We start from the raw sequence: 115,343 nt of genomic DNA, 5'->3' as shown, positions 1-115,343 counted from the left end.
GGGCGCGTCAAGTTGTTTGCATTGGAGCTGAACGTACCGAACAGATTCGGTTCCGCCCCTTCCGTTTCAGGGAACCACCAGGCATGTTCGGCATGGATGGTGTTCGGCTTGATGCCGACGAACAGCTTCGCCTGCTGCTTGTAGCGAGCCCCTTCGTTTTCGATCCAGATCCAATCGCCGTCTTTGATGCCATACAGTTCGGCAGTCTCGGGGTTGATCATCGCAAGCGGCTGAGGATGGAGTTCCCTGCTCGTCGGCAGCTGGCGATGCTCGGAATGGAAGAACTCGAACGAGCGGCCGCCCGTTGTAATAATGAGAGGGTACTCGTTCATGAGGTCGGGAGTGGACAACGGGCCCTCGGGTGGCTCGGCATGAAACGGCGTCGGGTGGAGGTTCCAAGCCTGATACGTCAACGGCGCCAGCTCAGCGCGACCCGACGGCGTCTGGAACCCGGGCTGGCCATCCGAACGAAGCATCCCTTTTTCGTATTTTTTGTAGGTAGCATCCCAATCCCAGTATTCGTATCCGCCTTGCCGCTCGATGTCCTCGAAGCTCTTCTTGAGCAACGTAGCCCCCGTAAAGGCAGCGCCAGACTCCTTCGCAACATCAGCCGATGCCGAAAACGAACCGGTGCCATCATGAAGATACCAGTCGAGAATTCCCATATCGTCTTCCCACGGAAAAGCATTCGGATTCAAGCGCCTACCAAGCTCAACGATTATCTCTTCATCCGATTTCGCCTCGTAGTACTGCGAAACCTTGGTCATGGTGCGCACGGGAGTCCACCACGTACGGGCAGAATTGCGCTCGGGGCTCATCGCGACGGGAAGCAAAATATCGGCGAAGGCGACCGATGTCGGCGTAATGAAGGGATCGCAATTAACGACGAACTCGACTTTCTTCATTGCTTCGTACAAACGGGGCGCGTCCATGCCTGGGCAAGCCAGGGTGTTCGACGACTGAATCCACAGCATCTTGATGGAATATGGCTCATCGCGCTCGAGCGCGTAGGTCAAGGCATCAGAATCTGCCGCTGCGACGATGTCGGCCGATTTCCTCTCCCATGTCTTCGATGCCGTCAATCGATTGGCCATCGTCTCCGGAGGCACGAACTCCTCACCCGTCGCATACCCCGCATTGATCTCAAACGCGTTGCGAACGAGGATGTTGCCGCCGGGAACGTCCAAATTGCCCGTGATAGCCATAAGGTCGCATGCGGCAAGGCAAAGCGACATGGAAGACAGCTGCTGGTCAAACGCAAGTCCCCACTGGATAGCCGAGTTGTTTCCCGAAGCATAGAGCCTCGCCGATGCCCGGATGTCGTCGGCGTCGAGGTCGCATATCTCTGCAGCCCATTCGGGAGTTGCATCCTTGACGGACTCGGCAAGCTCCTCGAAGCCGGCGCACCAGCAGTCAACGAAGTTCCGATCGTAGAGGCCCTCGGAGATGATGGTGTGTATCCACGCGCACGCCAAAGCAGCATCGGTGCCGGGCCGAATCTGCAGCCAATACTCGGCTCTCGCACCCCACCAGGTAAGACGAGGATCTATCGAAATGATCTTGGAGCCCAACTGCACGCATACGGCAAGCCAATGACCCAAGTACCCGTCCGCGTTCGAAGCAAGCGGCTCGTTTCCCCATACCACGATAACCTCAGGAGCCTTCCAATCGGGGTTGCCGTAGCGATCCTCATGACCCTCGGAAGCGTCGGCAATCGGAAAATCCCCGAAAGGAGCCATCGAGCCGCATATGCGCGGCATGTAGCACGAGAAAGCCGAGAACCCGAACGTCGAGGTGTTGGGCGTCTGCAGCGCGGCGTTACCGAAAAACGGCGATTGCCAATTGATGTTGCGCCCCGTTCCGTGTATGTTGACGATGCATTCGGGGCCGAATTCGCGCTTGAAGTAATTCACTTTGTCTACGATTATGTCGTAGGCCTCTTCCCACGATATGCGCTCCCACCTGTTCTCCCCGCGCGCACCGGCTCGTTTCATGGGGTACTTGACGCGGTCGGGATGATTGACCGCTTCGGTCAGGTTCAGGCACCTCATGCACAGCCTGCCGTTGGCGACCGGATCGAACGGATCACCCTCTACCTTTTCAAGCCGCCCGTCTTTCGTATACAGCAAAACGCCGCAAGAGTCGTGGCAGCCGGGCGGGGAATAATGATACGTGCGCGTAACCGTGTACCCGTCCTCCTCCCACTGGAACTCCCCTTTGTGGTAAGCGTCCTCGTCAACACCTTCCAAAAAACCCTTGTAGTCAAAAGCCATGGTTCTCCTTTCGCTTCGTCTCGCACGCCGAAGGCAAGCGCCCTTCTCCGGCTGCGCCCATTGTAAAAAGCAAAAGGCATGCTAAATATGGCATTATTATTGAAAAACAACTATAATTTCGGTACTTTTACTATATCGGCATCGAAGGAATCACGATGGTAAGTCTCAACATGATTTTGGAGCATCTTGACGGATGCCGGCTTCTATCGGCACCGCCCCGCATGACTAAACGATTTGCCCATATCTCCTTCCTTCGGGGAGAAAGCAGCTTCGACCAAGACGCCGACGCAAGCAAAACGCCGGCAAGCACTGCAGCCCTTTCCTCAAACGAGTTGATTTTGTACTGCGGATCAGCCGCAGCAGCCGAATCGTTCGCCGCTGCACGCGAAAAGGACTTCGTCCTCTGCATCCAAAGCGAACCGTCCGTCTCCCCCGCCCTTCGCTCGTTGCAATCGCAGGTCATCGTCCTGCAAAGCAGCGAGCCCGTCTCTTCGTCGTTCGATCGAATAGAGCATCTGTTCTTCTCGATAAACTCCTGGACGAGAAGCATGAAAAACGCCGTGCTCGACGGAGGAGACTACCAAAGTCTCATCGATCGCAGCGAACCGATACTGAAAAACTTCATCTCCGTATCGAATTCCGAATTCCGTCTGCTTGCATATTCTCGGCACACGCCCATCGAGGATCCCGTCGCCCGATCCCTGATCAAATCAGGCGTCCATTCTCCCGAAACCGTTAAGCTGTTCAAAAAGTACCGCGTCGCCAAAGACTGGGAAACGCAAACCAAAATCGAACGAAAGCCCGCGTCGGAGCTTACTGCGCATGAAGTGCTCGACTACGTATTCCGCATCCAGGGAAACTACTTCATCCACGTCAACATGCACTGCAACGTGATTCCCCCTACCGCAGCCCTTGTAGATGCGTTCCAGCTCCTCGTCGAGCATATGGAATACTGCGTAAAACGCGACTGGAACGAAAGGTTCCTCCAGGAACAGGAGCCATCCCGACTTTTCGGGGATCTCATAGCCCATAAGCCCCAGAACGAAAAAGCTTTTGCGGACCGTCTCGAAAGCACGGGAATCCCGAAGGCCGGCTCGTTTCTGCTCGTAGCTTTCAAATTCCAAGAGCACAGCCGGGAAAACAAGCTGCTGCCTTACTATGCGAACCATCTCAAAGAAGCCTTTCCCGGATGCCACATAGGCATCCATGGCGTTTACGCGCTCATGCTCTATACGCACGAAACGAATCCCGCAGCCGAAGAGCGGCGGCTTCTCGCCTTTTCCGAAACCCATCCCTGCTCGATCGGCGTATCCAACCGCTTCTCCAACATAACCGATTTCGCCTTTGCGTTCCAGCAATCGAAAAACGCTATTGAAATCGCCTTGAGCCCCCGGCAATCGCTTGCCGCTCGCTACTCTGAAAAGAAAGATTCGCCGATCTATCGATTCGATGCGTATTTCCCCTCTTACATCGCCGAAACCGCACGTACGAACAATCATCTTGTCGAATACTGCGTTCAGAACGGAATCGTGCCCAAGATCGCAGCTTTCGACGAGCAGCACGGCACGAATGACCTCAAGACGCTATTTCTCTACCTCATCTGCGAGCGCAAGGTCAGCGCAGCATGCGAAGCTCTCTTCCTTCATCGCAATACACTGCTTTACCGCATCGAGAAAATGCAAGATCGATTCGGATTCAACCTTGACGACCCGAACGTCAGGCAGCAGATCATGCTCGAGTATTCGCTGTACTCGCCCGAATAGACGGCTAGGCACTCGAATCCCATCTCAAACACTCTTTTGATATGTCAAAATCATTGAATTTTTCCTTTCTTTTCGGTTCTTTTGCTCTGTAAAAGGACAAAGCCTCTTTCATACAATGCCCGCAACGAATCTTGCGACGGACCCCAGAGCAATCACGGGCCAGAAGGTCGCAAGGGTACCGCTTGGATCGCCCTAGCCGACCCTTCCTCGGGATCCGCAGGCAAACCAATCGAAGGCGCTACGAACGCAGAAAGGACGAGGAACGATCATGGAATTCGACATCAAAAAAGGCAAAGACATCAAAATCAACATACGACCGGTAACGATATCCGTATACCACGAGTATGTATTCGAGGGTCCATGCCGATTCGGCAAGGGAGACGAGCTGACCAAGGATTTCGACATGATGTCGATTTCGATGGTTCACAAGCAGTTCGTCGACGAAGTGCAAGAGAGACTCGGAAAACTGCCGTTCGTCAACATCGTCGACCCCGTCGTCATCAAGCGCGACGAAACGTTCCCCGTCACCGACGAGCTGCTCGCGGAGATGGCAGGCGATGTCGAGAACACAGACGTATACCTGCTGAAATTCCATCCTTTCGGAATCGACTTCGCCCTTGAATTTGCCCGAACCTACCGAAAGCCTCTCGCAACCGTTCTGCAGTGCTGCAATGATTCCGGGCTCATGGCGGCCCTGCGCCCTCGCGGTTTCGAAGGATACAGCTGGATAGACTGGGATAGCGCCATCGATGGGCTCAAGGTGCTCCGCGCACGAAAGGCGCTCGCAAAAACCCGCGTGCTCTGCATCCCGCGAGCGAACTCCAACAATTCGCTCAGCGCTCTCGACTCGTTCTACGACCATAGCAACGTCACCGAAAAACTCGGCGTCCAGTTCCGATACTACAACCTGCACGAATTCATGGACCAGACCAAAAACGTCGACCCCATGAGCAACCCCACCCTCCCGGGTCGTCTCTGCGACAACATCAACGACGAGGACGAAGCGGAAATCAAGAGAATCGCAGACGAATTGATCTCGGGCGCCGAAGAATGCGACATGAAACCCGAGGATGTCTACCCGTCGGTCAGGGCAAACTACCTTGTCAACAAATTGCTTGCAAAACTAGAATGCAACGCTTTTGCCGCCCCTTGCCCCGACATGTGCGCAACAAGGCGGCTCAACGAAGAAAGGTTCACGCTTTGCCTGAACCACTCGCTCAACAACGAAAACGGAGTCTGCTCAGCCTGCGAATACGATATTTCGGCGCTTGTCTCCATGGTTCTGCTGTCGAACCTCTCCTTCAGCGCACCCTACATGGGCAACACGTCGGTCGGGAAGACCAACGGCAACCGCAACCCCGAAGTTTCGCCTCTGCTCACTCTCAACAAAGACTCGTATGCAGACGCCTCGGACACCATGGCAGGCGTCAAGGACATCGCCTACACCTTCCACGCTACCCCGAACCGGCTGCTCAAAGGCTTCGATGCCGACCGCGAGCCCTACGCGCTGCGCCCCTTCGCCATGGGGGGAAGATGGGGAGCGACCATCCGGTACGACTTCAACAACGACAAAGGACAGACGGTAACGATGTGCAGATTCGACCCGCTTTGCGAGAAGATATTCATTGCACGCGGCACCATCGTATCGGGCATCGGATACAAAGACGAAAACTGCACGGAAGGCGCTTTCTTCAAAGTCGCCGACGCACGAAGGTTCTACGAGTGCTCCCTGCAAGTCGGAAACCATATTCCCCTCGTCTACGGTGATGTATACGACAACGCATGCAAGCTCGCCGACATACTCGGACTCGAGATCCTCACCTGCGAGTAAAGCATCGATTACAACACGAACGAAACCTGGAGCACCCGGCAATCGACCGGGTGCTTTTTCAAACGGCATTGAGAGTACGATGACTCGCCGGGACATTGCCCGTATACTGCCGTTCGCCGCTATAGACGCGTCGCAACCAGAGACGGACCGCACACGCAAAGGCCTTTCCGGGCCAAATCAGTCAGATGAACAGCGTCCGACCGAGAGCCAAGGAGGAAAACCATGACTGACAAGCAATCGGCTATCGCCGAAAGAGAAGCCGATATCGTAAGGCTCCTGTCATCCTTCGATGACTGGCTGTCTGTTTATTCTTACCTCATCGATTCGACGCTTTACCTCCCCGCCCTTACGGCCGAAGAAAAGAAACGCGCCGTAGCCGTTGCGGATTGCCAATCGGCAACATGGATACTCGTCGAACTCGAGGGCGGACTCGTCAGGATAAAGGCCGACAGCGAAGCGCTCATCGTCAAAGGACTCGCCGGTCTGCTCGTCAGGGTATTCGATGGGCAGCCGCCCGATGCCGTTCTCGAAGCCGATATAGATTTCGTTTCAAAAACCATGTTAAAGCAAAACCTCGACTCGCAAAGAACGAAGGGGCTTGGCGCCATGTTCGAAACCATTGTGTGCCAAACGAGGGCCCTGCGATCAGAAAACAACGATAACGCCTGATAACCGCCTCGCACTGAGAGTGCTATGTCGAAAATTGCCCGATTTCGCACTCAGCTTTCGGTGCATCCGCGTGCGCCATTGCTTAAGGTGGCAAGCAAGGGGATGCAAACCGCATCCAAAAGAATACGAGAGGAGCTTCACCTATGGACGTATCATTCAAGCGCCCCATCGATGAGAAGTGCGTCGTCTTGCCGGTCTTCGGCGCGCTCATCCACGATTACGCGTACGAGGGCCCATGCCGATTCGGAAACAAAGATGAGCTGACGCATGAGTTCGACGAAATGGCGGCGGCAACCGGGCTCAAAGCCTTCAACGAGAAGATCGTCGAGAAGCTCGCAGGGCCGGACATCGAGCTCATGGACACGGTATTTGCGGCGAATTCCGACGAATTCAATCTGCTTCAGGACACCATAGGAGAAATAGAAGCGCTCAAGGGACGGTTCGACGCGATTCTGCTCGACGGCAACCCGATGCCGTTTTGGGTACGCGAAGTCTACCAGCACTTCGATTGCCCCATCCTGATCCACACCGACACGGGCGCCATCACCATGTCCGAAGTCTGCGACGCCCACAACCGAGGATATGACAACGTATACGCAACGCTGTACTGGGACGATGTCCGCGATCGCCTGCGCTGCATCAAGGTCATGAAGGCTCTTGCCCACACGCGCACCCTTAAGATGATCCGCCATGAATCGAACCTGTACCTTACCGACGACTTCGACGTGGCTGCAGACTTCGGCGTATCGGCTCGATCCATCAACCTTCACGAAGTCATCGACCAGCTCGACAAAACCGATGGATACAACAACCATACGCTGCCCGAGAGAAAAGCCTATAACCTCACCGAAGAGGAAGAAGCGGAAGCGGAAGCGATTGCCGACGAGTTGATCGCCGGAGCGAAAGACGTGTTCATGGAACGGGATAAGCTTCTGAAATCCGTCCGTTTCAACGTTTTGACGCGCAAGCTCATGAAGCATTTCGGATGCAATTCGTTCACCGCCCAATGCAAGGAATGCTGCGCTACGACGCGCCTGAATCACGAACAGGTCACCTTCTGCCTCGGCCATTCGCTCAACAACGAAGCCGGCATTCCCTCCGCCTGCGAAGGCGACATGAACGCGCTGCACGCCATGGTGGTCATGATGTGCTTGTCCCACAAGGCGCCCTATCAGTCGAACACGACGCCCGTGGTTATCGAAGACGACGAAATTTACGGAGCCATGTGGTTCGCTCCGCATGAGTGCATGGACGAATACCCGAACAAGCTGTACTGCACGTGGCATGCAACGCCGAACCGCAAGATGCATGGCTTCGACGCCGAGGACGACGCATACGGCGTCGGCCCCTTTGCCGCGAACGCCGGCTTCGGAGCCACGATCCGCTACGACTTCAACGATCACATCGGCGAAGATGTGACCATGATGCGCTTCAACCCCGCTGGAACGAAGATGCTCGTATACAAATCGAAAATCGTCGGCGGCACCGGCTACGATCGCTACGGATGCCCCGAGGGTCCCTATTTCCCGCTCAAAGACCGCGATGCCGCCTTCATGGCTCAAAACGAATTCGGCGACCACACCGCTTTGGTATACGGCGACTACCGTAAAGACCTGAAACTTCTTGCCGATATGATGAAGATCGAATACGTGGAGTTCACCGACTAATCGCAGAACCTGCACGCGATGCGAGCGGAACCCCAGCGGCTCCGCTCGCCGGCGGACTGCAAAACCAAACACACTCTCTATACCAAGAATTCGTCAATCCAGACAAGGAGGATCCGTGGAATACAACATGGGCCCGGGACGGCGCGACAGGGCGCTTGAGTTGCGCTACGAAGAGGCCGAGAAAAAGGCCAAGGCAATCGCCGAAACCCTGAAGAGCAAACCGCGTCCTTCGGCAGACGAGTTCGACGCTTCCGTCAGATCATACATCCGTACAAGAATGCTCCTCGAGCCGAAAGACGAGATGCCCGATTCTCTCAACGTCCTCGGGCAGATGAACCTCGCCCGCGCTCTCGGCGTATCGATTCCCGAACTCTCGAGCATCGACATGGAAGCGAAATGCGGAGGAACCTCAGCGGTCATGACGAAAAAGATACTGCTCATCATGGCCCTGAACCGAGATCTGGGCGTTTCCGTAACTCCCGATGAAGCAGCAGAGATAACCAAAATCTCCGAGCTCATCGAGCGGCTTTACCACCTATACGAAAGCAACGACTAGGATTGCGCCTCGGCAGCTTCGGGATTCGTATCGTCGAGCAGATCCATTAACTCCCTCTGCGTATGAATCCCGACTTTTTGGTATATGTTGTAAATATGGGTTTTCGCCGTCGACTCCGAAATGAACAGCTTGTCCTGAATGGTCGTTGCCGTCCTTCCGCGACCAAGCAACCGAAGCACGTCAAGCTGACGCTCGGTCAGCCCGTATCTTTCGGCGAACAAAACGCACTGCCGCTCGTATCGATCATCCGCCGTCTTCTCGATGACGGTCGGCGATGCGAGAAAACCCGATCCCCGAAACACGTACGTCGAAGCAGCGACCAATACGAGCACAAGCCCAAGGCAGGCTACGGTAAACGCATCGGAAACCACTGATTCCATCCCGTAGGCAAAACCAGCGACCAGCCACCCTACGGCGAGCCCGGCAACGTTGCCAATCCGGCCAAACGCCATCACCTTAGTAATATGGGGAGCGGCACTTGCCATGTCTTTTACCAGCACATCAAGGTCAGCGAAGCTGTAAGCAGTCAATGCAGCGACGAGAACGCAGGCAAAGAAAGCTCTTCCCATGCCGCCAACCAGACACATGGGAATAAGGCAGAACGTTGCTATCGGCACATAAAGCCATAAAAGGTCACCGTAGCGATACCCCCCGCATCGCCTCACGATGAAAAGCATAACCAGCGATGCAACGACGAAAAGGGCCGAGAGGAGCACGTCGGCCCACACAGCGTAAAAGCTCGTCGTCACCGTATGCCCACAAAACCCGAGCGCAACCCCCGAAAACCAAGTCATCGTCAACGTTCTTTTCGACAATTTCGCGTTTGCAGAATCGGAAGCAACCGAGGGCATCGTCTTCTTGATTGCGATTCCCTCGGTCGTGACCGCCAGACGCCGATGGGAGAACATCGAACAGAGGACCGACAGCACCGGCAGCAGCGCGTGGACGGCTACAGACACCGCGGGAAGCAGCAAAGTGGCGGAAAAGAAGACCGCGGACGAGACGACCATGGTCGATGCGATGATGATCGAGTGTTTCGTCATTTTTCCCAAAGCCACGAGAAACCAAACCCAGTAAACCATGAGGAAAGCATAGCCGATCCCCGATAAAGCCCATGAGACCTCCTGAACGACCATCGCCGCGCATTGGCAAAAAAGAGGGCATTGGTCGGCGCATTCGCAAGGAAACGCCAAAGCGGCAAGCGATGCAAGGGGGCAAAGAGCAACCGATGCGAGAGCGGACGTCACAATCCCTTTGCGCGTAACGAAGAATCTCTCGCATATGCCGAGAACCGGCAGAGAGATGCCAAGCGCGACAAGCATTATCACCCGCAATTGCGAAGCATGACCCGCATCCATACCTGCATGGGACACCGCAAAATTGCTGAAGTACACGATCCACATCCAGCTGAGAAACAATCCATACCCGAGACACCCCACAATGAGCCCCTGCATGCGGGCGCCTTCGGCAGACATGCCGAAGGCGGTCGTCTCTTTTCCATGTTCGGCCATCACTACCCCCGTGCAGAATCGCCGCTCGTCTATATTGAAGCAAAAGAGGCAGGCGCCCGGTATCTGGAACCGAGCGCCTGATTTATTCTACCTGGTGTAGAGCGCCCAGCGGGTCTGGCCGTCCATCTTCTTGACGAGCTCGTCGGCCTCCCCGTAGTACATGCACCACGCCTGGCAGTGCTGCACGCACATGGGCATCTTGCCCTTCTCCGTGCGCGACTCGCACATGTCGCAGGCCTTGGTGATCACGGGCAGCCACGTCCACTCCCAGCGGTCCGGGCCGGCCTTGCCCCCGTAGGCGTAGGGGCCCGTCTCGGTGAGCTTTATGCCGAACTCCCCGGCGGAAAGCCCGAGCTCCTTCTTGCAGGCCACCTCGCAGGAATGGCAGCCCGTGCAGTACTCGTAGTTGATGAGAATCGCCTTGGTCATTGTCTGTTCCTCCTCGCCTTGTCCCCGCTACGCCTCAACCTTGGCGCCGGTCTTCAGATCGGTGCGCTCGCCCGTCGACGGATCGATGAGCTGGTTGGACATAACGTCGTATTCCATGCCCTGCCCAAGCGCCGCATGGAAGCGGTCGATTTCATCCTGGCGAGGCGATTCCACTTTTTCATACCAGGGGAAGTTGCCCGTTTCGGCGATCTGCTGATACGGCATCGTATCCCCTGCACGCACGGGATAGATCTTGCAGATCATTCCCTTGATCGGCGACCCGACGCCGCCCTGCCCCGTCACGAACGCCTTGGTGCAGTTGTTCGGATTCGATTCGAACGTGCCGAACAGATAGGGAGCCGACGGTTCGGTTTCGGGGAACCACCAACCGTGTTCGGCGTGAACCGTCTTCTCGTTGACCACCGGCGACACTTTGGCTATCTGTTTGAACCTGCCATGGTCGTTTTCTATCCAGACCCACTGCCCATCCTGGATGCCGTACTTCTCGGCCGTCGCCGGGTTGACGAGTACACGCGGCTGCGGGTGCAGTTCGCGCATCGTCGGCAGCTGGCGATGCTCGGAATGGAAGAACTCGAACGAGCGGCCGCCGCAGGTGAGTATCAGCGGGTAATCCGCCATGAGCTCCGGCGTCGAGATCGGGCTCTCGGGCGGTTCGGTGTGGAACGGCGTCGTGCTCAAGCCCCAGTATTGGTAGAGCATGGGCGCAAGCTCCAGCCGGCCCGAAGGCGTTCCGTAGCCGATCGAGCCGTCGGGGCGGAACATCCCCTTCTCGGCCTTGTTGTAGGTGGCGTTGAATTCGTCGTAGCTGTGGCCCAGCATGCTCGGATCGCGCACGAGCTCGTCCCACGATGCCGTGAAGAGCGTCTTGCCCGAGTTCTTGGCGCCACCCTGGTCGGTTGCCTCGGTGGTCGCGGAAAACGATCCGGTTCCGTCATGGAGATACCAGTTCAGCCAATCGATATCGGTCTCCCACTGATCGAACACCTCGGGGTTCAAACGCTTGCCGAGCTCCAGGATGATCTGCTCGTCGGATTTGGCTTCGTAGAAATCCGATACCTTCACCATGGCGCGGCACGGCGACCACCACGTGCGAGCCGAATTGCGCTCGGCGCTCATCGCCACGGGAAGGATGATGTCGGCAAGCGCCACCGACGTCGGCGTCACGTACGGATCGGCGTTCACGATGAACGGTATGTTCTGCATGGCCTTCATCACGCGGGGTGCGTCCTGGCTCGGGCAGGACAGCGTATTGGACGATTGTATCCACATCATCTTGATCGGATACGGGAAGCCGTCCTCGATTGCCTGCAGCAAGCCATCCGAGCTCGCATGGGCAACGAAATCGCCGCCCTCGACCGAAAGCGCGAAGTTGTTGTTGAGCTTCTTAGCGCGCCATTCGGCGGGAGTCAGATGCTCGCCCGAAGCGTATCCCGCATTGATCTCGAACGCGTTGTGCACGAGAATGTTGCCGCCGGGCACATCGACGTTTCCGCACAGCGCCATGAGGTCGCATCCGGCAAGGCAGAGAGCCATGGCCGAAAGCTGCTGATCGAATGCCAGGCCCCACTGGATGGCACCCGGCTTGGCGCTTGCGTACAATCGGGCCGAAGCGCGGATGTCATCGGCATCGAGATCGCAGATGGGAGCGGCCCACTCGGGAGTCGTGTCCTTCACCGATTCCGCCAGCTCTTCGAAGCCGGCGCACCACGAAGCCACGTAATCGGCATCGTAGAGGCCCTCTTCGATGATGACGTTCAACCACGCGCAGCCGAGCGCCGCATCGGTGCCGGGCCGAATCTGCAGCCAGTATTCGGCCCGAGCGCCCCACCAGGTCAGACGCGGATCGATGGATATGATTTTGGTTCCCATCTGCACGCACTGCACGAGCCAGTGGCCGATGTAGCCGTCGGCGTTCGAAGCCAAAGGCTCGTTGCCCCAAACGACGAGCACCTCGGGCGGAACCCACTCGGGATTGTTGTAGCGGTCCTCATGGGTCTCGGAAGCGTCGACGATCGGAAAATCACCGAACGGCGCGATGGAGCCGCAGATGCGCGGCATGTAGCAGGAGAATCCGGTGAATCCGAACGTCGAGATGTTCGGCGTCTTCAGCGCCGCCTGCCCGAAAAACGGAACCTGCCAGTTGATGTTGCGGCCCGTGCCGTGCACGCAGATGATGGCGTTGCCGCCGTCGGTTTCCCAAATCTGCTTGACCTTCGCCTCGATCTCGTCGTACGCCTCATCCCACGAAATGCGCTCCCACTTGTTCTCGCCGCGCTCGCCCGCGCGCCGCATGGGGTATTTCAGGCGATCGGGATGGTTCACCGACTCGTCGAGCGTCAGGCACTTTATGCACAGCTTGCCGTTCGTGCAGGGATCGAGAGGATCTCCCTCGACGCGCTCGACCTTTCCGTCTTTCGTATAAAGAAGAATACCGCACGACGTATGGCAACCCGGAGGCGAATAATGGTAGGTGCGGGTGACGGTGTACCCGTCTTCTTCCCACCGCCATTCCCCTTCGTGGTACGCCTCGCGATCCACTCCGTCAAGAAACTCTTGGTAATCAGCCATGATTCCTCCCTATCTTGCTTGTCTTTTATTCGACGGCGCACATGGTACAGGCATGCGGCGATACTTCCATTGCCCGATCTTGCTACATCTACGAAATACGAGACTGATTGTTCCCACCACGGTCATAGACCCACGGTATGAAGCGGGAAAACCGCATATCAGCCGATGTGACTTAGCTACTGAACTGCGGTTTTCCAGAATCATTCAAATATCGACGAATCGCCGCGACAGCCGTTACTCCCACTGCATCCTGATCTTTTTCTTTTGCGTAAGCGCAACCCCCACAAGAATGGCGCAGATGACGAGTATGACGATGCCGGCTACGAACGACCCCACGTAGCTTCCCGTAATGTCATAGCATGCTCCGACCGCAGCAGCACCGAAGCAGCCTATGATCCCCGACATGCGCGAATACGAAAGAATCTGCGCGAAGTATTTCTTGCCGAAAATATCCGAAATAAGCGTTGGAACCGAAATCGTGATGATGACGGAGTTCATCCCAAATACGAATGCAGCCACCATCAGGGGAACCTCGTCTTGAAGGAAAGAGAAACCAAGCAACGATGCAGCTGTAACGCCAAGAGTTATGTACGTAGAAGCAGCAACGCCAATCTTGTCGGTAACCCACCCCATAACAAGAGTCGCAACCGTATAGCCAAGCTGTGCCAAGGAGAGAATGCCAGCCCCGAAAGCAGCTGTGTAGCCGAGTGACTCGGCAAATCCAGGTAGATGATTGTTGTAACCGCTGAACAGGGCTTCTATCCCGGCATAGGCAAAGATGCATACGAAAGCCAACGTAACGATCGCCTTTTTCGCCGGCATGCCCTTCGCATGGCTCGCCTCGGCCTCGAGTTCGGCGGCCCTTTCGGCTCCATAAGGCTTCAATCCGAGCTCAGAAGGGTTTAGCCTGAATACGAACATGGTCCATGGCAGCACTATGATGCAGATAATGACGGCTATAGTCGGGTACGCCATCCTCCAGCCGACAACCTCGATCAACCAGGTGCCGAGCATAGGGAAGATGACCCCGCCGATCCCCGATCCGCACATTGCGATGCCAAGTGCCGTGCCGCGCTTTTCGACGAACCAGTTTTCGATAAGCACTGTCGACGCCACGACAAACACCAATGCTCCAGCAACCCCAAGAACAACTCCCGCTACGTACCACTGCCATAATTCGGTGAACAGCCCCATGCATGCCTCTGTAGCAGCGATGATCAAAAAGCACACGGTGAGGAATACGCGAAAGTTCCATTTCGGCAGAAACTTTGCGACAAGCGGATACGTAAACGTCGTCGCAATGAAGTAGAACGTCAAGTACAGAGCGATCGCCCCGCGATCAAACCCAAGATCATCGCAGATGGGAACAAAGAAAATACCACCGGAGTTCATAATCGCGCCTAAAGCGCCCGCCTGGAGAAAACAGCACCCGATCATCACCAGCCATGCATAATGGATGCCCTTCTTTTTTTCAGACACGGAAAACACCTCCTTAGGCCCCCCGCGTTTTCGCGCAGGGGGCGCCTCTCAAACAAAGGATCAGTTGGGCATGAACCACATGCGGCTCGGTAGATGAAGTCCCGTATCCCACGGAAACCCACCGAGAACAAGCGGTTTGTTCGTGTTCATACACGCAACCCTTTCCCTAAGTCGTTATCGAGCATTAAGTCGTCCGGGCATCAGCTGTTCGCCCAATGCGCTTCGCGGACCTTTTTGGCAAACGGGAAGGCGGCAAGAATCGCGACGATAGCCACGGCTCCGACGACAGCACCGACGATGAACGTGCCGCTATAGGAACCCGTGCTGTCGAAAATGAATCCGATAACGGGAGCTCCCATAGACCCCATGAGGCCGACTCCCATCATGCAGTACGAAAGAATCTTGTCATACGCTTTGTCGCCGAAATACTCTTTGACGAGCATGGGAATCGAGATCGTTACAAGAGAATTGTTCATTCCGAAGAAGAAGGCGCATGCGAGAAGGGCGAACGGAGAATTCAGGAACGAGAACAGAATATAGCAGATGATCAGAATCGCATACAGGATTATCGTAACCTTCTTGATGCCGATCTTGTCAGCGAGGAAACCAGCGACGAACGTCGAAATGATATAACCGATCTGCAAAGCAGTCATAAGCGTTGCGGAGAAAGCAAGGTAACCATCGCCCAAAACCGAAACGGCGTTCGCCTGAATGTAAGAATTGTAGCTGCCCGGAAAAGCGGAAAGGGCACATCCGATAAAGCACAAAACAAAAGCGAGCGTAGGCAAAGCATACTTCAAAGGAACGCCAGGGAACGAAATCTTGGCTTCGTCCGAACCTTTTGTGACATCCTCTTCGGCACCATATGCATGAAGCCCGATCTTCGCCGGGTTTTCGCAGAACACCGTTAATGAGAAGATCAAGATGCATGCGATCAGCACAGCATTGAGGAAGTACACTCCCTGATACCCGATCACACCGAACAGAGACGTGAACACGAGCGGGAAAATGGCTCCGCCAATTCCAGAGAACAGCTGAGCAATGCCCAAATAACGGCCAAGGTATTTCTTGCCGAACCAAGCGTTCATGAGCAGCGGCGTGGCATACAGGAAATACATACCGCCAGACAAGCCGATTACCACACCAAGGGCGGCAAATTGCCATGCTTCAGTCGCAAATGCGAAGCATGCAACGGCAATAGCCGATATTACGACATCGACTGATATGACAGTCTTCGCGCCAAACTTTGGAATAAGTATTCCCGCGAAGAATGTGCCGAACAGGGCAGCGATGCCGTAACACGTAAGCCACATCGCGAACTCGCCCATGCCGAGGCCAACGGCTCCTGGCACAACAGCGAAATACGCTGAAGACGAATTCAGTATAGTGCCCAAACCAAACGCCTGCATGACGCAACAGCCAACGAATACCGCAAGCGCCCTCTTCTTGCTACGAGCATCTATATCGGTAGTCATGTTTTCCTCCTTATTGTTTTTGAATTCCCCCAATGGGCTTGACCTTCATGGCAAGCGATCCTCGCCTCCTCCCCCCATGAAGAATCTTTCGAAGAGATGACTCTCATCGTTTCTGCGAGAAATCGACTCGCAGAAACGACGATCGAAACGACTGCACCGCATCTGGGTGCCCGACCCGAAGCCGGGCACCCGAGAGGGCGCTACCTGGTGTAGAGCGCCCAGCGGGTCTGGCCGTCCATCTTCTTGACGAGCTCGTCGGCCTCCCCGTAGTACATGCACCACGCCTGGCAGTGCTGCACGCACATGGGCATCTTGCCCTTCTCCGTGCGCGACTCGCACATGTCGCAGGCCTTGGTGATCACGGGCAGCCACGTCCACTCCCAGCGGTCCGGGCCGGCCTTGCCCCCGTAGGCGTAGGGGCCCGTCTCGGTGAGCTTTATGCCGAACTCCCCGGCGGAAAGCCCGAGCTCCTTCTTGCAGGCCACCTCGCAGGAATGGCAGCCCGTGCAGTACTCGTAGTTGATGAGAATCGCCTTGGTCATTGTCTGTTCCTCCTTACGCTTGCATGGGCTGGTAGTCATCGCGCCAACCGCCCAGCTGCGTGATCTGGACTCCCGGCATGACATCGCCTTCCTGCACCTTGTAGATGCGGCAACGCGTGCACTTGATCGGAGAGCCGATGCCGCCAGGGCCCGATTGGAAGTTGCGTGTCAGATTGTTCACGTTGTAGTCGAAGCAACCGTGCAGATGCGGGGCCGCCCCCTCCTCTTCGGGCTTCCACCATCCGTGCTCGGCGGAAATGCAGTCGTCGGGAATGCCCTCGAACACCTCGACCATCTGCTTGCAGCGGCCTTCGTTGTTCTCCATCCAGATCCAGTCGCCGTCATGCAGATCGTATTCCGCAGCCGCCTTCGGAGACACCTTGACCAGCGGCTCCGGATGGAACTCGCGCATGGTCGGCGCCTGACGATGCTCGGTATGGAAGAATTCGTAGGAACGGGCGCCGTTGATCATGTAGAACGGCAGGTCCTCCATAACCTCCGGCGTGGTTTCCCACGTTTCGGGCGCGGGGGTGTATACCGGGTACGGGGGGATTCCCCATGCCTGGAAGATCGTCGGAACGAGCTCGATGCGGCCGGACGGCGTGTTGAAGCCAACCTGCCCATCGGGACGCAGCATGCCCTTTTCATGCTTGTTGTACGTGGCGTTCCATTCATCGTAAGCGTGTCCGCCCGCCGCCACCAGCTGGTCGAAAGTATAGGGGCATTTCGTCGTGATGGAGGGACCGCTGTCATCGGTGACGGAGGTATGGCCCCAATCGTCATCGGTTGCAGCCGAGAAGTTCGCCTTCTTCACCTTGCCGTCCGGACCCACAACGGCCAAGTCCGTCAGCAGGTAATCGTTGATGAAATCTTCGGCGGTGTCCCAACGCACGAACAGCTCGGGGTTGAGACGCTTGCCGAGCCACAGCGCGATCTCCTCGTCGGATTTCGCCTCGTAGTAGCTCGTGACCTTCTTCATGGCTCGCAGCGGAGTCCACCACGTACGGGCCGAATCGCGCTCCACCGACATGGATACGGGCAGGATCAGATCGGCGATGGCGACCATGGTCGGCGTGATGAAGGGATCGGCGTACACGATGAACGGTATCCGAGACATGTACTTGTATGCGCGCGGCGCCTGCCCCTCGTGTCCGGCGAACGCATTGCAGCTTTGCGCCCAGAGCATCTTGATGGGATACTCTTCGCCCGTTGCGGGGATCTTCTCGGCCTCGAGCACCGATGCCATGGCGTCGCAGTTCGACATGCCCACGAAATCGAGACCCTCGTCGCCCACCATCCACTTGCGGAACTTCCGCTCAAGAGCCTGCGGATCGGCGTACAGATCGACCGACGAGTATCCGGCGTTGATGTCGAAGGAGTTGTGCACGAGCACGTGGGTTCCGGGCTTCTCGATGTTGCCGCAGATAGCCATGAGATCGCAAACCGCTTCGGTCCAGTGCATGGAAGAACGCGTGCCGGCATCGAATACAAGGCCCCATTGGATGGCCCCGCGATCCGCGTTCGCGTACATGCGCGCTGTTGCCACGATGTCTTCGGCGGAGACGCCCGTGATCGAGGCTGCCCACTCGGGGGTGAACTGCTGCACATGCTCCTTGAGCTCGTCGTAGTACGCGCACCAGTTCTCAACGAACTCGTGGTCGATCAGATCTTCGTTCATGATGACGTGCAGCCAGGCGAGCGCGATGCAGCAATCGGTTCCCGGATGCGGCTGCAGCCAGTACTCCGCTCGCGCGCCCCACCAGGTGAGCACGGGGTCGATCGAGATGACCTTGGTCCCCGCCTGCACGCAGACGTTCAACCAGTGGCCCAGATACCCGTCCCCGTTCGATTTGAGCGGCTCGTTTCCCCATACGACCAGCACGTCGGGACGCACCCATTCGTCGTTGGCGTAGCGGTCGGGAAGCGTCTCGGACGCATCGACGATCGGATAGTCTCCCAAAGGACCGGCGGCACCGCATACGCGCGGCATGTAGCACCACCATCCGGAGAAGTAGATACCGCCCACGTTCGCCGTCCTGAAGCACGCGCCGGCGATGAAGGGGACCTGCCAGTTGATGTTGCGGCCCGTGCCGTGGCCGACGAGGATCGCTTCGCGCCCCAAGCCCTTGCCGTCGATCTCCTCTTTGATGTAAGTCTCGATCATATCGAGGGCCGCATCCCACGTGATGCGCTCCCACTTGTTCTCGCCGCGTTCCCCTGCGCGCTTCATGGGGTACTTCAGGCGCATGGGATGATTGACCATCTCTTCCAGATCAAGGCATCGCATGCACAGCTTGCCGTTCGCATACGGGTCGAGCGGGTCGCCTTCGACCTTCTCGAGCTTCCCGTCTTTGGTGTACAGCAAGACTCCGCAAGAGTCGTGACAGCCCGGAGCGCTGTAGTTGTAGGTACGCGTAACGGTGTATCCGTCTTCCTCCCACGTAACCTCGCCCTCGTGGTAGGCTTTGCGGTCAACGCTGTCCAAGAATTCTTGATAATCAGCCATGAGCCATTCCTCCTTCTCGTCTCTGGCGTATGACAGCGCCATTGACGCGAAGAATAGCTCGGCTCGAAAGAGACTGTCATCGTAGCTATCTTGGTGTTCGCCTCCGTACTCAACTTTTGACGATGGCCGACCTCGGAAAACGCCGAAAGATAAGCCTCGTGCCGCCCGTCGATGAGTACGGCTGACTAAGCCCGAGAATCCCTAATACCGCCAGTCCAGTACGAAGCCGGATCAGTCTTCGCCGTACAGCTTGGTGTCTTCGATGAGGTTGAGCAGCTCCTGGCGGGAATGGACGCCCGTCTTGCGGTAGATGTTGCGGATATGGGTCTGCGCGGTGCTCAGGGAAATGGTCAAGGCCTGCTCGATGTACTTCGCGTTTCTCCCTTGCGCGACGAGCATGAGAACCTCGTATTGTCGCTCCGAAAGCCCGTGCTGCTCGCAGACCGCGCGGCAGCGCTTCTTCCAAAGCCCCTTCGTCTCGGGAAGCGAAACATGCCCGACGTCTTCCACGCCCGCCTCGGGAAACCGCGCCTTGTGGCAGAACGCCGCAAGGAAGCTGTAGGCGATGGCAACGACCGCCGACACCTGCACGGCCAGAAGCCCGCCATGCTGCGCCATGGAGAACACCGCGAAACCGAACGCAAGGCCCAATGCCATGGCGATGTAATCGTAAAATCGCGCCTTCGAAAACGTATGCAGGGGCGAAAGCCGCGAAATGCGGGTATGCTCCGCCATGGCCGCCCAGCCGAAAACCGTATAGATGGAAAAAAGCGCCGCAAGAAAGCAGAGCGCCATCATCTGAACGATATCGTCGAACAGGAACATGACCACAAAAGACAGCATCGTAAGCGGGGGCGTTATCGGCGACATGCCGCGCTCGGTGACGACCCTCTTGTTCATGCAATCGATCGCAAGCAGAACGGCGGCGCAGAATGCAGCTCCGAGGCAGAGCGCCGCCGCCCCCGCTTCCGAAGCGACGCTGACGACCAATCCGAATTCGAAGCTGCTGAAAGAGAGCATGATCGTCGAAGTCCAGAGGATTTTCGAGCGCTTGTCAGATTCTCTGTTGCCGATGACGGGCGGCAGCGCGTCGTCGGGGCGGAAGCGCACAAGGGCGGCCATGCATCCGAGCGAGACCGCCCACATGACGACCAGCATCGTTCGCGCGGCAACCTCAACGAGGTAGCCCTCGATCAAACACCCCGCAATGCCCGCCGCGATTCCGGCGGCAACGAGCATGAGCACCATGCGGTAGGGCTGGGAGCATATGTAGGAGAACCACTGCACCACGAGAAGCGAAAGGCCCAAGGCCATCACGCAATGAAAGCAGAGGCGAACGAGCTGGGAATCGGCGGGAACGAACAGCACCCCGACCATGGCGGCGAAACCGACGAGGGACCCCGCGAGCAGCACGGTGCATTTTCGCTTGGCTATGGCGTAAGCGCAGAACCGGACGATCAGGAACCCGACCGCCATCGACGCCGCGTAGACAAGCCGCATCCAAAGCCAATCGGCGCCATCTGCCGCCACGAGCCCGGGCACGGTAACGTAGAGCCCGAGAACGGATGCTATGACGCATCCGAACCCGACGAAACCCGCCAGAGCATCCATTCCGAGCTTCAGGGCACCGAGCCCTGCCGCTCCCTTTGATTCGATCGCTGCCATATGACCAACCCGCTCTCAAGACGCGCGATGCGCTATCGCTTCCTATTCTCCGTCCAGTTCGTAGTTCTCCACCAGGTCCATGAGATCCTGCTGCGAATGGGTTTCCGTCTTCTTGTATATCGAATAGATGTGGGCTTTCGCAGTGTGTTGGGAAATCACCAGTTGCTTTTGTATGTAGGCGGCGTTTCGCCCCTTGGCAAGCAGGTGAAGCACCTCGGTTTGCCTGTTCGTGAGGCTGTAACGTTCGGCGATGGCATCGCATTTCTGCTGAAAGTACTTCTTTCCGTCGACCGCGTGCTCTACGACGTGCTCGTACAGAATTTCCCCGTCTCCCCCGATGCGCGCGATCCTTTGGCCCGGCTCGTCTTCACCGGGATAGTAGCTCTTCGTGCTCAGCGTCGTCGAAACCAGGATGAAGAACATCACGATGACGACCACGAAAACAGGGAGGGTGATGCTGCCGAACACCTCGCTCGTGAAGGCAAGCCAGCCCGAGCCCAGTCCGATGAGGAGCCCGACGGCCGCATAGAGCCGCGCCCAGGAAAAGGCGCGTATCGAAGAAAGATCGCATCGGACGATATGCTCGCACGTGGCGAAGATCGCGCTCGAGTACGGCAGCAGCGAGAACCCGAACGCCAGTAGGCAGGGAACGTAGCGCCATTCCTCGGGTATGAAGAGAAAAGTGAGAATGCAGGCTGCGAGCACGGGAAGGAACAGCTTTCTGATGAACGACTCCTTGATGGCGAAGGATTTGAGCGAATCGACGAGAAGGAGCAGAACCACGACAAGGGAAACGCCCTCGAGCAAAAACGGCGCCATGGGCACGTACGACTCCGCCTGCAGCAGCCAATAGAGCACAAACCCCTGCGCCACCGACCCCATCACCGTGAGAAGAGACGGCTTCCATGTGATCAGCAAGCGAGAATCCGATTCTTTCGCATCGATGGACGGCATGGCATCCATGAGGGCGAAGCGCTTGCGCAGGAAGAAGTAGACCGCACACGAAATCAAAACGAACGAGAGCACAACGAACGGCGAAAACCTCACATCGACCAGAATGACTCCCGCATACCACACGAACGAAAGGACGAATATCGAAGCGATCGCAACCCGTACCTGGTCTTTCAAGTGGACGCATAGAAATTCGATCCAAAGGGTCGCAAGCGACGCCACGCCTACCCCGGCGCACACCGTCCTCAGCGACAGAACCGCATCCCGAACGGAAGCGGGACCCGCATCGGGCACCGCGCTCGCAAGCCCGCATGCAAGAGAGATGAACAACAGCAGGCCCCGATGCCTCTGAAAGAAGCCCGACAGCCTCCAAACCAGAAAATACGCAGCGAAGAGAGCTGCGGCGAATACGATGTGAAGCGCCTGATAGAGACGTACATCTTCAATCTCCGAGTAAAGGAAATTCGACGTGAGGATGATCGAGAAGAACCATGAAAAGCAAAACGAAGCGCCAACGATCCCGACTATGAGATACGGATTGACGAACAGCCACTCGTTTTTCTTTTCCCGAACCTTCTTTCCCGCCTGCTCGCTTTCGTGCACGTGGTTAATCGATACGTTTTCCATGCAACATCTACCCCCAGTTATTGCATTCAGTGATGGAGAGAGTCGGCACTCTCGTTTTCTGGACTGCGAGACAACGCAGTGGACTTCAAACATATAAGTGATTACCATACTTACATGTCAGCTCATGCAATGCAATCAGACGCACCACCCCTTAAGCGGCAAACATGCTCATTTCCTAATGTTAACTGGAGTTGTGTCCTATCGAACACAGTTACCCGTATTGCTAAAGATACCATTCCCCCATGACTAAAACCACGAGAAAAGCTATCGGCGCAAGGATACGTTTTCTGAGACAGCAGCAGGGACTGACGCAGGTCACGTTCGCCAACATGGTCAACGTCGAACGCGCCTACCTCAGCAAAGTCGAATCCGGCGAGCGCAACCCAAGCATAGACCTGCTCGAAAGGATCGCGGGCGGGTTCGACTTGTCGCTTTCCGAATTCTTCGAGGGAATCTGACGACAAGAACCTAGTCGATTTTTCCGCGCGCATCTTTTCCTCCCCCCGCGCTCCCCGATTTCGAAGGCCCCGGCGGTCGGGGAAATACCATTTCGCACCGCGCGCACGCGGCAGCACCCGGTGCGTTCTCGTGTCCGCACATCGGACAGAGCCCCGGCTTGGGTTCGCGACCGCATCTGTTGCAATGGGTGCAAGGGTAGCACATGCATATCGTCCAATCTCGCAAACGGGAGCTTATCGCGGAAAACGCAGCGAACGCGGCGCAGATAGGCGTGCGGGTAATCGATGCGCTCGGTTTCGCGCTACCTCGCTTCGGCGCGAAACCGAGCAACCACCTTCGCGCTAGTTGCTTCCAGGCGCTTTCGGCGCACCAGGGGCACCCGGCGCTCCCGGCGCTTTCGGCGCGCCCGGGGCTCCTGGTGCGCTCGGTGCGCCTGGCGCGCCCGGGGCACCCGGCATCGCGGGACCCGACGGCAGCGCGGCTCCGCATTCGGGGCATACGGTTTCGGCGGCTTTGCATGTCGCACCGCACTGCGGGCACTTCTTATCGAGCTCGACGGCAGCTGGTCTGAAACACATGGACTGTCCTTTCGTTTTGTGGTTGGGATTCTGAGAAGACTCTAGCAACGCCCCCCTTCGATTGCATCCCGCGATGCTCACTAAATAGCGGATTAGAGATAATACCGATAGACTAATCTTGTTTTCTCATCAGGTGTTTTGCTGGTATTATAAAGACGCGTCCGCCCGTCTGCCCCAAAGAAGCCCGACAAATTCCACCTTCGCGGATCACGCACGTTGCCGATTCATGCTTTCCGCCTCATGGCGCTTTTCGCCAACTTGCGGTATAGATAGTATCCATGACATGCAGAATCGGCATAGACGCAGGATCGAAGACCATCAAGATCGTCGTTCTCGATGAACGCGGTGCGGTCGAACGCTCCGTGTACCGCAGGCATCGGGCCGATATCAAAACCACGCTCTCCGAAGTTGTCCACGATCTCGTATGGCGCCATGGAGACGTTTCGGGATCGGTTGCCGTGACGGGCTCGGCAGGGATAGAGCTCGCCGAAGCGCTCGGCGTTCCCTTCGTCCAGGAAGTCGTGGCCACGACGCACGCCGCACGGGCGGATTACCCCGAAGCCGATGCCATCATCGAACTCGGCGGCGAAGACGCCAAGATCGTCTATCTCACCGGCGGCCTCGAACAGCGCATGAACGCAACCTGCGCAGGGGGCACGGGAGGATTCATCGACACGATCGCATTCATGCTCGGCGTATCGACCAAGGAGATGAGCAACCTTGCGATGGGAGCGACCAGAAGCTACCCCATCGCCTCCCGATGCGCCGTGTTCGCCCAGACGGACGTGCGTCCGCTTCTCAACGCGGGCGCGAAGAAAAGCGACATCGCCGCAAGCGCCCTCGATGCCGTCGTCAAACAGACGCTCGGGGGGCTCGCGTGCGGAAGGCCGATCGAAGGGACGACGATATTTCTCGGAGGCCCCCTCGAACACATACCGAGCCTCGTGCATCGGTTCAGACGCGCACTCGACCTCGATCATAAAACCGGCATCAAGCCAAACGACGCCCACCTCTTCACCGCCAGAGGAGCGGCGCTGCTCTCAGACGATCCCGCACGGCTCGGAAGCCCCATCGTGCACATGTCGCTTTCCGAACTTGAAAAAGGCCTCGGCGAAGCGGAAGGAACGCAGGGCGACCTTCCCCGCCTGCCCCCGCTCTTCTCCAACCAGGGAGACGTCGAGGCGTTCAATGCCCGCCACGCATCCGAAAGGATTGCCCGCAAGCGCCTCGGAGACGCGCAGGGCGCGATCTACCTCGGCATCGATGCGGGCTCGACGGCCGTGAAGCTCGTCCTCGTCGACGGGGACGGATGCCTTCTGCACTCCGATTACCGACCGGTAGCAGGCAACGTGCTCGCCGCTTCGTCGGAGATGCTGCTCGATATGTACCGGGCCCTTCCGCGCGAATACGACGGCACGCCTCTGTGCACGATATCCCACGCCACTGTTACTGGCTACGGCGAAAACCTGCTCATGGCGGCGTTCGGCATCGATTCGGGAGTCGTCGAAACCACGGCTCATCTCCGCGCCGCGCGCAGCCTGCACCCCGACGTGGACTTCGTTCTCGACATAGGCGGGCAGGACATGAAAGCGCTTTGGATCGAGCGGGGATCGATCCGTCGGGCGGTGCTCAACGAAGCCTGCTCGTCGGGATGCGGGTCGTTTATCGAGGGCAGCGCCCATTCGCTTCGCTGCACGCCCCATGCGTTCGCCGAACGGGCCCTCAAATCGGCAGCACCCGTCGACCTCGGAACCAAGTGCACCGTATTCATGACTTCGCGCGTGCGTCACGCGCAGAAAATCGGCGCGTCCTACGACGACATAGCAGCGGGAATCTCCTATTCGGTCGTGAACAACGCCCTGTTCAAAGTCATCGGCCTCGACAACCTCGATTCGCTCGGGAACACCGTCGTCGTACAGGGCGGCGCCTTCCTCTCCGATGCCGTGTTAAGGGCCTTCGAGCTCGTTTCGGGCAGACACGCCATCCGACCCGACATCGCCCATCTCATGGGCGCGTACGGCGCAGCCCTCGTCGCTCGCTCGCGCGCCCGTGCTGCAGAGGCGTCGCAACCCGAGAGGGCCGCCGGCTCGCATGCGCCGCACATCGAAAGCTCGCTGCTCGAGCAAGCGGGCATCGCCGCGCTCAAACCCCGCTACCGCACCGAAACGTGCCCCGGATGCACCAACGAATGCTCGCTTTCGATCGTCACGTTCGAAAGCGAGCCCGAATCGGGAAAAGGGTTCTCGCGTCGCCCCGCCAAAGACCAGAGCGCCGACCGCGAAACCGGCGGGCGACCCGCTCGAGAACGTCGCTTCATCGACGGCAACCGCTGCGAGCGAGCGTACTCGTTCTTCGAAAATTCGCAAGGCCGCACAGGCGGCCTGTCCGCCGACGCGAAAAAAGCGCCCAACACCGTGGCCCTCGAGCAAGGGCTCCTCGCCCGCTACGGGGATTCGCGACAAGACGAAAGCCGAGAAAAAGGGAAAGCGCCCTCGCGCGCAGACATCGTCGTCGGTCTGCCCTGCACGCTCAACGATTACGAATCGCTGCCGTTTTGGCACACATTGCTCACCCGACTCGGATTCTCCGTCCTCGTAGGCCGCAGCGACGATGCCGGCGCGAAGGGGTTCGACACCATTCCGTCGGAAAGCGCATGCTATCCGGCGAAAACAACCCACCAGCGCATCTTCTCGCTGCTTGAGAGGGGCGCATGCGCGATTTTCATGCCCAAGTACGAAAGAAGCTCTCATTGCCCCGTTTCGAGCCTGTACGCGTCCGCCATCCTCGACAGCGTGCCGCCGCTGCGCGATGGAACCGCAGCGTTCGCTTCGCCGAAGCTCTCATCGATGAAGCCCGACCGCATCGCATCCGACGAGGGCGACCGAACGGCGATCCTCGATTCCCTGCGCAGCCTCTCCCCCGATGGCGACCTCCCAAGCAAAGAGGAGTTCGATCAGGCGATCGGGCGCGCCAAAAGCGAGCAGGAAGCCTTTTACGAAACGCTTGAGCGAGCATGTCGTCGTGCGCTTGACTGGATCGAGAAGACGCACGGACGCGGCATCGTGCTCGCCGGCAGGCCCTACCATGCAGATCCCGCGATAAGCCACGGCATCGACGGCGTGCTCTCGTCGATGGGGTTTGCGGTGCTCGCCCCCGAAGGCCTCGGGAGGCTTGCACGCAGGAAAAGCCTCCGGGCCGCCCTGGAAACACCCCCTGCCGTCGCGTCGGAAAACGCCGCCTCGGACGGTTTCGCAGATGAAACGGCGGACGGCTCCGCCGCATTCGAAGCGAAATGGAGGCAGGGAAAGCGCCTCGATCGGCTATCCGCCTTCGTTGCCTCGCATGACGATCTCGATATGGTGTGCCTGCAATCGTTCGGATGCGCCTACGATGCAGTCAGCCTCATCGACGTCAAGAAGGACCTCGAAGCTGCGGGACGTTCCTTCACCGCGCTCAAAATCGACGAGATTTCCGATACGGCCCACATCCGCATTCGCCTGCGCACGCTCGCCAATTCGATCGAGGAGCGCCGGGGTGCGCCGCAAGAAGAAGCCGCCGGCCCCTCCCCCTTGCAATCCGCTTGCGACCGCAGCCGAAACGCGGGCGAAAGCGAAGTCGCAGGCGATTCGAGCGCCCGAACGAAGACGGTCGAGCTGGGCGGAATAGAACCCGAAGACATCGAAATCGGCCGCAGGGAAGTAAGCCAGGACGTCTGCTCGACGGTTGCAGCCGTCGCGGGCCGCATCATCCGAATCTGCCGAGCCGATCCGAGCATCGACACCGTCATCGTGCCCGAGGGCTGCACGGCGTGCCTGTTCGATGCCCTCCCCGACCTCGTGAAGGATCCGTTGGGATTCGCCGTGCGCATCCTGATGCGCCGAGCGGGCAGACCCCCGTGGAAACACGAGGGAACAAAGCCCTCGGATCCGCATCCCGGCTGCCCCCCGCAAAAGGAACCCCGGACGCGCACCGTGCGATCCGGCAAGCAGGGTTTCGCGCCGCGCATCGGCATCATCGGCAATCCGTTCATGGTTTTCGAATCGCCTTTGAACGAGGGTCTCGCGGATTTCGTCGAATCCCTCGGATGCGAGGCCATCCTACCCGATCCCGACAAGCTGCTCGTCGACGACGTCCGGTACCTCGATCAGATGGCGACGTTCGAGGCGGCTGGCGTCGATCACGTCATCTACGCGCAGAGCTTCGGATGCTTGAAAGGCCACGTCGAATCGCGCGGCGCGCTTCACGGACTCAGGAAACGCTTTGCCCGCATGCCCGTAACGGTGATCGACTACGATCCGGACGCCTCGGCGCTCAATCGAAGGAACCGCATTCTGCTTGTCGCCGAAAGCGTAAGAAACGCGCATGCCTCCGACGTGTAATTAGGCCGACAAACTGCAAAGCAACCGCGGGGGACGGCATCCGCTTTGCGTTCGACACAACGGAGATCATGCGCGCAGTGAGTATGATGCCTCTTTTCGGTTCGAAAAACATGCCACCAGTGGGATGAATTAGAGTCCGAGCGTAGATAAAACAGTACTAATTTTTGCCGAAACAGCGAAACTTCAGTACTAATGCCGGCAGCAAACGTAAGCCTCGCGGTGCAATGGCGCTCTTCGGCGCCATCGGGCAGAAAAAAGGACTGGACCCTAACGAGTCCAGTCCCGATGCTTCGAGCAAGCCCTGTGCCGCCCTTGCGAGCGGGAGGCAGACTAGGAAGCGAACAACTCGATCGAGTCGCCTTCCTTGATCGTAACCATGGCCTTCTTCCACGTGCGGGTCTTGCCGAGCTGATAGCGAACGCGCTTCGGCTTGGCTTTGACGTTCAGCGTGTTGACCTTCACAACCTTCACGTTGAAGATCGCCTCGATCGCCTGGGCGATCTCAACCTTGTTGGCGGTCTTGGCAACCTCGAAGGTGTAGCAGTTGTCCTCCATCATATCGTAGCTATGCTCCGAGATGATCGGGCGGATGATGACTTCGCGGGGATCCTTCATTATGCGAGCACCTCCTCGATGCGAGCCAGAGCGGCGGCCGTGAAGACCAGCGCCTTGTTGTCGATCAGTTCGTAGGTGTTCGCCTCGGCAACGGGGATCACGTTCACGCGCGGAAGGTTCCGCAGCGAGAGGAACGCGTTCACATCGTCGTCGGCGATAACCACGGTCGTGCGGCCTTCGCAGCCGAGCGCTTTGATGACGGCAGCGGCCTCTTTGGTCGAGGGCTTCTCGAAACCGAACTCCTCGATCACGATGAGCTCGCCATCGGCAAGCTTCGCGGAAAGCGCAGAGCGCATCGCGAGCTTCACGACCTTGTTCGGCACCTTGAACGCGTAGGAACGCGGATGGGGGCCGAACACGGTTCCGCCGCCTGCCCACTGGGGAGAGCGGGTGGAACCCTGACGGGCGCGACCGGTGCCCTTCTGGCGCCACGGCTTCTTGCCGCCACCACGCACCTGACCGCGGGTCAGCGTGTTGTGAGTGCCGCTGCGCCACGATGCGCGCTGGGCACGGACAACTTCGTGCATGGCATGCACGTTCGGCTCGATGCCGAACACGGAAGCGGACAGGTCGGCGCTCTTGACCTTCTTGCCGCTCACATTCTTAACTTCAATACTTGCCATAATGTCTTAACTCCTCAAGTTTCCGTGCACTCTATGCCATGCGGATGCGGACCACGGCGTTCTTGCCGCCCGGTACAGCACCCTTCACAAGGATGAGGTTCTGATCTTCATCGATACGCACGACGTCAAGGTTCTTGATCGTGACGGTCTCGCAACCCATGTGGCCCGGAAGCCTCAGGCCCTTGAACACGCGGGAAGGCGTGGCGCACTGGCCGACCGAGCCGGGGGCACGGTGGAAATGGGAACCGTGTCCGCCAGGGCCGCCCTTGTGATTGTAGCGGCGCATAACGCCCGCGAAGCCCTTGCCCTTCGACGTGCCGGACACGTGAACCTTCTTCGCCTCGGCGAAATCGGCAACCGTCACCTCGTCGCCCACCTTGTAGTCGGCGGCGGCGTCCACGCGAACCTCGCGCAGGTAGCGGGCAGGCTCTGCGCCCTGCTTCTTGAAATGCCCCGCCATGGGCTTGTTGACCTTCTTCTCCTTGATGGAGCCGAAGCCGAGCTGAACGGCTTCGTATCCGTCGGTCGCAGCGGTCTTGACCTGGCAGACCTTGTTGGGCTCCGCCTGGATGACCGTCACGGGAAGCACACGGTCGTCCTCGGCGAAGATCTGGGTCATGCCCAGCTTCTTACCGTAGATGGTAGTAATCATTCTCGTTTGCCCCCTTACAGCTTGATCTCGATGTCGACACCGGCCGGAAGGTCCAGACGCATCAGGGAATCGACCGTGTTGGGGGTCGGCTCCAGAATGTCGATCAGACGCTTGTGCGTACGCATCTCGAACTGCTCGCGCGAATCCTTGTTCACGTGGGGCGAACGCACGACGCAGTACATGTTGCGCTCGGTCGGCAGCGGGATGGGACCGGAAACCTTGGCACCCGTCTTCTGAGCAGTGTCCACGATAAGCTTCGTGGACTGATCCACGATCTCGTGGTCATAGCCCTTCAAGCGGATGCGAATCTTTTGATTAGCCACTTGTTTTACCTCCATTATGCATGAGCGAAATGCGAGCCGTCGGGCCTACGCGTTTCCGCCAGCCTTGCTGATGATTTCTTCTGCAACGTTCTTCGGAACCGGCTCGTAGGAGTCGAACTGCATCGTGTAGACCGCACGACCCTGCGTACCGCTGCGAAGGTCGGTTGCGTAACCGAACATTTCGCTCAAGGGAACCTTGGCCTTGATGGTCTTCGCGTTGCCGCGATCGCCCATGCCCTGGATCTGGCCACGGCGGCTCGAGAGGTTGCCCATAACGTCGCCCATGTACTCTTCCGGCGTTTCGACCTCAACCGACATCATCGGCTCGAGGATAACGGGGCTCGACTTCTTCAAGGCGTCCTTGATAGCCATGGAACCGGCAACCTTGAACGCAGCTTCGGACGAGTCGACCTCGTGATACGAACCGTCGACGAGCTCGACCTTGATGTCAACGACGGGATACCCGGCCAGAACGCCCGAGTTGAGCGCTTCCTGGATGCCCTTGTCGATAGGCGTGATGTACTCTTTGGGAACAACGCCGCCCACGATCTTGTTCTCGAACTCGTAGCCCGCTCCCGGCTCCTGAGGAATCAGGTTGATGACCGCATGGCCGTACTGGCCGCGGCCGCCGGACTGGCGGACGAACTTGCCCTCGGCGCCCTGAACCGGCTTGGTGGCCGTTTCGCGATAGGCAACCTGCGGCTTGCCGACGTTCGCCTCGACTTTGAACTCGCGCAGCAAGCGGTCGACGATGATCTCCAAGTGGAGCTCGCCCATGCCGGCGATGATAGTCTGGCCGGTTTCCTGGTTGGTGGAAACACGGAAGGTCGGATCTTCTTCGGCGAGCTTCTGAAGCGCGACGCCCATCTTGTCCTGCTCGGCTTTCGTCTTCGGCTCGACGGCGATGTCGATAACCGGCTCGGCGAATTCCATGGACTCGAGGATGATCGGATGCTTCTCATCGCACAGGGTGTCGCCCGTGGAGGTGTCCTTCAAGCCGACGACTGCAACGATGTCGCCAGCGGCGCACTCGTCGATGTCGACGCGGTTGTTGGAATGCATCTGCAGCAGGCGGCCGATACGCTCTTTCTTGCCCTTGCTCGCGTTGAGCACGTACGAACCGGAATCGAGCTGGCCCGAGTACACGCGGAGGTAGGTGAGCTTGCCGACGAACGGGTCGGTCATGATCTTGAACGCCAGCGACGAGAAGGGAGCCTTGACGTCGGAGGGGCGCTCGTCTTCCTCGCCCGTGTCGGGGTTCGTGCCCTTGATGGCAGGAATGTCGACGGGGCTCGGCATGTAATCGACAACCGCGTCGAGCAGCTCCTGCACGCCCTTGTTCTTGTAGGAAGAACCCACGAAAACAGGGTGGATCTTGCAGGCGATCGTACCCTTGCGGATGGCGGCCTTCAGCTCGTCGACCGTGACCTCTTCCTCCATGAGAACCTTCTCCATGAGGTCGTCGTCGCAGTCGGCGGCAGCCTCGAGAAGCTCCTGATGACGCATTTCGGCCTCTTCGGCGAACTCAGCCGGAATGGCGTCCATGGGTTCGGGATAGGTCATGCCCTTATCATCGGCCTTGAAGTCCCATGCGGTCATGGTCACGAGGTCGATGACGCCCCAGAAGTTGTCCTCGGCGCCCATGGGCATCTGCGCGGCAACGGCCGGTGCGCCCAGGCGGTCCTTCATCGTCTGGATGGCGTTGAAGAAGTCGGCACCCACGCGGTCGTACTTGTTGATGTAGGCGATGCGGGGCACGCCGTACTTGCTGGCCTGACGCCAAACGGTTTCAGACTGCGGCTGCACGCCGGCAACCGCGTCGAACACGGCAACGGCGCCGTCGAGGACGCGCAGCGAGCGCTCCACTTCGGCGGTAAAGTCAACGTGGCCGGGCGTGTCGATAATCTGGAAACGGTATTCCTTGCCGTTGTCGGCGCCTCCGGGATACTTCCAGAAGCACGTGGTGGCGGCAGCGGTGATGGTTACGCCGCGCTCCTGCTCCTGGACCATCCAGTCCATGGTAGCAGCGCCGTCGTGAACCTCGCCGATCTTGTGGGTCTTGCCCGTGTAGTAAAGGATGCGCTCGGTAGTCGTGGTCTTACCGGCGTCGATATGGGCCATGATGCCGATGTTGCGCGTATCCTTCAAAGGTAAAATTGCCATTCTCGATACCGCCCTTCTTAGAAGCGATAGTGCGAGAATGCACGGTTGGACTCGGCCATTTTGTAAAGATCCTCGCGCTTCTTGACCGAAGCGCCGGTGTTCTCGGAAGCATCCATGATCTCAGCGGCGAGGCGCTCTTTCATGGTGTGCTCCTTGCGCTTGCGCGAGAAGTCGACGATCCAGCGGATCGCGAGCGTGGTGGCGCGACGGGAGTTGACCTCCATCGGCACCTGGTAGGTGGCGCCGCCGACACGCTTCGGCTTGACTTCGAGGGTGGGGCGCACGTTGTCCATGGCCTTCTTGAACACGGCCAGCGGATCGCCGCCGGTCTTCTGCTCGATGAGATCGAAGGCACCGTAGACGATGCCCTCGGCGACGGACTTCTTGCCGTCGAGTAGGACTTTGTTGATCAGCTGCGTGACCAAGCGGTTGTTGTACGTTGCATCCGGCTGCACTTCGCGGCGGATTGCTGCTGCACGACGCGGCATTCTTTCTCCTTTTCCTGTCTGCGCGCTTCGGGGCTTTTCGCCCATTAGGCCCGTATGGCCCGCGCGACTTAACGATTACTAGTTCTTGGGCCTCTTGGCGCCATAGCGGCTGCGAGCCTGCTTGCGGTTGTCCACCGCTGCGCAGTCGAGCGCGGCGCGGATGACCTTGTAGCGAACGCCGGGGAGGTCCCTAACACGGCCGCCGCGCAAAAGCACCATGGAGTGCTCCTGGAGGTTGTGGCCGACACCGGGAATGTACGCGGTGACTTCCATGCCGTTGACCAGGCGAACACGGCAGACCTTGCGAAGAGCCGAGTTCGGCTTTTTCGGGGTCGTGGTGAACACGCGGGTGCATACGCCGCGCTTCTGCGGGTTGCCCTTCAGTGCCGGCGTCTTGCTCTTCTCGGCCGACTTGCTGCGGCCCTTGCGGACCAGCTGGTTGATTGTAGGCAAAGCTGTACTCCTTCTACCTTTTCCGTTTCGAGCCGCCTATACTGTATATATAGGTAGTCTCATCTTTCCAACTTTTCGAGTGCGTTCAGCTGTTACGCACACGAAAAACCGCGCCCCTTACGAGACGCGAACGAGAACTTTATCACCCGCCAACAGGCTTGTCAAACGCCACGCACCCGGGTGTATCCATAACACAGCCTACGCGTTATGCCTGATGAGCAAATACATCGGCACATCGCGAACACCTTTGAAAAGGTTTTTTGAAGAAATCAGCATGCACCGAGAAACCCGTGCTGAGGCCCGCCGCGCAGTCAAAGCCTAGTCTGCAAACTCGGCGATAATCGCTTCGATGAACCGTTCGGTGGCCTCGATATCGGCCACGGCGATGTGCTCGTGCAGGGAATGGAAAGCCGTCATGCCGATACCAAGTGTGACGGCTTTCGCGCCCTTGGTGCCGAGCAGATTGGCATCGGCGCCCCCGCCCGACACCGTCGTCCTCGGTTCGAGGCCCGCTGCACGAGCGGCCGAGAAGAGCTTCTCGACGATCGGATCGGCTTCGTCGAACAGCACGCCTGGGTAATCTTCGCGCCAGTCGATATCGACCGAACCGCCGAAGCGGTCGGCAGCGTCGGCAAGCGCTTCGGTCATGCGGTCGCGCTGCGCGTTCACGCGATCTTCGTACAACGATCGGCACTCCCCTGAAAGCGTGCAGCGATCAGGAACGATGTTGACTTCGCGCCCGCCTTCCACCATGCCGATGTTCGCCGTCGTGCATTCGTCGAGGCGGCCGAGCTCCATGGCCGACACCGCCGCCGCAGCCATCTGTATAGCCGACGCGCCGCACTCGGGTTCGACTCCCGCATGTGCCGCCTTGCCGGTGAAAGCCGCATTGAGCGTGTAGTGGTACGGAGCCCCGAGCACGATCGACCCAGGCGCACCATCGGCATCGAACACAAAGCACGGCACCGTCCCATCGAACAGATCGGGGTCGAGCGCTCCGGCGCCGAGAAGGCTCAACTCTTCGCAGACGGTGAACACGACCGTGATATCAGGGCGGGGTCTCCCGTCTGCGACAACCGTTTCGAGCGCTTCGAGTATGGCAGCGATGCCCGCCTTGTCATCGGCGCCAAGCACGGTATCTCCCGCAGAACGGACCACGCCCCCCTCGACGATCGGCTCTACACCGCAGCACGGGCTCACGCAATCCATGTGTGCCGAAAGCGCGATATGGCCCGGTGCGGTGCCAGGCAGATGGGCGATAACATTTCCGGTATCCGAGCCTGTCGACTCCCTCGTATCGTCGATGCGCACGGCAAAGCCGAGATCTTCGAGGCGGCCTTTGCAGTATGCGACCATCTCCGCCTCATGGCGCGAAGGACTGTCGATGCGGACGAGTTCGAAAAACGTATCGAGCAAGCGGGAATGGGATGAGGTTGCGTTCATATGCTTCGTTCCTTAGTCTGTCGTGTTTCGGCGCATGCAAGCAGCTGCAATCGACGCACGGGGCGCCCTCGGTACCGTACGAGTAGAACAGCCGAGAAACGCTTTTCGGCCTGCCTTGCGCCGCCGTTCCTTTCGCTTCATTATAGTCAAAGCCGAAGGATTGAAGTCCTCATGCTCAAAGACATCGCAGCAGCGAGCCGAAGCTGCCGCCGATTCCATGAAGCAGACCGCGTTTCGCATGATCTGCTTGTCGTGAAAAGCGATGGGGACCGAGTGCACCGCGTACCAAAGAGCCCGCTCGAAGACGTGTTGCCGGGATAGGCGATTGCACGAACAACACGCGTCCCGTTTCTTGCGGGGCGCGTTCGCTTTCAAAGATCAACCGTAAAGGCTCGCTGCATGCCGCACCCCTTCTTGCCGCATCACCCCTGCGATGCCCGGTATCGCTCGGCAATAACCTCGCCGAGCATCGCAATGTCACTCTGCTCGAACCGATACGGCACCGCCTGCAGGGTATCGCCGCCCGAAGGATCATCCCGCTCAACGCGGACGAACGCGAACTCGACCGATTCGAAGCCCTGGTTCAACACGGCATACGCATAGCACTGCGCCTGCAACAGGTGCTTTTCGTGCAGCTGCTCATCGGTTTCGGCATCGTTTCCGCCCGTTTTGTAATCGACGACGAAAGCGCGGGCGGCGTCATCGGTGCACAAAAGATCGATCTCGCCCTCGAGGCACCCCGCACCTGCGACCGCCACGCAAAACGGAACCTCGGCTTCATGGCTTCGCATGCCGAGCGCTTTTGCGCAAACCTGCGACGAGAACCAGCGATCCACGGCACGGTGCAGCCGTTCGGCATCCTTGATGCCGTACGCCGCCGCCACCGCGCCCATGCGCGATCGGGCAAAATCGATCGAACGCATGGCAGCGAGCTGGGCGAGCCGATGGAAGGCAGAACCCAAATCGGTGGCTTTATCGGCATCGGATGCAAACGTCCCGGATGCCGACGAGAGCTCGACAGAAGCCGCATCGTGCGCTTCGGCGATCGACGAATACGAGAAGAGCCCCGTATCCTCCCGGGAAGTCGAGCGCGTTTCGAGCAGCGAGAACGGCTCGATGTCCGGGATGCTCACCACTCCCAGCTCCTCCGAATCGGCGCACGTTCCCGCTTGCCGGCATGTCGGATCCTCGGCCTCCCGCTCGCTTTCGGAAACCGCCATAACCCGCACGAACTCGGCAGGCTCGCTTCCACCGTACTCGAAAGAAATGCTCTCGGATGGGAACAGCCCTTCGCCGCAGAGCGCCGAACGGATATCGTCGATGGCGCCGCGATAGGCTTTGTACGGATCGGTTTTCTGCTCCTTGATGCCCATCACCACGCAAAGCGCCTCCTTGGCGCGCGTTGCGCCCACATAGAACAGGCGGCGTTCCTCGGCCTCCTCCTCGATGCGCGAAACCCGCTTGAGCGAGGCGTGATAGTCGAGCAGCCCCGTTGCCGCGCGAGGATCCGCCCCTAGGGGAGCCGCGTACGGCTTTCCCTGCGCCTTGGCTGAAAGCGATCCTTTGACGGGCATCGAAGAGGGCGCTGCAAGCGAGAGATACGTGCTGTTTCCCATCGTTTCGGCAACGAGCTTTCCCGAGGGACCCGAGGGACCCTTCGCAAACCGGGCGAGCGCCACGACGGGAAACTCCAGCCCCTTCGAAGCATGGATGGTCATGATCTTCACGGCCTCTTGCCCATCGGCCGAAAGCGCTCCGGGCGCCTCCTTCATGCCGGCGGCGATCATCGCGGAGAACTCCGCAGAGCAGCGGGAAATGCCGAAGCCCTTGTCGCGCTCCATCGATTCGACGAACCGCACGGCCTTGAGAACGTTTGCAATGCGCGCCGAACCCTCGGCCCCCTGAGCCTCGAGGCGCGCGATCCACCCCGAATCGAGCAGCACGTTCGCAAGCGCCCTCGAAGGTGGTTTGTAACGGATCTCCATCTGCGCTTTCTGCATGAGCAGCACCGCATGGCGCAAACCTGGCGACAGTTCATCGGCGCAATCGGACAGGGCAGCGAACCCCTTGCTGAGATCGCGCTTGATGGGAATGCCGTTCGCCTCGTCGAAACCCGTTGCGAGCTCGAGCATATCATCGGCCGAAAGCTCGAACATATGGCTGGTCAGCACCTCGAAGAGCGCCTGGGTATCACCCATATCGGCAAGCACGCGAAGCAGTCGCTCGACAACCTTCACTTCGGGGGACCTATGGAAAAGCGAGCCGCCGGCGATGATGCACGGGAAACCCTCGTCGCGTATGGCCTGCGCGTACGCTTCGGCGAACGCCATGCGGCCGAGCAGCACCGCCATGTCGGAGAGGGGATGGCCCGCCTCGTGCATTTCGCGGAAGTAGCGCGCGATCGCACGCGCCTCCGCCTCGACGAGGTCGGCGGTCTTGCCCGGCAGACCCTGGGGAATCGTAGCGGCCACAAGCTGGATGCGCGGCTTCGCGCAGCGATAGCCGCTTCCATCGTATACCGCCGTCAAATCGAGGAAATCCTCTCCGAACACCTGGTCTTGGGAGCAGACGGCGCGCACAAACGCGAGCACGTCGGCATGGCTTCTGAAGTTGCGGGACAGCTTGAGCAGCGTCGGCGACCCGCCGCCGGCGCGCACCTCGTCGGTTTCCAGCCCCGCGCGAAACGCCTTGTACACGTTCACGTCGGCACCGCGGAACCGGTAGATGCTCTGCTGGGCATCGCCGACAGTGCACAGGTAGCGCAGACCCTCGCCCGCCAGATGGCGGACGATCTCGATTTGCAGCTGGCTCGTGTCCTGAAACTCATCGACCATCACAAGCCGAAAGCGATCCCGGTATTCGCGCGCGATCCGTTCGCGGGAGAGCGCATCGAGCGCAAGTTTGAGCAGATCGTCGTTGTCGAGCACACCGCGCGAGCGCTTGCTCGCCTCGTAAACGCCCTGCGCTCGCCTGGCGAGCGCGAGCAAATCGTCCAGAAGGGGGCGCGCCTTCGCGAGGAATGCCTCTTGCGCAACGCCCGCGTGAACGTTCTGGTAGTACTCGGTTTCCTCCGCAGGGCACCCGCGCTTGCCGAGGAATTCGCATGCATCGAGTACGGCAATAAAGCCGTCGAGCGTTTCATCGCCCGATTCGAGGAATTCCTGCAAGGCCTGGGCGGCATCGAGCGCAAATGCACGGTTCTTCTCGAGGGAAGCCGTCTGCTTGGCGCCTTCGTAAGAGGCAAGCACCTCTTCGTATGCGATAAGAAGCCGCTTCGCCAACTCCGTAGGCGATGCCGGATCGGGTCCCGTCTCGAACCCGTCGAACCCTCTCACCATGCCCGCCGCCTTCGCGATGAGCTCTTCAACCATCGACGATATCGACGATCCTCCGAACCCGCTGCTCCGCGCAGGAAACGCCTCGAACAGCGCATCGAATTCGGAGCGGCTCACGATTTCGGAATCCTCCCCGATCACCTCGTTCACGGCGGCGTCGAGCATCTCCTGGCGTTCCTTGTCGCCGATGACCGCGAATCCGGGATCGAGGCCGAGTTCGAGCGCATGGGCGCGCAGTATTCGCGAGCACATGCCGTGGATGGTCGATATCCACGCGGAATCAACCTTGAGCGCGGGCTCGAACAGGCCGCTCGCACGCAGAGTCGATCGCACGCGGCTTTTGATTTCGGATGCGGCCTTGTCGGTGAAGGTGATGGCGAGCACCTGGTCGATGTCGTCGATGCCCGAGCCCGATTCAGGCGAGAGGGCGTAGGCGATGCGCTGCGAGAGCGTGAACGTCTTTCCCGACCCGGCGCCTGCCGAGATATCGACCGGCCCGACAAGCTGTTCGATGCAGAGCTTCTGCTCGTGCGTGTAGGATACCGAACCCATCACTCATCCCCCTCGCTACGGCGCTGCAACGCATCGCGCACGCTGCAGACGGTAACCGGGCAGTACGTGCAGGCGTCTTCGTCGCGCGGACATGCGGGAATATCGCCGGCAAGCAGCGATTCGAGGCGGGCGGCCACGGCCTCCTCGACGCGATCGAGCAGCTCGGCGAAACCGAGCGTTCCGCACGTGGCGGCATCGATGCCGAGCAGATCCTTCCCAGGATCGAGCAGCGCATGGTCGAACGATCCGGCGATGCCCCCGTCTTTGCCATACGAAAGATAGAGCGCGCCTGCCGGTTCGAGACCCATGGTCTTGCGCACGGCCTGCGCGTAGATGAGCGTCTGCACCTTGCGGGGCAGCGCGAAGGGGGCATCCGCCTTCTCCTTCAGCGCATAGGATTTGCCCACGGCGCCCTTGTAGTCGACGACCACCGCACGGCCGTACCCGTCCACGTCGACGCGATCGATCGTTCCGTTCACCTTGAAGCCCGCATATTCGAAAGCTCCCTGCTTCCGACCGAAGCTCACCTCGCCGTCGAGCGGAGCGAAGCCGGGCAAAAGGCGCGCCTCCCGATCAAGATAGCCGATGAGCTTGCGCTTGAGGTCGTCAACTTCGCGCCGCTCCAGATCGTCGAGCGCAACGAGCGCCGTCGAATCGCCGACAAGCGTCGCGTCGTAGGCCAGCTGCTCATCGAACACGCGCTCGAGTATGCGACGCGCCTGCGGCAGCGTGTCGGAAGTTACCTTCGGAGCGACTTCGCACCTGAATCGAGCGTAGAAATGCTCCAGCACACGGTGGGCGAACAAGCCGAACTCGCGGCCCCCGAACCCCGCATCGAGCTCTTCGAGCCGAAGCCTGCGATGGGCGAACCACTTGTAAGGACACTCGAGGTAGCTTTCTATCGCCGAAGGAGAGAGGCTGTAGCCTTCGCTTACCACCCCGCCCCATTGCTGGGGCAGAAGGATCTTGTCGCGCGCGGCGGGCGTGACGAACCCGGTGGGCATGACGGGAATCTCGGCCACCATCTTCTGGGGCCTTCCTTCGAATGAAAGGTTCTCGTAGGAGCCCTGTTCGCCGAGGGTGCTCGCGTAAGGAAGAAGCTCCGCGGTAAGACCCGTCCTTTTGTCGGTCTCGCCGGGGTTCTGCAGTTCGGAGCGATAGCAGTCGATCACGTCCTCGAACACGACCGCAGGGCGTTCCTCGTCACCTGCCGGGTTGTTGAGCGGGCGCGACAGCACGAGCAGCCCCGTCGGCACCGAAAGCGCATCGGCGAACGTTGCGCGCGCGCAAGAGAGCCCGTCGCGCTCGCCCGCCGCATCGAGCTTCTCAAGCAGCGACGAGACGGCACCGCCGTCATCGCGCACAGGGTACGCCGCCGCCGTCAGATCGGTGACGAGCAGGCAATCGCAGGACGCCGCGCCCAGAGCCGCAGCCCCCTCGAGATCGACGATCAGAACGGGTGGTGCGCCGGCGTCCGCATCGTCGCGCTCGCCTTTCGGGAAGCCGTTCGCGCCGCCCGCCCGGTTGGCCGCCGGATCGGTTGCGGTCCGCACGAACAGGCTCTGCTCCCCGAGCACCGAGCGGTAATCCTCCGTGCAGGCCCCGAGCGCAAGCGCCGTTTCGAAGACGGTGCGCGCCAAAGCGAGCGCCGACATCTGCCGATCGCGGTAGCCCTCGGGCCATCCCGCCTGCTTGAGCATATGGGCTTGCAGGATATCGAACGCCTCTTCCACCCGGCCGCTTTCGAGGGATCCCACCAAGCCGTTGAGCCCATGATCGGCGCTTCCGGCAAGATCGGTCAGGATGGAATCGCGATCGACGGAGCGGTTCGCCCTCCAGCGCGCATCCATCCAGTATGCGCCGCGCACGCCGACGCCCGAATAGGCGCCGATCGCGAAATCCGCCGCAGCACGGGAAAGAAGCGGGGTTTCCCCGAACAGCGTTTCGAGCAAAGCGAGCCAAGATGAGCCGAATTCGGTCGCAGCGAACAAAACGCTGCCGCGTACTTCGGCCGCGATGCCGCGCTCGGCAAGCCTCGGCGCGAGCTCCTCGAAGCAGGCAAAGGCATCGCGCGCCGCCACCGTGATCGACGCATCGGGATCGGCGGATCGGACGGCTTCGACGGCGTCGCACAGCAATCGGGGCTCAGCGTAGCGTCCCGAAGGCAGCACGAACCGCACCGCACCGGTTGCTGTGACGGGGTGCTCCTCATCGGGTTCGAAGAGCGCTGCAAGCAGCGAGGCAAGCTCGGGCGCACGCCTTCCGAAGGGCTCTTCGCTTCTCTCGTTGACGAACGCAACCGTTCCCGCCTGCGAAAGAAAATCCCGCTCGACAGCCGTGAACGCATCGGCTTCGAACCCTACGGCAGCAGGACGGTACCGCGCAAGCACGGAAGCGTCCGCAAGCAGCGCGAGGGCTTCGGATTGTTCGACCAGGCCCGCCGAAGCCGCGATCTCGCGATACCGCTCGAGCACTTCGACCGCCTCGCGCTCGCCCCGGCCCAGCTCGTGCTCGCCCGTCGCCTTCGGCAGCGCCTCGCGCGCAACGCGCGCGATGAACGCGCGCGTTCCCGGGGTAGGCTGCAAAAGGCATTCGGGGTTTTGCTCGCAATAACTGCGCAAGGCTGCCGCCGCAATGAGCTCGCGTTGCACGGAATCCACGAACGTGCGCCCATCGCCGAACAGCTCCCACAGGTCGGCTGCCCACGACGAAAGCGTAACCACGTCGATGCCGAACGACATGCGCTCGGCCCAGGCTTTCTTGAGGCGGACCGCCTCGTCGTAGGAGGGCACGATGACAACGGGCCGCGCGCCTTCCGAGAAGGCGCAAAGAGCGTATTCGAACGCAGCCTCGTCGGCTGCCGCAGCATTCGGTGTATCGGTTCGGATGAGAGTCATGCCGCCATTATACCCAAGTACGGCGCCCAGGCGCATGCCCGATTGCTCCCATCGCAAGGTCGCCAAACAACGGGCCGAACGATGCCTGGGGCCGAAGCTCGTAAGGGGAACGACTGGACGGCTTCGATGGTGCACGCAACGGCGCAGTCGCAGCCGACAGCCACGCGGGCGCAGCCGGACGACTGCCTAAATGCCTAGATGCCGCGCGTAGCGGCGCGCACGCCACCGGCAAAGCCCTCTTCAAGCGCCTCTTCGACGCGCGTACGGCACACTTGCTCTTCGGCAAGCGCACGGGCGGCATCCGCATCGGCGGCAGCATCGAGCTTGCGGTTCCTGAAATACACGAGCCAATTGGCGCCGAGGCATATCACGTTGATGAAATACACCGCGAGCACCCAGTTGATCGAAGCCGACGCGAACTTGGCCGCGATGCCCGCCGCATACCCGATCGTGATCAACCCGATGAACTGCCAGCTCGTTCCCTTTGCCGTACCCGCTTTGTACGCCTTGTACGCATTGAGAGGCCATGAGAGTCCGAAGCAAACGAGCATTGCCGCTTCGAGTAATTCAGCCACGAAGAATCATCTCCTGCCAGTGGACGCACCGATGCGCGGCCATATCGATTGAAAGCCAACATGCATTACGCTACGCTTTTCTTTCGATACCGTCTAATATATTGTTTCTATTGTTATAATAACTTATACATTATCAATAAGCGGAGGCCTGCCCATGGAACTGCTGCAGCTGAAATACTTCCTCGAAGTAGCCGAAAGCCAACACGTAACGAACAGCGCCAAAAAGCTCCACGTGGCGCAGCCCGCGCTCTCCCAGGCAATCCGCCGTCTCGAACGCGAGCTCGGAGTGAAGCTGTTCGAGCATACGGGCCGCAACATCAGACTCACTCCCGCAGGATCCTACCTCAAAGACAGGCTCGCGCCCGCCCTTGAAAGCATCGACGGCATCGCCCGCGATATCGCCGCTTTCTCGGAAAGCGAACGGCGCACGGTGCGCATCGACATTCAGGCCGCTTCGGGCATCGTCGTCGACGCGATCGCGCTCTACGGCGCCGAGCATCCCGATACCCGTTTCCTCATCAGCCAGAACGAACACGAGCCTTTGTGCGATATCCACGTGACGGCCCTCGCTTCCGACGGATCGTTTCACGGGCTGAGCGCTGCACCGCCCGACGCCGCCGTTGAAGCGATGTTCACCGAACGCATCGGAATCGCCATGGCGAGCCGAGGTTCGCGTCCCCCCGAGCCCGTCGATCTGAACGATCTGGTCGAAAGCCGCTTCATCTGCCTAGCGGGATCGAAGGCCTTCAGGACGCTTTGCGACGAGCTCTGCGCCCTCGCGGGCTTCACGCCGCACATCGCCTTCGAAAGCGACAATCCTTCGGTTGTGAAGAAGATGATCGGACTCGGCCTCGGCATCGGGTTCTGGCCCGAATGCAGCTGGGGCGACCTTTCGGATTACGAAGCGGATCTCGTCGCCCTCGCCGATGCCCGTTTTACGCGAACCGTCGCCATCGTGGATTCGGACGGCGAGCAATCCCCGGAAGCGAAACGGTTCGAGGAGTTCCTCATCGAACATATCGGAAAAGTCTGGGAGAAAGAAAGCGGGCGACGCGCCTGAAGCGCACCGCCCGCTTGAGCATGCTACCTGCGAATCGGTCTGCGAGCCGAGAATGCGCACCGGCTCACAGCCCGAAGGCGCGCAACAACCTACGAGCCGAGAATGCGGGCTGCAACCTGCTTCTTACGACTCAGGATGCCCGGCATCCACGTGCCGCCCACGCCCGTGCACTTGATGTTGAACACCCGATCCACGATGCGACGGTTGCCCTCGCACAGGAACTGGCTGCCCTCCGCCATGATGTCGGTCACCATGAACAGCACGAACTCGTATTTGTTATCGTCTTTAAGCCGGCGCATGTAAGCGCGGATCTCATCCTCACGCTCCATGACGGCGGGCAGATCGACCGTCTCGTGCTGCGCGATGAGCACGGTGGAATCGCCGAGCTGGAATTCCTTGGAGTCGGCCCCGACGAGCTTGTCGACCGGCAGGTCGTCCTCGCCGCCACGGCACTTGAATACGGCAAGGCCGAAATCGGTCGGATCGACGCCCGCCAGAGCGCCGAGGCGTTCGGCCTGTTCGCGATCGAAATGCGTCGCCGTAGGCGATTTGAGGATAACGGTATCGGTCATGACGGCGGAAAGGAGAACCGCCGCAATCGACTTCGGAATCTCAACGCCGTGGCGCTCGAACTCCATGGCGACGATGGTAGCCGTCGAGCCCACGGGCAGGTTCAAGAACTGGATGGGGTTCGTGGTGGACACATCGCCGATGCGGTGATGGTCGACGATCTCGACGACATCGGCTTCCTCGATGCCGTGCACGGCCTGGCGCGTTTCGTTGTGGTCGACGAGGATGGCCTTGCGCCTCGGGCGCGTGGCCACGTCGGAGCGGGTGACGATGCCGATGCAATAGCCGTCGTCGTCGAGCACGACCGCCTCGCGCAAAGCGCTTGCCATGAGGTCTTCAACGGCTTCGTTCAGCAGGCCCTCTTTATCGAGCACAAGCACATCGGTCTCGGTCATCTCATCGACCTTCTGGCCGAGCGAAGCGATAAGGTCGCCTGCGACCGCCATGCTGTTGGAACCGTCGTCCTCAAGCGCATCGGTGGCCGAAATGTAGCGCTCGGCGATCATGCGCGTGGTGATGAGGCCGTGATAGGTTTCATCGTCGTTCACCACGACGAGCGAGCGGATGTTGTGCTTACGCAGCAGGCGCCCCGCCTCGAGCAGCGTTGCGGTGCGCGGAATGGAGATGGGGTTCGGCGTCATCACGTCGAGCACGCGCGCATGGATATGGCTCAGTATCGCGGGAGCCGCGATGCCGTTCTCCTCGAGCACCCAAGCGCTTTCGGGGGGCATGGGGCCAAGACGCATGGGCACGTACTCCGCCGGCGCCTTGCCGGATCGTTCCGCTTCCCGCTTGGCCAGCTCGTTTTTCAGATACGCGTAGCCGACCGCTGCGCTGATCGAATCGTTGTCGGGGTTTCGGTGTCCTACGATGACGATAGGTGCCGTCATGCTCTGTGCTCCTTGCGTTAGATGTATCGGGTTTTCTGCACGTCCGCCCTCGGGCGAAACGTTAGCCATTGTAGCTGGTTCACGTGAAAATGCGCGCCATGTGAAGCATTCATCATAAATCGATTCCGCCCGCCGCCCGCCGACAGCCCATCGCGGCTCGGGGCGGACGCGGTTTCGCAGCACCGTGCACCGCACCGCTGCACGCGCCTGGGTATCCGCTTGCCGAGCGGCGTTACGATTCGATGGAGACGCCTGCGGTCGTGATACGATGACCGCGTATTCGTACACCACTTCCAAGGAGGCCTCAATGGACACCTTGAGCATACGCGACATCATCGGCCCCATCATGATCGGACCGTCGAGTTCCCATACCGCGGGCGCGCTGCGCATCGCCTACATGGCGCGCAGGCTTTGCCTGGCCGAACCCCGCACCGTCGAGTTCTCGCTGCTCGGATCGTTTGCCCACACGCTCGTCGGGCACGGCACCGACAAGGCGCTCGTCGGGGGCATGCTCGGGCTCGATACCGACGATCTGCGCATACGCGATTCGTTCCAGCTTGCCCGCGAGGCCGGTCTGGCGTTCTCGTTCACCCCCGAACCCGATGCCGAATACGACCACCCCAACACCGTCGACATCCGCATCGTCGATGCGGATGGCAGCGAGATGAGCATCCGCGGCGAGAGCATCGGCGGAGGCGCTGCGGTCATTCGCCGAATCGACGGCATAGACGTTGAGGTGACGGGCGAGAAGACGAGCATCGTGATCCGGCAACGCGACGAAGCGGGCGTGCTCGCACACATCGCGAAAAGCATCAGCGACTGGGGCGTGAACATCGCCACAACCCGCATGTACCGGGAACGCAAGGGCGATGCGGCCTACACCATCCTGGAAACCGACCAGGCGGTCTGTCCCGAAATCAAAACGGCCATCGAAGCGCATCCCGCAATCCGAGACGTGCGCATCATCCCCGGTGACAGCGCAACCGGCGTCTCGAAAGACGATGCAGCCGACGTCGAAGCGGCTCAGATGCGCTTCGACGAACTCGACTTCCCCCATGGCGCCGCGATGCTCGCTTTCTGCGAGAGAAGCGGCATGTCCATCTCCGAAGCGTTCTTGGAGCGAGAGGACGCGCTTGCGGCCAGCCTCGGCTACGCAAGCGACACCGACGGCTACCTCGACGAAGCGCTTGCCGTTATGAGGCAATCGGCAACCCGCCCCCTCGAAGAGCCCCTTCCCTCGATGGGGGGATTGATCGGGGGCGAAGCCCTGAAGCTCTCTGCTTTGAGGAAGCTCGGAGGAAACCTCTGCGACGATCAGCTCTCGCTCGCCATCGCCTATTCGATGGCCGTGCTCGAAACGAACGCCTCGATGGGGCGCATCGCCGCAGCTCCCACTGCGGGCTCGGCGGGCGTGATCCCCGGCGTGCTCTTAGCCCTGCAGGATAGCAGGGGGTTCAGCGACGACGATCTGAAGCGGGGGCTCGCCTGCGCCGGCGCCATCGGATACCTCATCACGCGCAACGCCACCGTCTCCGGCGCCGAAGGGGGCTGTCAGGCCGAAATCGGATCGGCGGCTGCTATGGCTGCGGCGGCGGCCGTCGAACTTGCAGGAGGAACCCCCGCGCAGTGCTTCGCCGCCGCAAGCAACGCGCTCACCAACATGATGGGCCTCGTATGCGACCCCATCGCAGGGCTTGTGGAAGTTCCCTGCCAGAAACGCAACGCGGCGGGCGCCGCAACCGCGCTCGTAAGCGCGCAGATCGCACTTGCGGGAATCGGCAACCTCGTCGATTTCGACCAGACGGTCGAAGCGATGCGCAAAGTGGGACGCTCGCTTCCCTTCGAGCTGCGCGAAAGCGCGCTCGGAGGCATAGCCGCAACACCCGCCGCTTGCGGGTTCTGCGCCTCGTGCACGCCGGGGATGAGCTGCTCGTAGGGGTGCGGGAGCACTCCTCAGCGAATCTGCTTCACTTGTTTTTCGAGCTCGTCATCAACATGGTTGACGAGCTCGATCAGTTCGGAGCGAAGGTGAATTCCGAGCTTCTGATAGATGCTCTTGATATGCGACTTGACCGTGTTCTCCGACACGTAGAGCTTCTCCGAGATGCCGTGAACCGTGCGACCTTGGGCAAGGAGTACGAATATCTCCTGCTCCCTAGCCGTCAGCTGATGAGTTGACGCGATCTCTTCGCAGCGAGCGGAAAACCACTGCTCCTCGCGCACGACCAACTGGGGAGCGGGCATCGCAGGCTCCGCCAAAGCAAGCCCTTTGTCTTTGAACAGAAACAACGAAAGCATGGAAAGCAAGTACAGCGAAACGAGCGCTATTACCGTCAGCATGATTCCACCTGAGGTAATGCTCGACGCATTGAAAAACCCGACGAGCACGCCGAGCAGCTGAGCGACATTCGTGCATGCCAAGGCGACGGCGAACACGAGCGGCGAAGGCAACCGGGTGTCTCGCGCCATATCGGACAGCATGCACCACAGGATAATGCCAGCAACCATCGAGCCAAGCTGGGCGAACGCATTGACGATCCCCCCTGCCGCGTTCCAGAGTATCGGCAAGAGAAGAAAGCCCGCTGCGGAAAGCGGCAAAGCCATCTTGTAGAGGCGGCTCAGGTTCGGCGGTTTCGAAACAACCAGTGCAGGGACAAGAAGAATCGCCACGACTATCCCGCTCGATACGATGGAAGTCTCCTGCACCGTCGAGAGCGGCAACTCCTGTTGGCCCGATATCTGCATCATCATCCCGCTCATAAAGCAAAACACCATCGTGCCGAACACCGGACGCCATAGGCGAGACGCGGCGCTTTTGGCAACGGGAAGCGAGTATTCGCTCGCCGACGGAACGCGAATCGAAATCGATTTTTTCACGCACGCCGACGAAACAACAAAGAGCACCGCAGTAGCCGATACGACCAAAGCGGGAGGCAGAAGCGTCATAAGGAAATAGATCACCAAACTCGCCATGTTGCTGAACAGGACGAAAAGGTAAACGCTCCGCAGCGTAAAGGTCTTGCAGAACCGTGCCCACAAAAGAACCATGAGGGCATCGCCTGCGCCGAGGCATACGCCGCCGAACATCAACCAGGGTAGAATGCGGCTGAATTCCACATCAACGGAAAACTGCAGCGCCATCCCGCAGACCAGAAAGCCGAACAAGGCCACTCCGCAGGCAACGAGCACCGAAACAAGCGTATCGGGACCCGTGCTGCGCAACGAAAAGAAGGCGATGGCCGCAAAAACGCATATCCTCGCACCAAGGACAGTCGTGAGAAAAAGCGTCTGCGAAACGGCATCGAGGGCGGCGGCAGGGGCGAACAGCGTAAAAGAATGGAAAGCCATATACGAGAAAACAAGGTACAGCGCGTATCCCCCAAAACATAAAGCATCCCGAAAAGCAACGTTTCGCACGTTTGTATGCAAGCGCTCCATAGTCCCCTTCCTTGTTTTTCCACAGTATACCCGCCGAAGAGCGAACGGGAATCGTCTTATCTCCCTCTCGCTTCTATATCACCCGTTTCAGGTGGCTTAGACCAGCACTTTTGCAAAAATCACCCGCCTTCGGAGGAGGTTTTCGGAAGCACCGAGGAGGTACCGTTCGGTTCGCGGTCGCATCGAGTGGGCCGCAAGCAAGCAAAACGGAAACCAAGGAGGGTATCATGAAAACAAACCGCATCGAACTGTCTCGTCGTTCCTTCATCGGACTGGGCGCAGCGGCTGCAGTGGCAGCCAGTGCAGGACTTGCAGGCTGTGCTCCGACCGATAAGGCCGCCCAAGGAAACGCGGCAACCGAAACCGTCGGTTCGACGGCGGCCAATCCGTCCGAATACACGCCGCCGTTTCTCGCCAAGCCCGAAGTTCCCGCAAATATTGTCGAAGAGAAGGATTGCGACGTGCTCGTGCTCGGACTCGGATTAGCGGGCATAGCGGCATCGCGCGCCGCCGCCGAAGCAGGTGCCCGCGTCATCGGCGTTGAAAGGCAGGACGATATCGGCGTCGTCGGCATGGCTGGAGCATTCGGCGTCGTCAATTCCGAAATTCAAAAGAGCATCGGCATCGAGTGGGCACCGAAAGCCGATATAGTCAATCAGCTCATGAAAGACATGTGCTACCGTCCCAACCCTGATTTCCTCAACTACTGGTACGACCATTCGGGCGAAGCCTTCGACTGGTTCGTCGAAGGAGCCGACTACGAGCTCGTAGCGAAAACCGCCGACAACAAAACTACCGACAACCCGAATTTTCTTCGCCCCATCTTCTGGCCCCCGCTTGAAGGCTACGACTACAAAACGGAGTTCTATCCGTTCTTCCACGGCACCATCAACCTCAATCCCAATATGCAATGGGGCTGTGAGAACTGCCGGGATAAAGCGCTCGCCGCTGGCGCAGAGTTCCTGTTCGGAACCTTCGCCGAGCAACTCATCGTCGACGAGTCGACCGGTGCCGTTACGGGCGCCTACGTGCACGACGCCAAAGGAGAGGCGTATACGCGCATCAACGCAAAAGCGGTCTGCCTCTGCACGGGAGACATGGGCGGCAACAAGGAGATGCGCCACTACTATGCCCCCCAGGCCGACGAATTCGCCTCGTTCTACAGCGAAGTCGACGTGAACGGGGATTTCTGCAATACCGGCGACGGGCAGCGTATGGGGATATGGGCAGGGGCGCACATGGAGCTCGGGCCCTATGCGCCGATGACCCATCATATGGGCGGCGCGTTGGGCGTCGATGCCTTCCTGCAGCTCAACATGGAAGGCAATCGGTTCATGAACGAGGATATCCCCGGTCAGAATATCGCCGACCAGCTATCCCGCCAACCCGTCTCCCCCGATCCCGAGCTTGCAGCCCTCGGCACTAAATCGTGGCAGGTATTCGACGCCAACTGGAAAACGCAGTTGGCAGCGCAGGGAACCGGACACGGGTTCGTCAACTACTACATCTCCGACGATGAAAAAGATCAATACAAAACCGTTCTCGAAGGGTTTGCCCTCGGATATACCACCGACGAAATGGTGGAGAGCGCCGTCACCCTGAAAGCCGACACGATCGAGGAACTGGCCGAGGGAATGGGCCTTCCGGTTGAGAACGTGAAGGCGTCCATCGAACGATACAACGAACTCGCCGCGAAAGGCGTCGACGAAGACTACGGCAAAATCGGGAGCCGCATGTTCCCCGTCGACACGCCGCCCTTCTACGCCTGTCGATTCGATTCCGCAGGCATGCTCGTGCTCATGGGCGGACTCGAATGCGATACCGACCTGCATCCGCTCGACGAGAACGGAGATCCCATCAAGGGCCTGTACGTCGCAGGCAATACCCAAGGCGGACGCTACCTGGTCGAGTACCCCGTAACCGTTGGCGGCCACAGCCTCGCATGCGCACTCACGTTCGGCAAGCTTGCAGGAGAAAATGCAGCCGCAGGCATCTAGGCGGCACTTTCGCCCTGTCGGCAACAGCTAGATTGCCCGACAGCAAGAACGCCCCGCATCGACTGGTGCGGGGCGTTCCCTTCGATTGGCCGCCGGCAGTTCACGCAGCCGATGATGCAATGCCGCTCGCCCGCACCCCTACCCTATCTTTACGATGGGCGCATAATCCTTCAAAAGCTTCTTGGTGGCACCGGTCTTCGCGAACCTGATGTGAAGCGTGTCGCCGTCGACTTTCACGACTTTACCGCGGCCGAACGTCTTGTGATCGACGGTATCGCCCACCGCAAACGCCATGCCCGCAGCGGCCTTCTTGCCCGTATCGCGGACGAATCCCGAATACGAGCTTCGCGTCGCGCGGTTCGACGGACCCGAAGCGCTCGATTGGCCGAATACGCGCCCGCCGCCCGCCTCGGTTCCCGATCCGGCGATGCCCTTGCGGCTGCCCCGCTTCTCCCAGCCCGTACCCTCGAATCCCGACGAACCGAGACCCGTCGTCTGACGCAGCTCGCTCGGAATCTCGGCGATGAAGCGCGAAGTGGGGTTCGCCTGCGTCTGGCCGAATATCTGACGCGCATAAGCGCACGTGAGGTAGAGCTTCTTGCGTGCGCGCGTGATGGCCACATAGGCGAGCCGGCGCTCCTCCTCTATGCCGCTCGGATCGCTCACCGAGTTCATGTGGGGGAAAAGCGTCTCTTCCATGCCACCCACGAACACGCAGTCGAACTCGAGGCCCTTCGACGAGTGCACCGTCATGAGCGTGACCGCCGTGCCGTCCTCCGACATGGTGTCGAGATCCGTTCGCAACGTCACCCATTCGATGAAGTCGGCAAGCGAGTTGGCGGAAAGCACGCGAACGGGGGCATCCTCGCCCTGCCCGATGCCGATGGACAACTGCAGATCCCCGCTTTCGTCCGAGACGACGGCCTCGAGCGCGCCCGCAGCATTCGCCTCGGCAAGCGCCTGGCCGCCTGCGGTGGGAGCAGCGTATTCGGCATCGCCCTCGTCGTGCGTATCGGTATATTCGTCCACAACGCCCAAGAACTCCTGGATGTTCTCGACGCGGCCGCGCGCCTCGTCGGTGTCTTCGGCGATGAGCGCCGAAATAAGGCCGCTCTTGTCGATGATGGCCTCGACCACCTTGCGCAGGTCGCCGCCGTAGGTGCTCGCATCTTTGATGAGGCCGATGAATTCGCTGAGCGCCTTGCGCGTTGCAAGCCGAACGCTCTCGTCGCCGATAACGAGCTCGACCGCCTCCATGAACGTCATGCGGTTCTCGCGCGCCTCGCGATCGATGAGCTCGATCGTGGTCTTGCCGATACCGCGGCGCGGCACGTTGATCACGCGTTTGGCCGCCATGTCGTCGGCAGGGTTCACCACAAGCGTCAGATACGCCATGACGTCGCGGATCTCCGCACGGTCGAAGAAGCGCGTGCCGCCGACGATGCGGTACGGCACGCCCGCGCGCACGAGCATATCTTCGATCATGCGGCTCTGCGCGTTGGTTCGGTAGAACACGGCGATCTGGTTGTACGAGAACCCTTCGGCCTTGCGTTTCTCGATCTCGCCCGCGATCCAGCGGCCTTCGTCGCGCTCGTCGGAGGCCATGTACACCTGGATCTTATCGCCATCGCCTTCCGAAGTGAAGAGCTTCTTGGATTTGCGGTGCTGGTTGTTGGCGATAACCGCATTGGCGGCGGCGAGGACGTTGCCGACGCTGCGGTAGTTCTGCTCGAGCTTGACGGTATGGGCCTCGGGATAGTCGTTTTCGAATTCGAGGATGTTGCGGATATCGGCACCGCGCCACGAGTAGATGGATTGGTCGTCGTCGCCCACCACCATGATGTTCTTGTGCTTGGCGGCGAGCAGCGTGGTGATCGCGTACTGCGCGTGGTTCGTATCCTGGTATTCGTCCACCATAAGGTAGCGGAACCGGTCCTGATAGGCATCGAGCACATCGGGGTGGTTCTTGAGCAGCAGGTACGCGTAAAGCAAAAGGTCGTCGAAGTCGAAGGCATTCGCGGCCCTCAAGCGCTCCTGCAAACGCGTGTATACGCGCGCCGCCACCTTCGCAATGGGGTCCGCCGCCTGCACCTCGAAATCGCCCGGTACGATAAGCTCGTTCTTGGCCGTGGATATGCGGTTTCTCAGCGCGTTTACCGGATAGCGCTTCGGATCGATATCGAGCTCCGCCATGATATCTTTGAACAGGCGTTTCGAATCGTCGTCAGCGTAGATGGTGAACGCCTTGGTGAAACCCAGACGCTCGGCATCGGCACGCAGCATGCGCACGCACATGCTATGGAAGGTCGACACCCACATGCCGCGCGCAGCCGGCCCCACAAGCGCCCCGAGTCGCTCGCGCATCTCCGCCGCCGCCTTGTTCGTGAACGTGATGGCAAGGATCCGCCACGGAGCGACGTCCTTGTTCTCGATGAGGTTGGCGATGCGGTACGTGAGCACGCGGGTCTTGCCGGACCCGGCTCCCGCGAGCACGAGCAGCGGGCCCTCTGTGCAGAGGACAGCCTCTTTCTGGGCAGGGTTCAGAGAATCGATGTCGATAGGCATGGACTACGCTTTCGGATCAGTGGTCATCAATGGCTAAAGTTTTGGAAGAGTTTATTCTAGCGCTTCTTCACCGCAGCGGGAGATGCTGAACGAGAAATGCAAATGCGCAAGTTGGTGCGTTGAAACCGCATGCGCCAGGCGCGTGGGGAAACCCCGACCGCCGCGCCCGACAGAGGTCGGCGATTTTGGCTCCCGCGAGACATGCATGCACCAAAAAAGCGCCACCCGGATCGTTTCCGGGCGGCGCTGCATGGATCAGCTTGCAAGATCGGCGTCGCAGCTCGCGTTCAAACCCAAAGCGGGCTACACGATCTTCTTCCCGAATACGGCGGCGATTTCGCGGAGCTCTGCCACCAGCTCGGTGAACTGGGCGGGCGTGAGCTGTTGCGGACCGTCGGAGAGCGCCTTGGGAGGATTGGGGTGCACTTCGATCATGATCGAATCGCACCCGACCGCAACGGCGGCCTTCGCAAGCGACGGCACGAGGTCGCGCACGCCGGCCGGATGGGACACGTCCACGCACACCGGATAGAGGCTCTGCTTGTGGATGACGGGCACAGCCGAAATGTCGAGCGTAAAACGCGTAGCCGTCTCGAAGGTGCGGATGCCGCGCTCGCACAAAACCACATTGTCGTTGCCTTCGGCGGTAAGGTAATCGGTAGCAGCGAGCCATTCGGCGATGGTGCCCGCGAACCCGCGCTTGTAAAGCACCATCTTATGCGACTCGGCCGTAACTATCCCGATGTTCTTGAGCAGGCTGAAGTTCTGGAAGTTGCGCGCGCCCACCTGCAAGCCGTCCACATAGGAGTGCACAAGCTCGCAATGCGCGGAGTCCATAACCTCGGTAAGGGTTTTGAGGCCCCACTTCTCGCCCGATGCCTTCATGATCTGAAGCGCTTCCTCGCCCAGACCCTGGAACGAATGCGGGTTGGTGCGCGGCTTGAACGCGCCTCCGCGAACCCACGTGAGACCGAGGCTCGCAATGCATTCGGCCACTTCGTCGAATTGCTCTTCGGATTCAACGGAGCACGGTCCGGCGAAGATGGTGATCTCGTCAGAGCGCGTCCCGTAATCCGGCAGTTTGTTTGCTATCTGCTCGTTCATACTGACGGGGTCTCCTTCATAACCTTGAGGATGCTGGCATATATCTCACGCAGGTTCTCGTTATACAAAGGACCCTCGTTATAGCTGTCAACCCGCTCGAAGATCTCCTCTTCTCGCCTCGCGTCATACAAGCCCAGATGAGCACCGGGCTTGAGACCACGGATGACCAGCGAATGGCCTGCGCGCTTGTTCAGCAGCGAGACGATTTCGCGATCGATCTCATCGATCTTTGCACGATGTTCTTGGATTTGCGCGAGTACGCTGTTTTCTTCAGACATCGGCTTTCCTTTCGAATCCACAAAAAAACGGTAACGAGCATGGCGCATCGGCAACGGCAGCGCCGAAGGCGACAACCGAGGCGAGCGAGCGCCCTCGTGTGGGCATCATGATAGCAAAAGCCGCGCAGCGCACGGAGCGGACGGAAAAAGTTCTCAGAGAAGATCTCGCGCACAACGCAAGGCAACGAACGCTGCCCGACGGTCGCACGGGCCGTCGGGCAGCAAGAAACGAGCAGCTAACCCTTGTTCGAATGCTAGTTTTCGTTCATGTACTTCACGGCATGGCGGGAGAACGTGAGGGTGCGCCCGCATGCACAGCCGATGATGTATTCGGGATAGTTGTCGGCGAACAGACTGCCCGAGCAATCGCCGGCGCAGTACAGCCCCTCGATGACCTCCTCGTTTTGATCGAGCGCCTGCATGTTGGCGTTGATTTTGATGCCATCGACCGTGGTGAGGTAGCAGGCACCGAACCAGCCGCCGTAAAACGGAGGCGTACGCAGCTCCGACAGGCGGAAGGCCTCCTTACCGTAGTCGTCGTCGCTCTGTTGGTCGTACAGCTCGTTGTAGCGATCGACCTGCGCAAGGAAGTTCTCCTTGGCTTCGCCCTCGAACCCGAGCTGATCGGCGAGCTCTTCGATGGTGTCGGCTTTGAAGACCGTACCGCCCTCGATCTGCTTGGCAAACATCTCATCGGGGGTGACGCCCGCAGCGAACTGCTGGGCGATGCCTTTGGAGCAGCCGACGGTGGAGAAACGCTCGACGTCCTCGACGATGTTGCCGTCCCATACCTCGCACCACACGCCGCCGGGACGGTTGCTCGATGCGAAGCACACGGCCTCGTAGGGGCTCGCCTCGTTGACGAATCGCTTGCCCGTGCGGTCGACCTTCATGAACGGCTGAGTGCCCACGTTCGATTGGAATACGTTTCCGGGAAGCGCGGCGTCTTCGCCTTCGCCCGTATAGCCCGCATCGACGCCGGGGGCAACCGCGCCGCGAGCGAACAGCATGGGGGCGGGCTGCGGATCCATCTTCGCACCCGCCCAAAGGGCGGCTTTGATGCCCGATCCGTCGCAGGAGGGCGTGTTGTTGGCGGTGGTGGTGCACTGGGGCACGATGGGCGCAAGCGCCTTGGTCATGACCGCATTGCCAGCATAGCCGCCCGTGGTCAAAAGCACGCCTTTGTTCGCATCGATCTGCACGTAACCGTTGTCGGTCTCGAAGATTGCGCCGGTTACGCGGCCCTCGGTTCCGCCCTCGCGCACAAGTTTAACGAGCTTGTGCTTGAACGTGATGTCCTTGCCCTTGCTCTGAATGTACTCGTAGAGTACCTCGTTTCGCTCCTTTTCAGGACGCGTGCCGAGCGCAGGATCCTCAAGATACATGTGCTGCACCATGGGAGTGTAGTGAAGCTGCTTGTCGAACTTTTCGGTGTCAACCGTCGCGGTCAAACCGAGCGAGGCCTCCATGATCGGATCGAGATAGGCGAGCATTTCGGCGGATTCGTTGATCCATACCTTCCAGACATCCATATCGCACTTGTAGGATGCGTAACGCGCGAGCTCGTTGATAAGCTCGCCGTGGTTGATCTCGACGCCGGCAGCCTTCTGCTGAGCGGTGTCTACCGCACCGATCCAGTGGCGCGTGCTCTGCGGCTTGTCGTTCTTCTCGCAGATGATGAAATCAATGCCCTCGTCGGTAGCCGTTGCAGCTGCCATCATACCGCCGTTGCCTGCGCCCACGATAAGCACGTCGGTGGTCTTCGTCTCGACGATGTCGCCCTCAGCGATTTCCGGCGCACTGCCGAGCCAGTCCGCCTGCCCGCTCGCCGCGCTCGACGATCCCTCGGCGGCTTGCGCGGCGCTCTTCTGATCGGCCGTGGAGCTTTGCTGGGGCGAGCATCCCGCAAGCCCGGCTACCGCGCCGACGCCCGCCATGCCCGCAAGCCCGAGAAAGCTGCGACGAGACAATCCCTTTTTGATTTCGATTTCCATGTTTCCTGTCCTCCCGTTCGGTTTTCCAGCGCCCTTCGAGGCGTCGGCGTTTCGGTGCGCGCCCGGCTGGTTTTTTCGCTTTGCGCCAGGCCCGTCTGATGGTCCCCATTATGGAATCCGCGCCGATTCCGCCATCACCCAGACAAGGGGAGATTTGTATAACTCCTGTTCAATCGCCTGTCTTATTGGGCGACGAGAAAACTTGCATGCAGACTGGTATACTGCTTTGATCGAATCGAGGAAGTCAGAGAATGGTCGAATCGGAAGAACAGAGCCGTGAAATCGGAGGCAAAAGCCGCCAACAGCTGATCGGCGAAATAGCGAATGCGCGGTGGCTGCGCTGCTTCGGCGCGCTCGTGCTCATGTTCCTGGGAACGTGGCTTCTCAACCAATACATCTTTCCGCGCTTCGCGCTCGTGCTCGGCATGGCGCGCGAAGTCGCGACCATCGGCTCGTGCTGCGCTTACCTCACCGTCGCCATAGCCGCATCGCTTCGACCCGATGCCTTCAAACCGAGCAGGTTCACCGTCGCCGCCATCGGAATACTTATCGCGGGTCTCGCGCTTGTCGCCCTCGGGCTTGCAACCGCGAACCCCGTAGCACTCGTTTGCGGCGGATTCCTCATGAACTTCGGGCGCGGCCTCATCTCGGTCCACGCGTGCATCATGCTCATCGCACTCGATGCGCGCGCCGTCGCCATCGGGATCGCAGGCAGCCTCGCGCTTGCCTATCTGCTGCGCAGCATGTTCATAGCCCTACCCGATTCGATCGGCACTGCGATGTTCGCCATCGGACCTCTCGCAATCGTCGCGCTCACCTACCCATACGCGGCATCGATCTTCGATCGAATACGCGCGAACCCCTCGTCCGCCACTCTCGCACTCACCGAGCCGCGAGCGTTTCTCCCCTATTCGCATATCCTGTTCGTTTCATTCTTCGTATTCCGCATTGCCTACGGATTCTCTCTCATGTTCGGCGAATCGGACGGCATGCCCCAGATCACGATCCTCGCATTCCTGCCGCTCGCCCTCGTGGCCGTCCAGGCAGTCGTTGCCGGCAAAGCAGCTCCCGCCGACATCCTGTACCAGGTGGCGAGTCTGTTTATCTTGGCTGGGTTTCTGTGCGTGCTCGTGCCGCAGTTTTCGGGCACATCCATTCCCAACGTGCTTCTGGCTGCAGGTGCCGACTGCTTCTCGGTGCTCGTATACTACACGCTCGCCGCAATCGGCCGAAGAAACCCGCTTCACGCGCTGCCCATCTTCGCTTGGGGCCAGTTCGCCACAAGCGCGGGCACGCTTGTGGGCACTTCGCTCGGGCATTTGACCAACGGGCTGCTCGTCGCAGAACCGCTACTCGTTCCCGGCGCCGTCGTGCTCGTAGTGCTTGCGTTCTCAGCTTTCAACCTGCTCGCGCTGCGAACGTTCAGCTTCGAAGCGACTATCGAGGGAATCGAAGCGGTGCCGCTGCTCGAACCCGCCGCCGAACCGGAAGACGAGCGAGCCGACGCGATCGACCGCCAGTGCGCCCGCATCGCCGAACGGTTTTCGCTCACCGAACGCGAAACCGATGTGTTCAGGCTGCTTGCAAAGGGTCGCAACGTGCCCTTCATCGAAGAGGAGCTCATCATCTCGCGCAACACCATCAAGACGCATATCAAACACATTTACCAGAAAATGGATCTGCATTCCCAGCAGGAGCTGATCGACATGATGGAAACGTATTAGCCCAAGCAGCGCCCGCTGCAACGATGGCAGCGCACCGACATGCGAGCAAAAAAGCACGCACTGCCGACAGCCGCCTTCGGCGATCGGCTACGGCAGCATGCCCATCGACTCGAAGAAGAAATAGGCGAGTACGAGCACGCCCACAACGATGCGGTACCAGCCGAACGCCGTGAAGTCGTTCTTCTTGATATAGCCCATGAGGAAGCGGATGGCGATGACCGACATGACGAACGCGGTCACGATGCCCACCACGAGCACGACAATCTCCACCTGGCTCATGACGAGACCCTTGAGCACGAACTTGACCACCTTCACAAGCCCCCAACCGAGCATGACGGGAATGGCCAAAAAGAAGGTGAATTCAGCCGCCGCGGTGCGCGAGCAGCCGCACAGCATGCCGCCGATGATGGTGGCACCCGATCGGCTCGTTCCGGGAATGATGGCGAGCACCTGGAAGCAGCCGATCTTGAGCGCGGTCTTCCAGTCGATATCGTCCACATCGTTCACCTTGAAAAGGGCTTCTTCGGCGGCTTGCGCCGTATCGCTTGCGTCGATGCGGGCATGGCGGCCGCGCGGAGCGGCAACCATGGCCTCGGCCTGCCGCAAGCGCTTGCGGTTGCGGCGCTCGAGAACGATGAAGACGATGCCGTACAAAATGAGCATTGAGGCAACGACGACCTTGTTGTAGAAATGCTCGTTCACCCAGTCATCAAGCGCGAATCCGAAGATGGCGGCGGGAATGCAGCCGATGACGACCATCCCCCACAGCCTCCACGTGCTTTTCTTCTCCACCGAGGTTTTCTTCGGCGAGAAAGGGTTGAGCTTGTGGAAGTACAGGATGAGCACGGCGAGGATCGCACCGATCTGGATGACCACGAGAAACAGTGCGAGAAAATCTTCGGAAACCTGGAGCTTCACGAATTCGTCGACGAGGATCATGTGACCGGTCGAGGAGATGGGAAGCCATTCGGTGATGCCCTCGACGATGCCGATGAGGAAGGCCTTGAGCGCTTCGATAATCATACGTTGAGATACCTTTTACTTTTTACCGGAGTTGTCTTGGAGCGACGCGATGGCGAGCAGGGCGACGGAAACGCATAAGCCCAGGATCACGAACGTCTTGTCGTCCTGGCCGAGAATGACCGACCCGAATGCGACGACGGCGATAACGAGCGCCGCGAGCTTGCACACGTACGAGATGCGGTTGTTGAAGGACTCATGGAGATCCCTGCGTTTATCCTCGTCTATTTCCACTCGCTTTTTGTCCATGCGCTGCATTGTACACGACGACCCCGCAGGCCGCGAAAAATACACCATGATGTCATCCGAAAAAAGGAGCCGGAAACAAAAGCGCCTGCGCCTTCCGACCGCTGAGGAGCCTGCGATCGCGCCTGACCGCTATTGCAGGCTCCGCCTACGAATCGCTGCCGTTGGCTTGACTCGAGAAGAGAGAGATCCCCACGCATGCCAAGCCGATGCCCAGCAGGGTGAATCCCGCGTACATGTCGAGCGACCTCAATATCGACAGAACAAGCACGGCAACCCCCATCGCCAGGGCGACCGCCTTGAGAACGAGCGCGATGATGCGCTCCGCCTCTTTCCGGATGCCGCCCACCTGCGATTTCGACTTGATCCGCATGAGCTGATCGACCGACACGCCGAACGTCTCTGCGAGCTTCGGCAGCAGGCTGATATCAGGACACGACACGTCCCGCTCCCATTTCGAGACGGCCTTGTCGGTCACGCCCATCCTCTCCGCCAGCTCGAGCTGGGTCATTCCGTGCTCTTTCCTCAACGATGCGATCATCGCTCCAAGCGTTTGGGTGCTCATGGGCTCATTCCTCGGTTCTGAGTTGAATTCGCTGCGTGTGCAGCAGTCGCATCGTATCACTTCTTGCGAGTTCACCCGAGCGACCGCCGGTTGAATTGGGTAGACCTCTGGTTTACCAAGGGTTGAACTGCGGAAACAATCAAGGTTTCGGGCGCGGCAGTCAACCGTGCACATGTGGCCTTGGGGCTTCTGCGCGCAGGCTGGCACCTCTGTGGCGAGTCGATGGCGAGCAGCAAGGAACCATGGTCTTGAAAAGGAAATGGCATGGCGCTTGCGCGCATGGCGAAACCGACTGGAAACGTTCATGTACTATAGTGTTGATATTTTTCGGCACGCAATCTGCGGACATCCAACCCCAGCGTGCACCCGGTTGTAAAAAAGATTAGGAGCACCCGTGACGCAAGCAGCAACCTCGCCTGATCAGAAAGTCATCGTCGTCGATTTCGGAGCCCAATACGGCCAGCTCATCGCCCGCCGCGTACGCGATCTGCACGTATATTCCGAGATCGTTCCCTGCGACATATCCGCCGAAGAGATGCAAGCCGAGAAGCCTTCGGCCATCATCTTGTCGGGAGGTCCTGCAAGCGTGTATGCGGAAGATGCCCCCTCTTTGGACCCCGAGATACTGAGCCTCGGCATTCCCGTGCTCGGCTTCTGCTACGGGCAGCAAGCAATGGCCGCCGCACTCGGCGGCATCGTCAGCCACACCGATGCGGGCGAATACGGCCCCGCCTCGATCGTGCGGACCGGTGCATCCGAGCTGCTTGCAGGTACGCCCGACGAGCAAACCGTCTGGATGAGCCACCGCGACGCCGTGACCGCAGTGCCCGCTGGCTTCACAGTGACCTCGTCGACCGCCGCCTGCCCCGTCGCCTCGATGGAAAACGCGGAGGCGAGGCTGTTCGCGACGCAGTTTCATCCCGAGGTGCGTCACACCGAATGCGGCAGTGCCATGCTCGAGAACTTCCTGTTCAAAATCTGCAGCCTTAAGCCTACATGGACAATGGGCAGCATCATCGAGGAATCGGTTGCAGCGATCCGCAAACAGGTGGGAGACAAGCGCGTGATCCTCGGGCTTTCGGGCGGCGTGGATTCGAGCGTGGTGGCGGCGCTGTGCGCCCGCGCGATCGGACGGCAGCTCACCTGCGTGTTCGTGAATCACGGGCTGTTGCGCAAAAACGAACCCGAAGAGGTTGAAGAGGTGTTCACCCGCCAGTTCGACGTGGACTTCGTGCACGTGCACGCCGAAGAGCGCTATGCGGCTTTGCTCGCCGACGTGGTGGAGCCCGAAGAGAAGCGCCGCATCATCGGATCGCAGTTCTGGAAAGAGTTCTTCACCGTCGCGCAGGACCTGGACGGCGTGCAGTTCTTGGCGCAGGGAACCATCTATCCCGACATCATCGAGAGCGGCGCGCGCAAGACGGGCGGCAAGGCGAGCACCATCAAAAGCCACCACAACCTGATTCCGTTCCCCGAAGGCGTGCACTTCGATCTGATCGAGCCCCTGGACCATTTCTTCAAGGATGAGGTGCGGGCATTGGGCACGGCGCTCGGACTGCCCGACCACATCGTGCATCGCCAGCCCTTCCCCGGCCCGGGGCTCGCTATCCGCATCATCGGCACCGTAACGCTTGAGAAGCTTTCGATCTTGAAAGACGCCGACGCGATCGTGCGCGAGGAGCTCGACGCCTACAACGCTGCCGTGTTCGAGGAAACCGGCGAGCGCAACAGCGAGCGGAGCGTCTGGCAGTACTTCGCCGTGCTCCCCGACGTCAAAAGCGTCGGCGTCATGGGCGACGAGCGGACCTACGCCTACCCCATCATCCTGCGCGCCGTCGAGTCGAGCGACGCCATGACGGCGGATTGGGCGAAGCTCCCCTACGAGGTTCTGGGACGGATTTCGAGCAGGATCGTTGCCGAGGTGCCGGGCGTGAACCGGGTGGCGTACGACATCACAAGCAAGCCCCCGGCAACGATTGAATGGGAGTAAAAGCTGATACATTATCGTATCAATCTGTGACCTACAACACCTCTTGAGAATAACCTGCTCAAGAGGTGTTTTTGTATCCAGATTACGCAAGTCAGAATACAAAATCGTACCAGCGTGACCTAAGATAACTAGGTCATATTGAAGTCACTTTGCAAGCGGCTAACAGGTGAAATTATCCGTATCCACCTGCAATTTTTACGGAAATCGGGAAAACCCACTAAGAGTAACGGTTGATACGGATTCGTATCATTACCTGTGGTAAAACGCCATTTTATACGATGCAGACCCGCTAACCACCTGCAACTACCAAACTGATACGATATTGTATCATTGGTTCCAAAGAAAATCTTTCCAGTTTGGGTCACGAACGGGTCACGGCATAAAAAAGGCCTCTGACGAGGCCGTTTTCGGTTCTATTTAGGGAGTCTAGGCCTTGAAGGAGTCCTTCCAGGCAACATACTCGTCCCTCGTCAGCTCATCGTCCTTCAGGTCCCTGTTGTTCCTATACCAGTGGCGAAGCGCCCTCGCCAGTGCTTCCTGATCCTCGCTGCCCAAGTCTTCCGGAAGAGCCAAGACGACAGTGTCCCCAACTTTGATTGGCTCTAGGCAAAACGCTTCCTCCAGCTCGAACAGCATGTGTATCGCATCGTTCGCGTCGCTTCCCCAGTCGGATTTGAGAGAGGAGGGGTTCACCTCGAGACAGCGGGCGATCTCGGCGATCATGGGGTCCTTCGGGGTGCGCTCCCCGTACTCGTACTTGCGAAGGGAGACGGCGGATATCCCGAGCATCTCGGCGAGCTGGTCTGCAGTGTAGCCGCGCTCCTTCCTGATGCGTTGAATCTTCTCTCCGACCTTCATCGGCCCTCCTGACTTGTAATACCAAATATGTTTTTCGGCGAATCCCGACGCTCTTTTCTTTCATACGTAATTGTATCAGCTATTGTGTCTGTAGCACTGATACGTTTCTGTATCAATAGAAAGGACACAACGATGGACGGAAGACTCATCACGGCCAAAGAGGTGGCCGAAGACCTGGAATGCAGCATGCAGCATGCCTACAAGATCGTCAGGAAGCTCAACGAGGAGCTGGACGAGATGGGCTGCATAACGATGCGGGGAAAGACCAATCGAAGCTACTACGAAGAGAGGCTCTTCGGACGGAGCGACGAGATCGACCTGAGCGAGCTGGAAAGCAAGGCCGGAAATGAGCGTTAGGAAGGATGAGAAGCGGGGTACGTGGCTGGTCAAGCTCCACTACACCAACCACGACGGCGAGACAATCGACTCAACGAAGCGAGGCTTCAAGACCAAGACCGATGCCTTGGCGTGGGAAAGGGACTTTCTGGCCAACGAGGCCAGGTCGACGAGCATGACCTTCGAACAGTTCGTCAAGGTCTACGCCGAGGACGTACGCCCGAGGCTGAGGGAGACGACCTGGCGCAGCAAGGAGTACATGATCAGCGAGAAGCTCATCCCGTTCTTCGGCAAGATGAGGGTCGTCGACATCACGTCGCGAGACATCATGGACTGGCAAAACACCCTCCTCAAAGCAAGGGACAAGAACGGCAAGAAGTACTCCGAGACCTACATCAGGACCGTGGAGAACCAGCTCTCCGCCATTCTCAACCATGCCGTGAAGCATTACGGACTCCCCTCGAACCCCCTCCAGAAAGCCGGGAGAGTCGGAGAGAAACAGGGCAACGAGATGAAGTTCTGGACGACGGAGGAGTACCTGAAGTTCTCCGAGCAGGTCGTCGACCGACCTGAGATGTTCTACGCATACGAGATCCTCTATTGGTGCGGGTTAAGGGAAGGCGAGCTGCTCGCCCTGACCGCCAAAGACATCGACACCAAGAACAGGACCATCAGCGTGACGAAGTCCTACAGCCGCCTAAACGGCAGGGACATCATCGGCAAGCCGAAGACGAAGAAGTCGGAAAGGGTCATCGCCCTCCCGAGATTCCTCGCACAGGAGCTCCAGGAATACATGGAGATGGAGCGGGAGCCGAACGAAGACGAGCGCCTCTTCCCTTTCACCAAGTACGCCCTCAACAACACCTTGAAGACCGCCGCGAAGCTTGCAGGGGTCAAGGAGATCAGGGTTCACGACCTGAGGCACAGCCACGTGTCACTCCTGATCAACCTTGGCTTCACCGCCGTGGCAATCGCCGACAGAATGGGCCACGAGAGCGTTCATATCACCTACCGCTACGCCCACCTGTTCCCAAATCAGCAGAGGAACATGGCGGACGTCCTCGACGCCCTCATGAACGCGAGAGGCGAAGGCCATGAGCGTTAAGAGCCTGGACAGAGAAGGCCGGTGGAGAGACACCACAGTCGGCTTCCGCGTCTCGGAAGAAGAGAACGAGAGGATAAACCAGCTCGCCGCGCTCAGCGGAATGACCAAGCAGGCCTTCATCATCAACCGCTTGGAGGGAAACGAGATCACCGTCCTCCCCACGGTCAGGGTCCAGAAGGCCCTGGCAATACAAGCGAAAAGGGTCGCCGACGAGCTCTCCAGGATCTCTGCCGGGGAAAGGGTCAACGAAAGGCTGGTCGACGTCTCGGAGGCGATTCTCGACGTCCTCGCGCAGATGAACGAGCAGGGAATGGTCATCGACAAGCACTCCGAAGGAACGACGCTCGAAGAGATGGAGACCTCGGACCTCAGCGAGACCATGGCTCCCGACATGAGGCAAATCCCGCTCACTCCGGATGAAGTGGAGCCGATAGCAGATGCGGGCGCGAGGAAGCCCAAGAGACACAGGGAGTCCACGAAGGGAATGTTCAAAAAGGAACGGCGATGATCGCACGGAAGCTGACGGGGAACGCTGCCGTTGACGCCATCGCGACCATGGCCGTAACGGGAAACGTCATACCCGCAACCTGGTACAAGACAATAACGACGCCATCGGGCAAGGCGGACCTGGTGGCGATCAACATCCTCTCGGACGTCCTCTACTGGTACCGTCCCAGAGAGGTGCGCGACGAATACACGGGCGACGTAATCGCTTACCAGAAGCGCTTCGCCTCGGACTACCTGCAGCGAAACTACGAGCAGCTCTCGGAGCACTTCGGGATCAGCAAGAGGCAGGCCAAGGATGCCGTCGTAAGGCTCGAAGAGCTCGGGGCCGTGAAGCGCATATTCCGCAACGTGGAGTGCGGGGCGGGCATGATGGGGAACGTGATGTTCATCGCGATCGACCCCAAGCGCATCGCAGAGCTCACCTACCCAGAGCAAAGCACATGCCCGGACCCTATGACGAAAAAACGTCATAGCTATGACGGAGAAGACCCTGACTCGGGTACCCCTATGTCGAAATTTCGTCATAGGTATGGCGAAAATTCGCCAGACATATACAAAGATTACTCAGAGACTACTGAGAGATTATCTTCTGACCAACCAACCAGGCAGCCAGGAAAACTTTCTTGCGGCAAGGAGGATGGAGGGCCGGAGGAGACAAGCGACGAGTTCGAGAGCGCATGGGAAAAGGTCCCCCGCTCCAAGGCATCCCAGTGCGCTAAGGAGAAGGCCTGGAGGGTGTGGGGCGAAACGCTCGGATGCGAGGGGGTCGACGAGGACTTCCTTGCAAAGACCTATCGCCGCTACGTGATCCAGCAGGAAAACGCCGGCACGGAGCAGCGCTTCATCGCCACGTTGTCAACCTGGCTGAAGCCCAACAGGCCCGTCGCAGGCTTGAGCTTGGAATCCGCCATCGCGAAACGGAGAAGCGAGCGCGCCCGAATCGAGCGGCAGAGGGCCGAAAGGGAGGCCGAGGCGCGGCGCCAGCAGGAAGAGGAGCGCATCAACAGGCTCGAGGCGGAGTGGCGCGACTCGGACCCCGTGGCACGTGAGCTCTGGGCGAAGGCCTGGGACTTCAGCAGCGGCTTCGATCATCTGAGCGATGCGATGGGCGATTACCGAGCCTATCGCGACGAGAAACTCAAACCCGGTTAAGTCTTACTGGGACAAATTGTCCCAGTAAGCTTGCTGCGGTTGTCCGCCTTCGTCGAAAACAACCTGCCAACTGGTCTTTCATTATTCACTGTCCTATGTATTGGGCACCTGAAAACTCAGTTTTCTATAGAGTGCAGACAGTATTACTGTGCCCAGGCGCGGGTTCGGCCCACTGCCTCCCGATCGCGTTGCGCCCGCCCGACCCGTCACCTCATGACGGATTCCCGTCGCCACATGACGGGTTTCAACACAGACACGAAGCGCACCGTTACCCTTCCCAGCATCACCGGGCCTGAAGGGGCCGCGGCTACGGCGACTCGCAGCCGTGAGTGATGGAGGAAGCAATGGAAGACTTAGACCCGATTACCAGGCAGTTTTTGGGAGTGATCAACAGCAGCAAGGAAAGATGCGGCATGTCGACCACGGAATACGCCAGGAGACTCGGCATCAGCGACACCAACGCCGGGAAGAAGCTCAGGGGCGAGGTCACCCTCAGCGCCCTGGAGCTGATAAAGACCACCCACATGTTCTGCATCGACTTCAGGGAATACTTCTTCGTCGCCATCGACGACCTTCCAGAGCAGATTCACTCCCGCAGAAAACGACGGCCCTAGCCACTGGGACAAATCGTCCCAGCAGAGAAGGAGGGAAACATGCCGAGCGACTTCGGGGACGAATCCGGAGAGAAGCTGTTCGACTGGATGGTCCGCGTCGGGCAGGAAGCCGGGCAAGCGGCCATGAGCCACGGCGCCGCAAGGGTCTCCATGGCCTTCAGGAACTCCGTCGGCGAGATCGGCCGCGAAGGAGCCGCACTTGCCAACCCCCAGCAGCCCGAGACGGCACCGGAATGGGCGAAGCTCAACCTGCACGAATTCAAGGAGCTGCCCGAGTTCGAGACGATCAAGGAGGTCATCGACGGGAAGCTCGACCGAGAAGCACTGCAGCACGAGTTCTACGACGAAGGCGAGAAGTCGTTCCTGATATTCAGGGTCGACGACGCGCCCGAGGTTGCCCGCTGCTTCAACGAGCTGGCAGACGAGACCAACAGGGCCTGCAAGCGCGCCGAGCAGCAGCTCGCAAGGGAGCGCGGGCGCAAGGACCCGGACAAGGCAAAACACGGAATCGACGATCCCGACAAGGAGCCCCTCCAGGACCGAGTCGAGGCATTCAAGAAATCAGCGGAACTCGCAGAGCGCGCACGCGGAAGGAGCCGCGAGGTAATCGACCAGGCGAGGGGCCGTTGACGCCCTTCGCAAGACATACCGTGGCGAAAGTCGCCCTTCTCTCAGCCTGCGCTGCCCTCGCAAGCTTCGTCTTCGCAGGGAGCCTTCTTGCCCTTCCGGAAGGCTCCCTGGACCCCTTCGAAGCCCTCGTGCAGCTGCCCGGCTGGATAGCGGGCGGCGGCATAGGGCGCGCTAACGCGCTCGCGCCGCTGGCGGGCATCCTCGCTGCCTGCGCGATCTGGGGAATCTGGGTCCACAGGGCACTTAGGGGCGGAACGTTCAGGCGCGGCGAAGAGCATGGCTCCTCACGCTGGGGAACCGTCGACGAAGGCAAAGGGCTCATGAACCGGGACGACCCCTCGCTGAACATCCCCCTCACCAAGAACATAGGAATCCCCGTCTCCAGGACAGAGTTCGACCTGGAGACCGATCGCAACCGAAACATCTGCGTCGTCGGCACTCCCGGCACGGGCAAGACCCGCAGCCACGTGCTGCCGCTGCTGATGCAGATGAACGCGAGCTACCTGGTGACCGACCCCAAGGGCACCCTCATCGGCTCCACGGGCTGGATGTTCCAGGCCGCAGGCTACAGGATCAGGAACTTCGACCTGGTCAGGATGGAGGCCTCAAGCCACTACAACCCGCTGGCCTACGTGAGGAGCGACATCGACGTGCTCGCCATCGTCGAATGCCTCATCACCAACACCACCGGCGACGCCGAGCACACGGGCGACCCGTTCTGGGAGAACGCCGAGCGCCTGCTCTACACGGCCCTCATCGCCTACCTCGTCCACCACTGCCCTCCAGAGGACCGCAGCCTCCCCGGGATGCTGACGCTCCTCTCCCTGGCAGAGGCACGCGAGGGCAACGAGTCTTACATGAGCCCGCTCGACCTGCTCTTCCACGAGCTGGAGACGGGCAAGAGACTGGTCTCCGCCAAGGACGAGCAGCCCTTCGACGAGAACTCCAGGGCGTTCACGAACGGAGCCTCCACGGTGCGCTGGGAGCAGGTAAGGGAACCAGCAGACCAGTCGAAGGACTTCGCCCTCAACGCGTACAAGCGCTTCAAGACCGCGGCCGGAGAGACCCTGAAGTCGATCATCATCAGCTGCAACACGCGATGCCTGCCCATGATGGCCGACAACGTGCAGGACATCCTGGCGGACGACGAGCTGCACCTCGACGCCATGGGGGACGCCGGGCAGAAGACGGTCGTGTTCGCGTCGATGCCGGACACCCGCGGGACCTTCAACTTCCTGTTCGCCATGCTCATGTGGCAGGCGGTGAACGAGCTTTGCGATGCGGCGATCATCGACCACGGCGGCAAGCTCCCCACGCCGGTCCACCTGGTCTTCGACGAGTTCGCGAACATCGGCAAGCTCCCCGACATAGACAGGTTCATCGCGGTCATCCGAAGCAGGAACGTCTCGATGTCCATGATCCTGCAGTCCTTCGAGCAGCTGAAGGGCACCTATGGCGAGGAGAAGGCGCTGTCCATCAGGGCTTGTTGCGACACGACGCTGTTCCTGGGGTCGACGCTGTTCGGCACCAACGAGGAGATCTCGAAGATGCTGGGAAACCAGACCATCGCCTCCCTCACCCTCAACGACACGGAGGGGCAGAACAAGTCGACCACCGTGAACCGAACGATCTTCGAGAGACCGCTCATGCTCCCCGACGAGGTGGGACGCCTCTCCAGGAGGAAGGCCCTGCTGCTCATCGCGGGAACCTATCCGTTCCAAGACGACAAATACGACGCCGCGCAGCATCCCCGATGGGCCGAGGTCGAGCCCGGGCACAAGGGGTCCATATACGCCAAGCCCTTCGACTTCGGCGCGTATGCGGCGGGGATGAGGGAGGTGGTCTAGGGAAAGCCACGGAGACGGCGGCAATGCGCGAGCAACTCGGCCGCTTCGAGCTTCCACCCTCGATGCGGCTGCCGCCGTCAAGACGCAAAGGAGCGCTCGCGCGCTCCGCATCCAAATCTTACCACGCAAGGCAAGGCGCCCCTTCCACCCAGGCGCCAACGACGCAAAGGAGGCAATCACATGCTTGCAAAAATCATCTCGCTCGTGACGGGCTGCGTGACGTTCCTCGGAGGGTTCCTCGTGGTCTGGGGGGCAGTACAGCTCGGACGCTCCTTCGGAAACCGCGGTGGCGGCGGCGAGGGCATGGAGGCCGGAATCGCGACCATCGCCGGCGGCGCGATCATCATCGCCGCAGCCGTCTACTTCGGCCAGCTCGACACCTCGTGGATGCCGGCTTAGGGGGCTCGGTTTGATCGACGACAAGCTCCACATCCCAATCCAGAAGGACATCGGAGAGTACGAGCAGAAGCTGTTCGGCGACATGTCCATCAGGACCTGCGTGTGCCTGGCGGGGGGCTTCGCCACCGCGATAGCGACCGCCCTCGCATGCTGGTTCTGGCTGGGGGTCGACCCCTCGGACGCCACGTTCCCGATCATGCTCGCAACACTGCCCTTCTGGCTCGCGGGCTTCTGGAAGCCCCGCGGAATGCCGTTCGAGAGGTTCCTGCCGCTGCTGGCGAAGCACCACCTGGCCAAGCGCCACTTCGAGTACACGCCAAGCCACAGGGGCGCGATGGCCGCGCCGTTGGCGCTGGAACCGAGAAAGCTCGCGCGAAAGGAAAGGAAGCGTACCTACAGAAAGGGGGCGGAGCTCTATGAGCCTGCTGAGGAAGCGTAAGAAGGGTGCAGCGGAAGCCCCTGAGCGGAAGAATGAAAAGAAGGAGCGGAAAAGGCAGAAGGGCACGCTGGAGCTGTGCGGTTACGAACTCATGCTCAAAAACGGCGTGGCACAGGTGGCACCGGGCCTGTTCAGCCAGACCGTGCGGTTCGGCGACATCACCTACCAGTGCGCGAAGAAGGACATCCGCGAGAACATCTACAGCACCATGAGCGCCCTGTACAACTACTTCAACCCCGACACCAGCGTCCAGGTGACCATCACCAACGAGCCGGTCCCGCCCGAGGAGATCGGCAACAGGACGTTCTTCCCCAAGTCGGACCCCTGCCTGGACCCCTACGTCGAGGAATACAACCGCATCCTCAACGACAAGATGCGCGAAGGCGTCTCCAACCTCAAGAGGCACCGCTACCTCACCTTCACCACCGAGGCGGAGGACATCGACTCCGCGATCCCGAAGCTGGCGCGGATGCGCAACGACTGCGTCCAGGCCCTCGCCAGGATCAAGAGCAAGGCCGAGCCCATCGACGGCCTCGAGAAGCTCAGGGTCGCCAGGGGCCTGCTGAGCCCGTTGGGCGCCTTCGAGTTCGACTGGGACAATTTGTCCCAGTGCCCCACCGCGCGCACGGCCGACTTCGTCGCCCCCATGTCCGTGGACTTCAGGCCAAACGGACGAAGCGACGCTTTCAAGGCCGACGACGCCTGGTGCTGCGTGATGGCGATCAGGTCGTTCGGATCCGTGCTGCTCGACGACTGCCTCTCCAACATCGTAGACCTCCCCATGCCGCTCTCGATCTCGCTCCACCTGAAGCCCATCTCCCAGGACAAGGCGATCGACATGGTCCAGGGCAAGATCGACTGGATGGACATGGAGGAGCGCGGCCAGAAGAGCCGCGCCGCCAGCAAGGGCATCATCCTCACCCAGACCTCGACCGCGCTGCGCTATTCGAGGGCCGACGCAGAGGAGCTGCTCGACTTCCTGCGCAACAAGAACGAGCGGCTCTTCGAGTACGCAGGCTATGTCTTCGCCTACGCCTCCACCGAAACGGAGCTCGACGAGCGCGTCGACCGCATCATCTCCGCGGCAAAAGGCTCGGCGCTGACGATCGAGAGGCTCTATTACCGCCAAGAGGAGGGCTGGGGCTCCGTCCTGCCGTTCGCGACGAACAAGTGCGACGTGACGAGGCTCCTCACCAGCGGCCAGATCGCCATGCAGATGCCCTTCGCTTCCCTTGAGATCAACCAACCCGGAGGCATCTACCTCGGGCAGTCGAAGATCACCAACACGCTCACCATCCTCGACAGGCTCTCGCTTCCCTCCCCGATGGGATTCGACTTCGGGACCCCGGGCACGGGAAAGTCGAACGCCCAGAAGAGCGTATGGCTTCAGGTGCGCATGCTCTACGGGGACAGCGCCCAGGGGATCTGGATCGACCCGACCGGCGAGGGCCGCCCCGTCGCGGAGGCGGGCGGCGGCGTGAGCATCAGGCTGGCCGCCGACTCCGGCCAGTTCATGAACCCCTTCGACACCAAGGACGTCGCCACGCTCTCCGACCCGCTCCAGATCGCCTTCAAGGTGGACGCGTTCCTCGCCCTCTCCGCATCGATGATGGCCGAGGGGAACCAGGGGCTCACGCAGGCGGAGAGGTCGATCATCGCCCGATGCGTCGAGGAGGCCTACCGCAGGTCCGGAGCCGCGGGCACCCCTGTGCTCGAGGACTTCTACAACCTCCTGCTTGAGCAGCCCGAGCCCGTCGCGCGGGAGATCGCCCTGCGCTACGAGCGCCACGTCAAGGGATCGTTCTCGTTCTTCAACCGCACGTCCAACGTGCACCTCGACGCGCCGATGGTGAACATCGACCTCCATGACCTCAACTCGGACATGAAGGTATTCGGCATGCTCACCGCCCTAGAGCAGGTGCGCAACCGCATGTACCAGAACTTCGCGGAGGAGAGGACCACCTGGCTGTTCATCGACGAGGTGCAGAGCCTCTTCAAGCACCCTGCCGTCATCGCCTACTTCGAGAGCTTCTGGGCCGAGGGACGAAAGTTCGGCCTTGTCGCCACCGGCCTGTCGCAGAACGCGAGCTTCATGCTCGGCAGCGACATCGGATCGACCATGATCCTCAACTCTGACTACCTGATGCTCCACAAGCAGTCGACGGTGGACAGGGACCTGTGGGCCGAGACGCTCAACCTCTCCGACGAGGAGATCGGCTACATCGACGACGGCATCAAGCCGGGCGACGGCCTGCTCGTGGCTGGAGGCGCACGGCTCCCGATCACCAACGAGCTCCCCAAGGGCAGGATCTACGACCTGCTCACCACCAAGCCGTCAGAAGTGGCTGCCCTCGGCGGCGCGGGCATGAGGTCCGCCCGATGACGAGGGGCCCTGACAGGGACCCGATGCACAACGTCGTCGCCGGAGAGAGGGAGAACCTTCTCAACTCCGGCGTGGTGGCAGGCGGCGAGTCCTTCCGCGAGGGAGTCGTCGGAAGCGGATTCGGGCTGCCTGGAAAGCCTGCCGAACCGCAGCATATGGGATCGGCGAGCCTCAGGCGGATGGCAGCCGGCACGATGGCAAACGAGCTCGACGACACGGACGAGCTCGAAGGCGCCCGCGACGCCTTCGACGCCGCGGANGGGCGGAGCCGGGGTGGCAGGCGCCATCGCAGGCGCCGGCGCCCCGATCGCCGGCATCGTCGTCGGAATCGTGGCCTTCGTGCTGGGCGCCTTGCTGGTGGGACAAATTGTCTCAGCGCTCTTCGGATTCTGGGAGAACGAGGCGGACAAGCAGGCCATGGAGGGACTGCCTCCCTACATCACCTACGAGATGGTGGAGGCCGCCCTCGACGCCCAGGAGAAGTACGGGCACCCTGCCGGCTGCACGATCGCCCAGATCATCTGCGAGAGCGGGCAGGGAGACCGCATGAGCCAGCTCGCCACCAGGGACCACAACCTGTTCGGCATGAAATGGGCCTCCTCCTACGCTTCGGCCGCGGAAGTGGCGGGAAAGGCCAGCTGGGCTACCGGGGAGGAGGCGGCTGACGGCAGCCACTACACCACCGCCGCCCAGTTCATCGTGTTCAAAGGCGACGCGGAGTGCATCGGGTTCCGCAGCCGAGTCTTCCTGCAGGCGGGACGGTACGCCAACAACCCTCTGATCAGGGAGGCGATGGCGAACCACGACTCGGACAAGATGGCCGAGGGCCTGAAGGACGCAGGATGGGCAACGGACTCCAGCTACGTGGAGACCCTCAAGTCGATCATGCAGACCTACGGCCTGTACCGCTTCGACGGCCTCAGCCTAGAGGACTTCAGGGACGGCGAGGAGGCGGGAAACGCCATCGTAGCCGCGGCGTACAGCCAGCTCGGCGTGCCGTACGTCTGGGGCGGCTCGACGCCCGGAAAGGGCCTGGACTGCAGCGGCCTCACGCAGTACTGCTACCGCCAGGCGGGCATCCGCATCAGCCACTACACGGAAGACCAGAAGGGCGAGCTCAGGCAGATACCCATCTCCCAGGCCAGGCCCGGGGACATCCTCTACAGGCACGGCCACGTCGCCATCTACATCGGCGACGACAGGTACATCCACGAGCCCCGCACGGGGGACGTCTGCAGGATCGCCTCGGGAGTCGACTGCTTCACCTGCGCCCTGACGGCGCGCCACTAGAAAGGAGAAAAGTATGGAGAAGAAAAGCAAGGCCATGGCCGCGCTCGCATGCGCTGCCCTGCTCGTGCTCATCGGCTCCGGGTGCGTGCGCTGCACCATGGTCCACAGCACGCAGCAGGACCCGGCCGAGCAAGGCCAGGGGGAAGGCGCGGCGGACGAAGCCGATGCCGCCAAGAACAGCCTGGAGAAGCTGCTCGGCACCAAATGGACGTCCAAGGACGGGAAGGCGACCCTCTCGATCATGAACGGCGCCTTCGTGGAGAGGGCTGCCGGCGAGGAAAAAGTCACCTACTGGGAGCCGGAGAACGCCAAGGCCGACGGCGGCGGCTTCTCGGAGTCCGTCTGGGCCAGCGACAGCATCACATCCGCGCAAACCCCGTCCATGGTCAGGGTCGACGCCACCGAGAACGGCGGCATGGCGATCACCTGCGACGCCTTCAAGATCTCGGCCGCCTACCTCATCGATGCCCCCGAGGACGTCGAACTCGCCATCAGCGGCGACATCGACTACCTGGCGGCTCTTGCCGGCGTTGAGAAGGACGGCATCGTTGGCTGCCTTCAGGACTTCGCCAGGTCCAGGAGCCCCTACGCCAAGACGGCGGCCTGGGACGGCGAGGTCTACATCGACGCCAACGCCAACAAGACCAGCTCCACCTTCACGCTGGACGACCCCAACGGGACCATCGCGACCATCGTCGTCGACGGCACGTCGGGCAAGATCTCGGCGATGTGATGCCGATGGGCTCCTTGGTAAAACTCGCCTATGACCGCAGGTTCAAGCTGGCCTTCGCGGCAACGATCGTGCTCCTGACGACGCTGCTCGTGCCGGCACACGGCGCATACGCGGACATCGCGGGCGACATCAACAACTGGCTGGCCGAGCTCTTAAGGGACGCGACCAACTGGATGTTCTCGAAGCAAGTGGATGTGCTGAAGGGCATCGGCTACGACGGAATCCTGGGCGCGGACTTCGACTCCATGCTCACAACGTCGGGAAGCGTCTCCATGTACGACATCGCGCACGGCGTGTGGGAGGTTGCCATCCTCCCCATCGGATGCGGCGTGCTCTCGCTGGTCTTCACTGTGAAGCTTATACAGATCTCGCAGAGGGTCGACAGGAACGCCTCCATGCCAGGCGTCAAGGAGGTCGTGTTCCTCCTGGTGTTCTTCGCCGTGTTCCTGTTCCTTATCCAGCACAGCTTCGAGCTGATGCAGTCCATCTACGAGGTGGTCGGAATCGCAATCGACAAGGTCATGGGGCTGTTCGGGCAGGGAGGGACCCTTGACCTCGCAGCCGCGTCCATCGTGACCGCGGACGACGACATCCCGGCTCTGCTTGCGATGCTCGTCGTGTCACTCATCAGCTGGGTCGTCGTCCTCGCGGCCTACATCGTGGCCCTGGTCGTCTGCTGGGCCCGCGCCCTCCAGCTCTACATCATGGCTGCGTTCAGCCCGATCCCCCTCGCCTTCATGGCCTTGGAAGACACGAGGCAGATAGGGGTTGGCTACCTGAAGAACTTCACCGCCGTTTGCGTCGCGGGCCTGATCATCGTGATCCTGCTGATCGCCTTCCCGGTGATCCTCGGAGGGCTCACGGGAGCGAATCCCGGCACGGGAACGCCAGTGGACGCGGTCGCGACCGGGCTCACGTACGCATTGCAGTACCTGGCCATGTGCATCCTGCTCATATTGTCGCTCGCCAAGAGCGGCGCATGGGCTCGGGACATAGTTAGCGGATTCTAAGAGAAAGGAAGGAAGTTTTGTACGAACCGAACAGCGGGGCCACGCCGGAGGCGGCTTGGATGATGAACGACCCCGAGGACGGAACGCGCCTCCTGCTTGAGGCGCATGCGGCGCCTGACCCCAAGGACGGCCGCGCCCTAGGCTTCTCGTTCTCCCTTTGGGCAAGGCGCGAGGACGGCTGGACGGAGGTGATGAACGGTTTCAATTGGGGGTACTCGGACGCCGAGGACCTCGTTGACGCAGCAGAGGCGCATCTCGGCTACGAGCCGAACGACATCGAGCGAATCGGCTACGGGGAGTTCGAGAGGGCGCTGCTCCAGGACGAGTCCCTCACGTCCAGGATCCAACGCGCGAGGAGCATCCCCGCAGTCGACCAAATCAGGCAGAAGGTTGGTTATCGAATGGGCAGGTAGGCCCCGCAGGCACCGAAGCCGGCACTTCCACATCAGGCCGGCGCAAGACGTAAAGGAGGGCTCGCATGAGCCAGGAAACACCAAAGAACACCTATGTCACGTTGCATAAGAACTTCGTGCGCACGGACATCGAGTACGCCGACAGGAGGACCGGCGAGGTTAAGACCTTCAACTCCGTGACCCTTCCGAAGGGCACGGTGATCGACGGGCGCGACGTCAGCTACTACCAGTTCAGCCCGTTGTTCGTGAACGAATCCCGATACCGCGGCGAGGATTACCGCGACATCCCCCTCCTCACGGAAAGGGAGGTCTGGCTCCGCAAGAGCATCCTCGACGAGGACGGCAAGCCCGTCGTTGGAGAGGACGGCATCGAGCTGAAGGAAGTCGTCAAGGTGATGCCCGCTCAGATCAGGGACGCGATCGAGCGCAACCGGAGCGAGTACCTGGAGAGCCTCTCTGCGCGCGCACGTTCAGCTCGCGACGGCAGCGAGCGCCTCGGCCGTGGCGCTGCCCAGCGCGCAAGCTCCCGCATGTCGCGCGAAGACATCCCGTTCTAAGGAGGAGGCGTGAGGACCAAGACAACCGAGAGGATCGTATCCTCCAAAATCATCAGAGTCGTCATGGGCATGGCCCTGGCGCTCAGCGTGTGCGTGTCGGCTCCGATGAGCGCGCTCGCGGCTGAAAGCGTCGACGTCACCATCGGAGACGACATCCCGTACGCGGGCTACTCCACGACCCGCATGTACGCCGACGGCGAGGTTGCCTACTGCGCCGACCCGGCTTCCGCCACGCCCGCGCCCGGCACCTACAGCAAGAGCGGCGTGAGCGACCCCGACCTCATCGCAACGATGTGGTTCAGCTACGGCGCTCCGGGATTCGATGCGTCCATGTTCCCCGACACCTGGTACGACGGCAGCGGCTGGAGCGCGGAGAAGTACATCGTCGCAAGCCACGTGCTCCTGTCCTATGCCTATCAGGGCTCCAAGGCCGATGCCGTCTTCGGCACCGGCGGCGACTTCGGGGACTGGGCCCGCGGCGAGCTTCTGGGCAGCACCTGGAAGTCCATCAAGGCAAACAAGGGAAAGGTTTCGACCGGCTTCGATGCGTTCTGCATCCACACGGGCCCCGGCACCCAGGTGCTCATGAGCTTCACATGGGACAAGGGTGGCCTGAAGGTGGCTAAGGAAGACTCCCAGGCAGGGGCCGAGCCCCAGGGCGACGCAACCCTCGACGGCGCCAAGTACGACATCGTCAACGAATCCGGCCAGTACGCCCTCGTCGACGGCAAGTACTACGCCAACGGCGAGGTCGTGAAGACCATCACCGGCCATTGGGACGGCGACGCGGGCGCATTCGTTGCCAAGACTTCCTCCGATGCCCTTCCTTGCGGCACCTACGCCGTGGTCGAGTCCCAGGCACCCGAGGGCTACCTCGTCTCCGACTGGTCCGCCAAGGCAGAGATCAAGTCCGATAAGCAGGTTGTGGACCTCACCGGCGATCCCTGCGACGACGACGTGATCCGCGGCGGCGTCCAGGTAACGAAGTCCGACGTCGAGCTCCAGGCCTCCGAGGCCCTGGGCGGCAACTCCCATGACGCCCTCGACACCGGCTCCACGCTCTCCGGCATCGAGTTCACCATCGCCAACGAATCCGAGCACAAGGTACTCGTGGGCGACAAGTGGTTCGAGCCCGGCGACGTCATCGAGACCATCGTTACCTCCTGGAACGCCGAGGCCGGCGCATACACCGCCCAGACCGCGGCCGACGAGCTGCCTTACGGCACCTACACCATCCAGGAGACCAAGACCAACGACTCCTACCTGCTCACCGACGGCGAGCCCAAGACCTTCCAGGTCCGCGAGAACGGCGCGATCGTCAAGGCGACCTCTGCTGGCGGCGAGCTCGAGTTCTACGACCAGGTGATCCGCAACGACCTTGAGGTCGTGAAGATGGCCGAGGACACCAACGCATCCCTGCAGGTGGCGTTCAAGTTGACCAACGTCTCCACCGGCGAGGCCCACGTCATCGTGACCGACCGCAACGGAAACGTCTCTACGGCCTCTTCCTGGAACAAGCACAGCAGCAACACCAACGGCAACGACCGCCTGCTCAAGGCTGAGAGCATCAAGGCTGCCGACATGGACTCCAAGGCTGGCGTATGGTTCTCCCTCGGCGAGGACGGCTCCGATGCCAACGTTGACGACGGGCTGGCGGCGCTTCCTTACGGCAAGTACAGGCTGGAAGAGCTCCGAAGCGACTCCAACGAGGGCTATGAGCTCGTGACCAAGACCTTCGTGGTCGAGCGCGACTCCACCGCGGCCAAGGCCGTGTGGATGAGCCTCGACGACAAGGAGGGCCCGAAAATCCAAACCGAGGAGACCGACAAGGCCGACGGCGACCACGTTGCCCAAGCCTCCGCTGAGACCACCCTGGTCGACACCGTCTGGTACGAGAACCTCAAGAACGACGGCACCGAGTACACCGTCACCGGCACCCTCGTGGTGAAGTCTACCGGCGAGGCACTGCTCGATGGCGACGGCAATGCGATCACCGCCACGAAGACCTTCCAGCCCAGGAAGAAGGCCGGCGAGGTGGAACTCGAATTCACCTTCGACTCCAGCCTGCTCGCGGGCGAGGACATCGTGGCCTTCGAGTCACTATTCTCCGAGGGCGTAGAGGTCGCTGCCCACGCCGACATCGCGGACGAGGGCCAGACCGTGCACTTCCTCGACATCCATACCACCGCGGCCGACAAGTCCGACGGCGACAAGCTGGTGACCGGAACCGAGATCGCCGTCGTCGACGAGGTGACCTACGAGGGCCTCGTTCCCGGCACCGAGTACGAGCTCCAGGCTGTCTTGATCGACTCTGAGACCGGCGAACCCGTCATGGTAAAGGACGGATTTGCTGAGAAGCAGGTTACTAGCACCGCCGCCTTCACCCCTGAGGAGGCCGACGGCACCCAGCTTGTCGAGCTCTCTTTTGACGGGACCTACCTTGGCGGCAAGAACCTCGTCGTGTACGAGAAGCTCTTCGCAGCCGATGTGCAGCTCGCATCCCATGAGGATCCCTCCGACGAGGGCCAGACCGTGACCGTCGTGGAGATCGGCACCACCCTCGTCGATGCAGGCGATGGCGACCACATCATCGCCTCCGGTAAGGTGAAGCTGACCGACACCATCGAGTACAAGGGCCTCGTCCTCGGCGACACCTACACCGCCCATGGCACCTTGATCGTGAAATCCACCGGCATGCCGCTTGAGGATGCCGACGGCAAGCCCGTGACCGCGACCGCCGAGTTCACCCCCAACAAGGCCAGCGGAACCGTGGATGTCACCTTCGAGTTCGATGCATCCAAGATCGAGGAGGGCGTCGAGCTGGTCGCCTTCGAGGAATGCCTCGACGTAAACGGCAACGTAATCGCAGTTCATCAGGACATCGACGACGAAGGCCAGACCGTCGTGGTCGACAACCCTGATACCCCTGAGGTCCCTGACGAGCCTGGGAAGAGCTACGACAAGACCGGTACCGAGGTCAAGCTGATCGCCATTGCCGCGATCGCCCTCATCGCGGCCGGCGCCGGATGCGGCGCCTACGCTATTCGCAAACGCAAGAAATACGATTCCGATTCCGAAAACGCAGACGAATTGTAGATAGACGGATTTCGGGATCGAGGAGGCGGCCTTTGAGGTCGCCTCCGTGTTTTTAGGAGGGGAAATGAAGAAACCGGATACGGGCGTGATCGTTGCTTCACTCTTATGCACGCTGCTCGTCGGTGGCGGAGCATTCCTGGGGTTGTCGCTGCTTGGCCAGACGGACATGGCCTCGAACCCGAAGCCCTCGCCAAGAGCAGCGCAGACGGCTGAAGCCGAGGCCGAAGACAGCTTTCCAGACGTTGATTGGGATTGGTGGAAGAAGGAGAACCCCGACGTCATCGGCTGGGTCACGGTACCGGGCACCGGCATCGACTTGCCAATATGCCAGGCACGGGATGAGGACCCGACCTTCTACCTTACCCACGACGCGTACGGCATCTGGAACATATACGGCTGCCCCTATCTGGATGCGGAATGCACCGAGAAGGGCTTCGACAGCCCGCTCGCCATGGTGTTCGGCCACCACATGGACGACGGAAGCATGTTCGCCGCAATGGCGAGCTACTCGGACAAGGCATTCGCGCAAGAGCACTGCGAGATCCTGCTCCAGACGCCAGAGGAGAAGAAACGGCTGCATGTTGCGGCTACGGACGTCGTGGACACCTACAACGAGTTTAAGAGGCTGGGCTTCGGCGATAGGAGGGACTTTCTTGCGTGGTGGGAGGAAACGCTCGAGGGCTCAGATATGGTGCTCGACCCAAATGTGACCGATCCCGAGAGTGTGCATGCCTTCGTCACCTGCAGCTACGGCCTCTGGAACGGCCATGAGCGCACCATCGTCTATGCAGTCGAATAAGAGGCTGAGTTTAGGAATAGGTACAGAGAGCCGCTGATAGACGCCAGTGGCGGCCATTGCGGCTTCTGGACCTGCTACAAGCGCGTCATTGTTACGTTATTGGGGTTCCTGAATGATGTACTTCTACTCTTGATCTTCATCCTTGCGTTTGGCATCCCAAGGGAATTGAACATTGATTTCGGGCATCTTGAACTCCGGTAGCTTAATTCCAGGAAGCTTGAAGAATCCTTCGTCGTCCTTGCTTTCAAACTCCCGTATCCTCTTCAAGGATTCGGAGCTATCGCAGGGTTCCAGTCGCGCCACTTGTCGCTCATGACTGGCGTTGACGTATTGCTTTATGCATTCCATTTGCTCAGCGTTGAGATCTCTTCCATCAAGCATATTCGACATGGCATGGTAGAAAGCCATTTCGTCCTTGGTGAAGTCTCTTCCCGTGTCCAATCGCTCAAACATCAGGGAGAAGAAATCATTCACAGCATATTGGAACGTCAGACTATGCTTAATCTGTTCACGCAGTTCGCTTCTTTGAAACAAATTCCACGCCTTGAGCGCTTCATATCGCTGGAAGAGACCGGATAATTCATCGTTTTGAGCTCGGACGGTTTCTTCGAGTTCTCCAGCCTTGGCCTGCAACTGCCTAACCTGCTTATGCAAAACATTGATTTCCGGCTGACGAGCAAGCATGCCAACTCCTAAACCAAAAATGCCTGCCAGCACGCCCACCATAGGTACGATTATCTTCTGAGGTATTTGCTGAGGGATGTTCATCAGTCCTCCAGGTAGTTGATTAGCTTAGAGACGTTTGCTGCCGCATTGCTCGAATCAAGCGAGTCCAACGACGAGTGAAGTTGCTCAGATATCAATTCGTGTCTCGCGATTTGCTCATCTGAGGAGTTGCATAACTCCTTGGTTTTTTCTCTGAGCTGATAGGTTCTCTTCATGCTCGATGCGAAAAGTCCAGCGTAGGCTTTGGCCAGTTGGGGAACCATCGCATTGTTGATATACGGTACGCCATTTTGCCTAGAGGCACCGACAGCCGCCTGCCCAAAGAATGCGACGCTGGTGCTCACCAGCTCTATCTGAGCCTTTCTTATGGGGTCATCTATTCGCCTGGCAAGGTAATACGCATTGTCGAGCACCGCGACCAATCCACCCGCTGCAATATCCTGAGCGCGCATCGTGAACATATGTGAATAAATGTCCTGCTGAAGCTTCTTGTCCCCGCAAGACTCGATTGAGAGTTCCTGCACCCAATCGATAATCTTGTTCCAAGGCTTTCCATCTTCGCGATCGATATCGAAATACGAGCTTCCTGGGACGGGAAGCCCCTGTTTCGACATGGTGTCGGCAATTAGATGCCGTGCAGCTTGAAGCACGCCCGCTAATCCCTGCTGCTCAAACATCAGCGCAAACGGATTGAACGGCATTAATCCTTTGCCGGTGGCTAGCACGTCATGCCCAAACAGAAGTCTGTGAAACATCACGTAAGCCTTCTCGCCGTTCCGCGCAACAAAACCTTCCCCGCTCTTAAACACATCCAGCGCATCACCCTGATGGAATAGCAGGGACCCAAGCATTTGCTGGATGATGTTATATTCCCCCTTTTTGCCAGATGCCGCATCGTGGACTGACGCCAACCACTTTTCAATATCTGCGTTGGTGGAAATGAAAACTCCAACCAAACCAATAGCAAGCGAATAGGCAATGTCACTGGCATCTAGATCAGAATCGAATTGAGTGTCGAAATCCGCCGCGTCAGCTGGCATGGCTGCGATAATTTGCCCCTCAACAGTCGACAACTCTGATTTGTACAAAGCAATCTCTTGACTCAATTCGGCACCTCTTAAAGAGCTTAAGCATAGGTAGAAATGTAATATCTGAAGTACTTGCTTATTGTAGTTCTGCAAAAATCAATCCGAAGATATTTCGGAGCAACGCCCTCTTCTTTTATTGGTGTGTTGCTCAAAGGAGAAATGACGATCACGGGGTTGATTTCGGTCGTTTGCGTTGATATTCCTCCATTTCGCCATGAGCTCTCGATGGATATCTCGCAGGCTTCGAGGCATCGCGCATATCGCCATCTCTGCTTCACCTTCGAATCCCGCTCCGTCGGACAGCAATGAAATCAACGCGGCGATGTCCTCTGATCGATGGATAGTCGTCTCCATTTCCATCGTCTCCGACGTCGTCATGATTAGTCTTCTTTCGCCATTGGACCGAACGGGAGAATCATCCTCGACTTATGAAACTGGAGCTACGCCCGATCTGTCACAAATGTAAAGGAAAATGTCGCATGTCCGTCCATCGGAACACGGCACATTCCCCAAAAAGCAAGTGCTATTGATTTTGGGGATTCGAACCGCACAGCCAATCGGCGGCGTCGATAATTCGTATGCCTTCGTACTGGTATTCGGGCTGATACGTTCGGGCAATCAGGATCTTCGGGTAGGCGTCCCTTACCGCTAGCAAGGGGGTCACCTCTCGTTCAAACGTTCGCTCCTCGGATATGCTGTTCGCAACCTGGATGTAGAGCCTCTCGCCCTGCTTGATGGCGACGAAGTCTATTTCCTTCTTGTACAGCACGCCGACATACACCTCGTAGCCGCGCCGCAGGAGCTCTATGGCGACGATGTTCTCCAGCACCCGGCCGTAGTCCATGTTCTTGGTGCCGAGGCGGGCGAACCTAAACGACTGGTCGACAAGGTAGTACTTGTCCTCCGACCTCAAGTACCTCTTTCCGCGGATATCATATCGGCGGATTCTGTAGAAAGCGAACGCCTTGCATAGCGCGTCTACGTACTTGCCGATCGTCTTGTGGTCGGCCTTCGTCCTGTTCGATTCGAGCGTGTCGGCAATCGACCGGATGGACGTGAGGTTCCCGACGTTATCCATGAGGTAGTCGATGAGCGCATGGAGTAGCTGCTCGTTCTTCAGCTTGTACTTGCTCACGATATCCCTCACCACCAGGGCGTTCAGGACTTCGGAGTCGATATAGCGCCTTCTTTGCTCCTCGGTCCTGTACATGTACGATCCCGCCATGCCCCCATCCGAGATGTAGCTGGTCAGGCTGTCGTAGATGTTCTGGGACGGGTAGTATGCGAGGTACTCCCCGAAGGAGAACGGGTAGACGGGAATCTCGTATGTCCTGCCCACGAACAGGGTTGCCAGGTCGCTGCTTTGCAGGAAGGCGTTCGAGCCGGTAACGAATATGCTGTACTTCTCCCTGGCATGCAGGCTGTTTATCGCCTTCTCGAAGGACCTGCACATCTGTACCTCGTCGATGAAAAGGTAGTTCTGCCGGCCGGACACGTAGCGCTCCTCCACATATGCCTCCATGGAGCGGTAATCTAGGATGTCCTCGAAGTCCGTGAGGTTGTAGTTGATACGTATGATGTTCGCATCGGGCTGTCGCTCGGAGATCTTCTGCGCCAGGGCCTCCAGAAGCTTTGACTTGCCCGACCTGCGAACGCCGGTGATGACTTTGATGTCCGGCGTATCGGCAAGCTCCAACATCTCCGAAAGGTACGCCGTTCGTTCAATAAGCTTCACAGGTATCCTCCTCAACAACGCATGTTATGTGTATTCCCCAAAATTGAATTATATTCCGTTTTGGGGATTTGTGTATTCTGCAACTGCATGCAATGACGAAAACAGTGTATGGATGGCCGCTGCAAACGCCTAGGGTCTTGGAGGCCCTTGCGGATCCCGATTGTGGGTGGTTCTACCGGGCGGACGCCGACGGTTCCAGGGCGATTACTGGGAGCCGAGGCAGGTGAGATCGAGGGCTTCCACTACGGGACTGAGCCATTGCGGTATGCAACGTGTCGTAGTTATCACCTCTACCACTGATATGGTAATAACCATTGTGTTTTTGGCACGGTTCGATCGCGGTGCCGACGGCCCCGCGACGCGGGAGACGACTCACATGAACCTGAACACGGCCTTGATGAGCCACCTGCAGAAGCCGCCAATGGCTCCGAAAATCACCCTAATCGCCTTCATGGTCCATCCAACCTTCCTCTTCGCCTTCAACCTCGATTTGCCGCAGGGGCTGCAGCTCCCTGGCCCATGCCAACGACTCCCAGTTGGAGCCGGCAAGGGCGGCGGCCGCCTCATCGTCCATGGTGGGGTCTGCCGCTTTCAGCGCCTCGATCACGCCCTGCAGTTTGCTCGCCAGGGACGGGCCGCCCCCATCGGAGAGCAGCAACGCGGATGCGCCGTCCAAGCGCATGACGTCCACCAGCCCTTCTCCCATCCGGACGAGCATGCGGTCCCCGTCGACAAGAACCTGCTCGACTTCTTTCAACTCGGCCTCCTCCGCAAGGAGGAAACGCCAGCCCATGGACCTTCGCCCTACGGGAACCACGCCGTCGCCCAGGTCTTCCTTGAACCTCGGGTCCGCATCGTAGAAGTGGGCTTGCAGCCACAATCCCTTCTCAAGGCGGTCGAACCGGACCTCGTAGTCCGCCAGCATGCAGCCGTCACCGAACGGCTGCACGGGCGTGTACGAGTCCGTGTCGAAGACGTCCAGCCGCCCGCTCCTGTACTTGATCTGAACCCTCATCGGTTACGTCCTTCCTGTTGCCTGTCCCTGCTGTTCCGCCTTGTCGCAGAGGAGCCCTGAGCCGCCCTATGAGGCTTGTTTCCGCTACGCTGCGACCCGTATTGCCAACGGTCGGATCCAGAGCTTTGATGTCTTCTTGCGGGCTCCTCATCTGGAACCAGTGAGTGTCTTGAGGCGTACTCCCTGGCCTCGGTGAGTTCCTGGATTCGCTCGGCGCATTTCGCCGCCGCCATGGCCTCAGACTCCCTTTCCATGCGCTTTTGAAGCGTCTCGATGCGCCTTCCGTAATCCCCGCTCGATCGGATCGAATATTGCGCGTTCGTCTCGACCGCCTTCGCCAGGCTGCCGAGCTCCGCAACGTCTTTGATCTCCACGGCGTCGGCGGCCATGGAGAGGATCGCCCTGGAGGATGCGGCATCCGGGTGGTAAGAGCCGATTCGCGCGAAGCGCTCCGTCAGCGCTATCTTGCCGAAAGTCATCCCGAGTCTCTCTCCTGACACCTTCCTAGATGGCTGGTCTGCCAAGGAGAAGATCCAGTCCTCCCTGCGCGCTTGGGGCGAATTCTCTGCGGCCTCGATCTCCATGAGCTCTAGGATTCGCATGAACTCGCCCTCGTTTCGGGACAGCACCTTGGCCACGGACACCCTGTTCCTGATGTCGCTGACCCACGAGTAGCCACCTGCGTCCAGGATTCCGCGCTCGGCTTTGTTGATATACGTGGCACACCGCGTTCGAGGTCGGGGAGGGGTTCTCGGATCGCTCCGCCCTGCCCTGCCCCTCGGCATCTCGTTGTCGAAGGCCGTCAGTCCCCTCGCCCCGGCGACTTCCTGCAGGCTGCGGTTCATATCAAGCGCGTTCGGGATGTGGAGTCTCCGACCGGTTTCGAGATTTGTGTTGTTGACCACGATGTGGGCGTGCGGGATCCCCTGCCTGTTGTCGTCGTGGTACACGACGGCCACCTGGTAGTCGGAGAAGTGCTTCCTCACCCATGCATGAGTCAGGCCGCGCAACCCCTCTAGGTCGATGCCGTCACCAGGGTCCGGGGAGATCACGTAGTGACGGAACGTGATGGCGCGCTGCCCCTTCCATGGCCTGTCGTTGCCGTAGTCGCGGCGTAATGCGTCCATCTCCAGAGCCCAGTCCACTTCGTCCTTAAGAACGGTATCCAGACCCTTGTCCTCGACCTCGTCCCAAGAAAGGTTGAAGAAGTCGCGCAGCAGCGCCCTTCCGCCCTTCTCCAAGTAGTCCTTGATTCGTCCGCATCCCGTGTGGCCGTTGATTGCCTTGAGCACCGCCATGGCTACCGCCAGAACCTCTCGGACTCATGGACCGCCTGAACCATTTCCTTGATTTCCTCTACGGAGCCCTGAACGAGCTCCAGCTCGCTTGCCGCCTTGGTTAGCTGCTCTTTCGCGACCTGCGGGTCGATGCCGCCCTTGTTCCTCACGAACATCGCGATGGTGTTCAGGGCCCTGACCGCCTGGTTGTAGTGGCGTCCCCAGCGGATGAGCTCGCGGTTGATGCGGCCCATGGTCTTCGCGTCGATGACGACGACGCGGCTTCCCGCGTCAATGGCGACGAGATCGTCGGGGTCGGCTATGGGCAGCCTGAGGAGGGCGCGGATGGCCTCGGAGTTCGCGAGCTCAAGCCTCTCCGCCCTTTGGTCCAAGAGCTGCCGGTCCTCCTCTGTCATGCGGCAGCTCACGGTGCGCGTGTACTCACCCATCGTTTTCTCCTTGCGTCTTGTAGGGGCCACGGGGGATCCCCCGTGAAGGAAGCGGCGACGGTGGAAGGCGTTTTGCCGCTTCCGATTGCCAGAGGTCGGGGAGGGTTTCCGGGATGGCGTCCCCATCCGGGGTGGAAGCGCCCTGCCCCGCCTCCGGAACGAGTTCATTGCGTTGTAATACGCAATGAGTTACTCGCTACGATTCGAATCTGACGGGTTCCACCGAGCCCCATGGGCTTCGGTGGACCCTCGCACCGCATCGCCGGCCTGGCGGGCCAGCTCTGCGATGCGGGATATAGCCTCGGAATCCGCCGCAGAGGGGTTCCGCGGAAGGCTCGCGACGAAGCGGCTGAGCGACTTCTCGGCGCTTGCGAGCCGCTTGTCGGCGGCGGGTTTCGAGGCCGTCATCGAGGCGACCAGCTCGGTAGTCGCCGCCTTCGATTTCGGCGACTCCGCCCACTTGTCGAACGCCGATCTCTGCGTCGCCTCGTCGGATGCGGCCAATGCGTCGACGGCCTTAGTCGAGAGTCCGCCGGAGTCTGCCGCATCGCGCCATTCGGGAATGAGGCCGGCAACCTTGTCCGCGAGCGCCTCCTCGCGCCTGATCGTCTTGCCGCTCACCTTGCGACCCGTCATCTCCTCGACGATGCGCGCCTTGACGTCCTCAGTGCGCATGCCGGCAAGGGATGGGTCCGTTGCGCGCATCTGCTCGACTTGGATGCCGAGGGCCTTGGTGGCGGCGGCGCGCTCGGTGACGGTCAGGGAGCGCGTGAAGAAGTTTGCGGTGTGAAGCAGCACCAAGGCCTGCTCGTCGGAAATGTCGGAGGCGATCCTGCAGGGAATCTTCGAATAGGAGGGGGCCTGTTGGGAGAGCAGCCTGAAGGCCGCCATCCTGCGATGCCCGGAGATCATCTGGAATCCCCCGCCCTTCAGTCTCCTGACTAGCGGGAGGTCTGTCAGGCCGTCGCGTCGGATGGACTCGGCGAGTCTTGCGATCCCCTCCTCGTCCATGGAGTACGCGACGTTGCCGGGGTGATCTTGGATATCGGAAAGGGGTATCTCCCTTACCGGAAACCTGCTTGCCGTCTGGGAGCCGGTGTCGAGCAGGCCGCTGATGCTGAAGCCTTTGGCCACGTCCGCCGCGCTCATGCCATCGCCTCCCAAAGCTCGTCGGCGAGGCACTCGTAGTCCCTGGCGGGCCTACTGCCGGGCTCGAACACGGAGACGGGCTTCCATTGCCAGCTGCCCTCGCAGACCTTCGAGGACGCATGGATGACGGTTGAGAGCTGCTGACCGGAGAAGAACCTGTCCAGCACCGCCTCGCCCGTCCTCTCGGCGTTCGTCATGCGCCCGGGCACGCATGTCCTGAGGATCCTGAACTCGGGGACGGGCACGCGCAGCGCGTCGGCGATCGCCTGGATGGCGTTCACGGTGAGCGCGGTTCCCCGCATGACGGTCGAGTCGAGCTTCACGGGGATGACGACCATACCGGACTCCGCTGCGGCTAGATAGGCGTTGAACGCAAGCCTCTTCATGGTGGGGCTGCAGTCGATGATCGCGACGTCGTAATCCCCCGTGCAATCGTCCAAGGCGAAGCGGAGCCTCTGCTCCCGCAGCATCAGCTCGTTCTGGTCGGTCAGCTCAATGATGGACGAGATGACGGACAGGTTCTCGATGTCGGACTCGTAAGCGACGTCCGCTACGGCAGCGTTCTCGTAGAGAAGCTGGATGGACGTCTTCCCGTCCTTGGCGGCCCGGTCGTAGAGGCCGAAGTAGTCTGTGGCGGATGCCTGGGGATCCAGGTCGATGAGCAGGACCCTCAGGCCGCGCGCCGCGTATATAGCAGCTAGGTTCACGGCCGTGGTCGTCTTGCCCACCCCGCCCTTGTAGTTGCTCACTGCAAGGGTTCGCATGGGAAAGCTCCTTCGCGTCTTGCGGTCCCGAGGTTGTGGAAGCGAGGGACCTCGTATTCGGTTGACTGGAAAGCAGACGTTTCTAACGCTGTTGCCTTTCCTGTATTACAGATTGTAGCACAACTGATACGGAATCGTATCAGTTATTGGGATAACTGTTAGAATCAAGGCATTTTGGCCGAAACGTGAAAACGCATAATGTTGCGAGAATATTGACTCGCACAATATTGCGAACTATCATAATCGCAAAATGATGCGAAAGAATTATTCACCTGAGATGGGAGGATATCCATGGTCGACGCGCTGGAGATAGGCTACGCCATAAAGGACAGGCGCGCTGAATTGGGGATGACCCAGGCTCAGCTGGCAGAGGCCGCGGGCGTGTCGAAGCGCTGCCTTTGGTCGCTGGAGCTGGGACAAAACCCCGGCGTGCAACTGGACAAGCTCACCGCCGTGCTCGGGGCCCTGGGGCTGGGGTTGGAGCTGACCGTCGGGAACCCCGCAGATGAGCCGCAAGCTGAGCAGTTGGGTATCGGAGAGCCTGCGGCTCGCGATGATGCCCCCGCAGGCGCTCTCTCCATCCTAACGGGAGGTGCGCGATGACGGCGGGCGCCCTCGATGTGCTCATCGCCGGCAAGCACGCGGGAACCCTTTCCCAGGACGGGGCCGGCTCGCTTTCCTTCGCCTACGAGAGAGGCTACCGCGGCGTTCCGCTGTCGTCGTCCATGCCGCTTTCCACCAGGCCCTACCGGGACAAGGTCGTGCTGCCCTACCTCTGGGGGCTTTTGCCGGAGGACCCGGCTGCGAGAAGGCACGTCGCTGCCGAAGCCGGTATCTCCCCCAACAACCCCTTCGCGCTCCTCGGCGTCATCGGCCTGGACTGCCCCGGCGCGGTGCAGTTCGCCCCCCAGGGTTCCGACGCCTGCCGAGATGAGCGCCTTGTCGCCATGAGCGACGCCGAAATCGCCCGGAGGCTGGCCACGGGCCGTCAGGATGGCGCCGGCTGGATCGCCAGCAACGAGCATTGGAGCCTCGGCGGCCAGCAGAGCAAGTTCGCCTTGCGGCGCATGGATGGCAGGTGGTACTCCTGCGAGGGCTCTGCGGCAACCACCCACATCCTGAAGAGCGGCGTGCGCGGACTGGCCCATCAGGCGCTCAACGAGTACGTCTGCATGCGGCTTGCGACAAGCCTAGACGTGCCTGCGGCAAGTGTCGAGTACCTGGAATTCGAGGGCGAGAGCGGCGTGGAGCCCGCCATCGTCATCGAGCGCTACGACCGTTTGGTCGAGGGAGACAACGTGACGAGGCTTCATCAGGAGGATCTCTGCCAGGCTCTGGGATGCCTTCCCGACAACAAGTACACCATGTACGGTGGGCCGAACTGCGCCGAACTGCTGGGGCTTCTCACCTCGACCGGGTCCACTGCCCAGGCAAACGCCGCGGGCTTCCTGCAGATGCTCTTCCTCAACTACCTGCTCGCGGCGACGGACGCGCACGCCAAGAACTACTCCATCATGCTTGCCGCCGACGGGTCGCACAGGCTGGCGCCCATGTACGACGTGGCATCCATCGCCCCCTACGTCGAGGGGGCGAAGTTGAAGGCCAAGCCGCCCAAGCTCGCCATGTCCATCGGCGGCGAGAACCGCGCAGGCCATGTTTCGGCAAACGACCTCGCCAAGCTGGTCGAGCAGTGCAGCCTCGAACGATTCGGCATAACCGCCGAGGGCTGCCGCGACTTGCTGGCACTCTACGCCAAAGAGATCCCCGGCAAGCTGGCCCAGGAGTTCGACACTTTGGAAAAAACGGGGTCGGCCGACGCCGCCAGGGAGCTCAGGGGGGCGCATGGAGAAGCCGATCACGCAGCTGTGCGCAAGGTCGCTGAAAGGACTGGGGGGCTAAGCCCCGGGCCGCTCGCGGCCAACTAGCGAATCATGGGGAACGGCCAGTAAGCGCGGCAAGAGCCCCTCGGGATGACCCCGAGGGGCTCCCGGCCCTCCAGCGGGGGCCGGGATGGAGGTCGGTTACTCGACCCCACAGCTGAAGGCGTTGATGTGGTGCCTCAGGAGCGCCCTGTCGGTGCTCACGACCAGCATGTCGATGATGTCGAAGCGGACCTGGATTTCGCCGTCGGGCGTGTTGCCCGCGAGCCAGGCCGCTGCCGCGATCTCAAGGTCGCTGCGCTTGACTTTGCCGCCCTCGAAGCCGCCCTCGCCGTACTCGGTTGCGGTGACATCGATGAAGACCAGGGTGTCCTCGTCGCTGGCGATCAGGTCGATCTGGGTTCCCTCGGGGGAAGTCCAACCGGCCTCGAGAAGCTCGAAGCCCTTGCGCTCGATGAAGCGGGCGGCTGCCTTGACTGCCTTCTCCTGAAGTTCGAAATTGCCCATGATGACCTCCGTTTGTTCGCGGCCGGCCCCTTTGGCCTGCCTTGTGATCCGGAAGCCGCTCAGGTTCTGGCCGAGGGCAAGGAATCAAGCGAAAACCCGGCAGGGCCCGAGTTTTGCGCAGCAAAAGTTTTTCGCGCCTTGCCTGATGCGCCAGGTTCTGAGCGAGCGTGGCGGAGCCAAGGAAGGCGAAGGAGGACCGGCCGGTAGGAGGGGGTCTGTGCAACTATTCAGGATTGGCTGGCTGGTTGGATGATGAGCCTTGAGCGCAATGATGAGATTCTGTGCTGGCGGACTTCAAAGGGATTCGGCTTGGTTGCCGTGAAGAGATGCGGAGTTCATCGTCATTGCCGATGTTGGCGATGTCGCGATGGACGGCAAGGTTGTTCACAGTGAGGTTGCAGCATCTGCATGGCTCGCCCTCCATCCGGACGAGGACGACATCGTTCGCACTACCCCGTCGGCATATTGGCTGTGAGCAGCAAGGTTCGAGGCACGCTCCGCCTTCAGTTGCGGGGTTGCGTAGCGCCATCACAGGTCGCGTGGAGATAGGAGAGGGTTACTACGATACTCAGAGCTCTTCTACGCCCTACCCCGTTTTCCATGATCCGCGAGGCTGCTGCAACCTTAGGACTGCTGCGTCAAATGCGCAGCGAGGTCTTTCGCAAAGCGCTCCGCAGGATAGCCGTAGCCGTCGTGCGCCACACAGCGCGATATGAAGCGATGGTTGAGAAACCCCATCTGACGCCACTGGCGCTTCTCGCTCATGTCGATCTCGTCAGCCCAGAGCGTATGGGCAAGCGTCAGCATGTTGCCAACCGCGCGTCGCCCATGCGTCTTGGTGAACGCGATCTCGCCGGCAAGCGAAAAGAATTTCTCGGAGCTGCACCCGCAACAGCCGACAGCGTCCTCGATCAACAGATGCGCTACCTCATCGATGTGTTTCCAATCGGAAGCCGACATCCTGGTGACGGCGCATGCGCTCGTGGCCGCGTTCGACATGATGAGCAGCTTGCGAGAGCCAAGGTCTACGCGCGTCATATCCTAGCACAAGAACGGGTCACCACCTTCGCCCGGCGCCGGCGGCGGCCGCAAGCCGCATATCTTCCTGACCTCGTCAGTCAAACCGATTTCCATCAATGACCACCTCGGGGTTCCCTCGCAGCAGCAACTACAGGCTTTCGTAGTAGTTACGGATCTTCCGGGCCATCAGGACGCGCCTCTGAGCCAGGAAATTCTCGTAATCATCGGCGCCCATCTCGAAGATGCCCTCGGGGATGCAGTTGGCCTCAAGGCTCGAGAGCAAAGTACCCTCATCGGCGATGTCCCCGAAATAGCCTGCTCCCGACTTGATGGCGTCGCGAGCCTGGCTGAAGTACTCGCCGGGGCGTTTTTCGCCGATCGCGATGTTGATGCGCTTCTCCAGGTAGGTGTAGTTGGCAACCTGGTTGTAAAGGCGCTGCGGCGCGTCGATGGTCTTCCTGAGGTAAGCCTTCGGGAAGATGTGGTGGATGTCGCCCACGTTGGCGATGACGTCGGCGACCTTGAAGCCGTTGGTGAAGAGCGTGTTGTCGGCCGCGCGGACCTGCGAGGCTACGTAGGTCATCCAGGCGCCTGAGCGCACGGAGGTGGTGGCGAGGTCCTGCGGCAGCGTCACGTCCCAGAAGGTGTCCGCAAGCCTGGAGGCGGCGATCTCCTCGTAGAACGGGATGAAGCCCTGGTCGGCGATGCGGCGCATGTCTCGATCCATGATGGATTCGGACGATCCGGAATAGCGCCCGGTGAGCACCGACATAACGTACCACCGCTGGACCCATCGCTTCACGTCGGTCGAGGGGATGCTCTTGTCCTCGCGGAGGGTCAGGTAAAGGTTGTATGCGAAGTTCACGGCGCCTTTCGATCCAATGATCTGCGAGGAGGAGAAGCCTGCAGAGCGCAGGGCCGCCGTGAAGTCCTGGAAGTTGCCCTTGCTCATGAACTTTACCACGCCGTCGTGGAGCTTCCCGAACGACTCGTCGGCAATCTCCGCCTTGAAGTCGCGGGCCTCGAAGTCGCGTCCGGAGAGCAAAGAAACCAAATCAGCAAGCTTCCCGCGGCCGAACATGTGCATGAAGGAGACGCGGAGCACGTCGTTGTAGTCGGGGTCATAGATGTCGTCTTTGTCGTCCTTGAGCCACTCGGACTTGGTCGAGTACTCGGATGCCACGAACTCCGGGTCCTGCTGGCTGATCGTGGCCCAGAACTCCGGCTTCACGGCGAGGTGGCAGTAGTAGTCGATGGCCTTGCGCAGCATGTTGCCGCCGTGTGCCTCGTCTGCAGCGATCTTCGACATGGCGAAGTCCGCTTGGGAAAGCACGGCGCCCTTCGAGTTGATGCGGATGAAGATGTCGGTGACCTCGTCGATGCTGCACTCGGCCGCCACCACGATGCAACCCAGCTGGCGCGTAGCGATGGCCTTGAGGTCGGTTATGCGCGCGTTGACGACCCTGGGGTCGCACCCGGGGTTCGCCTCGATGTAGCCGTTGACGAACGACCACGAGTCGAAGTCGGGCGCGAAGAATTCTGCGACATCGGAAATCCAGCGACTGTCCTTGTCGATGACGGGCGTGAGCACGGCGAAGGGCGTGTCCTCACCCTCGTAGAGCGGGTTGAACGCGATCTTCACCCGCTTCGATTCGTAGTCGTCGTTGAGCACAGGCTTGCCCGCAAGCGCAGCTGTGAGCGCGGTGACGCGCTGCTGGCCGTCGATGAGGACTGTCTTGCCCTCGGCGACCCCGCCGCCCTTGATCTTGACGTCGGGGTTCTTCCACGTGATGAGGTAGCCCGTCGGGTAGCCGTGGTAGAGGGAGTCCACAAGGTCGCGTACCTTGGTGCTATCCCAGACGAAGGGGCGCTGAATCTCGGGGATGGCGATGTCGCCGGACTCGATGAGCCCAAGGATACTTTGTACCGAATAGGTAGTTACGCTGTAGCAGTCTTTCATACAAATCCTAATATCGTGGTCAATGGGCAATGCGCTGCTGTCATTTCTGCTTTATGCAGCGATGTCTCGCGTGTAGAAGTAATTGAATATCTCCTCTATGCAGCCTGGCAGATCATCGTCCGGATAACTCTCCTCGGGCAGTTGGTAGACGGCATCCCTGATGATGACTTTAACCTGGCCAACAGTTTCTTCCTTTTCGGTCCAATGGACCATTTGGCCTAGCCGTTCATCGATCGTTGCAACCAGGTCAATCGCCACGGTTTTCACCTTTTTGATCTCCGCAGGCGTCAAGGTCTCCTTGAAAAGCATCTCGAACACCGTCATCTGTTGCTGGCTTTGGAAGCCCTCACGAATCCATTCTTTCTGCTTTTCATCAAGCTCCCTGGAGAGCCGCATCAGCTCGTTGAAAGTCTTCTCGATGGTCGCCTTGTCTTGTTCTGAGTTGTATTCCTCGATGATTCGCTCGTACCGCTCAAAGAAGTCCACGCGACGAGGATTGTCCTTGAGCGCAATCGCCAAGCGCTCCTCGATGACGGCTCGCAAATCATCGACAAGCAGATGCTTGTGCTTCTTATTAGCGAACTCCTGCGAAAGGCGGTCGAAATCGATGCCGCTTATATCGAAGCGCGTCCCCTCCTTCGCTTCGTCGGAGGCGCTTTTGACCGTGATGTGGTCGTCGACGATGCCCTGAAGCTTTACCAGCAATTCCGTGGTGTCGGCATGAGCACGTTGCTTGTTCAGGTGGTTGTACACCGCCCTTATCGCATCGCGCAGGGCCGCCAAATCGCTGCCGACTTCTCGCACGGTGACAAACTTATACATACGGAACAGCTCGCGGCACATGATGTTGAATCGCTTCTTCGTCTCGTCGGTGCCGCAAACGACTTCTGCGGCGTTTTCAATTTCTGCAAGCCTTTCAAATCCGTCCGCCACGAGCAGAGACTCCATATCGTAGCCGCATTCGGACACGTAAGAAACGATGCTGGCTGTTAGCTCGGCGATCCGCCTGATCAGCTCTTCCTTGTCGATGACCGGGTCGTCTGCTTTGCCACCGGGGTCGTTGACGATATAGTCCGCAAGCGCCTTGCGAAGCGCTTTGACGATGCCGATGTAATCGACGATGAGCCCGTTACTCTTGCCCTTGCTAACGCGGTTTGCACGTGCGATAGCCTGCATCAGGCCGTGAGCCTTCAGCGGCTTGTCGAAATACATGGCTGAAAGCGATTTCACGTCGAAGCCCGTGAGCCACATTGCGCAGACGAACACGATGCGGAACGGGTTGTCCGCATCCTTGAAGTCTTTCTCCAGGTTGCGTTCCAGCATCTTTTTGCGATGCGGCGTGATGTCCAATCCCCATTTGCGGAAACGGTCTATCTCGTTTTGCTCTTGGCTCACGACGACGGCCATCTCGGTGGACTCCATCCAGTTGATCTTGCGCGCCAGCTCCAGCTGCTCCTGCTGTCCAAGGCTTTTAAGCTTGGCCTTCTCTGCGGCAATGGCCTCCTGCCAATACTCCTGAACGTAGTTGAACATCATCACGCAGGTGACTTTGTTTACGCAGATGAACATGGCCTTTCCCGATTCCCATATGCCCGAATAATGGTTCACGAAATCACGGGCGATGGCGCGGAGGCGTTTCTCGGACATGATGACATGGATGCCGCGGCCCAGCTGCTTCTCTATCTTTTCCGCATGGTTCTCGTCGAGGTCCTCTTCCTCCACCGCATCAAGCAGCTCGTTGTTAATTTCGGGGTTTTCAATGTCGAGCTGGTCCGATCGGTTCTCGTAGAACAGGGGCACGGTTGCGCCGTCTTCTACCGCCCGGTTGAAATCGTAGACGGAAACGTACCCGCCGAATGTGCGCTTCGTCAGGTTGTCGTAATCCAGGATGGGCGTTCCGGTGAAGCCGAGCCTGGAGGCTGTGGGCAAGAGCCGCATCATGTTTTCGGCGAATACGCCGTTGTTCGAGCGATGCGCCTCGTCGGAGAACACGACGATGTCGTGATCGGGACAAATCGGGGTCTCATCAGGCTGGTTGAACTTCTGGATCAGCGAGAAGATGTAGCTCGGATTTCCCCGCAGCTTCTCGGCAAGGTCTTTGCCGCTTGACGCGACAAAACGCGATGCAGGCACGCCCGCAAGGCAGCCGCAGCTCTCATAGGTCTCGCTAATCTGCTTGTTGAGCTCATCGCGGTCGGTCAGTATCAGGAAGGTCGGAGAGCCCGGCTGTGTTCTCTTGATTTTCTCCGACAGAAACACCATCGAATAGCTTTTCCCTGAGCCCTGCGTATGCCAGAACACGCCGAGCTTTCCATCGTTTAGCTTTCGCTCGGAATAGGCGTGCACCGCCTCGTTGACGCCGAGGAACTGATGGTTGCGGGCGAGGATCTTCGCCGCGGGAGAATTCATGTGGTCGAACAGGATGAAGTTGCGGAACAGGTCAAGCAGAGTCCGTTTGTCGCATATGCCGCGGAGCGTCGTCTCCAGGGCGATGCTGCCCTCGTCAGCCTCCTGCAGACGTTTCCATTCATGGAAAAACTCGAAGGGGCTGCCGAGAGTGCCCACTTTCGACTCAAGCCCGTTCGACAGCATAACGATGGCGTTGTAGTAGAAGATCTGGGGAATGGTGTCTTGGTAGTCGGTGTAGTTATCCTCGTAGGCGCGGATGACGTCCTTATCATGCCGCTTGAACTCGACGAACAGCAAAGGAACGCCGTTGACGAATCCAACCAAATCGGCGCGCCGCCGATGCAAGGGGCCATGGATCCACAGCTCTTCGGCGGCCACGAAACGATTCATTGCCGGATGCTCGTAATCGAAAACCTGAGCATGCTCGGTGCGGGTCGACCCGTCAGCCTGCTTTCGCATAACCGGTATGCCGTCCCTGAGCATCTTGTACTTTGCCTCATTAGTCTGCAACAAGGAGTCGCCGACGAACACATCCTCAAGCGTTTTGACAGCTTGCTTACACTCGTCTTCGGACAGATGCTCGTTCAATTCGACCAAAGCGTACTCGAGGTCGCGCTTAAGGAGAACATCGCGATAGCTTTCGCGGCCAAGGGTTCCCTCTTTGCCTAAAACCTCATCGTCGAAGCAATAGTAGACGCTCCAGCCCATACGACCCAGCAGCTCACCTGCGGGCTTTTGAACGGCTTCCTCTTCGGAGTAACGGCTACTCATCGCATTCCCCCGCCTTTCTCCATCGCGTCAGATGATCGGTATTTCGAGTCAAACGGAATTGCATCGTTGACCTCGCAGGGATTCCGAAGGGCTATCTCATAGAGCGCTATGCGTGAAAGCATGTAAAGCTCCTCGTCGCTGTCCGTTTCGTAATCGAATGCGACGTATTTCCCCAGAACCTCATCCATCTCGTAAAGTTTGAGCCGTCCCCAGCTTGAGTCGCTGGGCCCGCTTGTACCATCGAGATAGTGAATCTTCTCCAAGTTGTAGCCGAAAGGCTTGAGCTCATCGGCATGACAATGCAAGTAAAGCAAGTGCTCGAACAGGATCCAATCCGTATCGTCGTAATCGATGCCCGCATGATCGATCCCCTCCCTCGACATGTCACGCAACACGTTGAGTTGAAGGCTTAACGCAAAACGCCATGCGTTCGCGTATCGGCGCGAAGCGGCAACGTTCGCCTTGTTAGATGGAACGAACTGCAGAGCTTTCTTTGCAAAGTCGTAAACGTAGTCGTTGTTTGACCCAAATCGCTCTTCCTCGATGCCTTTTAACCGATCGATAAAATCGGCCTCATTTTCATCATCGCCTCTGTCGGGAATTGGGGTGCCGCGGAGCTCCTCGATCTTACGTTCCTGGTATCGTTCCAGCTCATTTCCTATCTTGTTGAGAAGGCTGTAGCGATATTTGATATGGGCGAATACCTGGGACATTTGTATGCAAACGTCTTCACCCCAACTATTTGACTTGTTCACGAAGGCGTGCGCATGAATGTCACAATTGCCCCACGCTTCAGGCATGGGTATTGAAAAGGTGTGCGTCCAGGCCAAATACGGGCAGGACACCATATCCGCGCCCTGGTATCTTCTATGGCGATCCGTTTCTGCGGGATGAACCCCGCAGAGTGAACGGAGAAACTCAAAGTACTGTTTGTCAGTGCCTTTGCCATCGGTGCCAACCATATTGAAGGCAGCCGTCCTAGAATTTTCCTCACTTAAATCGACGCCCAGTATATCGGCGAGCATCTGCACGCAATCGAGAACCACAGCGGCATTGTTGATGAAGTTGATGAAATCAAAAGCACTCCGGTATTTCATGCTACCTAGTTTTTGATCATTAAGGTAGGCAACTCCATCCCTGATTCGATGAACACAGGTACAGATACAATCCCAGGCAGGGACGCCGCGGTATTTCTTCCCCTCGAAAGCTTTCTCGACAAACGAGATTTGTTCAGATATATGCTCATGCTTGCCAAGGGATTCGTTGAATTCCTCAACAAGATCAGGGTCAAGGTGTAACTGAAATGTCTTCTCGCGATCCATAAGCTACACCTCGATTTCACCGGACATAAGCTTAGGAAGCAAGCGGTCACGAGCTTCAGCCAACAAGTTGCCCTGGTTGTCGAGCTCCTTGATTTTCTCGTCGATTGTAGATGTGATCTTTTCGAAACGATCAATCGTCACCGAATCCGGGATGAGAAAGGACAGAGCGAGTAGTTCCTGTTTGGTTATCGAGGAAAAAATGGCCCCGTTGCCCAAAAGATCATCCTCGAAGAACCTCTCTTTTAATAAATAAAAAAGGAAACTTTGTTTTCCGTCGTGATGATTAACTCCTGCTAAACCACGGCCGATAATTATCTCGTTTTTCGTGATATTCAGGCGCCCCACGGGAGCGCGAACACTAAAGAGCACACTGCCAGCCTTAGCAATTCTAGTCGGTTGCGTGCAAAACGTTCCATCAATCACATACCGCTTGCCATAGCTACCAACGCCCTGATGGAAAGGAAGGCCCTCGTGTTCATCGTTGTAATACTCTGATTTCGGGCTCTGACCCATAACAACATCCGCAAACTCATGCAAATGTTTCCACTCCCACCCCTCGGGGAGACCGTTGTGGATGGGGGTGGTCTCATGGCCGGGGAACTTGAGGTCGATGAACCACTCCTTGTAGAGGCGCTGGGCGGCCTCCTCAAGGAGCTTGATTTGCCTGCGGTTGTTCTCGATCAGCTCGTCATAGGCAGAGAGCACATCAGCGATGCGCACCTGGACCTCTCGCTCAGGCAATTCAATCTCTTTGGTTCGAAGCTGTCCAAGGGTGACGGTCCTCTGTGCCGCGCCGATTGCAACGCTGTCGGCCCAGTGGTAAAAGTCACGATTCTTCATGACGTAATAGAGATAGCGAGGGTCTATCAGTTCGTTAGGGCGGAGGATAGCGACGTGCCTTTGAAATACGAATTCTGAATTGTCCTTAACAAGGGACGGTATGCCGAAGCTGCCCACTACGGAATACAGGACATCGTCCTTGCGGGGACGACGCTCGGGCTTGAGCGATTCATAGTATTCAACGGGCACAAAAGATGTATCGCTAAAGTCGATTTCGCCATCGTTCGGATCGAAATTCGATATCGTCACGAACGGTACCCCCGCAGCCGCTTTGGGTGGCGCGTTGTGATCGCCGTCGTAGATGGATGAGCACACATCACTCAGCTTGACCTTCATAGCCCCAGCTCCTTGAAGTTGCGGGTGATGGTGGCTATGAGGTCGTTCGACTGGGCTTGGAGCTCGACCAGCTCCTTCTGAATCTCGGCCATGCGCTCGTGGAAGTCAACGCCGTCGTCCTCGACAGGCGGCACGCCCACGTAAGCGCCCGGGGTCAGGCTCCAGGAGCTCATCTCGGCGGGCTGGTCGCCCTGAATATCGGCCCGCGACCCGACCTTGCACAGGCCGGGCACGTCGGCGTACTCCCCCTCGCCGAACTTCTCGACAAGCCAGACGGCCTCGCCCATCTCGATGGCGGCGGACTCCATCTGCGCCGTCACCTCGGCCAGGGCCTCGCGGCGCTTCTTCTGCTCACGCTTGGGCAGGGCCTCGACCTCCGCCTTGGTCGATGCCTTCTGCGCCTCAATGGCGGCCAACATGGCCTCGTTCGCGGCGACGAAGTCCTCGACGCCGCCTAGACTCAAGAGCTTCTCGGCAGCGTCCCCAGTAAACAGCGCGGCCAACTCGGCCGCGCGGTCCTTGTACGCCTCGATGAGGTCTAAGTACTTGCCCGTCTCGCCGCGATAGAGCCAGACGATAGCCGAGAGGTTCTTGAGCTGCCAGGGCGTCCACTCGTTGAGCGTGGTGGAGACGGCGGTGTGGTAGCGCTGCGCGTCGATGAACAGGACCTTATCCTTAAGCGCCTCGGGTTTGCCTTTGTCGAAAAACCACAGCGTGCAGGGCAGGCTCTTGGTGTAGAAGAAGTTGTTGCCCACGTAGAGCATCACGTCCACGTGGCCGGTCTCCACGAGCTTGCGACGCTGGGCTCGCTCGGCGTTGGAATCGGTGGCGGAGGACGCCATGACGAAGCCCGCGCGGCCAGTGTTCTTGAGATAGGAGTAGAAGTAGTTGATCCAGAGGTAGTTAGCGCCGCTGGCGGAGACCTCCTTCTTCTTGTTCTCTTTCGGTACCCCCAGAGGAAGGCGTCCGGCTTCGACGGCCTGCGCATGCTTCACCTTATCTACGTTGAAAGGCGGGTTCGCGGCAACGTAATCACATTTGCCATCGAGCCCATGCGCGTCGTTGTAGAACGAGTTGGCGGCATCTCCGGATTTGATATGACCCGACATGCCGTGCACAGCCATGTTCATAAGGCAGAGCTTGGCGTTGTAGTCGACCTTTTCCTGGCCGTAAAACATCAAAGAGTTAGACGGGTTGCCGCCCTCATCACGAACGTAGTCGCTCGCAGAGACGAACATGCCGCCGGAACCGCAAGCGGGGTCGAGCATCGTTCCGCGCTCGGGCTCTATAACATTCATGATCATGCGCACGAGCGACTTTGGGGTGAAGAATACGCCGTCGTCGCTCGCAACAGCAGGCGCGAACTTCCCGAGGAAGTACTCGTAGATGCGGCCGATGATGTCGTCACCCTCCTCGTCGAGGGCGGGGTTGTTGAAGATGCGGATGACGTTGGTTAGCAGCTCGTCGCCGATTTCGGTGTAGGTGTCCGGCAGAACGCCTGCAAGCGATGGGTTGCTGCTCGCTATGGCGGTCATCGCGTTGTTGACCGCCCAACCAATCCGTGTGCCTTCAGGCATGTTCAGCAGGTAATCGTAGCGGGATTCCTCAGGGATGAACATGGCGCCTTTGGCCTTATAGTCATCGGGGCTTTTGGGCGGCTTCCTGCCCGTTTTGGCCGCACGCTCAGCCTCGATTTCGGCATCCGCGCGCTTAAAGCGTCCCCAAGCGTAGCGAAGGAAGATAAGGCCCAACACGGGCATGCAGTACTGTTGGCTCGTGAGCTTGGAATTTGCGCGCAGCTCGTCCGCCGCATCCCATAACTCTTTCTCGAGCTTCCTGATGTCTGCCATGTTTAGTGTCCCTTCTTCGCGAGCTCTTCGATCATGCAGGTGCGGACGAACGCGGAAAAGCTCATTCCGCGCAGGGCGGCTTCCTCCTTGGCGGCGTCGCGCAGCGTGTCTGGGATGCGCATCGTCACGGACACGCGCTCTCCCTCCACCAAGTAGCGCCTTATGTCGGTCTCGCTGGCCTTGGAGTCGACTAGCTCCGTGTAGCTCTTCATCGCATGCTCCTAGCGCATAAAGTGCAATACATTTGCTTTCATCGCATTATACGCCGCAATTGCCCGCAACTATATCGCACAAAGGCGATTGGGCATGTACACGGAAATGAACAGTAGGGCGGGGTTGGATATGGAAGGCCGGCTCATCCGATTGAGGCGCACCGACGGATATGCGTTTAATTTGTTGCTGGGCCCACCTTGAACGGGCCTCAGTTGTGTCGATGTCCCCGTTGCCGCAAAGGAAAGTTAGGATTCTGCCGCTTTAAAGTCATGACCTGGCGTTTCGCCTCGTAGCATCCACGGGTTTGCATGCCCCGAACGACAAAGTGAAAAATAGATGCAATTGAAACGATGTTCAAGGCAGCGGACGAGCTGGACTCGACCGGACGCAACCTCATGGGGCTGGCCGAGCTCTGCTCGGTGATGGACACCATGACGGGAGAGAACATCTGGGCGGCGCCCTACAACTTGGCCGCCCATTGCGCCGAGCAGATACAGAAGCCCGCCGAGGGTCTCATGTGACTGATAGCCGAGGAGTAGCAAAAGCGAGCCGATCGCCTGTAGCCTATCTTTGAGATTACCGTTGCTTTATGATTAGAACACCTTGAAAACCTACTCGACCAGTTGCCATGACCCACCGTGACCCACGAAAGCGCCCTGCCCTGCCCCGAAATCCGTGACCCAGATTTGACCCCATGGATTCGCGGCATTTTTTGAGACTGGGCGTAAATAGAACAAACTGGAGCAAACCACGACAAACTGGAACAAACTGGGGAGCGTTTCTAACTATTGAGTGGGAGTAGGCTGACAGGGTTCTGACCTGCAATTTTGAGTGCCGCACTGTGCTGCTGAGTTTCGTTTCGTACGAAAGTCACGGCAAAGCCGCCAGCGACGGCGGTGAGTAAATACGATGATCTAGCCTCCGTTCCCATGTTGGGACGGAGGCTTTTTCTTTGGCTATTTACTCCCTTTCACCTGCGATTTCGCGATTTACTCCCCGTATTTCAAGACGGCAAAGCACTGGGCGGTATTCGGAGGAACGGGAGTAAGGATTCATCCCGAGTGAGTAGACGCGCGCTTTTTGTCCCCGGGTGCGAAACGGGGCCGTTTCGTGGCCTATGAAACTCAAATCGAACTCAATGGGCGTTTTTGCGGTCTCCGCACGGCGTTTCCCCAGGTGGTTAATGGGGAGTAAAGAATCTCACCGTCTCAATGAAAACGGGAGTAATCAGGGGAAATGCCGCAGGGTACTGTCGTGTGCCGCCATGTAAGCCACCGCGTCGTTTACTCCCCAGGTGCGCCGAAAATGCCTTTGCATGCAATGGGGAGTAAAAACTCAGCATGCGCAGGAACGCGCAACGCTCACCGCCTAGCTTGGCGTCCTGATTCGGTTGCGTTGATTGCAAAAGGCAGAGAGCCGCTACAGCGAGGCTTTCCAATCCTCGTACTCTGCGGCGTCGATCTCGCCGTTCTCGAGCTGCGCGCGTTTCTCGGCCCACAGCTCGATTGCCATCGCCGCTTTGGGCGCGTGCGGCGCCTTGGGGTTCAGGGAGAGCCCCGTGCCGTCGGCTGCGGGCACGATGCCGAAGGAGTCCTCCAGCCGCACGAGCAGCGACATGAGGTCGCCCGCGGTTTCGACGCCGTAATCCTTGAGGGCGTTGACGGACACGCCGAGCGCCGCGGCGATGGACTCGAGCAGCTCGGGCTTCACGGCGCGGATGCCGCTCTCGTAGTGGCGCACGGCCCCCTCGGTCAGGCCGACGGCCTCGGCGAGCTGCGCCTGCGTCATGCCGCGCGACTTGCGGTACCGCCTTATGTTCTCGCCTACGGACATGCGCCCTCCTCCTGGAATTACGTACCCGGACATCTTATCAGCGTACGCAAATGTACGCAATTCTATTGACAGTACAGATATGTACGTTTACTCTGAATCTGTAAACCGTACATATCCGTACGCTATTGATAGGAGGAACCATGGACGAGAAGGTGGCGAAGACGCCGAGGCCGCACATGCTGGATGCCGACGAGGTCGCGGAGCTTCTGAGGATCAAGAAAGGCAGCGCCTACGAGGTGATAAGGAGGATAAACGCCGAGCAGGAGGCGCGTGGGCGCGTGGTTATCCGCGGGCGCGTCCGGAGCGACGTCTTCGACGCCCTGTACTTCCCGGAGGTGGACTGACATGCCCGTGTACAAGGATGGCAACAACGGCACGTTCTACGTGCAGTGCTACTACCGCGACGCCCGCGGCTCGAAGCGCCACAAGACGAAGCGCGGCTTCTCCTCCGAGGTGGAGGCCGCCGTGTGGGAAGGCCAGTTCAAGAGCCTTAACGGCGGGGCCATGGACATGACGTTCTCTGAGTTCGTCGAGGTGTACGCCTCCGAGGTGAAACCGCGCATACGCGAGCACACCTGGATCACCAAGGAGTACATCATCAACGACAAGCTCGTGCCGTTCTTCGGGGACATGCGCATGTGCGACGTGAGGCCGATCGACGTCATCAGGTGGCAAAACGAGCTCACCGAGCACCGGGACGCCGACGGGAAGCCCTGGGCGCCGACGTACCTGCGCACGGTAAATAACCAACTGAACGCCATCTTCAACCACGCCGAGCGCTACTACGGCCTCACCGACAACCCGGTGCGCAGGGTCGACAAGATCGGCTCGAAGAAGGGCGGCGAGATGCAGTTCTGGACCAAGGACGAGTACCTGAGGTTCAGCGAGGCCGTCATGGACAAGCCGCTGTCGTTCCACGCCTTCGAGCTGCTGTACTGGACGGGCATCCGCTGCGGCGAGCTCCTGGCGCTCACGCCGTCCGACTTCATGCTGGAGACTTCGCGGCTGCGCATCAACAAGTCGTACCAGAGCCTCCGCGGCGTGGACACCGTGACCGACCCCAAGACGCCAAAGTCGGTGCGCACGATCGTCATGCCCGCCTTCCTGCGCGACGAGATGGCGGACTTCATCGAGATGCGCGACGACGTCGCCCCCGACGAGCGCCTGTTCGCCGTGACCAAGCACTTCCTGGCCCACGAGATGGAGCGAGGGTGCAAGGCGTCGGGCGTGAAGCGCATCCGAATACACGACATACGCCACAGCCACGTGAGCCTGCTGATCGAGATGGGCTTCTCCGCGCTGGCAATCGCCGAGCGCATGGGCCACGAGGCGGTGGACATCACCTACCGATACGCGCACCTGTTCCCCACGAAGCAGGACGAGATGGCAGCCGCGCTCGACGGGGCGAGGGGGTAAGAAGGATGCCGTGCGATAACAGCGCCCGCAGGCGCAGCAAGACGATGGCGTTCCGCTGCTCATCGGAAGAACGCAAGTTGATATGCGACATGGCAGCATGGAGCGGTATGTGTAGACAGGATTACATCATCGCCAAGCTGACCGACGCCCAGGTTGAGGTGAGGCCCTCCGTGAGCGTGCAGAAGGCGCTGAGGGACTCGATGGCGGAGCTGACTAAGGAAGTGCGCCTTGCGGCACCCTACGGCGAGCTGAGCGAGTCTCTGCAGCAACGCATCAAGCTGGTTATGGAGTTCTTCCTGGCTCTCGGCGAACCAGTCGATGTGTCTGCGAAGGAAGCGTTGCAAACGAAGATGCCCCCAGACGTGGCTGAGGCGCCTGAAGACAGCGGCGGCGATGACGTGAGCATTTTCGGGATGGGGCGCGGGTAGCGGAGCATTCGAAACCGCCCATCCCGAAATGATCTATTTTGGGAAATCGGGTCAATAAATGAGTCGCAAATTTAAAGAGCCCCGAGTCAAACGACTGAGGCCCCCCACCTTTGTCTCTGCTTGTTTATAAGGGGGCGGATTGCGTACGCTGATGAAGGGTGATGAGGCAATCGATTCTAGATAAACAGCTTCCAACCGCCTCACGCTCTGGCTTGCTGCGGGGATAATCGACCGGCGTATTTCTGAGTTCGTCTCCATTAATAGAATCAAAGGTCGAACCAGCAGAAACAGTAGACCAATACCCCTCGGCTTCCTTTTTAGACAAGGCTTGAAACAGAAACTCATTGCCGGCAATTCCGGCAACACCGCGGCCGAGAACCACGTCATAGGCGGTTTTTCCCATTGCGCCGACAGGAGCACGAACGCTCATGATTAGATCTCCAGCTTTGGCTGTTTTCGTGATCTCTGTAGTCCAGACACGAGGAAAAACCCAGCCATCTTTCAAATCGGCATTTCCCTGAACGAGAACAGCATCGTTTGGATTGTCCGTATAGCAAGCTCCATTTGGGGATTGCCCCATTGTTACAGGGGCAATCCCCCCCAACTTACGCTGTTCCCAGGTAGATGCGGGTGTGACTTATAATGATTGCTAATAGTTGAATGCATAACTTTTTGCAATTCGTAGATAGGCTCCGCCATGGTTTTTGATAAAGAGGCCGCGTTCGAAGAAGCGGTCATCACTGTGCTGAAGCAGCACGGATGGGACGATGCGGACGGCGTCCTGCGCTATCCCACCGAGCAGGACCTCATCGAGAACTGGGCGAAGATTCTGTTCCAGAACAACGCGGATATCGACCGCCTGAATGGCTGCCCGCTCACCCAGGGCGAGATGGCACAGGTCATCGAACAAATAGAAACGCTCAAGACCCCGCTCGCGCTCAACGGGTTCATCAACGGAAAGACCGTCGCCATCACGCGCGACAACCCCAACGATCCGCTTCACCTGGGCAAGGAGGTGAGCCTGAAGATCTACGATCGCCAGGAGATCGCGGCCGGCCAGAGCCGCTACCAGATAGCTCAGCAGCCGGTCTACCCTGCGAAGAGTAAGATCTTGAACGACCGCCGCGGCGACCTGTGTCTGCTCATCAACGGCATGCCCGTCATCCACATCGAGCTCAAGCGCAGCGGCGTGCCTGTGAGCCAAGCCACCGGCCAGATCGAGAAGTACGCCCACGAGGGCGTGTTCACGGGGCTCTTCCGCCTGGTCCAGATCTTCGTGGGAATGACTCCCGACGAGGCACGCTACTTCGCCAACCCTGGCACGGGCGCGTTCAACCCGAACTTCTTCTTCCACTGGGAGGACTTCAACAACGAGCCCGTCTGCGCGGGCGACAAACCCGGGACCGGCGAGTGGAAGCGATTCACCTCCACGCTGCTCTCCATCCCCATGGCGCACCAGCTCATCGGCTTCTACACCGTGGCCGACAGCTCGGACGGCTGCCTGAAGGTCATGCGCAGCTACCAGTACTACGCAGCCGCCGCCATATCCGACAAGGTGCGCAGGTGCAAATGGGACGAGAGACCCAAGAGCAGCGCCCCGGGGCGCCCCGGCGGCTACATATGGCATACCACAGGCTCCGGCAAGACCATGACGAGCTTCAAATCTGCCCAGCTCATAGCCGACTCGCACGACGCCGACAAGGTGGTCTTCCTCATGGACCGCATCGAGCTGGGCACGCAGTCGCTCTCCGAGTACCGCGCTTTCGCCGACGACGCCGACGACGTGCAGGGGACCGAGAATACGCAGGTGCTGAAGTCAAAGCTCGCGAGCGACGACCCCAAGAACCGCCTCATCGTGACCTCTATCCAGAAGATGAGCAACGTGAAGGCCGGCGAGGGCAGGATCACCCAGGCGGAGCTCGACCGCCTGGCCGCCAAGCGGATTGTGTTCGTTATAGACGAGTGCCACCGCTCAACCTTCGGTGACATGCTCCAGGACATACGCCGGGCTTTCCCGAACGCGCTGTTCTTCGGTTTCACGGGCACGCCGATCCTCGACGAGAACCAGAAGAAGGGCTCCACCACCGCCATGGTGTTCGGCGAGTGTCTGCACCGCTACAGCATCGCCGACGGCATTCGCGACGGCAACGTCCTGGGCTTCGACCCATATATGGTGATGACCTTCGACGACCACGACGTGCGCGAGGCCGTGGCCCTCGAGCAGGCCAAGGCCTCAAGTGTCGGCGAGGCCATCTCCGACGAGCGCAAGAGCAAGGCCTTCTACCACTACATGGACCAGGCGAAGGTCCCCATGGGCCCCATGGTCGACGGTGCCGGCAACCGCATCAAGGGCATCGAGGACTTCCTGACCCGCGCCCAGTACTGGCCCGACACGCCGCACCACGGCAAGGTGGTCGAGGACGTTCTGCGGCGCTTCCCTGTGCTCTCCCACGGCAGCAAGTTCCACGCGATCTTGGCGACGAGCTCCATCCCCGAGGCGATCGACTACTACCGCGCCTTCAAGACGGAGGCACCGCAGATGAAGGTGACGGCGCTTTTCGACCCGAGCATCGACAACGACGCCGGCTCCACCGTGAAGGAGGATGCCCTGGTCGAGCTTATCGAAGATTACAACAAAGCATATGGCCAGGAGTTCACTATTCCTACCTGGCCCGCCATGAAGAAGGACATCTCGGCGCGCCTTTCCCATAAGAAACCCTACGTCAACGTCGACGCCAACCGCGAGAGCCGCATCGACCTGCTCATCGTGGTGGACCAGATGCTCACGGGCTTCGACTCCAAGTGGCTCAACACGCTCTACCTCGACAAGGTCATCGACTACGAGAGCATCATCCAGGCCTTCAGCCGCACCAACCGCTTGTTCGGCCCTGACAAGCCCTTCGGCACCATCCGCTACTACCGCCGTCCCCACACTATGAAGGGCTACATCGATGCCGCAGTGAAGCTGTACTCGGGCGACCGCCCGCTCGACATGTTCGTGCAGAAGCTCCCGGACAACATCGCTCTGATGGATGCGCGTCTGCAAGAAATACTCATGGTGTTCGAGGCCGCGGGCGTTGGCGACCTCTCGAAACTTCCCGCATCGCAAGAGGCCAGGCGCAAGTTCGCCAAGGAGTTCGTCGAGCTCAACGAATTCCTCGAAGCCGCGAAAGTGCAGGGCTTCACGTGGGACCAGGATACCTACGAGTTCGAGGAGGAACCGGATGAGGGAGGGCGATGCGGCAAAACCTACTTCGTGCAGCCGGTCATCGACGAGCGGACCTATCTCATCCTCGTGCAACGCTACAAAGAGATGTTCGCGGGAGGAATCGGCCCTGGAGGCGCCCCAGAGGCGCCTTACGAGCTCGATGGCCATATAACCGAGATCGACACGGGGCTCATAGACAGCGACTACATGAACGCGAACTTCGAGAAGTGGCTGAAATGCCTTGAGCAGGATGACGAGGGGCTTGCCGCCGCGCGCGAGGAGCTCCACCGATCGTTCGCGTCCCTGAGTCAGGACGACCAGCGCTTCGCCGAGCTGTTCCTCCACGACGTCGAGCGAGGAGACGCCGCCCTGGAAGACGGCATGACGCTGAGGGATTACATCACGTCCTATGCCCATAAGGCGAAAAACGCCCAGGTCGAGCGGGTCGTCGAGGCGCTCGGCATAGACGGCGAGCTTCTTGCCACCATGGCTGCACTCGACCTGTCGGAATCGAACATTAACGAGTTCGGGCGCTTCGACGATTTGAAGGACTCGGTGGACAAGGAGCGCGCCAAGGCCTTCTTTGAGCAGAAGGAAGGCAAGACGCTCCCTCTGTTCAAGGTGAACACCCGTGCGGCGGCGCTGTTGAAGAAGTTCATCCTGGAAGGCGGCTTCGACATCGACGAATGAGCGGCGATTATGAACAGACGAAATTGAGGGTTTGTCAATCCGAGGGGGCGTATGCGACCATGCGTCCCCTCGCTTCATCTTGGGAACAGCGTAAGTTCTCGGATATCGCCGATGTTTGCAGTGGTAAGGATTACAAGCACCTCAAAGAAGGCCCCATTCCCGTCTATGGAACCGGCGGTTTTATGACGAGCGTCGACGAAGCTTTGTCTTACGACCGCGATGCTGTTGGCATCGGCAGGAAGGGAACGATCGACAAGCCGTATTTGCTAAAGGCTCCATTTTGGACGGTTGACACGCTGTTTTATGCGATTCCAAAAGAGGACATGGACCTTGAATTCGTTCATTGCTCGTTCTTGAATGTTGATTGGAAATCCAAGGATGAATCGACTGGGTTGCCCAGTTTATCTAAAGAAGCAATTAACGAAACCATCGCACTTGTTCCAAGTTTTAATGAGCAGAGCCGGCTTGGCGAGTTTTTTAACAACCTCGATTCCCTCATCACCCTTCATCAGCGTGAGCCGCCCCACATGATGAAAGAGGGTAAAAATGCCAATCAGTATCAACGAAGAATCTCTTTTCTGTGATTACTACTCGCAATGGATTAGCGTCTACAAAGAAGGGGCCATCCGTGAGGTCACCATGGGGAAGTACCGGCTCACGCAGTCTTGGCTCGCCAAGTTGATTCCAGACCTCAAGATAAAAGATCTCGACCGGACCTCGTACCAGCAACTCATCAACGGCTACGCAGAACACCACGAGCGCCAGACAACCATGGACTTCCACCATCAGCTTAAGGGGGCGATCCTTGACGCAGTTGACGAAGGACTCATCCCCCGCGACCCTACGCGCAAGGCCATCATCAAAGGGAAACAGCCGCGGGCGAAAAAGATCAAGTATCTCAACCAGTTTGAGCTTCATGCCATGCTCGGCGACCTTGATTTATCAGGCGGGCCGAGTTGGGATTGGCTTATTCTCATAGTCGCTAAAACGGGCCTGCGCTTCTCCGAGGCCCTTGGGCTTACTCCCGAAGACTTCGACTTCGCCCATCAAACGCTCTCGGTGAACAAGACCTGGGATTACAAGAACGGCGGCGGATTCGTCCCCACGAAAAACGCCTCATCAGTGCGGAAGGTTCAACTCGACTGGCAACTCATCATGCAACTTTCTGGGCTGCTCAAAGACCTTCCGCCGACCGAGCCCATGTTTGCGAAGGGAAAGGTCTATAACTCGACAGCTAACAGCGTTTTGGCGCGCCACTGCAAGAATGTTGGCGTGCCTGTCATATCCGTCCACGGGCTGCGTCATACACATGCATCACTCTTGCTGTTCGCCGGCGTCTCCATCGCCAGCGTATCCCGAAGGCTCGGGCATGCAAGCATGACCACCACCCAGGAAACCTATTTGCACGTCATTCAAGAGCTCGAGAACAAGGACATTGACATCGTCATGAGGGCTCTTTCAACTCTTATTTAACCTGTATCAGCAAACCGTGGCTCACGCTGATGAAGGGTGATGAGGTTGTCGAGAGACCGCAACGTCATCCCAATTTGCTGCTGTTCCGTTCTAGAAGGAAGCATCAATTGATAATCTGCGTATTCCTGCGCATTGACGCCAGGCTGGCCGGATCGCTGCGAGGTTATGGCAACATACTTCTTGTAGGCATCGGTCAGAGTTGCCTGATAGACGAATTCAGGGTCAGCACTTTCTCCGATTCGTGCGCGAATCAGGAATCCAGCAAAGTAGACCGTTCCATCGTATTGCCTGTACAGATAGGTTTTTCCAACACTTGCTCCCGTACGAGCGAAGAGCAAATCACCTTCCTCCAGTAAATAATCTGCACTCATTGCAAGGTCAGCCAACGGAGTTGTAAGATCGCTTTTCAAGAACTCATGTGTTGTGTCATCAATGTCGGTGATGCGAAGATATTTGTTTTGACCGTCATATTCAGTTGCGGCTGCGTTCAAGCCGTAATCAAACGAAGCCGCAATGCTGCCCAGCTTACGCTGTTCCCAAGGGTCAGTGAAGCCCTTGAAGCGGATTTCTGGCGTATTCTGCTTCTCCGCCATGCTACTCACCGCCCAGCAGCTTGCGCAGCTCGGCGATGCCCGCCATGTCGTACTCGTTGCCCGTGAGCTGCCCCAGCATGTCTGCCAGCTGGCTTTCTGCGTCATCTATCTGGTTGCACACGTCCGAGTAGGTTGTCGCGTATTTGGCGTTGAGCGCAGCTACCTTCGCGATGAAATCGCTCACAACGGTTTCGGGAAGGGCCAGGAGCTCGGCCTGCAGCGGCTCTATCCACTTGGCGGCCAGCAGATCGTCGCACTGGGCGTCGGTCAGGCCCTCGATGACCTCCTTGGTTCTCTCCTCAAGAGCCGCTCTCGCTTCCTTGTTCGCCTTCTTGAGGCCTTTCTCCTCATCGAGCAGCGCCTGCGCACGAACCAGACCTTGCTCGAAATCGTTTTCGGGGTGCTTTCCGATAGCCTTCATGGCCTTCTTGAGCTCTGCCGCCACAAACGAGCCTTCGTCGCTGACAGCAGCAGAGGATCCCTTGTCTTCCTCGTCGAAGCTTTCGAGAATCTCGTCTACTTCCTGCGATATCTCGCTTAGGCGGGAATCACGGGAAGCAATCTCCTTGACATCTTCGGCAAGCAGGCGTTCTTGCACAAGCGCAAACGGCAGGATGCGGCCAGCCCAGCCGTCCTGCACCTCGACGTCTTTGCCGTTCTTCTTCTTGACCACCATGTTCGGGTCCACCTTGCGCACGGCGCCTTTCCCCTCGGTCTGGATGACCTCCAGGTCGCCGGAGATTCCCGCCCAGGCGTCGTCGAGCGCCTGGTAGGCGTCGTAGCCGTCGATAAGGGCCACGCCCGCCAGCGCGTCTTTCAAAAGCTCTGCGATGGCCTCTTCCTCCGCCACGGTATCGACTTCATCGGCGCCGTCTACCAAACGGCTTCGCAGCGCGGCAGGTAAATTGCTTATCGCATCACGGTAGCCGCCCAGGAAGGCGCGGACGTCGGCGTTTCCCTTCGCCGCTTGCGCAACGTCGTCGGTCGCGGGCGCAAGGCACGACCCGCCGGCGTCGCGGTAGAGCTGTCCTTTGAGGCTCGGCCATACCTTCCAGTAGCGCTCGAGCGCGTCGACCTCGGCCTTCGGCACGCCGCCGAACATGGTGGCGTACACGTCCCAGCTCTCGGCGGCCTCGCTCGAGTCAACATAGCGCGGGATGTTGAGGTTATAGTCGTTGGCTCGGATCTCGTCGATGGGAACCAGGCGGCTGAACTTGTCGACGGTCGCGTTCGTTGTCACGGCGTCGACGATACGCTTGATGTCGCTTGCCCGCAGCTTGTTGTTCTTGCCTTCCTTCACAAAGTGCTTCGACGCATCCACGACCAGCACGTCGCTCGTCTCGCGCTGCTTGCGAAGCACCATGACGATGGTCGGGATGCCCGTGCCGAAGAAGATGTTGGCAGGAAGGCCTATGATGGCCTGGATGTGGCGGTTCTCCACCAAGTTTTTTCGGATGGTTCCCTCCTCGCCGCCGCGGAACAGCACGCCATGGGGCAGAACGATGCACATGATGCCGTCGGGGCGCAAGTGGTACAAATCATGCAAAAGGAAAGCGTAATCGGCCTTGGATTTAGGGGCAACGCCGAACTTGAAACGCGGATCGAGCTCCTTGTCTTCGGGATCCCAGTTCTGGGAGTACGGAGGATTAGACACCACGGCATCGACGAACAGCGGATCGTAGGTCTCGTCCTTGTTCTCGACCGTATCGAACCGGGGCCAATCGTCTTCGAGCGTATCGCCATTGCGCGCCACGATGTTGTCGGGGAGTATTCCGCGCATAACCAGGTTCATGCGCGTGAGGTTGTAGGTGTTTTCCTTGAGCTCCTGCGCATAATACTTGATGGAGTCCGGATCGCCGTTGCGTCGCGCCACGGCTTTGCCGATATTGATAAGCAGCGAGCCCGATCCGCTCGTGGGGTCGTAGATAGTGATGTTCTCGCGTCCGGCCAGGTGCCACGAGACTATCTCGCTCATGAGCATGGAGACTTCGTGCGGCGTATAGAACTCGCCTGCTTTCTTACCGGCGTTGGCGGCGAAGTTGCTGATCAAGTACTCGTAGATGAAGCCAAGCACGTCGTAGTCCTGGCGACCGTCCATCGGGATGTCCTTAATGAGGTAGATGAGGTCGCGGGCGGCCTTGGACTGGCTGCGCGCATCGGTGCCCAGCTTGGAGAGGCCCGTCTGCAGCGTGTCGAAGATGCCGTCGAAAACGCGCTTGCGGGCAGGGTCGATGTTGCGGCTAAAGGCGGAGAGGGCGTCGCGCACGTTCGATATCTCGAAGTCGCCGCCCTTAGCGACCCAGGTGGAGAAGAGGTTGTCATAGGCGATGAAGTAGCCGCACTCGCCCTTGACGAACTCGACCGTCTCCTTGTCGTCTTCCACCAGGCTGGGCAGGTCCTCCTCGGCGAAGTCGCGCGCCTTCAGGCGGGCAACCTCGGTCTCGGACAGGAACTTGTAGAAGATGAATCCCAGAATGTAGTCCTTGTACTCGTTAGCCTCGATCTTGGATCGCATCTTGTTGGCGGACTCCCATATCTTGGAGGCCAGCTGCTGCTTGTTCATCTAGTTTTCCTCGCTTCTATAGACTTGGTTGAGCGTTTCCTCGTCGTCGCTTACCCATTCGGTCCAGCCGTTCTGGCTGCCGCCGAGCACGAACACCGCCGCGGCGCTGGGCGTCGGGAACTCGAGGTCCTCGGCGAGCTCTGCGATGCCGCCCGAATCGCCGAAGATCTCCCTGCGCACGGCCGCGACGCCTGCGTTCTTCAGCACGGGCCTCGAGAGGTTCACTTTCGAACCGGCGAGCACGGTGAAGTGCCCGCTGGCCTTGTCGTAGCGCCCCGCCCCGCGTATGCCGTTCTTCTTCGTGTGGAAGACCGCCGGCGCACCCGCGGGACCCCGGTCGACCCTGTCGAGGTCGTACCCCAGAGCCGCCATCCTGAAGAGGATCCTCTCGTGCAGGCGCTCGACGGCCTCTTCCTTGTACGGGTCGACGTAGGGCTTGGGCGTCGCCGAGTTGTCGGTCTCGTACGAGCCGTGGGTGCGCACGTAGTCGATGGCCTTCGCCTCGAGGACGTCCAGCGCGTCTCTGCTGATGTTCTGGTCGTCGTCGAGGAACATGACGGCCTTGTTCCAGAACTCCTTCTTTGCTTTGTGTGCGTCGAGCCGGGCGATGCCCTGGGTCGTCTGCCCAGCGTAGACGCGGCTCACGTTGCCGTGGTCCTCGTCGAGCAGGTAGTAGACGCCGCGCTGCGGGATGTTCGGCAGCGACTTCGCCTCTGCGAGGTCCTCCCTCGGAACGACGACGGTCACAAGCGACTCGCCGTCGATGCGGCAGATGCGGATGCGGTCCGGCTGCGCGTCTATGAGCTGGACGGTGAGGGTCTTGACTCGGATCATGCTCACGCCCCCTTCTTCGCGAGCTCTTCGATCATGCAGGTGCGCACGAAGGCGGAGAAGCTCATGCCCCGCAGGGCCGCCTCCTCCTTCGCCGCGTCGCGCAGGGTGTCGGGGATGCGCAGGGTGACGGAGACCTGGTCGCCTTCCACCAGGAAGCTCCTGATCTCGGTCTCGTCGGGATTGCTCTTAATGAGCTCCTTGTAGCTGTCAGGCATCTGCGCTCCCATCGCTCGAAATGCAATACAAATGCGTTTGCAGCATTATAACGCGGCGGCACGGGGCGGCACTGGGAATGCGGGGACGGCTGGCATCCAGGCTCAATGTGAGCGCGGGCGGCGCAGGAAGCCCCGATCGGGCTTAGATTGCCGCTTTCGTTCGGGTCCTCATTTCTTGTTTTCGCGGGGTTTGGCGCTGTTCCTCTCCTCGGCGTAGAGGATCTCGTTCTGCGCCTCCAGGATGCGCGCGGCCTCGCCGATGCGCTCGGCGCATCTCTCGCTTCTCGACCTCAGGGCCACTATGCCCTCGACGTCGAGCGGGTCCAGCTGGTCGGCGTGCGCCATGGACTCGAGCAGCTGGTCCAGGCCTCTTGCCAGTCTTCCTACATCTGTCACAGCGTCGATCAGCTCGATGCGCTCCACCTTCTCCTCGTAGCCCAGCATCAGCCGTCCTCCTTCTTCCGACGGACGTGCTGCGCAGCACCGTAGCCGTTCCGCATGGAGAGCCGCCTCGCCACCAGCGGTCCCGTGCGCATATCGGCCGTGAGCGGCACGGGAGAGGCCGTCCCGATTAGGGTAGCGGTGCCGCGACTCGGAAACGCGCCTCCGTCCTCGACGCGACGTCCCGACGTAAACCCTCGCGAGCGCCCCAGCAATCGCCGACAGATCGCATCCCATGTCCGGAAGCCCCGGCGTCCATGCCCGATTCCATACCGCACGCCTCCGCCCCTCCGATCCGAAACCCGCCCTGGCGCTCCTTGGACGCGCAGGGTCGCACGCCGGCGGGCGGCCAGCAAGGGCCGCGACACTTTTTCGGGTTCTTCGCCCCATGCGCTCCGCGCGCGAACAACGCGAAAAACTGCCGTCGGGAGACTTCTATAACCACGCCCGACTTCGCTTCCTCCCTTGCAGGCGCGCCCGCGCTGCATGCGACTCACGCGGCGCAAGGCACGCCACAGGGGCGGGCCTCAGAGTCTAAGGAGCAAGACATGAACGACATGAAGGAAAAGGCGATGGGCGCGGTCAGGACCTTCCTCGAGCGCAAGGGCTACGAGATCGTCGACGAGGCCTGGCAGGGGCCCGAGGGCATCGGCGGGATCGA

The 115,343-nt window shown here is 59.6% G+C and carries 92 protein-coding genes and 1 pseudogene (1 of these 93 only partly in view); 38 read left to right on the top strand and 55 right to left on the bottom strand.

Annotated elements, in window-relative coordinates; translation table 11 throughout:
* On the bottom strand, positions 1-2,273 hold the 5' portion of the coding sequence (locus C1719_RS05510) for a molybdopterin-dependent oxidoreductase (protein ID WP_102374209.1). The gene continues 196 nt to the left of window position 1, outside the view; 2,273 of the gene's 2,469 nt are visible here — the first part of the coding sequence; it begins with the start codon at positions 2,271-2,273; its stop codon lies beyond the left edge, outside the window.
* 155 nt (positions 2,274-2,428) lie between these two features.
* Here C1719_RS05510 and C1719_RS05505 point away from each other — a divergent pair, with 155 nt between their 5' ends.
* From C1719_RS05505 to C1719_RS05485, 5 genes are all read left to right on the top strand, one after another.
* Positions 2,429-4,036 carry a PucR family transcriptional regulator gene (locus tag C1719_RS05505; RefSeq protein WP_102374208.1) on the top strand — a complete coding sequence of 536 codons (1,608 nt, stop codon included), beginning with the start codon at positions 2,429-2,431 and terminating at the stop codon, positions 4,034-4,036.
* Between the two features lie 268 nt (positions 4,037-4,304).
* Positions 4,305-5,867: a hypothetical protein gene (locus C1719_RS05500; RefSeq protein WP_102374207.1), complete on the top strand. Its 1,563-nt coding sequence runs from the start codon at positions 4,305-4,307 to the stop codon at positions 5,865-5,867.
* A 222-nt stretch (positions 5,868-6,089) separates the two neighbouring features.
* A complete protein-coding gene (locus C1719_RS05495) occupies positions 6,090-6,536 on the top strand; it encodes a SufE family protein (RefSeq protein WP_102374206.1) in 447 nt (148 codons plus the stop codon).
* 143 nt (positions 6,537-6,679) lie between these two features.
* Positions 6,680-8,203 (top strand): hypothetical protein, encoded by a 1,524-nt coding sequence (locus C1719_RS05490; RefSeq protein ID WP_102374205.1) that lies wholly within the window; start codon positions 6,680-6,682, stop codon positions 8,201-8,203.
* A 115-nt stretch (positions 8,204-8,318) separates the two neighbouring features.
* Positions 8,319-8,759 (top strand): acyl carrier protein, encoded by a 441-nt coding sequence (locus C1719_RS05485; RefSeq protein ID WP_102374204.1) that lies wholly within the window; start codon positions 8,319-8,321, stop codon positions 8,757-8,759.
* Here C1719_RS05485 and C1719_RS05480 read toward each other — a convergent pair.
* From C1719_RS05480 to C1719_RS05440, 9 genes are all read right to left on the bottom strand, one after another.
* The gene (locus C1719_RS05480; RefSeq protein WP_102374203.1) at positions 8,756-10,270 is read right to left on the bottom strand and encodes a helix-turn-helix transcriptional regulator; all 1,515 of its coding nucleotides are present in this window, start codon (positions 10,268-10,270) and stop codon (positions 8,756-8,758) included. The genes C1719_RS05485 and C1719_RS05480 overlap by 4 nt on opposite strands.
* An 87-nt stretch (positions 10,271-10,357) precedes the next feature.
* Positions 10,358-10,699 (bottom strand): 4Fe-4S dicluster domain-containing protein, encoded by a 342-nt coding sequence (locus C1719_RS05475; protein WP_102374199.1) that lies wholly within the window; start codon positions 10,697-10,699, stop codon positions 10,358-10,360.
* 27 nt (positions 10,700-10,726) lie between these two features.
* On the bottom strand, positions 10,727-13,288 hold the full coding sequence (locus C1719_RS05470; protein WP_102374202.1) for a molybdopterin-dependent oxidoreductase: 2,562 nt from the start codon (positions 13,286-13,288) through the stop codon (positions 10,727-10,729).
* A 234-nt stretch (positions 13,289-13,522) separates the two neighbouring features.
* Complete coding sequence (locus tag C1719_RS05465; RefSeq protein ID WP_146007845.1) at positions 13,523-14,767, bottom strand: MFS transporter; 1,245 nt, start codon at positions 14,765-14,767, stop codon at positions 13,523-13,525.
* A 200-nt stretch (positions 14,768-14,967) separates the two neighbouring features.
* Positions 14,968-16,242, bottom strand: a complete 1,275-nt coding sequence (locus C1719_RS05460) for an MFS transporter (RefSeq protein ID WP_146007844.1) — start codon at positions 16,240-16,242, stop codon at positions 14,968-14,970.
* A 200-nt stretch (positions 16,243-16,442) separates the two neighbouring features.
* Positions 16,443-16,784 (bottom strand): 4Fe-4S dicluster domain-containing protein, encoded by a 342-nt coding sequence (locus C1719_RS05455; protein WP_102374199.1) that lies wholly within the window; start codon positions 16,782-16,784, stop codon positions 16,443-16,445.
* Positions 16,785-16,797: 13 nt separating this feature from the next.
* Complete coding sequence (locus tag C1719_RS05450; protein WP_102374198.1) at positions 16,798-19,290, bottom strand: molybdopterin-dependent oxidoreductase; 2,493 nt, start codon at positions 19,288-19,290, stop codon at positions 16,798-16,800.
* A gap of 231 nt (positions 19,291-19,521) precedes the next feature.
* Positions 19,522-20,955, bottom strand: coding sequence for a helix-turn-helix transcriptional regulator (locus tag C1719_RS05445; RefSeq protein ID WP_102374197.1), 1,434 nt, complete (start codon positions 20,953-20,955; stop codon positions 19,522-19,524).
* A 42-nt stretch (positions 20,956-20,997) separates the two neighbouring features.
* The gene (locus C1719_RS05440) at positions 20,998-22,533 is read right to left on the bottom strand and encodes a helix-turn-helix transcriptional regulator (RefSeq protein ID WP_180963485.1); all 1,536 of its coding nucleotides are present in this window, start codon (positions 22,531-22,533) and stop codon (positions 20,998-21,000) included.
* Between the two features lie 242 nt (positions 22,534-22,775).
* Here C1719_RS05440 and C1719_RS05435 point away from each other — a divergent pair, with 242 nt between their 5' ends.
* Complete coding sequence (locus tag C1719_RS05435; RefSeq protein ID WP_102374195.1) at positions 22,776-22,991, top strand: helix-turn-helix domain-containing protein; 216 nt, start codon at positions 22,776-22,778, stop codon at positions 22,989-22,991.
* A gap of 342 nt (positions 22,992-23,333) precedes the next feature.
* Here the strand turns inward: C1719_RS05435 and C1719_RS15850 are convergent, their stop codons facing one another.
* Positions 23,334-23,570, bottom strand: a complete 237-nt coding sequence (locus C1719_RS15850; protein WP_219717819.1) for a hypothetical protein — start codon at positions 23,568-23,570, stop codon at positions 23,334-23,336.
* Positions 23,571-23,848: 278 nt separating this feature from the next.
* On the opposite strand from C1719_RS15850, the gene C1719_RS05425 reads away from it, so the two are divergent.
* Positions 23,849-27,949 (top strand): BadF/BadG/BcrA/BcrD ATPase family protein, encoded by a 4,101-nt coding sequence (locus tag C1719_RS05425; RefSeq protein WP_102374193.1) that lies wholly within the window; start codon positions 23,849-23,851, stop codon positions 27,947-27,949.
* A 330-nt stretch (positions 27,950-28,279) separates the two neighbouring features.
* Here the strand turns inward: C1719_RS05425 and rplW are convergent, their stop codons facing one another.
* From rplW to C1719_RS05370, 11 genes are all read right to left on the bottom strand, one after another.
* On the bottom strand, positions 28,280-28,564 hold the full coding sequence (gene rplW / locus C1719_RS05420) for a 50S ribosomal protein L23 (protein ID WP_102374192.1): 285 nt from the start codon (positions 28,562-28,564) through the stop codon (positions 28,280-28,282).
* Positions 28,564-29,187: a 50S ribosomal protein L4 gene (gene rplD / locus C1719_RS05415; protein ID WP_102374191.1), complete on the bottom strand. Its 624-nt coding sequence runs from the start codon at positions 29,185-29,187 to the stop codon at positions 28,564-28,566. The genes rplW and rplD overlap by 1 nt, the downstream gene beginning before the upstream one ends.
* 31 nt (positions 29,188-29,218) lie before the next feature.
* The gene (gene rplC / locus C1719_RS05410; protein ID WP_102374190.1) at positions 29,219-29,839 is read right to left on the bottom strand and encodes a 50S ribosomal protein L3; all 621 of its coding nucleotides are present in this window, start codon (positions 29,837-29,839) and stop codon (positions 29,219-29,221) included.
* A gap of 14 nt (positions 29,840-29,853) precedes the next feature.
* Entirely contained in the window at positions 29,854-30,162 is a 309-nt protein-coding gene (gene rpsJ, locus C1719_RS05405; protein WP_102374189.1) for a 30S ribosomal protein S10, read from the bottom strand.
* A gap of 45 nt (positions 30,163-30,207) precedes the next feature.
* A complete protein-coding gene (fusA, locus tag C1719_RS05400) occupies positions 30,208-32,325 on the bottom strand; it encodes an elongation factor G (RefSeq protein ID WP_102374188.1) in 2,118 nt (705 codons plus the stop codon).
* Positions 32,326-32,342: 17 nt separating this feature from the next.
* Positions 32,343-32,813: a 30S ribosomal protein S7 gene (gene rpsG, locus C1719_RS05395; protein ID WP_102374187.1), complete on the bottom strand. Its 471-nt coding sequence runs from the start codon at positions 32,811-32,813 to the stop codon at positions 32,343-32,345.
* 78 nt (positions 32,814-32,891) lie between these two features.
* Positions 32,892-33,266 carry a 30S ribosomal protein S12 gene (rpsL, locus tag C1719_RS05390; protein ID WP_102374186.1) on the bottom strand — a complete coding sequence of 125 codons (375 nt, stop codon included), beginning with the start codon at positions 33,264-33,266 and terminating at the stop codon, positions 32,892-32,894.
* Between the two features lie 318 nt (positions 33,267-33,584).
* Entirely contained in the window at positions 33,585-34,709 is a 1,125-nt protein-coding gene (locus C1719_RS05385) for a M20/M25/M40 family metallo-hydrolase (RefSeq protein WP_102374185.1), read from the bottom strand.
* A 422-nt stretch (positions 34,710-35,131) separates the two neighbouring features.
* The gene (locus C1719_RS05380) at positions 35,132-38,596 is read right to left on the bottom strand and encodes a UvrD-helicase domain-containing protein (RefSeq protein WP_102374184.1); all 3,465 of its coding nucleotides are present in this window, start codon (positions 38,594-38,596) and stop codon (positions 35,132-35,134) included.
* Complete coding sequence (locus C1719_RS05375) at positions 38,596-41,493, bottom strand: PD-(D/E)XK nuclease family protein (protein WP_180963484.1); 2,898 nt, start codon at positions 41,491-41,493, stop codon at positions 38,596-38,598. Before C1719_RS05375 ends, C1719_RS05380 begins: the two co-directional genes overlap by 1 nt.
* Before the next feature lie 194 nt (positions 41,494-41,687).
* The gene (locus tag C1719_RS05370) at positions 41,688-42,068 is read right to left on the bottom strand and encodes a hypothetical protein (protein ID WP_245874377.1); all 381 of its coding nucleotides are present in this window, start codon (positions 42,066-42,068) and stop codon (positions 41,688-41,690) included.
* A gap of 154 nt (positions 42,069-42,222) precedes the next feature.
* Between C1719_RS05370 and C1719_RS05365 the strand changes: the two genes are divergently transcribed.
* The gene (locus C1719_RS05365; RefSeq protein WP_102374182.1) at positions 42,223-43,128 is read left to right on the top strand and encodes a LysR family transcriptional regulator; all 906 of its coding nucleotides are present in this window, start codon (positions 42,223-42,225) and stop codon (positions 43,126-43,128) included.
* Positions 43,129-43,217: 89 nt separating this feature from the next.
* Here the strand turns inward: C1719_RS05365 and C1719_RS05360 are convergent, their stop codons facing one another.
* Complete coding sequence (locus C1719_RS05360; RefSeq protein ID WP_102374181.1) at positions 43,218-44,588, bottom strand: putative manganese-dependent inorganic diphosphatase; 1,371 nt, start codon at positions 44,586-44,588, stop codon at positions 43,218-43,220.
* 307 nt (positions 44,589-44,895) lie between these two features.
* Here C1719_RS05360 and sdaAA point away from each other — a divergent pair, with 307 nt between their 5' ends.
* Positions 44,896-46,524, top strand: coding sequence for an L-serine ammonia-lyase, iron-sulfur-dependent, subunit alpha (sdaAA, locus tag C1719_RS05355; protein WP_102374180.1), 1,629 nt, complete (start codon positions 44,896-44,898; stop codon positions 46,522-46,524).
* 17 nt (positions 46,525-46,541) lie between these two features.
* Here sdaAA and C1719_RS05350 read toward each other — a convergent pair whose 3' ends face one another.
* Positions 46,542-48,026, bottom strand: a complete 1,485-nt coding sequence (locus tag C1719_RS05350; protein WP_102374179.1) for a helix-turn-helix transcriptional regulator — start codon at positions 48,024-48,026, stop codon at positions 46,542-46,544.
* 227 nt (positions 48,027-48,253) lie between these two features.
* On the opposite strand from C1719_RS05350, the gene C1719_RS05345 reads away from it, so the two are divergent.
* A complete protein-coding gene (locus tag C1719_RS05345; protein ID WP_102374178.1) occupies positions 48,254-50,023 on the top strand; it encodes an FAD-dependent oxidoreductase in 1,770 nt (589 codons plus the stop codon).
* 138 nt (positions 50,024-50,161) lie between these two features.
* Here the strand turns inward: C1719_RS05345 and C1719_RS05340 are convergent, their stop codons facing one another.
* The 4 genes from C1719_RS05340 to C1719_RS05325 form a co-directional block, all read right to left on the bottom strand.
* The gene (locus tag C1719_RS05340) at positions 50,162-52,588 is read right to left on the bottom strand and encodes an ATP-dependent helicase (RefSeq protein WP_102374177.1); all 2,427 of its coding nucleotides are present in this window, start codon (positions 52,586-52,588) and stop codon (positions 50,162-50,164) included.
* 303 nt (positions 52,589-52,891) lie between these two features.
* Complete coding sequence (gene aroF, locus C1719_RS05335) at positions 52,892-53,692, bottom strand: 3-deoxy-7-phosphoheptulonate synthase (protein ID WP_102374176.1); 801 nt, start codon at positions 53,690-53,692, stop codon at positions 52,892-52,894.
* A complete protein-coding gene (locus C1719_RS05330; RefSeq protein WP_102374175.1) occupies positions 53,689-53,970 on the bottom strand; it encodes a chorismate mutase in 282 nt (93 codons plus the stop codon). The genes aroF and C1719_RS05330 overlap by 4 nt, the downstream gene beginning before the upstream one ends.
* A 254-nt stretch (positions 53,971-54,224) precedes the next feature.
* Positions 54,225-55,964: an FAD-binding protein gene (locus tag C1719_RS05325; protein WP_102374174.1), complete on the bottom strand. Its 1,740-nt coding sequence runs from the start codon at positions 55,962-55,964 to the stop codon at positions 54,225-54,227.
* A gap of 251 nt (positions 55,965-56,215) precedes the next feature.
* Here C1719_RS05325 and C1719_RS05320 point away from each other — a divergent pair, with 251 nt between their 5' ends.
* Entirely contained in the window at positions 56,216-57,688 is a 1,473-nt protein-coding gene (locus tag C1719_RS05320) for a helix-turn-helix transcriptional regulator (RefSeq protein WP_102374173.1), read from the top strand.
* 87 nt (positions 57,689-57,775) lie between these two features.
* Here the strand turns inward: C1719_RS05320 and C1719_RS05315 are convergent, their stop codons facing one another.
* From C1719_RS05315 to C1719_RS05305, 3 genes are all read right to left on the bottom strand, one after another.
* Positions 57,776-58,711 carry an undecaprenyl-diphosphate phosphatase gene (locus tag C1719_RS05315; protein WP_102374172.1) on the bottom strand — a complete coding sequence of 312 codons (936 nt, stop codon included), beginning with the start codon at positions 58,709-58,711 and terminating at the stop codon, positions 57,776-57,778.
* A gap of 15 nt (positions 58,712-58,726) precedes the next feature.
* On the bottom strand, positions 58,727-58,957 hold the full coding sequence (locus C1719_RS05310) for a hypothetical protein (protein ID WP_146007843.1): 231 nt from the start codon (positions 58,955-58,957) through the stop codon (positions 58,727-58,729).
* A gap of 145 nt (positions 58,958-59,102) precedes the next feature.
* Positions 59,103-59,519 carry a helix-turn-helix domain-containing protein gene (locus C1719_RS05305; RefSeq protein WP_102374170.1) on the bottom strand — a complete coding sequence of 139 codons (417 nt, stop codon included), beginning with the start codon at positions 59,517-59,519 and terminating at the stop codon, positions 59,103-59,105.
* A gap of 394 nt (positions 59,520-59,913) precedes the next feature.
* Here C1719_RS05305 and guaA point away from each other — a divergent pair, with 394 nt between their 5' ends.
* Positions 59,914-61,509 carry a glutamine-hydrolyzing GMP synthase gene (guaA, locus tag C1719_RS05300; protein WP_102374169.1) on the top strand — a complete coding sequence of 532 codons (1,596 nt, stop codon included), beginning with the start codon at positions 59,914-59,916 and terminating at the stop codon, positions 61,507-61,509.
* Between the two features lie 426 nt (positions 61,510-61,935).
* On the opposite strand, the gene C1719_RS05295 is transcribed toward guaA, so the two are convergent.
* Positions 61,936-62,367 carry a helix-turn-helix domain-containing protein gene (locus tag C1719_RS05295; protein WP_102374168.1) on the bottom strand — a complete coding sequence of 144 codons (432 nt, stop codon included), beginning with the start codon at positions 62,365-62,367 and terminating at the stop codon, positions 61,936-61,938.
* Positions 62,368-62,499: 132 nt separating this feature from the next.
* Between C1719_RS05295 and C1719_RS05290 the strand changes: the two genes are divergently transcribed.
* The 17 genes from C1719_RS05290 to C1719_RS05210 all read left to right on the top strand — a co-directional run bounded on the left by C1719_RS05290 (position 62,500) and on the right by C1719_RS05210 (position 79,677).
* A complete protein-coding gene (locus tag C1719_RS05290; protein ID WP_015540460.1) occupies positions 62,500-62,724 on the top strand; it encodes a hypothetical protein in 225 nt (74 codons plus the stop codon).
* Complete coding sequence (locus tag C1719_RS05285; RefSeq protein ID WP_102374167.1) at positions 62,714-63,808, top strand: site-specific integrase; 1,095 nt, start codon at positions 62,714-62,716, stop codon at positions 63,806-63,808. The genes C1719_RS05290 and C1719_RS05285 overlap by 11 nt, the downstream gene beginning before the upstream one ends.
* Positions 63,798-64,316 carry a plasmid mobilization protein gene (locus tag C1719_RS05280; protein WP_102374166.1) on the top strand — a complete coding sequence of 173 codons (519 nt, stop codon included), beginning with the start codon at positions 63,798-63,800 and terminating at the stop codon, positions 64,314-64,316. Before C1719_RS05285 ends, C1719_RS05280 begins: the two co-directional genes overlap by 11 nt.
* Positions 64,313-65,467, top strand: coding sequence for a hypothetical protein (locus C1719_RS05275; RefSeq protein ID WP_102374165.1), 1,155 nt, complete (start codon positions 64,313-64,315; stop codon positions 65,465-65,467). The genes C1719_RS05280 and C1719_RS05275 overlap by 4 nt, the downstream gene beginning before the upstream one ends.
* Before the next feature lie 344 nt (positions 65,468-65,811).
* Positions 65,812-66,081 carry a hypothetical protein gene (locus tag C1719_RS05270; protein ID WP_245874375.1) on the top strand — a complete coding sequence of 90 codons (270 nt, stop codon included), beginning with the start codon at positions 65,812-65,814 and terminating at the stop codon, positions 66,079-66,081.
* A gap of 39 nt (positions 66,082-66,120) precedes the next feature.
* A complete protein-coding gene (locus tag C1719_RS05265; protein WP_102374163.1) occupies positions 66,121-66,711 on the top strand; it encodes a hypothetical protein in 591 nt (196 codons plus the stop codon).
* Between the two features lie 20 nt (positions 66,712-66,731).
* The gene (locus C1719_RS05260) at positions 66,732-68,558 is read left to right on the top strand and encodes a VirD4-like conjugal transfer protein, CD1115 family (protein ID WP_102374162.1); all 1,827 of its coding nucleotides are present in this window, start codon (positions 66,732-66,734) and stop codon (positions 68,556-68,558) included.
* A 180-nt stretch (positions 68,559-68,738) separates the two neighbouring features.
* Positions 68,739-68,957, top strand: coding sequence for a hypothetical protein (locus C1719_RS05255; RefSeq protein WP_015540454.1), 219 nt, complete (start codon positions 68,739-68,741; stop codon positions 68,955-68,957).
* Positions 68,958-68,967: 10 nt separating this feature from the next.
* Positions 68,968-69,396: a PrgI family protein gene (locus tag C1719_RS05250; protein WP_219717817.1), complete on the top strand. Its 429-nt coding sequence runs from the start codon at positions 68,968-68,970 to the stop codon at positions 69,394-69,396.
* Positions 69,374-71,779: a VirB4-like conjugal transfer ATPase, CD1110 family gene (locus tag C1719_RS05245; protein WP_102374161.1), complete on the top strand. Its 2,406-nt coding sequence runs from the start codon at positions 69,374-69,376 to the stop codon at positions 71,777-71,779. Before C1719_RS05250 ends, C1719_RS05245 begins: the two co-directional genes overlap by 23 nt.
* A gap of 273 nt (positions 71,780-72,052) precedes the next feature.
* Positions 72,053-73,069 (top strand): C40 family peptidase, encoded by a 1,017-nt coding sequence (locus C1719_RS16190; RefSeq protein WP_342745902.1) that lies wholly within the window; start codon positions 72,053-72,055, stop codon positions 73,067-73,069.
* Between the two features lie 13 nt (positions 73,070-73,082).
* Positions 73,083-73,802: a hypothetical protein gene (locus C1719_RS05235; RefSeq protein ID WP_102374159.1), complete on the top strand. Its 720-nt coding sequence runs from the start codon at positions 73,083-73,085 to the stop codon at positions 73,800-73,802.
* On the top strand, positions 73,802-74,812 hold the full coding sequence (locus C1719_RS05230; protein ID WP_102374158.1) for a VirB6/TrbL-like conjugal transfer protein, CD1112 family: 1,011 nt from the start codon (positions 73,802-73,804) through the stop codon (positions 74,810-74,812). The genes C1719_RS05235 and C1719_RS05230 overlap by 1 nt, the downstream gene beginning before the upstream one ends.
* 17 nt (positions 74,813-74,829) lie before the next feature.
* Positions 74,830-75,225, top strand: coding sequence for a hypothetical protein (locus C1719_RS05225; protein WP_102374157.1), 396 nt, complete (start codon positions 74,830-74,832; stop codon positions 75,223-75,225).
* 65 nt (positions 75,226-75,290) lie between these two features.
* Positions 75,291-75,782: a DNA gyrase gene (locus tag C1719_RS05220; RefSeq protein ID WP_102374156.1), complete on the top strand. Its 492-nt coding sequence runs from the start codon at positions 75,291-75,293 to the stop codon at positions 75,780-75,782.
* Positions 75,783-75,791: 9 nt separating this feature from the next.
* Positions 75,792-78,878, top strand: a complete 3,087-nt coding sequence (locus tag C1719_RS05215; RefSeq protein WP_102374155.1) for a VaFE repeat-containing surface-anchored protein — start codon at positions 75,792-75,794, stop codon at positions 78,876-78,878.
* Positions 78,879-78,942: 64 nt separating this feature from the next.
* On the top strand, positions 78,943-79,677 hold the full coding sequence (locus C1719_RS05210) for a class B sortase (RefSeq protein ID WP_102374154.1): 735 nt from the start codon (positions 78,943-78,945) through the stop codon (positions 79,675-79,677).
* A 123-nt stretch (positions 79,678-79,800) separates the two neighbouring features.
* On the opposite strand, the gene C1719_RS05205 is transcribed toward C1719_RS05210, so the two are convergent.
* The 8 genes from C1719_RS05205 to C1719_RS05165 form a co-directional block, all read right to left on the bottom strand.
* Positions 79,801-80,445 carry a hypothetical protein gene (locus tag C1719_RS05205; RefSeq protein WP_102374153.1) on the bottom strand — a complete coding sequence of 215 codons (645 nt, stop codon included), beginning with the start codon at positions 80,443-80,445 and terminating at the stop codon, positions 79,801-79,803.
* Positions 80,445-81,509 carry a hypothetical protein gene (locus C1719_RS05200; RefSeq protein ID WP_146007842.1) on the bottom strand — a complete coding sequence of 355 codons (1,065 nt, stop codon included), beginning with the start codon at positions 81,507-81,509 and terminating at the stop codon, positions 80,445-80,447. Before C1719_RS05200 ends, C1719_RS05205 begins: the two co-directional genes overlap by 1 nt.
* A gap of 505 nt (positions 81,510-82,014) precedes the next feature.
* Entirely contained in the window at positions 82,015-83,226 is a 1,212-nt protein-coding gene (locus tag C1719_RS05190) for an ATP-binding protein (protein ID WP_245874374.1), read from the bottom strand.
* Positions 83,227-83,665: 439 nt separating this feature from the next.
* Positions 83,666-84,241, bottom strand: coding sequence for a hypothetical protein (locus C1719_RS05185; protein WP_102374150.1), 576 nt, complete (start codon positions 84,239-84,241; stop codon positions 83,666-83,668).
* Positions 84,238-85,539: a relaxase/mobilization nuclease domain-containing protein gene (locus tag C1719_RS05180; protein WP_102374149.1), complete on the bottom strand. Its 1,302-nt coding sequence runs from the start codon at positions 85,537-85,539 to the stop codon at positions 84,238-84,240. The genes C1719_RS05185 and C1719_RS05180 overlap by 4 nt, the downstream gene beginning before the upstream one ends.
* A gap of 2 nt (positions 85,540-85,541) precedes the next feature.
* On the bottom strand, positions 85,542-85,967 hold the full coding sequence (locus C1719_RS05175) for a ribbon-helix-helix domain-containing protein (RefSeq protein ID WP_102374148.1): 426 nt from the start codon (positions 85,965-85,967) through the stop codon (positions 85,542-85,544).
* Positions 85,968-86,156: 189 nt separating this feature from the next.
* Positions 86,157-87,116 carry a ParB/RepB/Spo0J family partition protein gene (locus tag C1719_RS05170; RefSeq protein WP_102374147.1) on the bottom strand — a complete coding sequence of 320 codons (960 nt, stop codon included), beginning with the start codon at positions 87,114-87,116 and terminating at the stop codon, positions 86,157-86,159.
* A complete protein-coding gene (locus C1719_RS05165) occupies positions 87,113-87,880 on the bottom strand; it encodes a ParA family protein (protein WP_102374146.1) in 768 nt (255 codons plus the stop codon). The genes C1719_RS05170 and C1719_RS05165 overlap by 4 nt, the downstream gene beginning before the upstream one ends.
* Before the next feature lie 291 nt (positions 87,881-88,171).
* Between C1719_RS05165 and C1719_RS05160 the strand changes: the two genes are divergently transcribed.
* Together C1719_RS05160 and C1719_RS05155 are read left to right on the top strand one after the other, a co-directional pair.
* A complete protein-coding gene (locus C1719_RS05160) occupies positions 88,172-88,483 on the top strand; it encodes a helix-turn-helix domain-containing protein (protein WP_102374145.1) in 312 nt (103 codons plus the stop codon).
* The gene (locus tag C1719_RS05155; RefSeq protein WP_102374144.1) at positions 88,480-89,805 is read left to right on the top strand and encodes a HipA domain-containing protein; all 1,326 of its coding nucleotides are present in this window, start codon (positions 88,480-88,482) and stop codon (positions 89,803-89,805) included. The genes C1719_RS05160 and C1719_RS05155 overlap by 4 nt, the downstream gene beginning before the upstream one ends.
* Positions 89,806-89,901: 96 nt before the next feature.
* Here the strand turns inward: C1719_RS05155 and C1719_RS05150 are convergent, their stop codons facing one another.
* The 8 genes from C1719_RS05150 to C1719_RS05110 all read right to left on the bottom strand — a co-directional run bounded on the left by C1719_RS05150 (position 89,902) and on the right by C1719_RS05110 (position 100,987).
* Positions 89,902-90,267 carry a YraN family protein gene (locus C1719_RS05150; RefSeq protein WP_102374143.1) on the bottom strand — a complete coding sequence of 122 codons (366 nt, stop codon included), beginning with the start codon at positions 90,265-90,267 and terminating at the stop codon, positions 89,902-89,904.
* A 624-nt stretch (positions 90,268-90,891) separates the two neighbouring features.
* Entirely contained in the window at positions 90,892-91,305 is a 414-nt protein-coding gene (locus C1719_RS05145) for a DUF6933 domain-containing protein (protein ID WP_102374142.1), read from the bottom strand.
* A gap of 130 nt (positions 91,306-91,435) precedes the next feature.
* A complete protein-coding gene (locus C1719_RS05140; protein WP_102374141.1) occupies positions 91,436-93,247 on the bottom strand; it encodes a GmrSD restriction endonuclease domain-containing protein in 1,812 nt (603 codons plus the stop codon).
* Positions 93,248-93,298: 51 nt separating this feature from the next.
* Positions 93,299-96,427 (bottom strand): type I restriction endonuclease subunit R, encoded by a 3,129-nt coding sequence (locus C1719_RS05135; protein ID WP_102374140.1) that lies wholly within the window; start codon positions 96,425-96,427, stop codon positions 93,299-93,301.
* Positions 96,424-97,749: a hypothetical protein gene (locus C1719_RS05130; protein WP_146007841.1), complete on the bottom strand. Its 1,326-nt coding sequence runs from the start codon at positions 97,747-97,749 to the stop codon at positions 96,424-96,426. Before C1719_RS05130 ends, C1719_RS05135 begins: the two co-directional genes overlap by 4 nt.
* A gap of 3 nt (positions 97,750-97,752) precedes the next feature.
* Entirely contained in the window at positions 97,753-98,925 is a 1,173-nt protein-coding gene (locus C1719_RS05120; protein WP_102374137.1) for a restriction endonuclease subunit S, read from the bottom strand.
* Positions 98,922-100,775: an N-6 DNA methylase gene (locus C1719_RS05115; RefSeq protein ID WP_102374136.1), complete on the bottom strand. Its 1,854-nt coding sequence runs from the start codon at positions 100,773-100,775 to the stop codon at positions 98,922-98,924. The genes C1719_RS05120 and C1719_RS05115 overlap by 4 nt, the downstream gene beginning before the upstream one ends.
* Before the next feature lie 2 nt (positions 100,776-100,777).
* The gene (locus tag C1719_RS05110; protein ID WP_102374135.1) at positions 100,778-100,987 is read right to left on the bottom strand and encodes a YlcI/YnfO family protein; all 210 of its coding nucleotides are present in this window, start codon (positions 100,985-100,987) and stop codon (positions 100,778-100,780) included.
* A gap of 351 nt (positions 100,988-101,338) precedes the next feature.
* Here C1719_RS05110 and C1719_RS15665 point away from each other — a divergent pair, with 351 nt between their 5' ends.
* The gene (locus tag C1719_RS15665; RefSeq protein WP_180963483.1) at positions 101,339-101,509 is read left to right on the top strand and encodes a hypothetical protein; all 171 of its coding nucleotides are present in this window, start codon (positions 101,339-101,341) and stop codon (positions 101,507-101,509) included.
* A gap of 898 nt (positions 101,510-102,407) precedes the next feature.
* Here the strand turns inward: C1719_RS15665 and C1719_RS05105 are convergent.
* Entirely contained in the window at positions 102,408-102,821 is a 414-nt protein-coding gene (locus C1719_RS05105; protein WP_102374134.1) for a helix-turn-helix domain-containing protein, read from the bottom strand.
* A 140-nt stretch (positions 102,822-102,961) separates the two neighbouring features.
* Here C1719_RS05105 and C1719_RS05100 point away from each other — a divergent pair, with 140 nt between their 5' ends.
* Genes C1719_RS05100 through C1719_RS05090 form a run of 3 tightly spaced genes read left to right on the top strand, consistent with a single transcriptional unit; the run spans position 102,962 to position 104,665 of the window.
* Positions 102,962-103,165, top strand: coding sequence for a hypothetical protein (locus C1719_RS05100; protein ID WP_042433219.1), 204 nt, complete (start codon positions 102,962-102,964; stop codon positions 103,163-103,165).
* A 1-nt stretch (position 103,166) separates the two neighbouring features.
* Positions 103,167-104,237, top strand: coding sequence for a site-specific integrase (locus tag C1719_RS05095; RefSeq protein WP_102374133.1), 1,071 nt, complete (start codon positions 103,167-103,169; stop codon positions 104,235-104,237).
* Positions 104,238-104,242: 5 nt separating this feature from the next.
* Positions 104,243-104,665, top strand: coding sequence for a plasmid mobilization protein (locus tag C1719_RS05090; RefSeq protein ID WP_102374132.1), 423 nt, complete (start codon positions 104,243-104,245; stop codon positions 104,663-104,665).
* Positions 104,666-104,789: 124 nt separating this feature from the next.
* Here the strand turns inward: C1719_RS05090 and C1719_RS05085 are convergent.
* Positions 104,790-105,278: pseudogene (locus C1719_RS05085) on the bottom strand (restriction endonuclease subunit S); the annotation flags it as partial.
* 84 nt (positions 105,279-105,362) lie between these two features.
* On the opposite strand from C1719_RS05085, the gene C1719_RS05080 reads away from it, so the two are divergent.
* Genes C1719_RS05080 through C1719_RS05070 form a run of 3 tightly spaced genes read left to right on the top strand, consistent with a single transcriptional unit; the run spans position 105,363 to position 110,036 of the window.
* Complete coding sequence (locus tag C1719_RS05080) at positions 105,363-108,563, top strand: type I restriction endonuclease subunit R, EcoR124 family (protein ID WP_102374130.1); 3,201 nt, start codon at positions 105,363-105,365, stop codon at positions 108,561-108,563.
* Positions 108,560-109,147: a restriction endonuclease subunit S gene (locus C1719_RS05075; protein WP_219717814.1), complete on the top strand. Its 588-nt coding sequence runs from the start codon at positions 108,560-108,562 to the stop codon at positions 109,145-109,147. Before C1719_RS05080 ends, C1719_RS05075 begins: the two co-directional genes overlap by 4 nt.
* A complete protein-coding gene (locus C1719_RS05070; protein WP_102374129.1) occupies positions 109,110-110,036 on the top strand; it encodes a site-specific integrase in 927 nt (308 codons plus the stop codon). Before C1719_RS05075 ends, C1719_RS05070 begins: the two co-directional genes overlap by 38 nt.
* On the opposite strand, the gene C1719_RS05065 is transcribed toward C1719_RS05070, so the two are convergent.
* The 5 genes from C1719_RS05065 to C1719_RS05045 all read right to left on the bottom strand — a co-directional run bounded on the left by C1719_RS05065 (position 110,033) and on the right by C1719_RS05045 (position 114,685).
* Entirely contained in the window at positions 110,033-110,629 is a 597-nt protein-coding gene (locus C1719_RS05065; RefSeq protein WP_102374128.1) for a restriction endonuclease subunit S, read from the bottom strand. The two genes, C1719_RS05070 and C1719_RS05065, sit on opposite strands and share 4 nt — an antisense overlap.
* A 1-nt stretch (position 110,630) precedes the next feature.
* Entirely contained in the window at positions 110,631-113,192 is a 2,562-nt protein-coding gene (locus C1719_RS05060; RefSeq protein ID WP_102374127.1) for a type I restriction-modification system subunit M, read from the bottom strand.
* Positions 113,193-114,026: a GIY-YIG nuclease family protein gene (locus tag C1719_RS05055; protein ID WP_102374126.1), complete on the bottom strand. Its 834-nt coding sequence runs from the start codon at positions 114,024-114,026 to the stop codon at positions 113,193-113,195.
* A 2-nt stretch (positions 114,027-114,028) separates the two neighbouring features.
* Complete coding sequence (locus tag C1719_RS05050) at positions 114,029-114,241, bottom strand: YlcI/YnfO family protein (protein ID WP_232329695.1); 213 nt, start codon at positions 114,239-114,241, stop codon at positions 114,029-114,031.
* A 168-nt stretch (positions 114,242-114,409) separates the two neighbouring features.
* Positions 114,410-114,685, bottom strand: a complete 276-nt coding sequence (locus C1719_RS05045; RefSeq protein WP_102374124.1) for a hypothetical protein — start codon at positions 114,683-114,685, stop codon at positions 114,410-114,412.
* Positions 114,686-115,343 lie beyond the last annotated feature (658 nt).

This window comes from Raoultibacter massiliensis (assembly GCF_900199545.1).
GTDB classification, from domain to species: domain Bacteria; phylum Actinomycetota; class Coriobacteriia; order Coriobacteriales; family Eggerthellaceae; genus Raoultibacter; species Raoultibacter massiliensis.
The sequence above is the reverse complement of the archived record's forward strand: the minus strand, read 5'-3'. Positions and strand labels throughout refer to the sequence as shown.

Bases quoted from the DNA above. Each gene is read 5' to 3' on its own strand.
- C1719_RS05365 (WP_102374182.1), top strand. From the start codon at position 42,223: ATGGAACTGCTGCAGCTGAAATACTTCCTCGAAGTAGCCGAAAGCCAA.
- C1719_RS05095 (WP_102374133.1), top strand. From the start codon at position 103,167: ATGCCCGTGTACAAGGATGGCAACAACGGCACGTTCTACGTGCAGTGC.
- C1719_RS05450 (WP_102374198.1), bottom strand. From the start codon at position 19,290: ATGGCTGATTATCAAGAATTCTTGGACAGCGTTGACCGCAAAGCCTAC.
- C1719_RS05475 (WP_102374199.1), bottom strand. From the start codon at position 10,699: ATGACCAAGGCGATTCTCATCAACTACGAGTACTGCACGGGCTGCCAT.
- C1719_RS05230 (WP_102374158.1), top strand. From the start codon at position 73,802: ATGCCGATGGGCTCCTTGGTAAAACTCGCCTATGACCGCAGGTTCAAG.
- C1719_RS05470 (WP_102374202.1), bottom strand. From the start codon at position 13,288: ATGGCTGATTACCAAGAGTTTCTTGACGGAGTGGATCGCGAGGCGTAC.
- rplW (WP_102374192.1), bottom strand. From the start codon at position 28,564: ATGAAGGATCCCCGCGAAGTCATCATCCGCCCGATCATCTCGGAGCAT.
- C1719_RS05325 (WP_102374174.1), bottom strand. From the start codon at position 55,964: ATGGAAATCGAAATCAAAAAGGGATTGTCTCGTCGCAGCTTTCTCGGG.
- C1719_RS15850 (WP_219717819.1), bottom strand. From the start codon at position 23,570: ATGTGTTTCAGACCAGCTGCCGTCGAGCTCGATAAGAAGTGCCCGCAG.
- C1719_RS05290 (WP_015540460.1), top strand. From the start codon at position 62,500: ATGGACGGAAGACTCATCACGGCCAAAGAGGTGGCCGAAGACCTGGAA.
- C1719_RS05435 (WP_102374195.1), top strand. From the start codon at position 22,776: ATGACTAAAACCACGAGAAAAGCTATCGGCGCAAGGATACGTTTTCTG.
- C1719_RS05275 (WP_102374165.1), top strand. From the start codon at position 64,313: ATGATCGCACGGAAGCTGACGGGGAACGCTGCCGTTGACGCCATCGCG.
- C1719_RS05100 (WP_042433219.1), top strand. From the start codon at position 102,962: ATGGACGAGAAGGTGGCGAAGACGCCGAGGCCGCACATGCTGGATGCC.
- C1719_RS05105 (WP_102374134.1), bottom strand. From the start codon at position 102,821: ATGTCCGTAGGCGAGAACATAAGGCGGTACCGCAAGTCGCGCGGCATG.
- C1719_RS05070 (WP_102374129.1), top strand. From the start codon at position 109,110: ATGCCAATCAGTATCAACGAAGAATCTCTTTTCTGTGATTACTACTCG.
- C1719_RS05090 (WP_102374132.1), top strand. From the start codon at position 104,243: ATGCCGTGCGATAACAGCGCCCGCAGGCGCAGCAAGACGATGGCGTTC.
- C1719_RS05050 (WP_232329695.1), bottom strand. From the start codon at position 114,241: ATGCCTGACAGCTACAAGGAGCTCATTAAGAGCAATCCCGACGAGACC.
- C1719_RS05285 (WP_102374167.1), top strand. From the start codon at position 62,714: ATGAGCGTTAGGAAGGATGAGAAGCGGGGTACGTGGCTGGTCAAGCTC.
- C1719_RS05150 (WP_102374143.1), bottom strand. From the start codon at position 90,267: ATGGGCAATTTCGAACTTCAGGAGAAGGCAGTCAAGGCAGCCGCCCGC.
- C1719_RS05340 (WP_102374177.1), bottom strand. From the start codon at position 52,588: ATGCCTATCGACATCGATTCTCTGAACCCTGCCCAGAAAGAGGCTGTC.
- C1719_RS05270 (WP_245874375.1), top strand. From the start codon at position 65,812: ATGGAAGACTTAGACCCGATTACCAGGCAGTTTTTGGGAGTGATCAAC.
- C1719_RS05375 (WP_180963484.1), bottom strand. From the start codon at position 41,493: ATGACTCTCATCCGAACCGATACACCGAATGCTGCGGCAGCCGACGAG.
- C1719_RS05205 (WP_102374153.1), bottom strand. From the start codon at position 80,445: ATGAACATCCCTCAGCAAATACCTCAGAAGATAATCGTACCTATGGTG.
- C1719_RS05425 (WP_102374193.1), top strand. From the start codon at position 23,849: ATGACATGCAGAATCGGCATAGACGCAGGATCGAAGACCATCAAGATC.
- C1719_RS05445 (WP_102374197.1), bottom strand. From the start codon at position 20,955: ATGGCAGCGATCGAATCAAAGGGAGCGGCAGGGCTCGGTGCCCTGAAG.
- C1719_RS05265 (WP_102374163.1), top strand. From the start codon at position 66,121: ATGCCGAGCGACTTCGGGGACGAATCCGGAGAGAAGCTGTTCGACTGG.
- rplC (WP_102374190.1), bottom strand. From the start codon at position 29,839: ATGATTACTACCATCTACGGTAAGAAGCTGGGCATGACCCAGATCTTC.
- C1719_RS05110 (WP_102374135.1), bottom strand. From the start codon at position 100,987: ATGAAGAGCTACACGGAGCTAGTCGACTCCAAGGCCAGCGAGACCGAC.
- C1719_RS05490 (WP_102374205.1), top strand. From the start codon at position 6,680: ATGGACGTATCATTCAAGCGCCCCATCGATGAGAAGTGCGTCGTCTTG.
- C1719_RS05255 (WP_015540454.1), top strand. From the start codon at position 68,739: ATGCTTGCAAAAATCATCTCGCTCGTGACGGGCTGCGTGACGTTCCTC.
- rplD (WP_102374191.1), bottom strand. From the start codon at position 29,187: ATGGCAAGTATTGAAGTTAAGAATGTGAGCGGCAAGAAGGTCAAGAGC.
- sdaAA (WP_102374180.1), top strand. From the start codon at position 44,896: ATGGACACCTTGAGCATACGCGACATCATCGGCCCCATCATGATCGGA.
- C1719_RS05505 (WP_102374208.1), top strand. From the start codon at position 2,429: ATGGTAAGTCTCAACATGATTTTGGAGCATCTTGACGGATGCCGGCTT.
- C1719_RS05145 (WP_102374142.1), bottom strand. From the start codon at position 91,305: ATGACGCGCGTAGACCTTGGCTCTCGCAAGCTGCTCATCATGTCGAAC.
- C1719_RS05210 (WP_102374154.1), top strand. From the start codon at position 78,943: ATGAAGAAACCGGATACGGGCGTGATCGTTGCTTCACTCTTATGCACG.
- C1719_RS05455 (WP_102374199.1), bottom strand. From the start codon at position 16,784: ATGACCAAGGCGATTCTCATCAACTACGAGTACTGCACGGGCTGCCAT.
- C1719_RS05165 (WP_102374146.1), bottom strand. From the start codon at position 87,880: ATGCGAACCCTTGCAGTGAGCAACTACAAGGGCGGGGTGGGCAAGACG.
- C1719_RS05495 (WP_102374206.1), top strand. From the start codon at position 6,090: ATGACTGACAAGCAATCGGCTATCGCCGAAAGAGAAGCCGATATCGTA.
- C1719_RS05305 (WP_102374170.1), bottom strand. From the start codon at position 59,519: ATGAGCACCCAAACGCTTGGAGCGATGATCGCATCGTTGAGGAAAGAG.
- aroF (WP_102374176.1), bottom strand. From the start codon at position 53,692: ATGAACGAGCAGATAGCAAACAAACTGCCGGATTACGGGACGCGCTCT.
- C1719_RS05295 (WP_102374168.1), bottom strand. From the start codon at position 62,367: ATGAAGGTCGGAGAGAAGATTCAACGCATCAGGAAGGAGCGCGGCTAC.
- C1719_RS05120 (WP_102374137.1), bottom strand. From the start codon at position 98,925: ATGAAGGTCAAGCTGAGTGATGTGTGCTCATCCATCTACGACGGCGAT.
- C1719_RS05065 (WP_102374128.1), bottom strand. From the start codon at position 110,629: ATGGCGGAGAAGCAGAATACGCCAGAAATCCGCTTCAAGGGCTTCACT.
- C1719_RS05460 (WP_146007844.1), bottom strand. From the start codon at position 16,242: ATGACTACCGATATAGATGCTCGTAGCAAGAAGAGGGCGCTTGCGGTA.
- C1719_RS05135 (WP_102374140.1), bottom strand. From the start codon at position 96,427: ATGAGTAGCCGTTACTCCGAAGAGGAAGCCGTTCAAAAGCCCGCAGGT.
- C1719_RS05385 (WP_102374185.1), bottom strand. From the start codon at position 34,709: ATGAACGCAACCTCATCCCATTCCCGCTTGCTCGATACGTTTTTCGAA.
- C1719_RS05220 (WP_102374156.1), top strand. From the start codon at position 75,291: ATGAGCCAGGAAACACCAAAGAACACCTATGTCACGTTGCATAAGAAC.
- C1719_RS05075 (WP_219717814.1), top strand. From the start codon at position 108,560: ATGAGCGGCGATTATGAACAGACGAAATTGAGGGTTTGTCAATCCGAG.
- C1719_RS05345 (WP_102374178.1), top strand. From the start codon at position 48,254: ATGAAAACAAACCGCATCGAACTGTCTCGTCGTTCCTTCATCGGACTG.
- C1719_RS05045 (WP_102374124.1), bottom strand. From the start codon at position 114,685: ATGCTGGGCTACGAGGAGAAGGTGGAGCGCATCGAGCTGATCGACGCT.
- C1719_RS05360 (WP_102374181.1), bottom strand. From the start codon at position 44,588: ATGACGGCACCTATCGTCATCGTAGGACACCGAAACCCCGACAACGAT.
- C1719_RS05330 (WP_102374175.1), bottom strand. From the start codon at position 53,970: ATGTCTGAAGAAAACAGCGTACTCGCGCAAATCCAAGAACATCGTGCA.
- C1719_RS05175 (WP_102374148.1), bottom strand. From the start codon at position 85,967: ATGGGTGAGTACACGCGCACCGTGAGCTGCCGCATGACAGAGGAGGAC.
- C1719_RS05055 (WP_102374126.1), bottom strand. From the start codon at position 114,026: ATGATCCGAGTCAAGACCCTCACCGTCCAGCTCATAGACGCGCAGCCG.
- C1719_RS05060 (WP_102374127.1), bottom strand. From the start codon at position 113,192: ATGAACAAGCAGCAGCTGGCCTCCAAGATATGGGAGTCCGCCAACAAG.
- C1719_RS05115 (WP_102374136.1), bottom strand. From the start codon at position 100,775: ATGGCAGACATCAGGAAGCTCGAGAAAGAGTTATGGGATGCGGCGGAC.
- C1719_RS05280 (WP_102374166.1), top strand. From the start codon at position 63,798: ATGAGCGTTAAGAGCCTGGACAGAGAAGGCCGGTGGAGAGACACCACA.
- fusA (WP_102374188.1), bottom strand. From the start codon at position 32,325: ATGGCAATTTTACCTTTGAAGGATACGCGCAACATCGGCATCATGGCC.
- C1719_RS05310 (WP_146007843.1), bottom strand. From the start codon at position 58,957: ATGGACAAAAAGCGAGTGGAAATAGACGAGGATAAACGCAGGGATCTC.
- C1719_RS05235 (WP_102374159.1), top strand. From the start codon at position 73,083: ATGGAGAAGAAAAGCAAGGCCATGGCCGCGCTCGCATGCGCTGCCCTG.
- C1719_RS05480 (WP_102374203.1), bottom strand. From the start codon at position 10,270: ATGGCCGAACATGGAAAAGAGACGACCGCCTTCGGCATGTCTGCCGAA.
- C1719_RS05080 (WP_102374130.1), top strand. From the start codon at position 105,363: ATGGTTTTTGATAAAGAGGCCGCGTTCGAAGAAGCGGTCATCACTGTG.
- C1719_RS05315 (WP_102374172.1), bottom strand. From the start codon at position 58,711: ATGATTATCGAAGCGCTCAAGGCCTTCCTCATCGGCATCGTCGAGGGC.
- C1719_RS05245 (WP_102374161.1), top strand. From the start codon at position 69,374: ATGAGCCTGCTGAGGAAGCGTAAGAAGGGTGCAGCGGAAGCCCCTGAG.
- C1719_RS05140 (WP_102374141.1), bottom strand. From the start codon at position 93,247: ATGAAAGACTGCTACAGCGTAACTACCTATTCGGTACAAAGTATCCTT.
- C1719_RS05130 (WP_146007841.1), bottom strand. From the start codon at position 97,749: ATGGATCGCGAGAAGACATTTCAGTTACACCTTGACCCTGATCTTGTT.
- C1719_RS05185 (WP_102374150.1), bottom strand. From the start codon at position 84,241: ATGAGGGTTCAGATCAAGTACAGGAGCGGGCGGCTGGACGTCTTCGAC.
- rpsG (WP_102374187.1), bottom strand. From the start codon at position 32,813: ATGCCGCGTCGTGCAGCAGCAATCCGCCGCGAAGTGCAGCCGGATGCA.
- C1719_RS05180 (WP_102374149.1), bottom strand. From the start codon at position 85,539: ATGGCGGTGCTCAAGGCAATCAACGGCCACACGGGATGCGGACGAATC.
- C1719_RS05500 (WP_102374207.1), top strand. From the start codon at position 4,305: ATGGAATTCGACATCAAAAAAGGCAAAGACATCAAAATCAACATACGA.
- C1719_RS05380 (WP_102374184.1), bottom strand. From the start codon at position 38,596: ATGGGTTCGGTATCCTACACGCACGAGCAGAAGCTCTGCATCGAACAG.
- C1719_RS05160 (WP_102374145.1), top strand. From the start codon at position 88,172: ATGGTCGACGCGCTGGAGATAGGCTACGCCATAAAGGACAGGCGCGCT.
- C1719_RS15665 (WP_180963483.1), top strand. From the start codon at position 101,339: ATGTTCAAGGCAGCGGACGAGCTGGACTCGACCGGACGCAACCTCATG.
- C1719_RS05170 (WP_102374147.1), bottom strand. From the start codon at position 87,116: ATGAGCGCGGCGGACGTGGCCAAAGGCTTCAGCATCAGCGGCCTGCTC.
- C1719_RS05440 (WP_180963485.1), bottom strand. From the start codon at position 22,533: ATGGAAAACGTATCGATTAACCACGTGCACGAAAGCGAGCAGGCGGGA.
- C1719_RS05155 (WP_102374144.1), top strand. From the start codon at position 88,480: ATGACGGCGGGCGCCCTCGATGTGCTCATCGCCGGCAAGCACGCGGGA.
- C1719_RS05350 (WP_102374179.1), bottom strand. From the start codon at position 48,026: ATGGAGCGCTTGCATACAAACGTGCGAAACGTTGCTTTTCGGGATGCT.
- C1719_RS05320 (WP_102374173.1), top strand. From the start codon at position 56,216: ATGGTCGAATCGGAAGAACAGAGCCGTGAAATCGGAGGCAAAAGCCGC.